This is a genomic window from Pseudidiomarina salinarum (assembly GCF_000753715.1).
GTDB lineage: Bacteria > Pseudomonadota > Gammaproteobacteria > Enterobacterales > Alteromonadaceae > Pseudidiomarina > Pseudidiomarina salinarum.
This window is the reverse complement of sequence record NZ_JPER01000001.1, coordinates 690,125-805,467: the sequence shown is the minus strand read 5'-3', so window position 1 is coordinate 805,467 and position 115,343 is coordinate 690,125. Positions and strand designations below refer to the sequence as shown.

The 115,343-nt window shown below is 52.7% G+C and carries 108 protein-coding genes and 2 pseudogenes (2 of these 110 running past the window's edge); 39 read left to right on the top strand and 71 right to left on the bottom strand.

Going from position 1 to position 115,343, the window contains the following annotated elements; translation table 11 throughout:
* Positions 1 to 1,501, bottom strand: the 5' portion of a protein-coding gene (locus tag IDSA_RS03865; RefSeq protein WP_034774363.1) for a Lon protease family protein. It extends 416 nt beyond the left edge of the window; the window shows 1,501 of its 1,917 coding nt (coding positions 1-1,501); it begins with the start codon at positions 1,499 to 1,501; the stop codon falls past the left edge of the window.
* Between the two features lie 47 nt (positions 1,502 to 1,548).
* On the opposite strand from IDSA_RS03865, the gene IDSA_RS03860 reads away from it, so the two are divergent.
* Both IDSA_RS03860 and IDSA_RS03855 read left to right on the top strand, forming a co-directional pair.
* The gene (locus IDSA_RS03860; RefSeq protein WP_126760530.1) at positions 1,549 to 1,758 is read left to right on the top strand and encodes a hypothetical protein; all 210 of its coding nucleotides are present in this window, start codon (positions 1,549 to 1,551) and stop codon (positions 1,756 to 1,758) included.
* Between the two features lie 29 nt (positions 1,759 to 1,787).
* Positions 1,788 to 2,042, top strand: a pseudogene (locus tag IDSA_RS03855) (alkaline phosphatase family protein); the annotation flags it as partial.
* Here IDSA_RS03855 and IDSA_RS03850 read toward each other — a convergent pair.
* The 3 genes from IDSA_RS03850 to IDSA_RS03840 are packed head-to-tail and all read right to left on the bottom strand — an operon-like array spanning position 2,020 to position 3,889.
* The gene (locus tag IDSA_RS03850; RefSeq protein WP_034774359.1) at positions 2,020 to 2,892 is read right to left on the bottom strand and encodes a TraB/GumN family protein; all 873 of its coding nucleotides are present in this window, start codon (positions 2,890 to 2,892) and stop codon (positions 2,020 to 2,022) included. The pseudogene IDSA_RS03855 and the gene IDSA_RS03850 overlap by 23 nt on opposite strands.
* A gap of 17 nt (positions 2,893 to 2,909) precedes the next feature.
* Positions 2,910 to 3,320 carry a hypothetical protein gene (locus IDSA_RS03845; protein WP_034774358.1) on the bottom strand — a complete coding sequence of 137 codons (411 nt, stop codon included), beginning with the start codon at positions 3,318 to 3,320 and terminating at the stop codon, positions 2,910 to 2,912.
* 20 nt (positions 3,321 to 3,340) lie between these two features.
* On the bottom strand, positions 3,341 to 3,889 hold the full coding sequence (locus IDSA_RS03840) for a carboxymuconolactone decarboxylase family protein (protein WP_034774357.1): 549 nt from the start codon (positions 3,887 to 3,889) through the stop codon (positions 3,341 to 3,343).
* Between the two features lie 88 nt (positions 3,890 to 3,977).
* On the opposite strand from IDSA_RS03840, the gene IDSA_RS03835 reads away from it, so the two are divergent.
* Together IDSA_RS03835 and IDSA_RS03830 are read left to right on the top strand one after the other, a co-directional pair.
* Positions 3,978 to 4,568, top strand: coding sequence for a TetR/AcrR family transcriptional regulator (locus IDSA_RS03835; protein WP_051986044.1), 591 nt, complete (start codon positions 3,978 to 3,980; stop codon positions 4,566 to 4,568).
* Complete coding sequence (locus IDSA_RS03830) at positions 4,556 to 5,380, top strand: DUF547 domain-containing protein (RefSeq protein ID WP_051986043.1); 825 nt, start codon at positions 4,556 to 4,558, stop codon at positions 5,378 to 5,380. The genes IDSA_RS03835 and IDSA_RS03830 overlap by 13 nt, the downstream gene beginning before the upstream one ends.
* A gap of 5 nt (positions 5,381 to 5,385) precedes the next feature.
* On the opposite strand, the gene IDSA_RS03825 is transcribed toward IDSA_RS03830, so the two are convergent.
* From IDSA_RS03825 to IDSA_RS03805, 5 genes are all read right to left on the bottom strand, one after another.
* Positions 5,386 to 6,486, bottom strand: coding sequence for an ABC transporter permease (locus IDSA_RS03825; RefSeq protein ID WP_034774356.1), 1,101 nt, complete (start codon positions 6,484 to 6,486; stop codon positions 5,386 to 5,388).
* The gene (locus IDSA_RS03820) at positions 6,486 to 7,436 is read right to left on the bottom strand and encodes an ABC transporter ATP-binding protein (protein WP_198024032.1); all 951 of its coding nucleotides are present in this window, start codon (positions 7,434 to 7,436) and stop codon (positions 6,486 to 6,488) included. The genes IDSA_RS03825 and IDSA_RS03820 overlap by 1 nt, the downstream gene beginning before the upstream one ends.
* Before the next feature lie 3 nt (positions 7,437 to 7,439).
* A complete protein-coding gene (locus tag IDSA_RS03815) occupies positions 7,440 to 8,417 on the bottom strand; it encodes an HlyD family secretion protein (RefSeq protein ID WP_034774355.1) in 978 nt (325 codons plus the stop codon).
* Between the two features lie 199 nt (positions 8,418 to 8,616).
* Positions 8,617 to 11,703, bottom strand: coding sequence for an efflux RND transporter permease subunit (locus IDSA_RS03810; protein WP_034774354.1), 3,087 nt, complete (start codon positions 11,701 to 11,703; stop codon positions 8,617 to 8,619).
* A complete protein-coding gene (locus IDSA_RS03805; RefSeq protein WP_034774353.1) occupies positions 11,703 to 12,740 on the bottom strand; it encodes an efflux RND transporter periplasmic adaptor subunit in 1,038 nt (345 codons plus the stop codon). Before IDSA_RS03805 ends, IDSA_RS03810 begins: the two co-directional genes overlap by 1 nt.
* Before the next feature lie 240 nt (positions 12,741 to 12,980).
* On the opposite strand from IDSA_RS03805, the gene IDSA_RS03800 reads away from it, so the two are divergent.
* From IDSA_RS03800 to IDSA_RS03790, 3 genes and pseudogenes are all read left to right on the top strand, one after another.
* Positions 12,981 to 13,496: an efflux RND transporter periplasmic adaptor subunit gene (locus IDSA_RS03800; protein ID WP_126760531.1), complete on the top strand. Its 516-nt coding sequence runs from the start codon at positions 12,981 to 12,983 to the stop codon at positions 13,494 to 13,496.
* Positions 13,409 to 14,044, top strand: coding sequence for an efflux RND transporter periplasmic adaptor subunit (locus IDSA_RS03795; protein WP_084694027.1), 636 nt, complete (start codon positions 13,409 to 13,411; stop codon positions 14,042 to 14,044). Before IDSA_RS03800 ends, IDSA_RS03795 begins: the two co-directional genes overlap by 88 nt.
* Positions 14,044 to 16,857: pseudogene (locus IDSA_RS03790) on the top strand (efflux RND transporter permease subunit). The gene IDSA_RS03795 and the pseudogene IDSA_RS03790 overlap by 1 nt, the downstream one beginning before the upstream one ends.
* Here the strand turns inward: IDSA_RS03790 and IDSA_RS12090 are convergent.
* Positions 16,820 to 17,203 (bottom strand): hypothetical protein, encoded by a 384-nt coding sequence (locus IDSA_RS12090; RefSeq protein WP_126760532.1) that lies wholly within the window; start codon positions 17,201 to 17,203, stop codon positions 16,820 to 16,822. The pseudogene IDSA_RS03790 and the gene IDSA_RS12090 sit on opposite strands and share 38 nt — an antisense overlap.
* Positions 17,204 to 17,477: 274 nt before the next feature.
* Between IDSA_RS12090 and ccoN the strand changes: the two genes are divergently transcribed.
* From ccoN to ttcA, 10 genes are all read left to right on the top strand, one after another.
* A complete protein-coding gene (ccoN, locus tag IDSA_RS03780) occupies positions 17,478 to 18,932 on the top strand; it encodes a cytochrome-c oxidase, cbb3-type subunit I (protein WP_034774348.1) in 1,455 nt (484 codons plus the stop codon).
* Between the two features lie 15 nt (positions 18,933 to 18,947).
* Positions 18,948 to 19,568 (top strand): cytochrome-c oxidase, cbb3-type subunit II, encoded by a 621-nt coding sequence (gene ccoO / locus IDSA_RS03775; RefSeq protein ID WP_034774347.1) that lies wholly within the window; start codon positions 18,948 to 18,950, stop codon positions 19,566 to 19,568.
* A 1-nt stretch (position 19,569) separates the two neighbouring features.
* Entirely contained in the window at positions 19,570 to 19,761 is a 192-nt protein-coding gene (locus IDSA_RS03770) for a CcoQ/FixQ family Cbb3-type cytochrome c oxidase assembly chaperone (RefSeq protein WP_034774345.1), read from the top strand.
* Complete coding sequence (ccoP, locus tag IDSA_RS03765; RefSeq protein WP_034774342.1) at positions 19,754 to 20,701, top strand: cytochrome-c oxidase, cbb3-type subunit III; 948 nt, start codon at positions 19,754 to 19,756, stop codon at positions 20,699 to 20,701. Before IDSA_RS03770 ends, ccoP begins: the two co-directional genes overlap by 8 nt.
* A gap of 55 nt (positions 20,702 to 20,756) precedes the next feature.
* Positions 20,757 to 21,254, top strand: a complete 498-nt coding sequence (locus IDSA_RS03760) for a FixH family protein (RefSeq protein WP_034774339.1) — start codon at positions 20,757 to 20,759, stop codon at positions 21,252 to 21,254.
* Between the two features lie 2 nt (positions 21,255 to 21,256).
* Positions 21,257 to 23,689: a heavy metal translocating P-type ATPase gene (locus tag IDSA_RS03755; RefSeq protein WP_051986042.1), complete on the top strand. Its 2,433-nt coding sequence runs from the start codon at positions 21,257 to 21,259 to the stop codon at positions 23,687 to 23,689.
* Positions 23,689 to 23,889: a cbb3-type cytochrome oxidase assembly protein CcoS gene (ccoS, locus tag IDSA_RS03750; RefSeq protein WP_034774336.1), complete on the top strand. Its 201-nt coding sequence runs from the start codon at positions 23,689 to 23,691 to the stop codon at positions 23,887 to 23,889. Before IDSA_RS03755 ends, ccoS begins: the two co-directional genes overlap by 1 nt.
* On the top strand, positions 23,879 to 24,538 hold the full coding sequence (locus IDSA_RS03745; RefSeq protein ID WP_051986101.1) for a sulfite exporter TauE/SafE family protein: 660 nt from the start codon (positions 23,879 to 23,881) through the stop codon (positions 24,536 to 24,538). Before ccoS ends, IDSA_RS03745 begins: the two co-directional genes overlap by 11 nt.
* A gap of 73 nt (positions 24,539 to 24,611) precedes the next feature.
* Positions 24,612 to 25,541: a universal stress protein UspE gene (gene uspE, locus IDSA_RS03740; protein ID WP_034774333.1), complete on the top strand. Its 930-nt coding sequence runs from the start codon at positions 24,612 to 24,614 to the stop codon at positions 25,539 to 25,541.
* A 38-nt stretch (positions 25,542 to 25,579) separates the two neighbouring features.
* A complete protein-coding gene (gene ttcA / locus IDSA_RS03735) occupies positions 25,580 to 26,521 on the top strand; it encodes a tRNA 2-thiocytidine(32) synthetase TtcA (protein WP_084694026.1) in 942 nt (313 codons plus the stop codon).
* Here the strand turns inward: ttcA and IDSA_RS03730 are convergent.
* Positions 26,496 to 27,368, bottom strand: coding sequence for a glucosaminidase domain-containing protein (locus IDSA_RS03730; RefSeq protein WP_084694025.1), 873 nt, complete (start codon positions 27,366 to 27,368; stop codon positions 26,496 to 26,498). The genes ttcA and IDSA_RS03730 overlap by 26 nt on opposite strands.
* A 23-nt stretch (positions 27,369 to 27,391) precedes the next feature.
* A complete protein-coding gene (locus tag IDSA_RS03725; protein ID WP_034774331.1) occupies positions 27,392 to 28,171 on the bottom strand; it encodes a DUF2189 domain-containing protein in 780 nt (259 codons plus the stop codon).
* 184 nt (positions 28,172 to 28,355) lie between these two features.
* Between IDSA_RS03725 and IDSA_RS03720 the strand changes: the two genes are divergently transcribed.
* The 5 genes from IDSA_RS03720 to IDSA_RS03700 are packed head-to-tail and all read left to right on the top strand — an operon-like array spanning position 28,356 to position 33,308.
* On the top strand, positions 28,356 to 28,985 hold the full coding sequence (locus IDSA_RS03720; RefSeq protein WP_034774329.1) for a pseudouridine synthase: 630 nt from the start codon (positions 28,356 to 28,358) through the stop codon (positions 28,983 to 28,985).
* A gap of 57 nt (positions 28,986 to 29,042) precedes the next feature.
* Positions 29,043 to 30,158, top strand: coding sequence for a tRNA 2-thiouridine(34) synthase MnmA (gene mnmA, locus IDSA_RS03715; protein WP_034774327.1), 1,116 nt, complete (start codon positions 29,043 to 29,045; stop codon positions 30,156 to 30,158).
* Positions 30,155 to 30,799, top strand: coding sequence for a high frequency lysogenization protein HflD (gene hflD, locus IDSA_RS03710; protein WP_034774325.1), 645 nt, complete (start codon positions 30,155 to 30,157; stop codon positions 30,797 to 30,799). Before mnmA ends, hflD begins: the two co-directional genes overlap by 4 nt.
* Positions 30,799 to 32,172 (top strand): adenylosuccinate lyase, encoded by a 1,374-nt coding sequence (gene purB / locus IDSA_RS03705; RefSeq protein ID WP_034774999.1) that lies wholly within the window; start codon positions 30,799 to 30,801, stop codon positions 32,170 to 32,172. Before hflD ends, purB begins: the two co-directional genes overlap by 1 nt.
* Positions 32,169 to 33,308 carry a cupin domain-containing protein gene (locus tag IDSA_RS03700; protein WP_034774320.1) on the top strand — a complete coding sequence of 380 codons (1,140 nt, stop codon included), beginning with the start codon at positions 32,169 to 32,171 and terminating at the stop codon, positions 33,306 to 33,308. Before purB ends, IDSA_RS03700 begins: the two co-directional genes overlap by 4 nt.
* Before the next feature lie 16 nt (positions 33,309 to 33,324).
* Here the strand turns inward: IDSA_RS03700 and IDSA_RS03695 are convergent, their stop codons facing one another.
* Complete coding sequence (locus IDSA_RS03695; RefSeq protein WP_034774317.1) at positions 33,325 to 33,753, bottom strand: DUF4826 family protein; 429 nt, start codon at positions 33,751 to 33,753, stop codon at positions 33,325 to 33,327.
* Positions 33,754 to 33,973: 220 nt separating this feature from the next.
* Here IDSA_RS03695 and IDSA_RS03690 point away from each other — a divergent pair, with 220 nt between their 5' ends.
* Entirely contained in the window at positions 33,974 to 35,020 is a 1,047-nt protein-coding gene (locus IDSA_RS03690; RefSeq protein ID WP_034774314.1) for a Glu/Leu/Phe/Val dehydrogenase dimerization domain-containing protein, read from the top strand.
* A 2-nt stretch (positions 35,021 to 35,022) separates the two neighbouring features.
* On the opposite strand, the gene ydiJ is transcribed toward IDSA_RS03690, so the two are convergent.
* Complete coding sequence (gene ydiJ / locus IDSA_RS03685) at positions 35,023 to 38,082, bottom strand: D-2-hydroxyglutarate dehydrogenase YdiJ (RefSeq protein WP_034774312.1); 3,060 nt, start codon at positions 38,080 to 38,082, stop codon at positions 35,023 to 35,025.
* Positions 38,083 to 38,090: 8 nt separating this feature from the next.
* Positions 38,091 to 40,460: a phosphoenolpyruvate synthase gene (gene ppsA, locus IDSA_RS03680; RefSeq protein WP_034774998.1), complete on the bottom strand. Its 2,370-nt coding sequence runs from the start codon at positions 40,458 to 40,460 to the stop codon at positions 38,091 to 38,093.
* 149 nt (positions 40,461 to 40,609) lie between these two features.
* On the opposite strand from ppsA, the gene ppsR reads away from it, so the two are divergent.
* A complete protein-coding gene (gene ppsR / locus IDSA_RS03675) occupies positions 40,610 to 41,434 on the top strand; it encodes a posphoenolpyruvate synthetase regulatory kinase/phosphorylase PpsR (protein WP_034774310.1) in 825 nt (274 codons plus the stop codon).
* A gap of 16 nt (positions 41,435 to 41,450) precedes the next feature.
* Here the strand turns inward: ppsR and IDSA_RS03670 are convergent, their stop codons facing one another.
* From IDSA_RS03670 to bioB, 7 genes are all read right to left on the bottom strand, one after another.
* Positions 41,451 to 42,251: a DUF1338 domain-containing protein gene (locus IDSA_RS03670; RefSeq protein ID WP_034774308.1), complete on the bottom strand. Its 801-nt coding sequence runs from the start codon at positions 42,249 to 42,251 to the stop codon at positions 41,451 to 41,453.
* Between the two features lie 28 nt (positions 42,252 to 42,279).
* A complete protein-coding gene (locus IDSA_RS03665) occupies positions 42,280 to 43,638 on the bottom strand; it encodes a class II 3-deoxy-7-phosphoheptulonate synthase (RefSeq protein ID WP_034774305.1) in 1,359 nt (452 codons plus the stop codon).
* A 33-nt stretch (positions 43,639 to 43,671) separates the two neighbouring features.
* On the bottom strand, positions 43,672 to 44,547 hold the full coding sequence (htpX, locus tag IDSA_RS03660; protein ID WP_034774303.1) for a protease HtpX: 876 nt from the start codon (positions 44,545 to 44,547) through the stop codon (positions 43,672 to 43,674).
* 98 nt (positions 44,548 to 44,645) lie between these two features.
* Entirely contained in the window at positions 44,646 to 45,362 is a 717-nt protein-coding gene (gene bioD, locus IDSA_RS03655; RefSeq protein WP_034774301.1) for a dethiobiotin synthase, read from the bottom strand.
* Between the two features lie 5 nt (positions 45,363 to 45,367).
* Positions 45,368 to 46,165, bottom strand: coding sequence for a methyltransferase domain-containing protein (locus tag IDSA_RS03650; protein WP_051986041.1), 798 nt, complete (start codon positions 46,163 to 46,165; stop codon positions 45,368 to 45,370).
* Position 46,166: 1 nt separating this feature from the next.
* Positions 46,167 to 47,342: an aminotransferase class I/II-fold pyridoxal phosphate-dependent enzyme gene (locus IDSA_RS03645; protein WP_051986040.1), complete on the bottom strand. Its 1,176-nt coding sequence runs from the start codon at positions 47,340 to 47,342 to the stop codon at positions 46,167 to 46,169.
* Positions 47,343 to 47,352: 10 nt separating this feature from the next.
* Complete coding sequence (gene bioB / locus IDSA_RS03640) at positions 47,353 to 48,396, bottom strand: biotin synthase BioB (protein ID WP_034774299.1); 1,044 nt, start codon at positions 48,394 to 48,396, stop codon at positions 47,353 to 47,355.
* Positions 48,397 to 48,532: 136 nt separating this feature from the next.
* Here bioB and bioA point away from each other — a divergent pair, with 136 nt between their 5' ends.
* Positions 48,533 to 49,825: an adenosylmethionine--8-amino-7-oxononanoate transaminase gene (gene bioA, locus IDSA_RS03635; RefSeq protein WP_198024031.1), complete on the top strand. Its 1,293-nt coding sequence runs from the start codon at positions 48,533 to 48,535 to the stop codon at positions 49,823 to 49,825.
* Between the two features lie 83 nt (positions 49,826 to 49,908).
* Complete coding sequence (asnS, locus tag IDSA_RS03630; protein WP_034774297.1) at positions 49,909 to 51,309, top strand: asparagine--tRNA ligase; 1,401 nt, start codon at positions 49,909 to 49,911, stop codon at positions 51,307 to 51,309.
* Between the two features lie 20 nt (positions 51,310 to 51,329).
* Here asnS and IDSA_RS03625 read toward each other — a convergent pair whose 3' ends face one another.
* A complete protein-coding gene (locus IDSA_RS03625; RefSeq protein WP_034774295.1) occupies positions 51,330 to 51,872 on the bottom strand; it encodes an NAD(P)H nitroreductase in 543 nt (180 codons plus the stop codon).
* A 153-nt stretch (positions 51,873 to 52,025) separates the two neighbouring features.
* Here IDSA_RS03625 and sppA point away from each other — a divergent pair, with 153 nt between their 5' ends.
* Genes sppA through IDSA_RS03610 form a run of 3 tightly spaced genes read left to right on the top strand, consistent with a single transcriptional unit; the run spans position 52,026 to position 56,279 of the window.
* Complete coding sequence (sppA, locus tag IDSA_RS03620) at positions 52,026 to 53,876, top strand: signal peptide peptidase SppA (RefSeq protein WP_034774293.1); 1,851 nt, start codon at positions 52,026 to 52,028, stop codon at positions 53,874 to 53,876.
* The gene (gene ansA, locus IDSA_RS03615) at positions 53,877 to 54,908 is read left to right on the top strand and encodes an asparaginase (RefSeq protein ID WP_034774291.1); all 1,032 of its coding nucleotides are present in this window, start codon (positions 53,877 to 53,879) and stop codon (positions 54,906 to 54,908) included.
* 27 nt (positions 54,909 to 54,935) lie between these two features.
* On the top strand, positions 54,936 to 56,279 hold the full coding sequence (locus tag IDSA_RS03610; RefSeq protein ID WP_034774289.1) for a sodium-dependent transporter: 1,344 nt from the start codon (positions 54,936 to 54,938) through the stop codon (positions 56,277 to 56,279).
* 60 nt (positions 56,280 to 56,339) lie between these two features.
* Here IDSA_RS03610 and IDSA_RS03605 read toward each other — a convergent pair whose 3' ends face one another.
* The 19 genes from IDSA_RS03605 to IDSA_RS03520 form a co-directional block, all read right to left on the bottom strand.
* Positions 56,340 to 57,824 (bottom strand): bifunctional 2-methylcitrate dehydratase/aconitate hydratase, encoded by a 1,485-nt coding sequence (locus IDSA_RS03605; RefSeq protein ID WP_034774287.1) that lies wholly within the window; start codon positions 57,822 to 57,824, stop codon positions 56,340 to 56,342.
* A gap of 30 nt (positions 57,825 to 57,854) precedes the next feature.
* Positions 57,855 to 58,982 (bottom strand): bifunctional 2-methylcitrate synthase/citrate synthase, encoded by a 1,128-nt coding sequence (gene prpC, locus IDSA_RS03600; protein WP_034774285.1) that lies wholly within the window; start codon positions 58,980 to 58,982, stop codon positions 57,855 to 57,857.
* Between the two features lie 255 nt (positions 58,983 to 59,237).
* Entirely contained in the window at positions 59,238 to 60,017 is a 780-nt protein-coding gene (locus IDSA_RS03595; protein ID WP_034774283.1) for a TatD family hydrolase, read from the bottom strand.
* A 33-nt stretch (positions 60,018 to 60,050) separates the two neighbouring features.
* Positions 60,051 to 60,377, bottom strand: coding sequence for a PilZ domain-containing protein (locus IDSA_RS03590; protein WP_034774281.1), 327 nt, complete (start codon positions 60,375 to 60,377; stop codon positions 60,051 to 60,053).
* Position 60,378: 1 nt separating this feature from the next.
* Positions 60,379 to 61,332: a DNA polymerase III subunit delta' gene (locus IDSA_RS11790; RefSeq protein ID WP_051986039.1), complete on the bottom strand. Its 954-nt coding sequence runs from the start codon at positions 61,330 to 61,332 to the stop codon at positions 60,379 to 60,381.
* A gap of 28 nt (positions 61,333 to 61,360) precedes the next feature.
* Positions 61,361 to 61,981: a dTMP kinase gene (gene tmk / locus IDSA_RS03580; RefSeq protein ID WP_034774279.1), complete on the bottom strand. Its 621-nt coding sequence runs from the start codon at positions 61,979 to 61,981 to the stop codon at positions 61,361 to 61,363.
* The gene (mltG, locus tag IDSA_RS03575; RefSeq protein ID WP_034774277.1) at positions 61,978 to 62,997 is read right to left on the bottom strand and encodes an endolytic transglycosylase MltG; all 1,020 of its coding nucleotides are present in this window, start codon (positions 62,995 to 62,997) and stop codon (positions 61,978 to 61,980) included. Before mltG ends, tmk begins: the two co-directional genes overlap by 4 nt.
* Positions 62,970 to 63,761 carry an aminodeoxychorismate lyase gene (pabC, locus tag IDSA_RS03570; protein WP_051986038.1) on the bottom strand — a complete coding sequence of 264 codons (792 nt, stop codon included), beginning with the start codon at positions 63,759 to 63,761 and terminating at the stop codon, positions 62,970 to 62,972. The genes mltG and pabC overlap by 28 nt, the downstream gene beginning before the upstream one ends.
* Before the next feature lie 49 nt (positions 63,762 to 63,810).
* A complete protein-coding gene (gene acpP / locus IDSA_RS03565) occupies positions 63,811 to 64,050 on the bottom strand; it encodes an acyl carrier protein (RefSeq protein ID WP_034774275.1) in 240 nt (79 codons plus the stop codon).
* A 132-nt stretch (positions 64,051 to 64,182) separates the two neighbouring features.
* Positions 64,183 to 64,923, bottom strand: a complete 741-nt coding sequence (gene fabG, locus IDSA_RS03560) for a 3-oxoacyl-ACP reductase FabG (RefSeq protein WP_034774273.1) — start codon at positions 64,921 to 64,923, stop codon at positions 64,183 to 64,185.
* A complete protein-coding gene (gene fabD, locus IDSA_RS03555) occupies positions 64,920 to 65,843 on the bottom strand; it encodes an ACP S-malonyltransferase (protein WP_034774270.1) in 924 nt (307 codons plus the stop codon). The genes fabG and fabD overlap by 4 nt, the downstream gene beginning before the upstream one ends.
* A 13-nt stretch (positions 65,844 to 65,856) precedes the next feature.
* The gene (locus IDSA_RS03550) at positions 65,857 to 66,816 is read right to left on the bottom strand and encodes a beta-ketoacyl-ACP synthase III (RefSeq protein WP_034774268.1); all 960 of its coding nucleotides are present in this window, start codon (positions 66,814 to 66,816) and stop codon (positions 65,857 to 65,859) included.
* Between the two features lie 9 nt (positions 66,817 to 66,825).
* Positions 66,826 to 67,851, bottom strand: a complete 1,026-nt coding sequence (gene plsX, locus IDSA_RS03545) for a phosphate acyltransferase PlsX (protein ID WP_034774265.1) — start codon at positions 67,849 to 67,851, stop codon at positions 66,826 to 66,828.
* A gap of 22 nt (positions 67,852 to 67,873) precedes the next feature.
* Complete coding sequence (gene rpmF / locus IDSA_RS11975) at positions 67,874 to 68,044, bottom strand: 50S ribosomal protein L32 (protein WP_084694024.1); 171 nt, start codon at positions 68,042 to 68,044, stop codon at positions 67,874 to 67,876.
* A gap of 19 nt (positions 68,045 to 68,063) precedes the next feature.
* On the bottom strand, positions 68,064 to 68,588 hold the full coding sequence (gene yceD, locus IDSA_RS03540; RefSeq protein WP_034774262.1) for a 23S rRNA accumulation protein YceD: 525 nt from the start codon (positions 68,586 to 68,588) through the stop codon (positions 68,064 to 68,066).
* A 68-nt stretch (positions 68,589 to 68,656) separates the two neighbouring features.
* Complete coding sequence (locus IDSA_RS03535; protein ID WP_034774260.1) at positions 68,657 to 69,262, bottom strand: Maf family protein; 606 nt, start codon at positions 69,260 to 69,262, stop codon at positions 68,657 to 68,659.
* Between the two features lie 15 nt (positions 69,263 to 69,277).
* Positions 69,278 to 69,919 carry an HAD family hydrolase gene (locus IDSA_RS03530; protein WP_034774256.1) on the bottom strand — a complete coding sequence of 214 codons (642 nt, stop codon included), beginning with the start codon at positions 69,917 to 69,919 and terminating at the stop codon, positions 69,278 to 69,280.
* A complete protein-coding gene (rluC, locus tag IDSA_RS03525) occupies positions 69,916 to 70,878 on the bottom strand; it encodes a 23S rRNA pseudouridine(955/2504/2580) synthase RluC (RefSeq protein WP_034774251.1) in 963 nt (320 codons plus the stop codon). The genes IDSA_RS03530 and rluC overlap by 4 nt, the downstream gene beginning before the upstream one ends.
* Positions 70,879 to 70,921: 43 nt before the next feature.
* Positions 70,922 to 72,664 (bottom strand): hypothetical protein, encoded by a 1,743-nt coding sequence (locus IDSA_RS03520; RefSeq protein ID WP_034774249.1) that lies wholly within the window; start codon positions 72,662 to 72,664, stop codon positions 70,922 to 70,924.
* 537 nt (positions 72,665 to 73,201) lie between these two features.
* Between IDSA_RS03520 and rne the strand changes: the two genes are divergently transcribed.
* Complete coding sequence (gene rne / locus IDSA_RS03515; protein WP_034774246.1) at positions 73,202 to 76,261, top strand: ribonuclease E; 3,060 nt, start codon at positions 73,202 to 73,204, stop codon at positions 76,259 to 76,261.
* 63 nt (positions 76,262 to 76,324) lie between these two features.
* Here rne and IDSA_RS03510 read toward each other — a convergent pair whose 3' ends face one another.
* The 12 genes from IDSA_RS03510 to pspA all read right to left on the bottom strand — a co-directional run bounded on the left by IDSA_RS03510 (position 76,325) and on the right by pspA (position 88,658).
* Positions 76,325 to 78,811 (bottom strand): S9 family peptidase, encoded by a 2,487-nt coding sequence (locus tag IDSA_RS03510; RefSeq protein ID WP_198024030.1) that lies wholly within the window; start codon positions 78,809 to 78,811, stop codon positions 76,325 to 76,327.
* Positions 78,812 to 78,956: 145 nt separating this feature from the next.
* Positions 78,957 to 79,598: a maleylacetoacetate isomerase gene (gene maiA / locus IDSA_RS03505; RefSeq protein ID WP_034774243.1), complete on the bottom strand. Its 642-nt coding sequence runs from the start codon at positions 79,596 to 79,598 to the stop codon at positions 78,957 to 78,959.
* 11 nt (positions 79,599 to 79,609) lie between these two features.
* The gene (locus IDSA_RS03500; RefSeq protein WP_034774239.1) at positions 79,610 to 80,632 is read right to left on the bottom strand and encodes a fumarylacetoacetate hydrolase family protein; all 1,023 of its coding nucleotides are present in this window, start codon (positions 80,630 to 80,632) and stop codon (positions 79,610 to 79,612) included.
* Between the two features lie 21 nt (positions 80,633 to 80,653).
* Entirely contained in the window at positions 80,654 to 81,787 is a 1,134-nt protein-coding gene (locus IDSA_RS03495; protein ID WP_034774236.1) for a homogentisate 1,2-dioxygenase, read from the bottom strand.
* Positions 81,780 to 82,859, bottom strand: a complete 1,080-nt coding sequence (hppD, locus tag IDSA_RS03490) for a 4-hydroxyphenylpyruvate dioxygenase (protein WP_034774233.1) — start codon at positions 82,857 to 82,859, stop codon at positions 81,780 to 81,782. Before hppD ends, IDSA_RS03495 begins: the two co-directional genes overlap by 8 nt.
* Before the next feature lie 236 nt (positions 82,860 to 83,095).
* Positions 83,096 to 84,655, bottom strand: coding sequence for a transcriptional regulator TyrR (gene tyrR / locus IDSA_RS03485; RefSeq protein ID WP_034774230.1), 1,560 nt, complete (start codon positions 84,653 to 84,655; stop codon positions 83,096 to 83,098).
* 126 nt (positions 84,656 to 84,781) lie between these two features.
* The gene (locus IDSA_RS03480) at positions 84,782 to 85,123 is read right to left on the bottom strand and encodes a 4a-hydroxytetrahydrobiopterin dehydratase (protein WP_034774227.1); all 342 of its coding nucleotides are present in this window, start codon (positions 85,121 to 85,123) and stop codon (positions 84,782 to 84,784) included.
* Positions 85,124 to 85,145: 22 nt separating this feature from the next.
* Positions 85,146 to 85,940 carry a phenylalanine 4-monooxygenase gene (gene phhA / locus IDSA_RS03475; RefSeq protein ID WP_034774224.1) on the bottom strand — a complete coding sequence of 265 codons (795 nt, stop codon included), beginning with the start codon at positions 85,938 to 85,940 and terminating at the stop codon, positions 85,146 to 85,148.
* On the bottom strand, positions 85,933 to 87,180 hold the full coding sequence (megL, locus tag IDSA_RS03470; RefSeq protein ID WP_051986036.1) for a methionine gamma-lyase: 1,248 nt from the start codon (positions 87,178 to 87,180) through the stop codon (positions 85,933 to 85,935). The genes phhA and megL overlap by 8 nt, the downstream gene beginning before the upstream one ends.
* Positions 87,181 to 87,296: 116 nt before the next feature.
* On the bottom strand, positions 87,297 to 87,689 hold the full coding sequence (gene pspC, locus IDSA_RS03465; protein WP_034774221.1) for an envelope stress response membrane protein PspC: 393 nt from the start codon (positions 87,687 to 87,689) through the stop codon (positions 87,297 to 87,299).
* Positions 87,689 to 87,922 carry an envelope stress response membrane protein PspB gene (gene pspB / locus IDSA_RS03460; RefSeq protein ID WP_034774218.1) on the bottom strand — a complete coding sequence of 78 codons (234 nt, stop codon included), beginning with the start codon at positions 87,920 to 87,922 and terminating at the stop codon, positions 87,689 to 87,691. Before pspB ends, pspC begins: the two co-directional genes overlap by 1 nt.
* A gap of 55 nt (positions 87,923 to 87,977) precedes the next feature.
* Positions 87,978 to 88,658, bottom strand: a complete 681-nt coding sequence (gene pspA, locus IDSA_RS03455) for a phage shock protein PspA (protein WP_034774215.1) — start codon at positions 88,656 to 88,658, stop codon at positions 87,978 to 87,980.
* 227 nt (positions 88,659 to 88,885) lie between these two features.
* On the opposite strand from pspA, the gene pspF reads away from it, so the two are divergent.
* From pspF to putP, 7 genes are read left to right on the top strand one after another with little or no spacing between them, the layout of a single operon-like run.
* On the top strand, positions 88,886 to 89,962 hold the full coding sequence (pspF, locus tag IDSA_RS03450) for a phage shock protein operon transcriptional activator (RefSeq protein WP_034774212.1): 1,077 nt from the start codon (positions 88,886 to 88,888) through the stop codon (positions 89,960 to 89,962).
* On the top strand, positions 89,959 to 91,605 hold the full coding sequence (locus IDSA_RS03445; RefSeq protein WP_034774209.1) for an ABC transporter substrate-binding protein: 1,647 nt from the start codon (positions 89,959 to 89,961) through the stop codon (positions 91,603 to 91,605). Before pspF ends, IDSA_RS03445 begins: the two co-directional genes overlap by 4 nt.
* The gene (locus IDSA_RS03440; protein ID WP_034774206.1) at positions 91,602 to 92,633 is read left to right on the top strand and encodes an ABC transporter permease; all 1,032 of its coding nucleotides are present in this window, start codon (positions 91,602 to 91,604) and stop codon (positions 92,631 to 92,633) included. Before IDSA_RS03445 ends, IDSA_RS03440 begins: the two co-directional genes overlap by 4 nt.
* Entirely contained in the window at positions 92,620 to 93,516 is an 897-nt protein-coding gene (locus tag IDSA_RS03435; protein ID WP_034774203.1) for an ABC transporter permease subunit, read from the top strand. Before IDSA_RS03440 ends, IDSA_RS03435 begins: the two co-directional genes overlap by 14 nt.
* Positions 93,513 to 94,508, top strand: a complete 996-nt coding sequence (locus tag IDSA_RS03430) for an oligopeptide/dipeptide ABC transporter ATP-binding protein (RefSeq protein ID WP_034774199.1) — start codon at positions 93,513 to 93,515, stop codon at positions 94,506 to 94,508. The genes IDSA_RS03435 and IDSA_RS03430 overlap by 4 nt, the downstream gene beginning before the upstream one ends.
* Positions 94,501 to 95,301 carry an ATP-binding cassette domain-containing protein gene (locus tag IDSA_RS03425; RefSeq protein WP_034774196.1) on the top strand — a complete coding sequence of 267 codons (801 nt, stop codon included), beginning with the start codon at positions 94,501 to 94,503 and terminating at the stop codon, positions 95,299 to 95,301. Before IDSA_RS03430 ends, IDSA_RS03425 begins: the two co-directional genes overlap by 8 nt.
* Positions 95,302 to 95,305: 4 nt before the next feature.
* Positions 95,306 to 96,820 (top strand): sodium/proline symporter PutP, encoded by a 1,515-nt coding sequence (putP, locus tag IDSA_RS03420; RefSeq protein WP_034774194.1) that lies wholly within the window; start codon positions 95,306 to 95,308, stop codon positions 96,818 to 96,820.
* Positions 96,821 to 96,894: 74 nt separating this feature from the next.
* Here the strand turns inward: putP and IDSA_RS03415 are convergent, their stop codons facing one another.
* From IDSA_RS03415 to IDSA_RS03405, 3 genes are read right to left on the bottom strand one after another with little or no spacing between them, the layout of a single operon-like run.
* Entirely contained in the window at positions 96,895 to 97,905 is a 1,011-nt protein-coding gene (locus tag IDSA_RS03415; RefSeq protein ID WP_034774193.1) for a patatin-like phospholipase family protein, read from the bottom strand.
* A gap of 15 nt (positions 97,906 to 97,920) precedes the next feature.
* A complete protein-coding gene (gene recA, locus IDSA_RS03410) occupies positions 97,921 to 98,988 on the bottom strand; it encodes a recombinase RecA (RefSeq protein ID WP_034774191.1) in 1,068 nt (355 codons plus the stop codon).
* Between the two features lie 58 nt (positions 98,989 to 99,046).
* A complete protein-coding gene (locus tag IDSA_RS03405; RefSeq protein WP_034774189.1) occupies positions 99,047 to 99,529 on the bottom strand; it encodes a CinA family protein in 483 nt (160 codons plus the stop codon).
* Between the two features lie 52 nt (positions 99,530 to 99,581).
* Here IDSA_RS03405 and mutS point away from each other — a divergent pair, with 52 nt between their 5' ends.
* Positions 99,582 to 102,143 carry a DNA mismatch repair protein MutS gene (gene mutS, locus IDSA_RS03400; RefSeq protein ID WP_034774186.1) on the top strand — a complete coding sequence of 854 codons (2,562 nt, stop codon included), beginning with the start codon at positions 99,582 to 99,584 and terminating at the stop codon, positions 102,141 to 102,143.
* Positions 102,144 to 102,147: 4 nt separating this feature from the next.
* Here mutS and rpoS read toward each other — a convergent pair whose 3' ends face one another.
* Genes rpoS through ftsB form a run of 9 tightly spaced genes read right to left on the bottom strand, consistent with a single transcriptional unit; the run spans position 102,148 to position 108,412 of the window.
* Positions 102,148 to 103,119: an RNA polymerase sigma factor RpoS gene (gene rpoS, locus IDSA_RS03395; RefSeq protein WP_034774183.1), complete on the bottom strand. Its 972-nt coding sequence runs from the start codon at positions 103,117 to 103,119 to the stop codon at positions 102,148 to 102,150.
* A complete protein-coding gene (locus IDSA_RS03390; protein ID WP_232221254.1) occupies positions 103,116 to 103,907 on the bottom strand; it encodes a peptidoglycan DD-metalloendopeptidase family protein in 792 nt (263 codons plus the stop codon). Before IDSA_RS03390 ends, rpoS begins: the two co-directional genes overlap by 4 nt.
* A 10-nt stretch (positions 103,908 to 103,917) precedes the next feature.
* Entirely contained in the window at positions 103,918 to 104,496 is a 579-nt protein-coding gene (locus IDSA_RS03385; RefSeq protein ID WP_034774178.1) for a YqaA family protein, read from the bottom strand.
* Positions 104,493 to 105,128, bottom strand: a complete 636-nt coding sequence (locus tag IDSA_RS03380; protein ID WP_034774175.1) for a protein-L-isoaspartate(D-aspartate) O-methyltransferase — start codon at positions 105,126 to 105,128, stop codon at positions 104,493 to 104,495. The genes IDSA_RS03385 and IDSA_RS03380 overlap by 4 nt, the downstream gene beginning before the upstream one ends.
* The gene (gene surE, locus IDSA_RS03375) at positions 105,125 to 105,880 is read right to left on the bottom strand and encodes a 5'/3'-nucleotidase SurE (protein ID WP_034774173.1); all 756 of its coding nucleotides are present in this window, start codon (positions 105,878 to 105,880) and stop codon (positions 105,125 to 105,127) included. Before surE ends, IDSA_RS03380 begins: the two co-directional genes overlap by 4 nt.
* 8 nt (positions 105,881 to 105,888) lie before the next feature.
* Positions 105,889 to 106,950: a tRNA pseudouridine(13) synthase TruD gene (gene truD, locus IDSA_RS03370; RefSeq protein ID WP_051986035.1), complete on the bottom strand. Its 1,062-nt coding sequence runs from the start codon at positions 106,948 to 106,950 to the stop codon at positions 105,889 to 105,891.
* Positions 106,943 to 107,425, bottom strand: a complete 483-nt coding sequence (gene ispF / locus IDSA_RS03365; RefSeq protein WP_034774171.1) for a 2-C-methyl-D-erythritol 2,4-cyclodiphosphate synthase — start codon at positions 107,423 to 107,425, stop codon at positions 106,943 to 106,945. The genes truD and ispF overlap by 8 nt, the downstream gene beginning before the upstream one ends.
* Positions 107,416 to 108,129 (bottom strand): 2-C-methyl-D-erythritol 4-phosphate cytidylyltransferase, encoded by a 714-nt coding sequence (ispD, locus tag IDSA_RS03360; protein WP_034774168.1) that lies wholly within the window; start codon positions 108,127 to 108,129, stop codon positions 107,416 to 107,418. Before ispD ends, ispF begins: the two co-directional genes overlap by 10 nt.
* A gap of 1 nt (position 108,130) precedes the next feature.
* Positions 108,131 to 108,412 carry a cell division protein FtsB gene (ftsB, locus tag IDSA_RS03355; protein ID WP_034774166.1) on the bottom strand — a complete coding sequence of 94 codons (282 nt, stop codon included), beginning with the start codon at positions 108,410 to 108,412 and terminating at the stop codon, positions 108,131 to 108,133.
* Positions 108,413 to 108,512: 100 nt separating this feature from the next.
* Here ftsB and IDSA_RS03350 point away from each other — a divergent pair, with 100 nt between their 5' ends.
* Positions 108,513 to 109,229: a sulfite exporter TauE/SafE family protein gene (locus tag IDSA_RS03350; protein WP_034774164.1), complete on the top strand. Its 717-nt coding sequence runs from the start codon at positions 108,513 to 108,515 to the stop codon at positions 109,227 to 109,229.
* A 31-nt stretch (positions 109,230 to 109,260) separates the two neighbouring features.
* Here the strand turns inward: IDSA_RS03350 and IDSA_RS03345 are convergent, their stop codons facing one another.
* The 5 genes from IDSA_RS03345 to relA all read right to left on the bottom strand — a co-directional run.
* Positions 109,261 to 109,884, bottom strand: coding sequence for a hypothetical protein (locus IDSA_RS03345; RefSeq protein ID WP_051986034.1), 624 nt, complete (start codon positions 109,882 to 109,884; stop codon positions 109,261 to 109,263).
* A 27-nt stretch (positions 109,885 to 109,911) separates the two neighbouring features.
* Positions 109,912 to 111,207, bottom strand: coding sequence for a phosphopyruvate hydratase (gene eno / locus IDSA_RS03340; RefSeq protein ID WP_034774162.1), 1,296 nt, complete (start codon positions 111,205 to 111,207; stop codon positions 109,912 to 109,914).
* Between the two features lie 41 nt (positions 111,208 to 111,248).
* Entirely contained in the window at positions 111,249 to 112,886 is a 1,638-nt protein-coding gene (locus tag IDSA_RS03335; RefSeq protein ID WP_034774159.1) for a CTP synthase, read from the bottom strand.
* Positions 112,887 to 112,979: 93 nt separating this feature from the next.
* Positions 112,980 to 113,792 (bottom strand): nucleoside triphosphate pyrophosphohydrolase, encoded by an 813-nt coding sequence (gene mazG / locus IDSA_RS03330; RefSeq protein WP_034774158.1) that lies wholly within the window; start codon positions 113,790 to 113,792, stop codon positions 112,980 to 112,982.
* On the bottom strand, positions 113,789 to 115,343 hold the 3' portion of the coding sequence (gene relA, locus IDSA_RS03325) for a GTP diphosphokinase (protein ID WP_034774157.1). The gene runs 629 nt beyond the window's last position; 1,555 of the gene's 2,184 nt are visible here — the last part of the coding sequence; the start codon falls outside the window, past its right edge; it ends in the stop codon at positions 113,789 to 113,791. Before relA ends, mazG begins: the two co-directional genes overlap by 4 nt.

Here is a 115,343-nt window from a genome sequence, read left to right as displayed (position 1 = left end):
TGTCACCATCGACTTCATGGTAAGACTGCTCAAAGACAATAGTCGCTGACAGGCTCATGGCTTCGCTGCGCGCGAAAACATTAGCGATATAAGCACTGAGAATCATCACGCCTTTAGTGTGAATATTACCGCTTAGCTCTGACTTGCGATCGATATCAATAATATCGCCGTCACCATAGTGGACTGTGGCGGTAATACGCGATGGTTCGCCAAATTCACTGCCGCCGGCAGTGACGACTGTCAAACCATTAACCTGGCCAACGACCTGGCCGTCAGTGGCTATGTAGACCTGTCCTTCCAGAATAGAGCGACGGCTTAAATCGGCGATGTAACCGTCACGGTATTTACGTTGCTGTAATACCTGTTGCACATGCTCGCCCTGAATATCGTTACAGCCATGTGCTGCGGCTATGGCCGATGATTCCCGGAGCAGCTGCATCAGCGCAATGGTATCGAGGCTTAATTCGGTCTGATAATCACTCAGCCGTGAGGCAAATTTAAACACCAGCGGGTAGGCGTTACGATTCAGTGGTAACACGGCGGCTTCGCGCTGCACATAGGCCAGGTAGTCAAAGTAGGGCGCGAGCGGAAACTGACTTAACGGGTAGTGCCCGGAAAAATCAGCCAGATAAGGGAACAGATTATCAAAATCGCGATCCAGCTCACGCAGTTGCCCGTAAATATCCCGCTCACCCAATAACAGTACTTTGATATGCACCGGCACTGGTTCTGGCCGGTAAAAGGCTGCGATATTGGCTTCACCCGGCTGCGGCCAGTGGAATTGACTGGTGCGCAGAATATACTTTAACTTACGCCATAACCCTGGCTGGGATAATAACTCCTCGGCATCAATAGCAAGTACGCCGCCATTAGCCTTAAGCAGGGCGCCCGCTTCGATCAGATGCAGATCAGAGCTGATCGTACCTTCGACGGACTGCAAACGGATGCTGCCAAACAAGTTGGTCTCAGTAACCCGATCGCAAAGCGTAACCGCCTGATTTTCTTCATGCTGCACGATAATCGTCGCCATCTCGCTGCCAGGCAAATCCTCGAAATTCTTCTCTGCTACCGTTGCCAGATAGTCATGCACCCGTTCAGTCGGATAGTTATCGCGCAGTGCCGTGAGCAGTTCCTGCCGATTAGCTACCGGCGTTTCAAACAGCGTCCAGAGATCGGTCAGAAACGCACTGGCTTTTCCGCAGGGCAAATTAATGCAGCGTGGCTCGCTGGCGGAGCCCGGATTGGCCAGGTAAACCCAGTCATATTTTTCGGCAAAATCCCATGTATGCAGCTGCTGTAGCTCCTGCAGCACATCATAGGTGCGCAGCCCCGCTGGTGTCACTAAAAAGCCGTGAGCATAGCGCCCGGCAATGCTGAGCGCCTGATGCAGCGCTGAGGTCGCACGATTCTGGCCAACCAGGGCGCTGGGGCTGAAGGTGTCAGGGTATTGCTCAGCCCAGTTATCAATAGCTGGTTGTAAAGCATCAGCAGTTACATGCATGAAATATCGTCTCCTTGAATTAGCCGCCTATGATAGCCGATATCGTCATGATCAAAAAGTTATGTATTAGCACGTTCGGCCTGCTGCTGAGCTTCTCAGCACAATCGAACAATCCGGATGTAACTCAGCAACCGACACCGGTGAGCGCCGGCGCACCCTTGTGGAATCTGGCAGAACAATTTGGCCTGATTGCCGCTACCTATTTCGGGCCTGAGCCAGACGCGCTTATCAACGGTAAAACGACCCGTTATTTTTAACAGTACAGCCGCAAGTATCCAGACCGTCACTCATCATGAGTTATTTTCATCAGGTAGACAGTATCGGCCACCGCTTCGGAACGGATTCACCGCAAACGCGCGCGGCGGTGCTCTTTGTAGATAACCTAATTGGTAGCGCAACCGGGCCTGGCATCGCTAACGAGGCTAAGCTTTCCCGGCTCTCTGTCGTCGATATTTATCCGCTGGTGACCGCATTGCTGGGATTACCTATTACTGAAGCAATTGACGGGGATGCAGCGACTATTGCGCCGCTGCTACAGTAACGGGCTCGACGATATAGCCGGCATCCCGGAGCAGACTGATCAGGCCCTGAGCCCCACCTAAGTGCCCGGCACCAACCGCGATGAAGGTGGGTCGCTCGGCAAGTAGCGGTTGCAGGGTCAGAACCCAGTTCTGATTACGATCATCAAGCAGTATCGGGCGATACTCGGCAAATTCTGGCTGCTGCACAATAAACTCGTAGAGCTTATCTACATCCTCTTCCAGAAACAGATCTTTCATTTGCTGCAGGTCAGCACTGGATTGCTCAAACTCGTCAATCATCTGCCAGAACCACTGGCTTTGCCTGGCAAGAGGAATGCGGTCGAAAATACTGATCTGATCGGCAACCGTTTCCAGACCGATAACAGTCTTCTCTGTTCGTTGCGCCTGCTGTAGGAAAAATCCTTCCCAGGAGGCGAGTTGCTGACAGTTAAGCTGCTGTCTTAGCAGCATGCTGCTCAGCACAAAAGGCCGTAACTCCTGAAAATAGCTAAATTGCTGCCCGGTAATTTGCTGTAATGCCGCATCAACTTCTTTAAGCTGTTCCGCCGTAAGGTGCTTATGCAGGTAAGGGCCCCCCGGCTGCCGAACGCTCTGCTGCAGCTGTTGTGCAACCGCCATGTCCGTTAAATCCAGTTCCAGCACCAGACGATCGGTAGCCCTAAATGCCTGCAGAATACGGTCATCCACGTTAAAGTCGCGCTCACAGATCATATGCATGGTGCCAAACAGATAGGATGGCTGTTGGATGTCCGTACCGCTAATACGATAGAGCAATGACGCATTAGCGCCTGCCGAAACGAGAAAAAGCAGCACCCCGGCAAGGAGCGCTGCGCAAAAATTATGCCGCATCAGATGAGTCTCTCAGTCTAAATGGTTAGCTTCTGATCTTCGTCGCGCAATAAATACAGCGCCAGACAGGCTGCTAACATAGGCCAGGCGGCAAAAAATAGCAGATTATTAAATGGGCTCAGGTATACCGGGAACGACGCCAGTGTTGATATGCCATGCATAATCAGCACTAAGCCGTAGGTAATTCTCTTTCTAAAACCCAGCAGAAAGCCAATTATAATTGCTAACTGAATGATACCTATAACGAAAAATGCCGTTTCACCTAACCCTGATATGAAGTAGAAATTCTCAAATACGCCCGCGCTATGCCCGGGATTTACAAACTTGTCCAGGGTCCATACCAACATAACGATAAAAACGCCCAGCCGCAGCGCGAACAAAGACCACTGCAGACGCACTTTAGTACCTTTTGATTGAAGTCCAACCATAATGGTATTCCTTATAAGGTCTATTTGTTCCAACGATATTTTTCAAACGCTTCATCAACGGGCGTTTCAGCAATATGGTTGGTGTAATTACTGATGGTTTTCTGACCGACAGCCAGAATAACTTCTAGCACATTTTTCTTCGAGTAACCCGCTTTATAAAAATCTTCAAGATCATCGTCGGTTACCTGGCCACGTGATCGCACCACCTTCAGCGTAAAGTCGCGCAGTGCTTCCAGCTCATGAGAGGGAAGTGACGCTTCATTACGTAATGCATCGATAATGTCGTCACTGACATCCATTGATTTAGCGATCGCGGTATGACCAGGCACACAATAATGGCACTTATGTTCCACGTTTACAGCCATCCAGACCACGGTTTTCTGCTCATTATTAAAACTGCTGTTCAGAAACAGTTTATGCAGTGTCTGATACGCCTCAAGTAATTCGGGGGACTCGGCCATAACACCATGTAAGTTCGGAATCATACCGGCATCTTTCTCTGACGCCTCAAGCAGTTCCTTGCTGGCAGAAGGGGCTGAATCTTTGTCATGAACAGTAAAATCGGACATCGTGCTCTCCTTGTTCTTGAGTGATTGCTCAACTATCATGGTATACAGTAGTCAAGCTTGAGCGATCATTCAAATTAAAAGGGCGGATATGCCAAGAAAAGCAAAATTTGATCGGCCGTCGGTTCTTAGCAAAGCCCTGGAGCTCTTTTCGCGTCAGGGCTATACGGCGACGTCGATGAAAGACCTGGAACTGGCACTGGATATGCGCCCAGGCAGTATTTATGCCGCTTTTGGCTCCAAAGAAAGCTTATTTAATGAAGTACTTTCTTTTTATGCCAGTCAGGCTATTGAAGAGCTTCGTGCGCTGGTTAACGGGTCCGAAAGCCCCTTGGCCGGGGTGCGTGCCTATCTAATCCGACTCGCTGACCTGGCCCATGCCGAGCCAGCAGCTAAGGTCTGCTTACTGGTTCGGTCTAAACTCGAGTTAAGCGGTAGTCAACCCGCGCTGGGTAAGGCCGCGGAAGCTTATCTGGCTAACCTGGAAGATTATTTCTGCGAAGTCTACAGCATGGCGATGCTGGCAGGGCAGTTACCGGCGTCTGCAGATCCCAGATTAATGGCGCAACGCCTGCAGGTGGCTATCATGGGGCTGCGGGTTTTCCTGCAGCGAGATGCCGATCCGTTGCGAATCAGACAGCTCGCCGGGCAAATGGGCAAGGAGGTTACATGCGCTTTATAAAACTTCGGATGCTGGTATCAGTCAGCACCTTTTTCCTGCTGATGAACACCACTTTTGCCGCTGATTTCGACCATTCCCACCAAAAACTAACTGATATTTTATCAACTCATCTTGAGTTTTACGATGATAAGTCCTGGGTGGATTATCAGCATATAAACGCGCATGATAGTTCGCTAAGTGCTTATTTAAAAAGCCTTTCATCGGTATCTGACCAAACCTATAAGGGCTGGGAAAAGGACCAGCAGCTGGCTTTTTTAATCAATGCTTATAACGCTTTTACGCTTGAGCTCATACTTAACAACTATCAGCAGTTTGCGCAGGGCAAAGCGGAGTCGATCCGTGATCTTGGGAGCTGGTTTGGCACACCCTGGGAGCAGGATTTCTTCACTTTATTAGGTGAAAAACGCAATCTTGACTGGATCGAACATCAACAAATTCGCGGTGACTTTAACGAACCCCGTATTCACGCAGCCTTAGTCTGTGCGGCGATAAGCTGTCCTAATTTACGCGCTGAAGCCTACCAGGCCGCGCAACTGGATCAGCAGCTGGAAAGCCAGATGCAGAGCTTTTTGGCTGATCCGGATAAGAATTACCTGGCTCCAGAGTCAGAAACGCTTTATCTGTCGTCGATTTTTAAGTGGTACCGCGAGGATTTTCAACAAGGACATCAGGGCTTTACTAAATTAACCGATTTTGGCAGCCGTTATTATGGCACTGATACCAGCGACTACGATATCCGCTTTTTAGACTACAACTGGCGGCTGAATGACAGTGCCGTTATCGATCAGCGCAAGGGCGCAGCAGAACAGTAACAGAGCTAGTCAAGCCGCTTCCGGAATCTGAGGATAGCGATGGTCACCATAACGACGCTAAATGCCGTCAGTGCGAATAATTCCGGGAGCAGCTGATTGAGTTCTGAACCACGAAGCACAATGCCGCGGGTTAAACGGACAAAATGCGTCAACGGCAATACCTCGCCAATATATTGCGCAGGCTCAGGCATGCCTTCAAAGGGAAACATGAACCCCGATAACAGGATTGATGGCAGAAAGGTGAATACTGTCAGCTGCATCGCCTGAAACTGGGTTTTTGCCATTGTAGAAATAGTGATTCCCAGTGCCAGCGTAGCGATCACAAAAAATGCCGCGGCAACATACAAGTCCCATATTGAGCCGCGCAGCGGCACGTCAAACAGCCAGGTACCAACAAACAGAATGATATTCATCTGAATCATACCAATGATGATGTAGGGAAATATCTTACCCAAAATCAGCTCACCACGTTGCACCGGGGTGGCAATAAGCAGTTCCAGATTGCCGCGCTCACGCTCCCGGACGATGGCGATAGCAGTAAAAAGCACCATAGTTAAATTGAGGATGACGCCGATAAGACCAGGCACAATCTGTACCTCGGTCCGTTCTTCCGGATTGTAGTAGTTTCGCGCTTCCAGAACTGCGGGGGAACGGTCTGCCGCAGTGAAGGGGGCGGGCAATCGCACCAGTTGCCGGGCTATGTTAGCGATAATAGGGTCACTGCCATTGATCAGTAACTGGGCAGCGGGGCGCTCAAGGTCCTGTAAGCGCCGTTCAAAATCAGGCGGAATAAAGATACCCACATCGATGCGCCCGGCGTCAAGTTGACGTTTAAGCTCCACCGGGCCAGCCACTGTCTCGATCACGCGAATGACCTGGGTAGCCTCAGCCGAGCGCACCAGTTCACGGGACGCTGTGGTATTGGCCTGATCCGCAACCGCGGCCTCCAGCTGTCGTACATCGGTATTAATGGCATAGCCGAACAGGGTAATTTCCAGCAGTGGCACCCCGATAATCATTGCCAGCGTCAGCCGATCGCGGGCTAACTGCTTAATTTCTTTGCTGGCAATTGCCCAAAAGCGGGTAAGTGAACGTAACCAGCCCATCAGGTTTCGGGCTCCAGTTGCTGGCGGTTTTCGGTCGCCGCCACAAAGACATCTTCTAAATTTGCCGATACCGCCGACACTTCAATATCGTCGTCGCAATCTTTTAGCCAGCGGGTTACTTCTGCTACGGGATCATCAATGTCGTTGTCCAGCAGCGCATGCAAGCGGGTGCCCAGTTGCGCGACACTTTGCACCTGGTCATGCTGGCTAAGCTCATGGCGCACCTTGAGTGCCTCGCTGGTATCAATTTCCACAACTTGCGCGTCCAGCGTATTCATAAGCTCCGCCGGGGCTCCTTCAGCTACTAACTGACCCTCATTAAGGATGGCTAACTGATGACAACGCTCAGCTTCGTCCAGATAATGAGTCGACAGCAAAACGGTGGTGCCATGACCAACCAGGTCAAAGAGCCGGTCCCAGAAGTCACGGCGGCTTTGCGGATCCACGCCACTGGTGGGCTCATCCAGAATTAGCAATTCAGGTTGATGTAAAGTTGCGGCTGCCAGCGCCAGTCGTTGCCGTTGCCCGCCGCTCATAGTGCCGGAAAACTGATGCTGCAGGTCACGAAGATCGTAAGTTTCCAGCGCCTGCTCAACCCGTTCGCGTCGCTGCTGACGTGGCAGGGCGTAGATAGTGCTCAGAAAACGAAGATTCTCCAGCACCGTCATATCCTCATACAATGAGAATTCCTGCGTCATGTAGCCAATTCTGGAGCGCACAGCATCGGCTTGCTCCGGCAACTCAAAACCCAGTACCGACACTGTCCCGGCGGTCGGTTTCAGCAAGCCGCAGAGCATTCTTATGGCGGTAGATTTGCCCGATCCATTCGGCCCGAGAAAACCATAAACCTGTGCTTTTTCAATACTTAAGCTCAGCCCATCTACTGCAGTAATCGGGCCGAAGCGCCGCGTCAGGTTATCTGCCTTGATGGCAATATCAGAACTGGACATATATCAGTCCCCATCAGCCACTGATGGCCGCCGGACACTAACAGGAATACCCGTGGGGAGATCACTGGCTGCTTCGTCATTGAGGGTGATTTCGGCAGCGTAACTCAAACGATCACGGTCATGCTCGGTCAGCGCAAAATATGGCGTAAAAGCGGCTTCTGCTGCAATCCAGCGCACTTTCCCCTGATAATCACCGAATCCTGTTACACCAACGGTAACCTGCTGGCCGGTGTTGTAGTTCCCGAGTTTCTCTGCCGGAATATAAACCCTAACATAGGGGCTTTCTTCTGCTACCAGTACCGCGACCACAGCGCCGGCAGGGGGGTGCGAGCCTTCTTTCCAGGGTAGCGACTCAACCCGGGCGTCACGCGGAGCCTTTACTGCCAGCCTTTGCACGACAACTTGCTGACGCGCCACTGCAGCTTCGGCAGCATTAAGCTGCGCGCGGGCCTGATCCAGTTCCTCAACGGTGGTGCCGTCCAATAAAGCCGCGAGTTCCGCGGCGGCGGCTTCATATTGGCCTAAAGCGGTCTGGTAAGCGGCTTCAGCACGGTCATACTGGGCCTCACTGACCAGATTATCGCCGACCAGGGGTTGCAGCCGGTTCAGTTCCTCAGTGGCGTTTTCCAGCTCTCCGGCGGCGGCCAGGCGTTGTGCCTGTGCTTGTTCAATGACTTCACGGCGCGGTCCGCGTAGCAGTTCATCCAGCCGTCGTTGTTGTTGCTGACGATGAGCCTGTAGTTCGCTGAGCTGCTGGTTTGCGCGGCTTGCGTCCAGTTGCAGTAACGGGGTTGTTGCGCTGACCCGATCACCTTTACGCACGTGCAGCTCAATAATCGGCTCAGAGCGCTCCGCAATTAACTCAATCCGATCGCGTTCCAGGGTACCCACCAGATAGCCCTGATTATTGGGTGTGCAGGCGCATAGCCAGATAATGCCCGCAGAGACCAGTAGCAGCTGTCCGGGCAATAGGTTACGCATCCGTAACTCCTTAATATTTTTGCTATTTGATTTAAAAGCTTAGCAGCTTTTTTAAAAAACAAAGGAGAGCGCGGGATTTCTTGGGCGTTATCACACTAATTATATGATTGCGTATAATGTATATTATGTTAAATAGACTATTATAGAAGAAAGCCTGGTAGCAGTGACTGCTCACACCACCAGGCTATTTCTGTAGCTATTATTGGTCTTGTGCAGCTTCCATTTCGCGCTCAAGGCGATTGGTTTCATCGGCACGCGGTTTACTGAAGCGTGCCAGCCCAAGATAAATCACCGGCGTTAAGTACAAGGTAAACAGCACGGCAAAGGCTAATCCACCAAATACCACCCAGCCAATTGAATTCCGGGCTTCAGCCCCTGCGCCAATCGACAGAATCAAAGGTAACGCGCCTAACAAGGTCGAAACCAGTGTCATCATGATTGGACGCAGCCGTATTTCAGCGGCGTTTTCGATTGCCTGTCGCACATCCTGTCCCTGGTCACGCAGCTGGTCAGCAAACTCAACCAGCAATATGGAGTTCTTGGCGATAAGGCCAATCAGCATCACCAGCCCTATTTGCGAGAAAATATTGATCGAGGTACCAGTAACAAAGAGCGCGAAAAACGCAGCCGCAATACCAAAAGGTACGGTTGCCATCACTACCACCGCACTGTTGAGGCTCTCAAACTGCGCCGCTAATACCAGCAAGACAATCACAAACGCCAGGACATAAGTCATGGTCACTTCACGCGCGGTTTCCTGATAGGCCTCAGCTTCGCCCAGTAATACCATACCTATATCGTCAGGCAGGTGTTCAGCAGCCAGCTCCTGCAAGGTTTCCACCACATCTTCCAGTGCCAGTTCTGTCGGCATCTCCATATCGATTTCGATCGCCCGGCGCTGTTTCCGCCGTTCGAGCTCGGCCGCCACACCTTCTTCAACTATGGTTGCCAGGCTCGACAGTGGTACCAACTCACCGGTAGCTGAACCGACATACAGGTTGGCGAGATCTGACGGATCATTAATCTGGGTTCGTTCAGCCTGTAACATGATAGGTACGGCCTGGTCACCAATGTTCAGGTCAGCGACGTCATCACCGTTGATTGCAACCCGCAAGGTTGTAGAGATATCGCTAAGCGGAACGCCCAGTTCTGCCGCACGCTGACGGTCAATGACAACACGCAGTTGGGGCTGGGTTGGCTGAAATGAAATACGCGGATAGCCTACCTGTGGCATGCGATCCTGAATGATTTTGCTGAAGTTCTGCGCCGCTTCGAATATGCCTTCATAAGTTTCGCCGGTCAGTGCAATTTCCAGACCGCCACCCTGCCCGCGCAGATTCAGGCTGTTTGAGCCAAAGGCACGGGCCGGAGCGCCAGGAATGTTACCCAGGGGCCCGCTGATTTCGTCGATGATTTCCTGCTGGCTGCGATCGCGTTGTTCCCAGTCGGTTAAGCGCACGGTAATAAACACTAGGTTTGGATCCCATTGGCCCACCGTGGTGTTGATACTGTCCACGGCACCGCCATTCACATAAGGCAGCAAAATTTCTTCCATCTTGCGCGCCTGGCGATCCATAAAGTTCAGGCCCACGCCATCAGGACCACGCGCGAAAATCCGGATAGTGCCGCGATCTTCCGTCGGCATCAGCTCATTATCAATCTGGGTATAGAACCAGACCGAGCTCCCGGCAATTAAACAGCTTACGGCAAACACCCAAACCGCTTTATTGAGTACCCAGTTTAAAGTGCGTGTATACCAGCCTTTAAAACGGTTGCCTAACCGCTGCAGTCGTGTTTCTTTGTGCGCTTTCAGCGGTAACCGGGCGGTGAGCGCCGGCACCAGCGACAACGCCACAAAAGACGAAATAATAACGGCGGCGGCCAGTACCCCGCCAAATTCACGGAATAACCGCCCTGCTGTTGAAGGGAGAAAGGCAATAGGCACAAATACCGCCACCAGCACCGCGGTAGTCGCAACCACGGCGAAAAACACCTCCCGGGTACCTATGACAGCGGCCGCGCGGGCACCCAGCCCCATCCCGCGGCGGCGCTGAATGTTCTCAGAGACCACTATGGCATCGTCGACAATGAGGCCAGTTGCCAGCACCAGCGCCAGGAGGGTCAGGATATTAATAGAGAAACCGAGCGCCCAGATCACCGCGACCGAGCCAATCAGTGCGACCGGTATAGCCAGCGCCGGTATTATGGTCGCCCGTCCCGAGCCAATAAACACCCATAATGTGGCAATAACCAGCAAAATGGTCAGGCCGAGTGAGGTAATCACTTCTTCAACAGAACTACGAATAAACTTGGCATCGTCAGAGGTGAGCTGGATTTGAAGCTCAGGATATTGGTCTCGTAACCGCTCAACCAGTGTCAGTACCTCATTTGAGATTTTGATGGTATTAGACTGAGCCTGACGGATAATGCCCAGGCTCAGTACCGGTTTGCCATCCAACCGAACCATGCTGCTGGCATCAGCGGGGCCAAAAAAGACCGTGGCCACATCGCCGACGCGGGTAACGCCTTCAACCACAATATCTTCGACGTCTTTCACCGTGACTGAACTGGCATCAGCGCGCACGATTAACTGCTGATCCGTAGACTTCAGGCTGCCTGCGGGCACATCAAAAGGCGCCTGACGCAAGGCTGCAGCCAATTGCGTAACTGAGAGGTTATAACTCGCCAGGCGTAATGGGTCGATAACCACCCGCAGGACCATGCGCCGGTCGCCGTTAAGGCGCACATCAGCGACGCCCGGTATACTCAGGAAATTGGGCGCCAGATCGGTTTCAACCCGCTCCGTCAGCGTTTCCAGGTTCAGGGTTTCACTTGAAATTGCCAGCGAGACCACCGACTCAGCATCGCTGTCAGCCTTAATAATAGCGACGTTCTCAACTTCTTCCGGTAACTGGCGCTGTACCCGGCTAACCGATTCCCGGGTTTCATTTGCGGCGTTATCCAGGTCTACTCCCGGTCGGAACTCGACCACAATACGGGAGCTACCTTCTTCGCTCGAGGCGCGGATGGACTTAACCCCGCTGACCCGCGCCACAGCGCCCTCAAGGCGACTGGTCACTTCAGTATCTACCGTTTCAGGAGCGGCGCCGGGATAACTGGCGGACACCGTGATCAGCGGGCGGTCAACGTCCGGCAGTTCGCGAACTTCAACGCCATTTATCGCGGCATAGCCCGCGATGATAATAAGCAGGTTCAGAACAATAATCAGGATTGGCCGGCGAATCGCCATTGAGGGTAAGTCGTTCAGTTGCGGAGCCCATTTCATCAGTTCGTCTCCGCTGCCTGTTCAGTGCGTACTTGCTGTCCTTGCCGCAGTTGTTGAACACCTTCAACAATTAACGAATCGCCGAGCTGCAGATCGCCGGATACCAGAATCCGCCCTTCCAGCCGTTGTTTGATTTCAACATCGACGCGCTTCGCTTTATCGTCCTCAACAACCCACAGATAGGCCCCCTCAGCACCCCACATCAGTGCAGCTTCCGGAATAACCGGGTAGCTATTCCCCTGCAAGGCTACACTGACCCGAAAACTCATGCCAGGCCGGAACTTATCCCCGTCATTATCGAGCAAGGCCCGTACCCGTATGGTCCGGCTGCCCGGCAGAATGCGGGAATCGATGTGAACAATTTCAGCTGAATAGGCGTCCGCCTGCCGGTTCCACGGCCGCACCGACAGGCTGGCATTTTGCTGTAACAGGGGTAACGCCAGTTCTGGCGCTGCAAAATCAATGTAAAGCTGTTCGCGCTGATCCAGCGTGGTGATCAGGGTCTGTGGCGTGATCCTGTCACCTTGTTCTACTTCAGTAATTCCCACAAATCCGGCAAATGGTGCCCTCACCTCACGATCGTCAAGCGCGGTACGGGCTTCATCGACAGCAACTTTTAATAAGTCACGGATGGTAATAGCATCGTCAAGCTGACTCTGCGGGATCGCGCCCTGCTGCCGGCTGGAACGCAACCGTTCTACCGTGCGCTCAGCGTCGGCAAGTTCAATTTTTGCCCGTTCCAGGGCTATTTGCTGACGGCGGTTATCCAGTTGCACTAATAGCTCGCCCTGTTCGACATAATCACCAGCGCGGAAGGTTACCTCGCGCACCAGATCGCCCACCGCCGGAAACAGATCAACCGATTGTACTGCTTCTGCGTAACCGACAGCGTCCACGCGCTCTTCCTCGCGCTCAAAACCAAGCGGCTGAACCAATACCAGCGCCGAGGCCTCGCTACCCCATTGCTGAGCGAATGCACCCGTTATGCCGGTACAAGTTAAAACAATGAATAATCCGAATCGGCCAGACAACGTCATAAATGGTCTATCCTTGATAAAAAAATCAGATTTACAGTCGATGGTTCGTTTAATAGGGTTATTTGAACAAATACGATCACAAAAGACTGTCTAAGTTCGATGAACCGTCATCCTTATACGCCAGTCGCACGTTGATCGTTTTTTTAACCAGTGGCGTACCCGTTTAATGGCAACGCCCTGGATACATTAGTGAATACATTGTAACAGCCTGTCACTTAATATGGAGATCACCTTTTCTCTATGAACATACGGACTACGCGATTAACACTGTGCCTCGTGTTATTGGTACCACTGGCGGCGCAAAGCCAGGAGCGTGCCGAAGTGGCGGTAACCCGGGTCACCCAGCAGGCTGTTATTGAGGAAATCAGTAGCAGCGGTTCACTGATTAGTTTGCGTAATGCTGAAGTCAGTGTAAAAACCGCAGGGGCCGTGCAGACCACCGCAGTAGATGCCGGTGACCGTGTTCGTGCTGAGCAGTTATTACTGCAACTGGATGACAAGTTAATACAACGTGAACTTGCACTGGCGCAGGCCCGTGAACAACAGGCCGGGGTGCTGGCAGACGATGCCAGACAGCAACTTGATGAGCTGATTGCGCTGGCTGAGGAAGATAACGTTGCCGCCAGCGAAGTGCGCCGGGCCCGGGCCAGCTTCGCTGGCGGGCACGTATCGCCGTCATCGCCGACTATCATCAGCTCGAAGCGCCCTTTAACGGCATCGTTGCGCAGCGCCATGTCGCTGCCGGTGAGTGGCTGAACCCCGGTGATACGGTCTATCAGTTAGTCGACCTTGAACAAGTTTATGCTGATTTCTACCTGCCTGAAAAAGCCTCGCGCATTATCAACAATGACTTGAGCGTTGAACTGCATATCGCCGGTTCTGATCAGAGTTTCAGCGGTAAATTGACGGAAATTGTGCGGGTCGCGGACATTCCCAGCCGCACCTTTCTGGTTCGGGTACAGCCAGAACAGGCGCTGGTTGAGCAAGCCATTATCGGCGCGCCACTGACCGGCCTGTTTCGCATTGAACTGGCAGAACAGGGGCTGGTGGTGCCGCGCGATGCCTTGTTGCGTTATCCCGACGGCCGGATAGCGATCTGGGTCATTAACCGCGATCAGGAAAACTCCCCCTACGCCGAACAACATATAGTAGAAATTGGCAGGAGCTTTGACGGCCTGATCGAAATTGTCAGTGGTCTGAAGGAAGGCGACATCGTTGTAGTAAAGGGTAACGAAGCCTTACAGCCTGAGCAACCGGTGGAAATCATAGACGCCGACGAAGCTAGTGCCGAGGCCAGCAATTAATGTTTGAAGCCATTATCCGTCGCGGGATCATTATGACCGTGGGAGTACTGATCCTGGTCGTGCTTGGTATCATGGCAACCTTCCGTATACCGGTACAGATGATTCCCGATCTTGAAGTCCGCACCATCTCAGTGCAGACCACCTGGCCCGGCGCCACCCCCCCAGGATATCGAAAAAGAGATCCTGATCGAGCAGGAAGAGTACCTGCGCAATGTGCCGAACCTCCAACGCATGACAGCCACTGCGGTAAGTGGCCAGGCCACGGTTGAACTGGATTTTCCCTTTGGTGTTGATGTTACTGAAACCCTGATTCTGGTCAACAATGCTTTGAATCAGGTTCGCGACTACCCTGCCAACGTCGATGAACCGCGGATCTTCGCCGCTTCCTTCTCCAGCAATGCCTTTATGTACTACCGGGTAAGCCCCCTGCCCGGCAATCCGCAACAACTGAATATGGTTATGAAACGAGACTTTGTTGAGGATAATGTCCGCAACCGCATGTCCTCTGTGGGCGGGGTCTCACAAATTACGGTCAGCGGTGGTGCTGAGCGGCAGATCCAGATCCATCTTGATGCACAGGCATTAGCTAACCGGCAAATTCCGGTTACCCGGATCCGGGACGTTATCCTGAATCGCAATCAGGACACCTCTGCCGGTGAGGTGGAAAGCGGTAAGCGTCGTTATCTGCTGCGCACCGTCGGTCGCTACGACGACTTTGAAGCACTTAAAAACACCGTCATCGCACAACAAGGCGATCAGATAACCAGACTACGCGATGTGGCAACCGTGGTTTTTGATCACTATGAACTGCGCTCAGAGTCCTGGACTGCTAACGAACAGGTCATCGGTCTGCAAGTACAGCGCGAACTTGGCTCCAATGTCATCGACATCAAATATGCCATGGAGACCGAAGTTGAGCGCATCAACGAGGAGATACTCAAACCCGCTGGGATGATCCTCGAACTCACCTCCGATGATGTGCGCTACGTTGAAGCATCGGTTGCCAATGTACTGAAAAATCTGGCTTTAGGCGCTGTATCTGCCACCCTGGTCATGTATTTGTTCCTGCGCAATATTAAAATCACCGCAGTCGGCGTACTCGGCATTCCTATTTGCACCATCGCGGCATTTCTCGGCCTGTTACTTTTTGATCGCACCATTAACGTTATTTCGCTTGCCGGCGTTGCTTTTGCCATAGGCATGACCCTGGATAACACTGTGGTGGTGCTGGAGAGCATTGAGCTGGCCCGCAAGCAAGGCATGAAGCGCTTTGAAGCCGCTGTGACCGGCGTGCGCCAGGTCTGGCCAGCGGTACTGGCGGCAACGCTCACCACTATTATGGTATTTCTCCCGATTGTTTTTATTCAGGAAGAGGCCGGCCAACTTTACTCTGACGTGGCCATTGCCATTGCTTCGGCGATTTTTGTTTCTATGCTGGTGGCTATTACCCTGGTGCCAACCCTGCTCGCCCGTGTTGACTTCCCAAGCGACGACGATCGCACTGGATCAGACTTAAAAGCTGCTGCCGTAGCGCGCTTTGCACGCACGTTCAGTTCCCGCAAGGCGCGTATTACCACGCTTATTGCCACGCTTGTAACGAGTGGCGCTATCGTATTCTGGCTGACACCGCCAGCTGAGTATCTCCCCGAAGGCGAGATCCCTGCTTTAATGACCTTCACTTTAAATGTGTCGCCTGAGAGCATCATGATCATCGCGGAAACGAAAGTTGATGCTGAAATCCAGCCGCTGATGGATATCATCACCCGGAAATACGAAAGCTATCCGGGCATGCGTGCTTTTGCCTCTAAAGGCTCGATAATCAGTAGTAATGATGGGGGAACCCGCAGTGTTAATCTGGACATTTCAGGCGCTGACCTGCAAGCCGTGTATCGGGTTGCCCTCGCCGCTTATCGTAAGGCTGACACGGTACTTGAGCGTCCCCGTATTTATATAGCGCGGCTGGGCCCCAGAAGAATCTCGATCAACTGCCTGATCTGCCGGTCTATGGCCCTCGCGGTGGGCCCGTACCCCTGTCATCACTGGCGGAAATTGTCCAGACGGTCGATACCAGTACCGTGCGCCGGGTTGATGGCCGCCGAACGGTTACCTTAAATATTATCCCGCCGCAGGACATCCCGCTCGAGCAAGGGGTGCAGATTGTCATGAGTGACGTTGTTGGTGACTTGCGCGACCAGGGGGTGATTCCCGCCGATATTACCACCAGTATTTCCGGCGCGGCCGACCAGCTGGCCGCAACCCAGGCTGAACTCTCGACCAACTATATTGTTGCGCTGGTGATCATTTACCTGTTGCTGGTTGCGATTTTCAGCCACTGGGGTTATCCCTTGCTGATAATGGCCACCATCCCGTTGGGTGTTGCCGGCGGGCTGATCGGCCTCGCACTGATGAACGGCGTCGGCTCGCTGCTACCGTTATTTGGCCTGAGGGAACTCCATCAACCCTTTGATATGATCACCATGTTGGGCTTTTTAATTTTAATGGGGACTGTGGTCAATAATCCGATCCTGATCGTCCATCGATCCGTTGAGAATGCCCGCGAGGCAGGCAAGAATATTGTCGAGGCTGTAAAAGAAGCAGTGGATTCCCGTATCCGCCCTATCGCCATCGCGACCATTACCACCGGTTGCGGTCTGTCGCCGCTGGTATTTATTCCCGGTGAGGGTACAGAACTATATCGGGGCGTCGGGGCTATCGTACTCTTTGGTCTGATAGGGGCAACACTGGTGACCCTGACGACCTTACCGGCACTGACAGTTATGGTATTGAAGATTCGTGAGCGCTGGCGTCAGTAACAAATTCAAAAGCATATACCGGTGGCAAGTCACCAAGTTCACCAGTAAGAGGGATGGTAACCCGCCAGCGCATAACCGGCTCGGTGCAGGCACCAAGGATAATCTGTGCCTGCCATACACCCGGAGATACTTGCTGCCATTGCACCGGCATATGGCCCATATTCATGTTTACTCCGGACACCCGGCTGAGCTCTGGTTGTACCTGCGGCAGTAGCCTCAGGCTAATCGTCAGCGGCCTTTCGACGCGCGGTTGCTCTGGATATAATGTAACGCTAAGGTTATCATCGGCATGGTCGACAACGGGCGTTTGCTGTGGCGCTGATTCAGGGCTACAGTTAACCGTCATGAGTACACAAAATCCGATCATCAAAAGTGCTTTTACGTTCATAAAATAGTTTCTCAAAGGGCAACGCTGAAGCCAGGTTGAACATTTTTCACCCAAGCAGTGACGCGACTTGATATTTCGCAAGTTTTTGCCTGTATTTTTGTGGGTATTCCTCGTAAAATGCGCCGGTTTGTTGCACTCTCCGAGCAGGATTCCGAGCAGGATTCCGAGCAGCATTAAATTTTAGTCATATTACTCTGTTTCTCACTCAGAGCATAAGCCGCGGAAACATAAGATGAGCCAAACGAGTCCATACAAAGTAGAATATAACTTAAAGGTTGTCCGGCAGTTCGCTGTGATGACTGTCATCTGGGGAATTATCGGCATGACAGTGGGCGTGTTAATCGCTGCGCAGCTGATCTGGCCGGTCCTGAATTTCGAAACATCATGGCTGACCTACTCGCGCCTTCGTCCCCTGCATACCAATGCCGTTATTTTCGCTTTCAGCACCTCGGCACTGATGGGTACGTCCTTCTATATCGTACAGAAAACCTGCCGCACAGCGTTATTCTCTAATCGTCTCGCTTCCTTTGTTTTCTGGGGCTGGCAGGCGGTAATTGTACTGGCCGTGATTACCTTACCCCTTGGCCTTACTTCCAGTAAGGAATACGCGGAACTCGAATGGCCTATCGACATTCTCATCGCGCTGGTCTGGGTTGCCTATATTATTGTGTTTTTCGGAACCCTGGTGCGTCGCCGTACACCACACATCTACGTGGCAAACTGGTTCTATGGCAGTTTTATCGTTACCGTGGCGGTACTGCATATTGTTAACAGCATGGTTATCCCAGTTTCCTTTACCAAGTCATACAGCCTGTATTCAGGTTCCATCGATGCCATGGTGCAGTGGTGGTACGGCCATAACGCGGTAGGCTTTCTGCTAACGGCCGGGTTCCTGGGTATGATGTACTATTTTGTACCAAAGCAGGCAGAACGGCCGGTTTACTCATACCGCCTGTCTGTAGTCCATTTCTGGGCTCTGATCTCACTTTATATCTGGGCGGGCCCCCACCACCTGCACTACACCGCGCTGCCAGATTGGGCACAGTCGCTGGGAATGGTGATGTCGGTGATTCTGTTTGTCCCATCCTGGGGTGGCATGATCAACGGTATTATGACCCTGTCAGGTGCCTGGCATAAACTGAAAACCGATCCTATTCTGCGCTTCCTGATCGTGTCGCTGTCGTTCTACGGCATGTCGACCTTCGAGGGCCCGATGATGGCGATTAAATCGGTTAATGCGCTTTCTCACTACACCGACTGGACCGTGGGTCACGTGCACTCTGGCGCGCTGGGCTGGGTAGCGATGATTACTATCGGCTCGCTTTACTACATGATTCCGCGCCTGTGGAGCCAGACTGAAATGTTCAGCGTGCGCTGGATTAACACCCACTTCTGGCTGCATACCATCGGCGTTGTACTTTATATTGTTTCGATGTGGATTTCCGGTGTCATGCAAGGTCTGATGTGGCGTGCGGTTAACTCTGCTGACGGTACCCTTACCTACAGCTTTATTGAAGGTGTTGAAGCGTCCTATCCGTTCTGGTTTATCCGCTTTGCCGGTGGCCTGTTTATTGTCGCGGGTATGCTGTTGATGGCCTATAACGTCTGGCTGACGATTCGTGCCGGTGAGCCGACCGTCGAGAGCATTGACGTTGCGCCTGCTAACCCAACAACGAAGCCAGCATAAGGAGTCGGCATCATTATGAAAAATGTGAAACATGATTTTGTTGAAAAGAATGTTGGCTGGCTGGCAATCCTGTTGACCATAGCTATCTCAGTTGGTGGCCTGGTAGAGATTGTCCCGCTGTTGTTTCAAAAACAGACCAACGAGCCGGTTATTGGCTTGCAGCCATACACAGCGCTGGAGCTTGAGGGCCGGGATATCTATATCCGTGAAGGCTGTAACAACTGCCATAGCCAGATGATCCGTCCGTTCCGGGCGGAGACAGAACGCTATGGGCACTATTCACTGGCCGGCGAGCACGTGTGGGAACATCCGCACTTATGGGGTTCTAAGCGGACCGGTCCTGACCTCGCCCGGGTTGGCGGCCGTTACAGCGATGAGTGGCACTATGTGCACCTGATGAATCCACGGGATGTCGTACCTGAATCCAATATGCCAGCTTATCCGTGGCTTGCAGAAAACACCCTGGATGGCGAATTGACCGCTAAAAAAATGGAAACCTTCCGTAAATTTGGCGTTCCTTACACGGACAAAGACATTGCCAATGCCCGTGCCAGCGTAAAAGGTCAGACCGAAATTGATGCGCTGATCGCTTACCTGCAGGTACTCGGAACAGGCTTGCAACAGCAAGGTAATTAATATGGATTACATCACCTGGCGTAGTTTTTACACTGTATTAGTTTTCGTACTCTTTATCGGTGTGGTTTGGTGGGCTTTCAGCAAAGGGCGTAAACGGCGCTTTGATGATGCAGCCAAGTCAATTTTTGACGAAAATGAACTAACCTCAACCACCAAAGAAAGTACAAAACAGGAGTCAAAGAATAATGAGTAGCTTCTGGAGTGCATGGATCATCGTACTGACCCTGGCCTTTCTGGTCGGTATCATCTGGCTGCTTCGCTGGAATATGCATAATTACACCGGTATTAAAGAAGGCGAACTGATGGATCATGACTTCGACGGTATCGTCGAACTCAATAATCCAATGCCCAAATGGTGGACTTACCTGTTCTGGATAACCATCGTATGGGGCTTTATCTATCTGGCGCTCTACCCTGGCCTTGGTAACTTCAAGGGGTTATTAGGATGGAGCAGCTCGAACCAGGAGGTTCGCTCGCTGGAAGAATCGCGAGAGGCAACAGAAGCACATCGCGAAGCTGGCCTTATTGTTCAGTATGACCGCGAAATGCAACAGGCGGAAGAAGCCTTTGGTCCGGTGTTCGAAGCCTATGCGCAACAGCCTATTGAAGAGCTGGCCAAAGATTCCGAAGCGTTAAAAATCGGACAGCGGCTCTACCTGCAGAACTGCGCGCAATGCCATGGTTCCAACGCCATGGGCGGTAAAGGCTTCCCTAATCTGGCGGATGACGAGTGGATTTGGGGCGGTAGCCCGGAAGCAATTAAGCATTCACTGTTATACGGCCGCGTTGCCCAAATGCCAGCCTGGAGTGAGCAGTTCTCAGACCAGGAAATTACTGAACTGGCCGCTTACGTGCTCAGCCTGAGTGGCCGCAAAGTTGATCCTGACCTGGCCTCCGCGGGCCAGCAGAATTACGGCGTATGCGCGGCCTGCCATGGCATGGACGGTAAAGGCAACCAACAACTTGGGGCCGCCAACCTGACCGATAACATCTGGCTTTACGGCGGATCTCAGGCAGCAGTTGAGGAAACCCTGCGTGATGGTCGTAATGGCGTGATGCCGGCCTGGAAAGATATTCTGGGTGAGGATAAAGTACACGTTATCAGCGCTTACGTTTACGGGCTGTCGCAGTAATTCGAGAAACCCCGCTACGGCGGGGTTTTTTCTATGACGAGGTAGTAAAGGTTTTATGTCTAAACCCTGGTATAAACAGTTCTGGCCGTGGTTTCTTATGTCACTGCCGTTTTCGGTGATCATTGCCATGATCATCACCTTGATTATCGCTGATAGCTATGGCGATAACCCCATGGTGGTCGACAACTATTATAAAAAGGGCCGCGGCATTAATGCTGAGGTAGAGAAAGTTCTGGCCGCCCAGCAATTAGGCATTGAGCTGACCTTCGCTCAGCGCGCCCGGGAATTCACAATTCGCTTTAACAAAGGGCAGCCGGAGCAGTTAACCGCACTGACGGTGAGCTTTTATCACGCGACCCAGGCTGAAAAAGACTTCAGTCAGGTACTCACTGCAGACGCTCAGGGCGTCTTCCGCGGCCAGTTGCCGGTTACCGCTGAGCAAGGTAAGTTCACCATTACCGTGGTCCCTTATACCCGTGCCTGGCGCCTGAGCCAGACCATTAGTTTACCAGTGAAAGAAATTATATTGCGGCCCCTTACCTATGGCGTGTAGCAATGGCTATCAAGCTTCCTGAGGTTCCGGCCGGAACCTGTTTCCACTGCTTACAGGCGCTGCCCGCCGATGGCGGCTATAGTGCCCGGCTGGCCAATCAGGACGTAGCCGTATGCTGCTATGGCTGCCAGGCCGTAGCCCAGACCATAAACGAACAAAAGTTGCTGCATTTCTACGTTTACCGGGATACCACCAACCCGTTACAAATTCCGCTGCTGCCCGAAGAGCTTCAACAGTTGCAGGCTTATGACGATGAGCGTCTGCAGGCCCAGTTTACCCGCACCACCGATCAGGGCCGTCAACGTGAGCTGACCCTCTCGGTTGAAGGCATGACTTGTTCTGCCTGTGCCTGGCTTATCGAACATCATGTTCAGTGGCTGGCCGGCGTCGGCAGTGTCAAAGTGAATGCCACCACTGAGCGCGTCTATATCAGCTGGTATGCCGACCAGATCAAGCTCAGTCAAATCCTGCAGGCTATTGCTGGCCTTGGCTACCGGGCCTTACCATTCGAGTCGGCCACGCAGGAGCAGGATTTCAAACGGCGCCGCCGCTACTATGTCAGACGCTTAGGGCTTGCCGGCCTTGCCACTATGCAGGTGATGATGATTGCCGTTGGCCTGTACTTTGGTGTGGTCAGCGATCTGGATGATAGCTTAAGGCAGTTTATGTGGTGGATAAGCCTGGTGGTCGCGACACCGGTTCTGCTCTACAGCGCTCAGCCATTTTATATCAGTGCCATGCGCAGCATTCAGGCCCAGCGCCCGAACATGGATGTACCGGTCAGTATCGCCCTGCTGGGTGCCTATGGCGCAAGCGCTTATGCCACCTTCATTGGTCATGGCGAAGTCTATTTTGAATCGGTCAGTATGTTTACCTTTTTACTTCTGATCGGCCGCTACCTCGAACTACTTGCCAGGCAAAAAGCCATCAGCGCCGCTACCAATTTAATCAAACTGGTGCCCGCCCTGGCGCAACGCGAAACCGCCGGCGGCGATATCGAAACGGTGCCGGTCAGCGACCTCAGCCCGGGACAAATAATCAGAGTGGCGCCAGGCGCGACTCTGCCCGCTGATGGCATTCTGCTAGACCAACCGGCGACCTTAAATGAAGCCGTACTGACCGGCGAAAGCCGGCCGGTACAAAAACCTGCAGGTACAACGGTTTTAGCCGGTAGTATTAATCAACAGCAGCCGCTGCGCATTGAAGTTACCGCAGCACAACAGGAAACCGTGCTGGCCAGTATCGTCGCGCTCAAAGATCTGGCGCTATCGCGCAAACCACGGCTGGCGCAGGCGGCTGAAAAGCTTGCCAGCACCTTTGTTATCAGACTGCTTATAGTCGCGGCGATAACTTTTCTGGTGTGGTCCTTTATTGATCCGCAGCAAGCGTTCTGGGTTACCCTGGCGGTACTGGTTGCAACCTGCCCCTGCGCTTTGGCCTTAGCCGCGCCAACGGCGGTAACCGGTGCTATCCATAACCTTAATACCCGCGGCGTGGTGCTGCGTAATGCCGATGTACTTAATACAATTCAGGACATCAAAACGGTATTCGTTGATAAAACCGGCACCCTGACTACGGGCGAATTCTCACTACAGCATGAACATATTATCAGTGGCCGCTACAAGCAGGACGCAATCCGGGCCCTGGTGCAGGCGCTTGAGCATCACTCGGAACACCCATTGGCCCAGCCGTTGCGACAACTGACGGCCACCCCTGCCAGCGTTAGTGCCGTGGTGAATCACCCGGGCCAGGGCTTGAGTGGGATCTGGTCGCATTCAGACGAATCACTTCATGTCCGCGTAGGCAGTTTGTCCTTTATCCGCCAATGGCACCCTGAATTCACGCCCGCAGTGGCCGCCAGCCAAATTTTTGTAGCCACTGAACAAGAACCGCTGGCCGAATACCATGTCGGCGATCAAATTCGCATTGACGCCAAAGCCAGCATTGAACAGCTGCAGCAGGCCGGTATTGAAGTCATTATGCTAACCGGTGATCGCGCGGAACTGGCGCAACCGGTGGCCGAACAACTGGGCATTACCAAAGTTTATGCGGATAGCCTTCCGGATACCAAACTCAGTGTGGTGAGCGCGGCACAACAGCAGCATCCGGTGATGATGATCGGTGATGGCATTAATGACGGCCCGGTGCTGGCCCAGGCCGATATTTCGGTGACCTTTGGTCATGCTGCCGATTTAGCCCGGGTTACTGCGGATGTTATGCTGATGCGCAACAATTTTGGCGCTGTGCTTGAGTTCCGGCAGGTGGCGCTGCGTAGTCGCGGGATTCTGCGGCAGAACATCATCTGGGCATTGGTCTACAATATCGGTATTCTTCCTATTGCGATGGCCGGTTTTGTGACCCCCTACATTGCGGCCATCGGGATGTCACTCAGTTCACTTATTGTGCTGGCCAACTCGCTGAGGTTATACCGCTGATGGATAGTCTTTATATTCTGATTCCTATCGCTGTGTTATTCGTCATCATTGCTGTCGGGGTGTTCTTCTGGGCGGTCCGCAGTGATCAGTTTGAGGATCTCGAACGCCAGGGCATGAATGTACTGCTCGACGACGATGATCCCAAAGCAGCTTCTGACAAAAAACCAGCAGATGACAAGCGGGATGCTGATGCCGATTGATGCGCTGGCCGCCTTGCTCATGGGATTGGCCGGCTCCGGCCATTGCCTGATGATGTGTGGTGGGCTGGCCGGCGCCTTAGGCCAACAAGCTTCGGTAACGCGGCTGCTCATTTATAATCTCGGGCGCATCAGCTCCTACACCATCGCCGGCGCGCTGATCGGCGCCGCTGCTGCCAGCATTAGCCAGGTAACCCCTGATGGCTTTGTTTACCTGCGCCTGCTGGCAGCGTTGCTGCTGTTCTGCCTGGGCTTATATTTTGGTGGTTGGTGGCTTGGCCTGCAGCGTATCGAGCGGCTCGGCCGGCCGTTGTGGCGTGCCATACAGCCCCTTGCGGTCAAATTTCGGGCAACCCGCAGTCTCCCCGCTACCGCAGTCGCCGGCATGCTCTGGGGCTGGCTGCCCTGCGGACTGGTTTACAGCGCGCTGAGCTGGGCAGCTGTTAGCGGTTCAGCTGGTAACGGCGCACTGTACATGGCGTTATTTGGGCTGGGCACCCTGCCTGCCATGTTCGCCTTTGGCTGGTTCAGCCGAGCGCTGCAAAGCTTCCTGCAATCCCAGGGATTTCGCCAGCTGATGGGCTGCGTCCTGATTATCTATGCCATCTGGGTGGCAATAATAGCGCTACGCCAGTTACCACTTTTTTCCTGAAGCACGCAATAGTTATCACTTTGGCCGGGAATTAGCTAGACTGACTAACAGGTTAGTCGTTAACGAGGTGGATATGGGTTGCGTGAATAAAATTCTGGCTGTGCTCGACGCCGACAGTCAGCAGCAAAAGGCTCTGAACCGGGCTCTGCATCTGGCACGGCTTAGCGGGGCTAAGCTTACTCTGCTACTTTCTATCTATGATTTCTCCTATGAGATGACCACCATGCTGGCCGCGGAAGAGCGCGACACCATGCGTGACAGCCTCATCAATGACCGCAAAGTCTGGATTGATGATTTACTGGAAGACTACAACACCCGCGATATTGATATCCGGATTGAGGTGGTCTGGCATAACCGTCCCTTCGAGGCCATTATCGAAACCGCCATCAAGGGCGACTACGATGTCATTATCAAAGCGACGCACCAACGCGAAGGTATTGCTAATCTGTTTTTCACTCCCACCGACTGGCATCTGCTGCGCAAAGCGCCCTGCCTGGTATTACTGGTAAAAGAACATGACTGGCCTGAACATGGCAAGATTCTGGCGGCCATCCATACCACCGGCGAGCAGGAGCATCATCAGTCGCTGAATCAGCGCATCACCGAAGCGGCACAGGAGTTTGCCGGCTGGCTGCAAAGTGACGTACATCTGGTTAATGCCTATCCCGGCGCCCCGGTAACTATCGCCGCTGAGATCCCGGAATTTGATACTGGCAGTTACCGTGAATCATTAAAAGAAAGCCACCGGCAGGCGCTTGCTGAACACGGCGAGAAATTTTCGATCCCCTCAGCCAACCAGCATGTTCATGAAGGCCTGCCGGAGCAGGTTGTACCTGAACTTGCAGAGGAGCTTGATGCCGAGCTGGTGGTGTTAGGCACTATCGGCCGCACTGGCTTCAGCGCCGCCCTGCTGGGTAATACTGCGGAGCACGTAATCGAGCGCCTGAACTGCGATCTGCTGGCAGTAAAACCAGAAGGATTTCAGTCGCCGGTTAAGGTATAATCGCCGCGTTTTTTTCTGTAGACGGTACTCATAACACTATGACGGTTCAAAATTCTGCTTTTATGAAGCTGCAAAAACGCCTGCGCCATCATGTAGGTCAAGCTATCCAGGACTTCGGCATGATTGAAGACGGCGACAAAGTCATGGTCTGTTTGTCGGGCGGTAAAGATAGCTACACCATGCTTGATATCCTGCGGCAACTGCAGCAACGGGCGCCGGTCCGTTTTGAACTGGTGGCCGTAAACCTTGATCAGAAGCAGCCAGGCTTTCCGGAGCACATACTACCTGAGTACCTCAGTGCGCAGGGCGTCGACTTTCGGATCATCGAAGAAGACACCTACAGCATCGTAAAAGACAAAGTACCTGAAGGTAAAACCACCTGCTCGCTGTGTTCGCGATTACGCCGCGGTATCCTGTATCGGGTAGCCACCGAGCTGGGCGCGACTAAAATCGCACTGGGACATCATCGTGATGACATGCTGGAAACCCTGATGCTCAACATGTTTTACGGTGGCAAACTCAAATCCATGCCGCCCAAGCTGGTCAGTGACGATGGCCAGCATGTGGTGATCCGGCCGCTGGCCTATGCGCGTGAGAAAGATATTGCCAGCTATGCAGAACATGCCGGCTATCCGATTATTCCCTGTAACCTGTGCGGCTCGCAGGAAAACCTGCAGCGCAAAATGATCAAGGAAATGTTAGGTCAGTGGGAGCAACAGTATCCGGGTCGGGTTGAAAGCATGCTTACCGCCTTGCAGAACGTAGTTCCTTCGCATCTGGCTGATAACAAGCTATTTGACTTTAAAGCGGTAAAAGCTGAGGGTGTCGCCAATAGTGACGGGGATACTGCCTTTGATCACAGCATCCCCACCGACTTTGTCAGTTATCAGCAGCGCACTTTTAGTGATTCAGGGAGTGGCTCAGGTAAGCCAACAAAAATCAGCGCTGATGGCGTTATTCAGGTGACGAATCTTGGTTAGTATTCTCGCCAGTATTCTGATCGGTTTCCTGATTAGTCTCAATAACATCCACGATAATCGGCCGGTTAACCCGAATCATTGAGTTCAGCTCTTCTATGTACTCTTCACCGCGTTCAGAATAACTGAGCAGGCCGGCAGTTAAATCCACTGCCCGTAACTCGGCGGCCGCGGCCCGGCGCTGCTCCCGCAATAAGCGCAACTGCAAGTAAGCGGGATGGGTATTGATATTACGCAGATAGCTTCGTACTGAGGCGTTAACTGAGCTGAAACGCCGCACTTCATGACTCGCGCCTTCGATGCGACTCTCCGGGACTAACCCGCAGCCTTCAGAAAAGCACCACTGCCCGAAGAAATTCAGGGCATCCAGCGCAAAGCGTGACGTACCCCAGGCTGACTCGTTGGCCGCCTGCACCAGTACCAGGGTTTCCGGCACCACATCGACCCGGCGGAATAACACCCGGAACATCTCGGAATCTTCAGCCAGATCAAATTTCACCCGGTAACGCGCGGCCAGTTGATCCAGCCACTCGGTTTCATCCGGCGATAATTGCGCGCCTTCACTCCAGCGCTCTGAAAGTGCCGCCAGTTTCCGTCGTTCCTGCCTGATACGGGCATTTTCAGCCTGTACCAGGGGCGCCAGAAAACCAAAAAACGCCTCTTTCTTTTCCCGGATATCCGTATACTCGTTGAAGTCAGGCACCTGGGTAACGACCGGCATTTGTATAGGGCCAGGAGCAAAAGCCTCAGCCTGAGTCTGTGCATCGGTTCTGACGTCAATAGTCGTAGGCAACCAGACAGCCAGTGCCACCGCCACAACGATCACCGCGAAAAAGAGTACACGCAACATAGGTTCTCCTGGTTCAGGCAGCGTCAGACGTCGTCATCGGCATCATTGCCCGCTGCTGTTAATCGATCCTGTTGTACGCCAATCAGCGTATTATAGATCACGCCGGTGACGTTGAAGGTCATGGGTAACGTAAATATGAGACCCAGAAACAACGGCAGCATACTGATAATCACAATCAGCAACAGAATCATATAGACCGCAAATACCGGCAGCATTTGCTTATTAATAATCAGTATTGAAGCCAGACAAGCGCGGTGCGGCACCATATTCCGATCAAGTACCAGGGGCACGGCCAGAATAAAAGATAACTGAATATAGATACCCACGGCGACAATCACGGCCATACTCAGGGCCGGCGAGATAGCTCCCAGCAATAATGCCAGTACCACCACGATGCCCATCAGCACAGCAGGATATAAAGTAGTCAGGATAACTTGCGGAGCCCGGCTCAGCGCGCGGCCAAAGTCAGCAAAACCTGGCTTGATGTCACCCGCATTCAGTATCCCGAGATAAATCAGAATACCGCTGAATGGCGCCACGACAACAATAGATATGAAATAGCTAATCACCACATTAAACGGCTCTGGATCCGTTTCGTCGACAGGGAACCAGTTTTCCAGAATCGCTGTCGCAACGGCATTGACCAGAATTAACAGGATCAGCCCGGCCAACATAATCGGCAGCGCCCGCAAAGTGATTTCCCAGCTTCGCTGCAGCACCTCGCCCACCGGCAGTTTAATCTCGCCGCGTAGCGCTTTACTGAAATCTCCTGCTGCCAGAACGACTTTTTCCTTATCACTCATCCTTGCTGTTCTCCGCCATGTAATTAAAAAATTTCGTGTTATTAGTCTAGCACTATCCGCCAAAGCTTCGAAATCACAAAATCAGTGGCGGTACTTGTGTGGTACTTATGTGGTAATAAACGCACAATAGCGCGATAATAGCCGGCAAACCAAGCCTTATAATCAAGTTGGTCAGGACTTTATCATGTCGACAAAAACCACTAGCGGCCAACCTTTTCGCCGCCGCCCGCGTAAAGCAGTATCCGAGTCGCGACCGCGACCAGCTAATCCTCGCTTGATTGTACTTAATAAACCTTATGGTGTGTTGTCACAGTTTTCCGGTGAAGCAGACGAAGCGACGCTGAAAGGGCTGGTGCCTTATAACGACGTTTACCCCGCCGGCCGCCTCGATAAAGACAGCGAGGGGCTGCTGGTATTAACCAATGACGGCGTTATTCAGCATAAGATTTCCGACCCCCGCCATAAATTGCCGAAAATGTACTGGGTACAGGTTGAAGGTGTTCCCGATAAAGCGGCGCTTGCCGCGCTTTGCAGCGGTGTCGAACTTAATGACGGACTAACCGCGCCGGCTGAAGCGTTCCTGATGGATGAGCCGGCCAACCTCTGGCCCCGTAACCCGCCGGTACGCGAACGCCAGACCGTTCCCGATTCCTGGTTATGTCTGAAAATAAGGGAAGGACGGAACCGTCAGGTCAGGCGCATGACAGCGGCGGTTGGCTACCCCACTCTGCGCCTTATCCGGGCTGGTGTCGGGCCCTGGCTGCTGCGCTCGCTGCAACCGGGCGAGTGGCGCGAAGAGCCTCCGGTGTGGTAAAATCCGCCGCCATTAGCTATATCCAAATTTCTGTCAGAAGAGACTCATTTTTTGCCCATGTCCAATAGTGATAAAAAAGTTATCGTCGGGATGTCCGGCGGCGTTGATTCGTCTGTTTCAGCCTACCTGCTTTTACAGCAGGGTTATCAGGTTGAAGGCCTGTTTATGAAAAACTGGGAAGAAGACGATACCGCGGAATACTGTGCTGCTGCGACCGACCTGGCCGATGCGGAAGCCGTTTGCGCCCGGCTCGGCATTGAGCTGCATACCGTCAATTTTGCCGCCGAATACTGGGACAATGTATTTGAGTATTTTCTTGACGAATACCGGGCGGGACGCACCCCAAACCCCGATATTATGTGCAATAAAGAGATTAAGTTTAAAGCTTTTCTCGAGTTCGCTGCAGAAGCGTTAGGCGCTGATTATATTGCCACCGGCCACTATGTCCGGCGCCGTGAGCATGACGGTAAGTTTCAGTTGCTGCGTGGCCTGGATGCCAATAAAGACCAGAGCTATTTCCTCTATACCCTGGCTCATACCCATGTCGCGCAAACCTTGTTTCCGGTCGGTGAACTGGAGAAACCAGAAGTACGCCGCATCGCTGAGCAACAGGGGCTGGTTACCGCCGATAAGAAAGATTCCACCGGTATTTGCTTTATCGGCGAGCGTAAATTCAAAGATTTTCTGCAGCAGTATCTGCCTGCCCGGCCCGGCAAAATTGAATCCGTTGATGGTCAGCAGTTAGGTGAACATGAAGGCTTGATGTATCACACTCTGGGCCAGCGCAAAGGCCTGCATATTGGTGGTTTGGCCGATGCCAGCGACGATCCCTGGTATGTAGTCGATAAAGACCTGGAAAGAAACGTGCTTATCGTCGCCCAGGGCAGTAATCACCCGCGGCTTTTCTCTGATGGCCTCATGGCCGGCCAGTTACATTGGGTTGATCGTATTGGCCCGAAGGTTCCTGTACGTTGCGCGGTGAAAACCCGCTATCGGCAGCAGGATATTCCGTGTCTGCTGACCCCGCAGGCGGATGGTCAGTGCCGGGTCGATTTTGACGAGCCGGTGGCTGCTGTTACCCCCGGACAGTCAGCAGTCTTCTACCTCGATGAGGTCTGTCTGGGCGGTGGTATTATTGAGCAGCGCCTGAGCTCGCACGAGGTGCTGCTGTGAATCAGCTGCAACAACGGATACTGGCACTGGCAGCAGCCGCCCAATCAGCAGCTGCAGTAAAGCAGCTTGCCCGCGAAGGCAGCCTGCGTAATGCGGCTCATGCGCGGGTACTATTCAGCAGTGTCATGAATCAGAATCCCGAAAACTTTGCCGCCGTTTATAACGATTTGCCGGCATTGCGCTGGGGGCTTGAGCATCTGCTTGATCAAATTGGTGCCAGTAAACAGAAAGACGTTGAGATAACCCGCTATATGATTGGTATGCTGGCGCTGGAGCGCCGGCTCAGCAAACGCCCTGCCGCGCTTGAACAACTGGGGCAACGCATTACTAAGTTACACCGCCAGCAATATGATTTCAGTTTTACTCAGGAAACTATTACTGCGGGTATGGCTGGCATATACAGCGAACTGATATCGCCGCTGGGGCAGCCGATCAAAATTAATGGTAAGCCGGACTACCTGCAACAACCCAATATCCAGAATCAAATCCGTGCCCTGCTGCTGGCAGGAATACGTAATGTTGTCTTATGGCGACAGCTGGGCGGCAAACGTCGCCAATTTATCTTTTCGCGGCAGCGTATGGTAAGCACTGCCCAACAGTTATTGCGCGACCTGCGTGAGCAATCGGAGCCTGAATCATGATGAACCTATCCCCTCTTACCGCGTTATCCCCAGTTGATGGTCGTTACGGCACTAAGACCGCCAGCCTGCGGCCAATATTCAGTGAATATGGCCTTATCCGTAACCGGGTGATTGTGGAAGTGAGGTGGTTACAGTTATTAGCCGCGACCCCGGAAATCAAAGAAGTACCGGCCTTCAGCGATGACGCCGAAGCCGTACTGGAAGCGATCATCAGCGACTTCAGTGAAGCCCATGCTGCCCGGGTCAAAGCCATTGAGAGCACCACTAATCACGATGTGAAAGCGGTCGAGTACTTTCTTAAAGAGGCGGTAGCAGATCACGCCGAGCTGGCGGCGGTCAGCGAATTTATTCATTTTGCCTGTACCTCTGAAGATATTAATAATTTATCTCATGCGTTAATGCTGCGCGAAGCATTGCAGGATGTCATGTTGCCGGTCATGCAGCAGCTCACAAGCGCAGTTAAGAGCCTGGCGGTTGAGCACAAGACCGTGCCTATGATGGCCCGTACCCACGGTCAGCCGGCTACGCCGACCACCATGGGCAAAGAAATGGCTAACGTGTATGTGCGGTTGCAGCGCCAGTTAGAGCAGTTGCAGGCGGTGCCGCTGCTGGGGAAAATAAACGGCGCGGTCGGTAACTATAATGCCCACCTGGCGGCCTACCCTGAGGTGAACTGGCACTCCTTATCAGAGCGTTTTGTCACATCGCTGGGCTTAAGCTGGAATGCCTATACCACGCAGATCGAACCCCACGATTACATTGCTGAATTATTTGATGCAGTGGCACGCTTCAATACCATAGTGATCGACTTTGATCGTGACCTCTGGGGCTATATCGCGCTGAATCATTTCAAGCAGCGCACCGTGGCCGGCGAAGTGGGCTCATCCACCATGCCGCATAAAGTAAACCCGATTGATTTTGAAAACTCCGAAGGCAATCTGGGCCTGGCTAATGCGGTTATGTCCCACCTTGCCGCTAAACTGCCGGTCAGCCGCTGGCAGCGTGACCTGACTGATTCTACCGTGCTGCGCAATATCGGCGTTGGCTTTGCTTACGCCCTGATTGCCTACCAGGCAACACTCAAAGGCATCAGCAAACTTGAAGTCAACATGGATAACCTGTCGCGCGAGTTGGATCAGAACTGGGAACTGCTGGCCGAACCCGTGCAGACCGTCATGCGCCGCTACGGCATTGAAAAGCCATACGAAAAACTTAAAGAACTGACACGCGGCAAACGCATTAATCAGCAGGCCATGGCAGCTTTTATCGATAGCCTGGAACTGCCGGAAACCGTGAAAGCTGATCTGAAGCGCTTAACCCCGGCTTCTTACATCGGTGACGCCATTCGCTTCGTTGATGATCTTGACGCATGAGCAGTGCACTGCAACTCGATATAGCCGGATTCCTTGCTGACTACTGGCAACAGCAGCCGCTATTAATTAAACAGGGCTGGCCTGAGTTTGCCGACCCGCTGGCACCCGAACTACTTGCGGGGCTGGCGCTGGAAGAAGGCGTTGATTCCCGGGTAATCGAACAACGCCAGCAACAGTGGCTGGTCACCCATGGCCCATTCGAAGACTACGAGGCTTTTGGCGAAGAAGACTGGACCCTGCTGGTACAGTCAGTAAATGAATGGTTTCCTGAGGTACAGCAACTGCTTGAGCCGTTTCGCTTTCTGCCCGACTGGCGCACCGACGACGTCATGATTAGTTTTGCGGTGCCCGGCGGCAGCGTCGGACCGCATCTTGATCAGTACGATGTGTTTATCATTCAGGGGCTGGGCCGCCGCCACTGGCAGGTAGGCAACCGGCTTAGTGATGCTGCCGAACACCGCCCGCATCCTGATTTGAAACAGTTACAGCAAAGCTTTACGCCGTGCATCGATGCGGTACTGGAAACCGGTGATATTCTTTATATTCCGGCGGGCTGCCCGCATCACGGCGTGGCCCTTGAGCCGAGCCTGAACTATTCCGTTGGCTTTCGTGCGCCCAATACTGCGGAACTGGCCGCTCAGGTAGCAGATATGCTGCTTGCCACTGAGCAGCAATTCCCCCGGTATCAGGATCCCCATGCCGACAGCTATGGCCCGGCCTGGCAGGTATCAGCGCCGCAGCTTACTCATCTGAAACAGTTTCTGCTTGACCATCTGCGCGGGGACACCCAGCTCGACACCGCTTTATTACAGGTCATGTCACAAAGTAAGCGGCCGTTACCGCAGCCGGATCATGAGATTGACGCCGCTGAATTACTGGCTTACTCGGGTACGGATATGTTGCTCTGCCGCACTCCGGGAGCACGAATACTGGTAGGCCCTGACGCGGTTTTGTATGCCAATGGTGAAATCTATGCGGTGGATTCGGAGGTGATGGATTTTGCCCGGCAACTTGCAGCCTTGTGGCAGGATCAGCCGCTTTGTGAAGTGTCGCAGCTAAGCCGGCCGGCGGCCACACAATTGCTGTGTGACCTGCTAAACACCGGAGTTTTCCATCTCGTTCAGGAAGCTGGCTAACTCCGGGTTATGCCCTTTAAGCTTGCTGGTCAGCCCAGAGATCTTCAACTTGCGTGGTTTGGTACAGGTTTTCCGCGCTCTGGATCAGGTATTTGGCATATTTCTGTTGTTCAGGGTCCTGACTCAGCTTGGCATCGGTCAGGATCTTGTCTGCTTTAATCTGCCATTGCAGCGAGAAATGCCGAAGGGCTTCCCGCGCAGTTTTCGCCGCATTCACACCCACCACATCGCTGGGAACATCGCCGTTAACAACCCATACATCCACTTTATCCTGAGTCGAGAACTTCCAGACCGCGACATGAGGTACTAAATACCGCGATTCTTTGGTTAATACCCGATCCGTAAGGATCCCTTTTTCAGCCAGATACTTATTGGCTTGCTGAAACTGCTGCCGAACCCACTCAGAGGCTTCGGCTTCGGTCATCTGAGGCTGTTGTTCTGCCATAATACTGCTACACCCTATGTCAGTTTTATATGAGGATTAGCCCTCTATACTATCGCGAAAGAACCACGAAAGGAACTGGGCGCAAAGCACCAGATACTGTAAACTTAGCTTGCTGCGGTTTACGTTTACGTTAACTGCTTATTTCGCATATTGACTGGCGCAAAAACTCGCAAAATGCTAATGTGCGCGCAATTTTGGTATGAACGAGGATACACTGCACATGTCTCTGTTTGAGCACAAAGAATTCGACCAACACGAGCAAGTCGTGTTTTGTCACGATAAAGAAACGGGCTTAAAAGCCATCATCGCTATTCATGATACAACCCTTGGCCCGTCGCTAGGCGGAACCCGGTTGTGGAACTATGCATCCTCTGCTGAAGCCTTAACCGACGTTCTCCGTTTATCCCGTGGCATGACTTATAAAAGCGCTTTAGCGGGTCTGCCGCTGGGTGGTGGTAAGGCCGTTATCATCGGTGATGCCAAGAAAATTAAGACCCCTGAACTGTTCCGCGCCTATGGCCGCTTCGTTAACTCGTTAAGCGGACGCTACATTACTGCCGAAGACGTCAATATCCGTACCACCGATATTGAAATTGTTGCCGAAGAAACCAGCTATGTAGCCGGTACCACCGGTAAAGCCGGTGATCCTTCGCCGCATACCGCGCTGGGCACTTACCTTGGTCTGAAAATTGCCGCCAAACACAAGTTCGGCAGCGACGAGCTTAAGGGCCTGAAAATCGCTATTCAGGGTCTGGGTGCTGTTGGTTATGACTTCGCTAAATACTGTGCGAACGAAGGCGCCAGGCTGTTTGTAACTGATATCAATGAAGAAGCCTGCGAACGTGCCGAAAAAGAATTAGGCGCCACTGTAGTCGGCCTGGAAGAGATTTATGGCCTGGACGTCGATGTCTATGCTCCATGTGCACTGGGCGCAACCATTAATGATGCGACTTTAGAACAGATGAAAGCCAAAATCATCGCCGGCAGTGCCAATAACCAGCTGGCCACTGTTGCCCATGACAAAATTGTCAGTGATATGGGTATCCTGTACGCACCGGATTACGTCATCAATGCCGGCGGCGTTATCCATGTCTGCAGTGAAGCGGCCAGTATGAGCCGTGCCGAGACCGATCAACGGGTTCGCGACATCTATAATACCCTGGATACGATCTTTACCCGGGCTGAACAAGAGAATCGCCCTACTGGTGAAATTGCGGACGAATTAGCCCGCGAAGTTATCGCCAAAGCGAAAGCAAAACAGGCTTAAGCTTACAGTTGTTCAGCTAATACCTGCAGCGGGTGCCGCGCCCGCTGCAGATTATTCTTCTCAGCTGCCGACATCCGCTTCACCTGTGAACGGCACGAGAATCCAGTCACTAACAACCCTTCTGCTCCCGCTTGCGCTACTTTATCTGCCCAGCTTAACTGGTACAGCTTTTTGCTATTCGCCTGATTCGGCAGCTCATGGCCGTAGGTACCCGCCATACCACAACATCCTGTCGCCAGCGGCCGCACCTGCAAGCCAACTGCACTGAACAGGCTCTGCCAGTCTGCACTCGCCTGTGGCACCGCAGTCTGTTCGGTACAATGGGTGAGTAAGATAAAATCAGTATCCACTGGTTTCGCGGGCTTTAGTCTGGCGAGGCTTTCTGCTTGCTGACTTAACCAGCTTTGTACCAGTTGCACGCTGAAGTTCTTAGCAGCGGGAACGTAAAAATGATATTCATCCGCCAGGCACAGCACCGTCGAGGCATCCATCCCAACCATTGGCAGCTCTAATTCCGCCAGTATCTGTAACTGGGCGGTCACCTGCTCTGCAGTGTGCCGGAATTCGCGCAAAAAGCCTTTTACATGCTGGGCCTTACCATTCCCGATAAAATCAAGCAGCACCGGCGTAAAACCGAGCTTTTCAGCAACCCGCCCGAAGGCTTCAACCACTTCGGCTTCATAAAAGCTGGTGAAAGGATCCTGGACAATAACAACCATGCCTGCCCGTTCTTCAGCACTGAGCTTTGCCAGCTGTGCAGCGCTGTATTGCGGCCAGTTGCGTTGCTGCCAGCGCGTAACAATATCGGGAACCGATAACCTTGGGGCGTCAACATAGCCTATGGCACGGGCCATCAACCAGCGACTTAGCGGATTATGCGTCAGCAGGTTGGCTGTGCGCGGATACCGGGCCAGCAGTGGTGCCGTGCGCTCGATCGAACCCACCAGGTAATCAGCCAGTGGCCGGCGATAGCGCTGGTGATACCATGCCAGAAAGCGGGAGCGAAACGCCGGCACATCCACTTTAACCGGGCACTGGCTGGCGCAGGCTTTGCAGGCCAGGCAGGCGTCCATGGACTGTTTTATTTCATGATTGAAATCACCGGGAGCAGCCCCTTTCCGGCGGCGTAACAGACCGCTTTTACCTGTCTCAGGAATCGCGCGGGCATCGAAGTTCTCATGCTGATTCAGGCGCAGCCACTCGCGGATTAGCCCGGCCCGGCCTTTTGGCGAATAACGCCGATCGCCGGTCGCTTTGTACGACGGACACATAGCCGAGTCGGCAGCATAGTTAAAGCACAAGCCATTACCATTACAGTCCATTGCCGGGCGATAGCTTTCGCGTACGTCCAGAGGGATCTGGCGATCGTAAAAACCACGCTTGGTTTCATCAATAGATAGCAGCTTCTCGTCTGAGTGCCAGGGCGTGCAAATTTTGCCGGGATTGAGCCGGTTGTGCGGGTCAAATACCGCTTTAATTTTTTGCAGCTCCGCGTACAGTGCGGCACCAAAAAATTCCGGGCTGTATTCAGAACGGTAGCCCTTGCCGTGCTCGCCCCACAACAGCCCGCCGTATTTCATGGTCAGCGCCACCACTTTATCGCTAATTAACCGAATCAGCGCTTCGTCAGTGGGATTTGTCATATCCAGCGCGGGCCGGACATGAAGGACACCGGCATCAACGTGGCCGAACATTCCGTAATGTAAACCATGTGCATCCAGGATCCCGCGAAATTCCATAATAAAATCAGCAAGATTTTCCGGCGGCACCGCCGTATCTTCGACAAAAGCGACCGGCTTGCGCTGGCCTTTGGTAGCGCCTAACAGCCCTACCGCCTTTTTGCGCATGGCGTAAATAGTCTGAATACTGGCAGCATCACGACAAATCTGATAGCCCAGCACACCGGTGCGTTCACTGGCGCTGCTATCCTGATCCAAACTGGACGTCAGCTGATTCAGCTTGTCTTCAATTTCGTCAGCGTCCGTTGCGGTGAACTCAACGATATTAATACCGTCCATCGCCGCGCCGCCGACCACTTCGCGCAGCTGCTCTTTAACCTGGTGCCAGATAATATCCTGGCGCGCCAGATTCAGTACATTACTGTCAATTGTTTCCACCGAGGTGGCCCGGGCACGCACTAAGGCAGGTGCGTGACGCAATGCCGACTGAAAATCACTGTATTTAACCGTAACCAGCAGCTTGTGGCGTGGAATTGGTGTCAGCTTGAGGCGAGCGTCAGTGATAAACGCCAACGTACCTTCAGAACCCGCTAATAAACGGGACAAATCAATAGTCTGGGCATCAGGGTCATAGCAGTGTTTGATGTCATAACCGGTAAGAAACCGGTTCAGGGGCGGGAATTTGGCTTCAATGGCGCTGCGCTGGCCGATCGCAGTAGCCAGCACCTGACGATAAATTGCTGCTTCTGTGGAACTGCCTTCAGCCAGTTTGAGCGCATCAGTAACGGTTACCGGCCGCGTATGAATCACTTCACCGCAGATTAATACCGCTGTCAGTTCCAGTATGTGGTCGCTGGTTTTACCGTACACCAACGAGCCCTGCCCCGACGCATCGGTATTAATCATACCGCCGATTGTCGCCCGGTTGCTGGTTGACAAGTCGGGAGAAAAGAACCAACCCGCGGATCGGATGGCGTCGTTCAGTTGATCTTTAATGACGCCCGCCTGACAGCGAACCCAGCCGTCAGCGGCGGATACTTCCGTAATCTCTTTAAAGTAACGGCTGAGGTCGATCACTACGCCGGCGGCCAGGGCCTGGCCATTGGTACCGGTTCCGCCGCCCCGCGGGGTGAAGCGAAGCGGTTTAAATTCGTCACTCCGGGCCAGCTTAAGCGCCGCCGATAACGCCTGGCGGCTGCGCGGATAGAGGACTGCCTGGGGTAGCTGCTGATAGATACTGTTATCGGTCGCGGCTATCAGTCGCCCGGCGTAACTCGCATCAATATCGCCGTCAAAACCAGCTGTTTTTAGCGCAGCCAGATAGCTCTGATAACCAGGCTCTGGCTGGCTATGCTGGTCATGAACCGGCAATGTGTTTGTCACAAGATTTTTTACCCGTGTTGTTCGGCCAGATACAGCCAGGTTTCCACCACAGTATCGGGGTTTAATGAAACCGAATCAATGCCCTGCTCAACCAGCCAGGCGGCGAAATCAGCGTGATCCGAAGGTCCCTGCCCGCAGATGCCAACGTACTTGCCTTTTTTCTTAGCCGCCTGAATCGCCATCGACAACATCGCTTTCACCGCTTCATTGCGCTCATCAAACAGGTGCGCAATAACGCCTGAGTCACGATCAAGGCCAAGTGTCAGCTGGGTTAAGTCGTTGGAACCGATTGAGAAACCATCAAAGATATCCAGGAACTGCTCCGCCAGTAACGCGTTTGACGGCAGTTCACACATCATGATCACCCGCAGCCCTCTCTCGCCCTGACGCAGGCCTTGCTCGGCCAGCAACTCAATAACTTTACGGCCTTCTTCCAGGGTCCGGACAAAGGGAATCATGATTTCAATATTGGTCAGGCCCATTTCATTACGGACCCGCTTAATGGCTTCACATTCCATCGCAAAGCACTCGCGAAAATCTTCTGATATATAACGCGAGGCGCCGCGGAAACCCAGCATCGGGTTTTCTTCATGGGGTTCGTACTGACGGCCCCCAATCAGGTTGGCGTATTCGTTTGATTTAAAATCAGACATCCGCACGATAACCCGCTCCGGCGAGAAGGCAGCGCCCAGCGTCGAAATCCCTTCAGCCAGTTTAGCGACATAGTATTCGCGCGGGCTTGAGTAACCCGCCATAAATTCACTGATTTGCTTCTTAAGTTCCGGGCTCTGCTTATCAAAGTTCAGCAGTGCTTTCGGGTGCACTCCGATCATCCGGTTAATAATGAATTCTAACCGGGCCAGGCCTACCCCGGCATGGGGCAAGCTGGCAAAATCAAAGGCCCGATCAGGGTTACCCACATTCATCATGATCTTCAGCGGCAGTGCTGGCATATCGCCAACTTCAGAGCTGGTCACGTCAAACTCCAGTTCACCCTGATAAATAAAACCGGTATCGCCTTCGGCACAAGACACTGTTACCTGATCACCGGCATGAATACGGCTGGTTGCGTCGCCACAGCCGACCACCGCCGGGATACCCAGCTCGCGGGCAATAATCGCGGCATGACAGGTACGTCCGCCGCGATTGGTAACAATGGCCGACGCTCGTTTCATGATGGGTTCCCAGTCGGGATCCGTCATGTCCGTTACCAGCACATCGCCCGGCTGCACCTGATCCATCTCGGAAATATCTTTCAGCACCCGGGCCTTGCCGGCGCCGATACGCTGACCGATAGCGCGGCCACTGGCAATCAACTCGCCACTTTGTTTGAGGGCGTAGCGCTCCAGCGCCTGCCCGCCTTTATTTGACTGCACGGTTTCCGGCCGCGCCTGCACTATATACAGCTTGCCGTCGATACCATCTTTCGCCCATTCAATGTCCATCGGCCGCTGATAATGTTTTTCAATAATCACCGCCTGCCGGGCTAAGGCTTCCACTTCACTATCAGATAATGAGAAGGTGCGGCTTTGCTGTTCCGGGATATCAACAATTTCAGTTTGCTTGCCGTGCTCCTGGCTATCCGCGTAGATCATCTGGATTTTCTTACTACCCAGATTGCGCCGCAACACCGCCGGTTTACGCGCCTTCAACGTTGGCTTGTGGACATAAAACTCATCCGGGTTGACCGCACCCTGCACGACCATTTCACCCAGCCCGAAAGATGAGGTAATAAACACCACCTGATCAAAACCGGATTCAGTATCAATTGAGAACATCACGCCGGACGACGCAATGTCGCTGCGAACCATCCGCTGAATACCCGCGGATAATGCCACACCGCGATGATCATAGCCCTGATGGACCCGATAGGAAATCGCACGATCGTTAAACAGCGACGCAAATACGTGCTTGATAGCTTCCATAATGCTATCGATGCCGCGAACATTGAGAAAGGTTTCCTGCTGGCCGGCAAACGATGCGTCGGGCATATCCTCGGCGGTCGCTGAACTACGTACGGCGAAACTGACTTCATCATTTCCGCCGCTCAGTTTTTCATAGGCTTCATGAATAGCGTCGTTTAAAGCACTCTGGAATGGGGTTTCAATAACCCACTGGCGAATTTTCTTACCCGCCTCAGCCAGCGCCTTGACGTCATTGGTGTCGAGATCATCCAGCAAGGCGTAGATGCGGTCGTTGACGCCGCTCTGATCGAGGAATTCGTTAAACGCTTCAGCGGTCGTGGCAAAGCCATTGGGCACTTCCACCCCGGCACCAGCCAAATTGCTAATCATTTCGCCAAGCGAGGCATTTTTGCCACCGACCCGACTGACATCGTTCATCCCAAGCTGATCATACCAAAGTACGTAGTCTTGCACGTTCTCTTGCACATTGTTCTGCACACTGAATTCCTCGTGAGTTTAGGCTGGATGCGACCTGTCCGCGGTCACCCGATGCGGTTTATTTTACACACTGGGCCACCACAAGTTAACATCTCTTATGCATTTCTATTCCAGGATTAATCTTCATGCGTACGATTTTCTACATTTCTGACGGCACCGCCTTAACTGCTGAGGCTTTCGGTAAAGCGATGCTGTCGATGTTCCCGCTTAAAGTTGAACACAAAACCCTGGCTTTTATCGATAGTCTCGACAAAGCACAACAAGCGGTAGCGCGGATAAACAAGGCCTATACCGATAGTGGCGAACGGCCGATCATCTTTCACACCTTTGTAAGTGTGGATGTGAAGCGTATTATCACCAGCAGCCGCGGCAGCTGTTATGACTTTCTTGATTATTTTGTTGCGCCAATGAGCAAAGAACTGGGGATTCCGGCTCAGCCGAAAACTCACCGGACTCATGGTATTCAGGAAAACGGTATCCGCGAAAGCTACGACTTCCGCATAGAGGCCGTCAACTACGCGATGGCAAACGACGATGGCAGCAATGTATCCGATTACGATGAGGCGGATATTATCCTATTAGGTGTATCCCGCACCGGCAAAACCCCCACCAGTTTATATCTGGCGTTGCACTACGGTATTAAAGCGGCCAACTATCCGCTGACCGAAGACGACAAGCTGGAAAATCTGCAATTACCCAAAGTGCTGAAGGCGCATCGGCACAAGATATTCGGTCTGACACTGGATCCACAGCGCCTGCATGAAATCCGCACCAAGCGCCGTGAGGGAAGCAGCTATGCCTCATTGCAGCAATGCCGTTACGAACTAAACGAAGTCGAAAAGATGTATCGCCGGGAAGCGATCCCGTTTCTCGATTCCACTCGTTTCTCGGTTGAGGAAATCGCTGCCAAAATTCTGGCTGAAACCAATATCGAGCGGCACCGCTTCTGAGCCAAAAACCAACGCCTTAGCGGGCGTTGGTACTTTCAAATATCTTATCAGCCGAGGCGGCGACAAAACCCGTGTAGAGTCTGTCGGGCGCCACTTCATAGCGACGGGCAAACTCATAGAAACAACTGGGAATTACTTTTTCCATGTCACTGAAGCGTACCGGCATATGATCGGCCAGCGTTGATGATTGCTCCAGAAAGACATCCCGAGATCCTTTGATTTCACCGCCTGAGCTATTTAACCGGAAGCCGGCATTCTTTAAGGTCTGGTTCACTTGTTCCAGCGACTCATAGTCGGTCAACTCATTAACATTGACCGTAAAATGATTAGCGCGGAAGCCAAATGCAGCCATCCATGCGGCGTACTCGCTCTCTTCCAGCAGCCTTTCATAGTCGGTGCTGCTCAGTTGCCAATGCGTTCCTGAGTATAAAAATTCCGGTCTGGCAACCTGCTCCGGATCGATCTGTGCCACCAGTTGCTTCACTATGGTTTGCAGTTCGACCGAAAAGGATTCGACCAGTAACTCACTGATAAAAATCTTCGGTAAGCGGGGATCACGATGCTCAAAATGCCGGGCGACCAGTTTTTTCTCAGTAAACTCGTATTCGCCCCTGGCTTCATACCCCATATTTTCAAACAGCGCCACCAGCGCCGCTAACCGGACTGGCGCAATATCAAAAGTTCTGAAGGCCACATGATCATTAATGATTGGCTGGCCTTGTCCCAGTACCTGATGTACTTTTGCAGCGGAAGGAGTGAGCTTGATATAGTCCTGCCAGAGATCTTCAAAAAACTGTTCAACCTGTTGTTGTGACATATACTGCTATAACCTCGAAAAATGTCGATTAACCGCGGCCTTGCCGCGCTTCCCGCAGAGAATCTGCGACTAAAAATGCTAACTCCAGAACCTGATCGGCATTCAGGCGCGGATCACACTGTGTACGATACCGCTGGGTCAGGTCCTGTTCACGGATCTGATAGGCTCCGCCGGTACATTCAGTGACGTCTTCACCAGTCATTTCCAGGTGTACGCCCCCCGGATAAGTCCCTTCAGCCTGATGAACAGCGAAGAAGTGCCGTAATTCCTGATGGATCGCATCAAAATCACGGGTTTTAAGACCATTTTCTGCTTTGACCGTATTGCCGTGCATAGGATCACTGGACCAGACCACCTGCCGCCCTTCCGCTTTTACCCGCCGCACGATCTGTGGCAGATTATCTGCCAGCTTATTGGCGCCCATACGGGTAATCAGGGTGATGCGGCCGGCTTCGTTTTGCGGATTCAGCACATCAAGCAGCTGGATAACGTCATCCGGCTGCGTGCTTGGCCCGATTTTAATCCCCAGTGGATTATGGATGCCGCGCATAAATTCCACATGGGCGTGATCCAGCTGGCGGGTGCGCTCGCCAATCCAGACCATATGAGCAGAACAATCATAAGGCAGACCGGTCAAGGTATCTGTACGCGTTAAAGCCTCTTCATAAGGCAGCAACAACGCCTCATGGGAGGTAAACAACTGGGTTTCATGAATGGTCGCATTGGTTTCTGCGGTAATGCCTAGCACTTCCATAAACTGCAATGCCGACTGAATTTGCTCAGCCACCCGCTGATACTGTTCTTTCAACGGGTTTGCCGCAACAAAACTCATGTTCCACTTATGGACTTTATGAAGATCGGCCAGACCGCCCTGGGCAAAGGCCCGCAGCAGGTTCAGGGTGGCCGCTGAATGATGATAGGCCTGAATCATGCGCTGCGGATCAGGCTGCCGGGCTGCTTCAGTAAAGTCCGCGGCGTTAATAATATCGCCGCGGTAGCTTGGCAACGACTGGCCGTCCTGGGTTTCCAGGTCACTGGACCGCGGCTTGGCATATTGCCCGGCCATTCGCGCAACTTTCGTTACCGGACAGGAACCAGCAAAGGTCAGCACAATCGCCATCTGCAGAATAACCTTAAAGGTATCCCGAATCTTTGGCGCATTGAAGTCAGCGAATGATTCCGCGCAGTCGCCGCCTTGCAGCAGAAAACCTTTGCCCTGGCTAACCCGCGCCAGTTGCGTGCGCAACGCCCGAATCTCCTCGGCAAAAACCAAGGGCGGAAACTGTTTCAGCTGATACTCAATGCGTTGCAAGTCAGCCGCACTCTGATACGCAGGTTGTTGCTGAATTGGCTTGTCGCGCCAACTCCGCGAACTCCAGGTCGTCATAACTATCCTTTTTTAATGTACTTATGCGTTAGCTTACAGTTGCTGCAAAGCATGAATCCGCCTTTCTAACGGCGGATGAGTCAGAAACAACTCGCTGAACCGGCGCGACTCGCTCTGGATACCAAAAGCCATCATCGAACCATCCAGTTGTGATTCCTGCCCCTGCTGTAAACGCCGCAGTGCAGCAATCATTTTATCCCGGCCAACCAACTGCGCAGAGCCGGCATCGGCGCGAAACTCCCGCTGCCGGGAAAACCAGAACACAATGATACTGGCGAGAATGCCAAATACCAACTCTAAAACCATCACGATAGCAAAATAAGCCATGCCGCCAAGGCCTTGTCCGCTTTGCGAACTGCTGCGCGTGGCATTATCGATCGCCCCAGCAACGACCCGGGCGAAGAAGATCACAAAGGTATTTACCACGCCCTGAATCAGGGTCAGGGTCACCATGTCGCCATTGGCGATATGTGCAACTTCATGTGCCAGTACGGCTTCGACTTCATCCTGGTTCATATGCCGCAGCAGTCCGGTACTCACTGCCACCAGTGAATTCTTCTTGCTGGCCCCGGTGGCGAAGGCATTAGGCGCCGGCGAGTCAAATATAGCCACTTCCGGCATCGGGATCCCGGCTTTGCGGCTCAGCCGTTGAACCGTCTGCAACAGCCAGGTTTCAGTGCTATTGCGGGGTTGCGTAATAACCTGCGCCCCGGTGGTCCGTTTTGCCATCCAGCGCGAAATCGCCAGCGAGATGAAAGCGCCGCCAAAGCCAAAGGCAGCAGCAAACAGCAGCAGACCGCCGTAACCGGACGGGTCGATCCCAAAGGCCGGTAACAGTACGTTCATAACCAGACCCAACACCAGCAAAATTGCCAGGTTGGTTGCTAAAAACAGAACAACCCTTAGCATAAACCACATACCTCTCAAAAAAATGTTCAGACAGCACCACTGATATGTGGTTCGGCAACCCCATTCTCAATAGCCTGTGGCCTATATTCTACTGGATTCTAGCGGTCTGAACCGAAGATTTTTTCACTATTGGAGAGATAATTCCCCGGCTGTTGCTGTTCCCAGTCTTCCATAAAGGGCAATATACCCAGACAAGGAGCCGGAATTGCCTGGTGCAGGTAACTGATATTCTCCTGCTGCAGCGTCATCGGCAGCGCCAGCGGTTGATTCGCAATCCAGCCTGCCAGCCGGATGCCCCGCCGCTGAATGTCAGCTACGGTTAATAAGGCGTGATTCAGACAACCGAGCTTCAGCCCTACCACCAACACCACAGCCGCGCCCAGTTGCTGTACATAATCAGCAAGGGTTTCACTGTTATTCAGGGGTAACAACCAGCCGCCCGCGCCCTCAATAACTAAGCAATCCGGCTGCTGGTCGAGCAGCTTTCGGGTATGGCTCAGTAATTCACTGACTGTCAGAGCTTGCCGTTGCCGCGCTGCGGCCAGATGTGGCGCGACCGGTTCGGAATAACAAATGGGGTTTACCTCATGGTACTCGGGCAGCCAGTTATCACTGGCCCGTGGTAGCAGATGACCCAGCAAATGCATTGCATCCGCATTACGCAGGCCGGTGCCCGCATCTGTCGCGCCAGCCGCCACCGGTTTCATCGCCAGACAATAGTTTTGCTCTGCCTGCAGCCGCTGTAATAGCGCCACAGTGGCCACCGTCTTACCGGCATCGGTATCGGTTCCGGTGATAAAATAGCAATTTGACATGCCTTTTAGTCAACTCCTTTGCGTAGCGAAATTAGGCCGATATGCCAGTAAAGATAAAGCTTTCCGTCTGCTTCGCGGTACTTTTCAGTTGCCGCCTCCCACAAGGCAAAGCGCCGGCGGGTGAATAATCCCTGCGGATCACGCGCGGTATAATTGGCGCCAATACCTTTGAGGTCACGCAACATATCCCTGAGGCTGCTATAACTTACCCGCAGCGGCAATTCAGTCAGATCCCAGCTGGCTTCAGGCAGCTTTGTCAGCACGTTACGGATTACATCTGCACTCAGGAAGGTATTGCTGTGCGGGTGGCTATCCACTTCAGCAAAAATACGTGTTAACGGCGTCATTGAGCCGGCCAGAATTGTTGAAAACACCATAGATCCGCCAGGTTTAAGTGTCTTCAGTACGCCACTGAGCGTGGCGTGAAGATCGTTACTCCACTGCAGGGTCAAATTCGAAAACACCGTATCTACACTATCTGCCTGGAGTGGCAATAGATCCATATCGGCGCCGGCAAAGGCCGCGTTACACTGGCTTTGTGCCTGTTGCAACATGCCAGCGGCGATATCCAGTCCCAGATAATAACCGCACTGTGACTGTAAGGCGCTGGTCATACTGGCGGGACCACACCCCAGATCAACCAGTACCTCGCTGTGCTCTGGCAGACGTTGCAGTAGTTGTTCACCGCACAGTCGCTGCAGATAGTCATGCTGGCTATAGCTGACAGCGGCCTTGCTGAACTGACGTGCTACCCGGGTTTTATCATAGGCCCGCGATAGCGGGTCGCTGAATGAGTGCTGCATATCAGCTCTCCAGACTTTGCTGCAATGCCAGCAGTAACTGGCTGATGTCGTTAGCAGTATGCATGGCGCTGAGCGCAATCCGCAGTCGTGCCTGACCTTCAGGGACAGTGGGCGGGCGAATAGCTGAGCACCATATCCCCCGCTCACGCAGCCGCGCGCTTACCGTCAATGCGCGCGCATCTGTGCCAAGCTGAACCGTCTGAATCGCGGTATCAGTAGCCTGCAGGGGCAAGCCGAGGGTGCTCGCCTGCTGCGCCAGCAAAGCAATATTTTCATTCAGTCTGGCGCGGCGGGCGGCGCCGTCCGGTCCCTGCAGAATCTTGATCGAGGCACTGACTGCCGCGGCCTGGGCGGCAGGGAATGCGGTGGAATAGATGAGTTCGCGGCAATGATTCACCAGATAATCAGCTACCTCAGCAGTAGTGCCAATGGCAGCCCCGGCAACCCCGACGGCCTTGCCGAAGGTCAGGGTCAACAAAGGAACCTCAGATTGTGAGAATTCGCCACCAACCCCCTGCCCGTTGACACCGGTTACGCCAAACCCATGCGCGTCGTCCACCATCAGATCACAGTCAGCGCCATAACCGCTGTCGTTAAGCAGGCTGAGTATTGCCTGTATTGGTGCCCGGTCGCCATCCATACTGAATATACTTTCGGTAAGAATAAGTGCATTACCGTCTTGTTGCTGCAATCGCTTCCCTAAACTGGCCATATCATTATGAGCAAAACGCTGCAGTGGCACACGACTATGACGAACGCCGTCAATCATCGAGGCGTGGATAAGCCGATCACTAATCAGCCGCTTATAAAATGGTGCCAGCGTGGTCACGCAGCCATGATTTACCGCAAATCCGGAGTTCATCAGCAGCACCTGCTCGCGATTCAGCCACTCGGCCAACTGGGCGCTGAGATAGGCATGGGGCGCCTGATAACCGACCACCAGCGGCGATGCCCGGCTACCGGCGCCAAAGCTCGCCAGAGCCGTACCAAACGCATCAACCACTGCCGGATGATCGCTGAGCCCCAGGTAATCATTACTGGAAAAGTTCAGGTAGCTTCCGGAATCATCCGCTATCGCCCGTGCCGACACTTGCGCGCCGGCGTTCAGTGCCCGCCAGCGCTGCTGATTTTTGCGATCGCTGTTAGCCTGTCGAAGCTGCGCCGAGATAACCGCCATAAGTTATTCGTCAGGAAACTTCATAATAGCGAACAGGCTGTTGCTGTTCACTGACCGCGTCCTGGATCACTGCCTCATGGACTTCATCACTGTAGCCATCTATTTCCAGCGGCTTCAGCCCCAGGCGATCAAAAAGCTGACGGTCTTTATCGGCTTCCGGATTCGGCGTGGTCAACAGCCGCTCGCCATAGAAGATGGAGTTCGCTCCGGCCAGGTAACACAGCGCCTGCATCTCATCATTCATGTCTTCTCGCCCGGCTGACAGCCGCACAAAAGATTCCGGCATCAGGATCCGCGCCACCGCGATGGTGCGCACAAATTCAAACGGGTCCAGATCGTCGATGTCAGCAAAAGGTGTACCGGCGACCTTTACCAGCATATTGACCGGAACGCTTTCCGGGTGCTGTGGTAAGTTCGCCAGTTGCTGTAACAGCCCGGCCCGGTCACGGCGGCTTTCGCCCATACCCACGATACCGCCGGCACAGACTTTCATTCCCGCATCACGCACGTTCTGCAGCGTAGTAAGGCGATCCTGATAGGTGCGGGTACTGATGATTTCGCCATAGAATTCCGGCGAGGTGTCCAGGTTATGATTGTAATAATCCAGGCCCGCCTGCTGCAGCATCTTGGCCTGTTCCACTGACAGCATGCCCAGCGTCATACAGGTCTCCAGACCAAGCTCCTTCACGCCTTTTACCATCTCGATCACATACGGCATATCCCGCGCTTTGGGGTTACGCCAGGCCGCGCCCATGCAGAACCGGCTGGCACCCTGCGCTTTGGCTGCTTCGGCTTCCTGCAGCACTTTCTCCACTGCCATCAGTCGCTCACGGTCGACGCCGGTGTGGTAATGAGCGCTTTGCGGGCAATATTTACAGTCTTCCGGGCACGCACCGGTTTTTATCGACAATAAGGTACTGACCTGCACCGCATTAGCGTCGAAGTGCTGGCGATGTATTTGCTGGGCCTGAAACAATAAGTCATTAAACGGGCGGGCAAAGAGCTGTTCGATGTCGGTAAGGGTCCAGTCGTGGCGAAGCGCGGTATCAGTCATGAGGAATCCATTGTTAGTCGTTAATTATCCTCGACTAGATTACGGGTAAAACGTACACTGTCAACTTTTTAAGCCGTTAAATAATAACGACTGGTTATATTTTAACCACACCAATTCAGCGACCTGGTTCTTATTTATGACAAATTTGCTGCAGCCCGGCGATCTTGCTTTTGATCAACAACACATCTGGCATCCCTATACGTCTTTTCGTGAGCCGTTACCGGTTTATCCGGTGGCTGCGGCTGAAGGCTGTGAACTCATTCTGGATGATGGCCGTCGTCTGATCGACGGCATGTCGTCCTGGTGGGCGGCTATCCACGGCTACAATCACCCGCTACTCAATCAGGCTGCTCAGCGCCAGCTCGGCCACATGAGCCACGTGATGTTCGGCGGGGTAACCCATAAGCCGGCTATTGATCTCTGCCGGCAGCTGGTGGATTTGTCGCCGGCACCACTGCAAAAGGTGTTCCTGGCAGACTCAGGCTCGGTATCGGTGGAGATTGCCATAAAGATGGCTGTCCAGTACTGGGCGGCGCGTGAGCAACCGGCAAAAAACCGTATCGCCACCATCCGCGGTGGCTATCATGGCGACACCTTTGCCGCCATGTCGGTCTGTGATCCGGTCAACGGTATGCATGCCCTGTTTCAGGGCTCGCTGCGCCAGCAACTCTTTGCACCGGTACCCGACGTTCGTCCGCAGGATGAATGGGATCCGCAGGCACTGACCGCCATGGCTGAATTATTGCAGTCGCATCATCAGGAAATCGCCGCCGTTATTGTCGAACCCATAGTTCAGGGCGCTGGCGGCATGCGCTTTTATCATCCCGACTACCTGCGCGGTCTGCGGGCGCTGTGCGATCAGTTCAGTGTGTTACTGATCGCCGATGAAATAGCGACCGGCTTTGGCCGCACCGGTGAACTCTTTGCCTGCAACCACGCCAATATCAGTCCGGATATCATGTGCCTTGGCAAAGCGCTGACCGGCGGTTACCTGACTATGGCAGCGGTACTGGCGACTACAGAGGTTGCCGATACCATTAGTGCCGGCCCTGCCGCCGGCACTTTTATGCATGGCCCCACGTTCATGGCCAACCCCCTCGCCTGCGCCATAGCGAACGCCAGTATTGATCTCGTCAGAGCGGGCGACTGGCGCCAGCAGGTTGCTGCCATTGCGCGCCAGTTAACCGCAGAACTCGAGCCGGCCAGACGTTTCCCGGCCGTTGCGGACGTGCGCGTATTCGGCGCCATTGGCGTAATTGAAATGAAACAACCGGTTGATGTTGCCAGGCTGCAACAGCGTTTCGTTGAACGCGGTGTATGGATCCGACCATTCGGCCGGCTCATCTACGTTATGCCGCCGTATATCATTACTGCCGGGCAACTGAGCCAAATTACCGATGCGATGCTGAAAGCAGCTGAAGAAGCATGATTTTCGCTTGAGTCTTAAGCAAAGCAAGGTAACATAACAGCCTTATTTTATTTTCCTATTATCCTATTGGAGTTTGCAGGTTCATGTCCTTCGCTACAGTTGACGACGTTCTATCAGGAAAGACTGCGGTCGGTGAGCAGGTTACCGTGCGCGGCTGGGTGCGTACCCGCCGTGATTCAAAAGCCGGTATCTCATTTATTAATGTGCATGACGGTTCATGCTTTGATCCGGTGCAGGTGGTGGTTCCGAATGAACTCGACAATTACGAGAGCGAAGTACTCCGGCTAACTACCGGTGCCAGTGTCGCTGTGACCGGCGTCGTCGCGGAATCTGCCGGCAAAGGCCAGAGTTTTGAAATTCAGGCTGAGAAGGTTCATGTCTACGGTTTTGTGGACGACCCTGACACCTACCCGATGTCACCGAAGCCCCACTCAATGGAATACTTGCGGGAATTCGCCCATCTTCGGGCGCGCACCAATGTGACCGGTGCAGTGATGCGGGTGCGCAACTGCCTGTCGCAGGCACTTCACCGCTTTTTCCATGAACGGGGTTACCTGTGGGTCGCAACGCCGATCATTACCGCTTCCGATGCCGAAGGCGCCGGTGAGCTGTTCCGGGTATCGACGCTGGATATGATGAACCTGCCCCGCACCGAACAGGGTGACGTTGATTTCAGCAAAGATTTTTTTGGCAAAGAAGCTTTCCTGACCGTCTCCGGCCAGTTGAACGTTGAAACCTACGCCTGCGCGCTGTCGAAAGTCTATACCTTTGGCCCGACTTTCCGGGCCGAAAACTCAAACACCAGCCGCCATCTGGCGGAATTCTGGATGGTTGAGCCTGAAGTCGCTTTCGCTGATCTGAATGACATCGCTTATCTTGCCGAAGACATGCTCAAGTATGCCATTAACGCTGTACTTGAAGAGCGCGCTGACGATATGGCGTTCTTTCAGCAGCGCATTGACAAAGGCGTACTGGATCGCCTTAACCATGTGGTTTCGAATAAATTCGTTCATATGGATTATACCGATGCGGTTGAGATCCTGCAGAATTGCGATCAGCAGTTTAACTATCCAGTCAGCTGGGGTACCGACCTGCAATCTGAGCATGAACGCTATCTGGCCGAAGTCCATGTCGGCGCTCCGGTGGTACTGAAAAATTACCCGAAAGATATCAAAGCCTTTTATATGCGACAGAATGATGACGGTAAAACCGTTGCGGCCATGGACATTCTGGCGCCGGGCATCGGCGAAATCATTGGCGGTAGCGCCCGTGAAGAGCGTCTCGAGCGGCTCGACTCACGGATTGTTGAGATGGGGCTGAATGCGGACGATTACAGCTGGTATCGCGATTTACGGCGTTACGGCACGGTGCCACACGCAGGTTTCGGCCTGGGCTTCGAGCGGCTGGTTACCTATGTAACCGGTATGACCAATATCCGTGACGTTATTCCGTTCCCGCGGGCACCAAAGAGCGCAGAGTTCTAGCGGTACCCGCGGTAGCGCTGCTATTCAAACTTAGCGCTGATCGCTTTCATTGGTTTTATTGGTGTGGGTACCACCGGGGTGCCCACATATAAAAACCCCACTATCGCATCCTCAGGCTTACAGTTCAGGCCGGCTTTTACCACCTCATCCTCAGCAAACCAGCCGGTTCTCCAGATAGCGCCAAGCTCCTGCGCAAAGGCGGCTTGTTGCATCAGCAAGGTGGCACAGGCTGCCGAAGCAAACTGTTCATCACGCGGCACTTTTTCGTGCGGCTGATAGTCCATAATAACGGCAATAACCATCGGCGCCCGCAGTGGTACCTCAGCAGCCTTTGCCTGCGCTTTTTCATCCAGTCCCCGCGCTGCTGCCGCCTGCTGAAACAGCTCGCCAAGGCGCAGCCGCTTCTGGCTTTGAAACACAATAAACCGGTACGGCATCAGCGCTTTATGGTCGGGCGCCCGGCTGGCGGCTTCCTGCATGATTGCAAATTGCTCCGCGGTCGGGCCCGGCTCGGTTACACGGGGCATCGAAGAGCGCGTTGTTAATAATTCAAGTGCTTGCATAAAAACTAACCTCATCCTGTCAGGTAGTGGTGCTTTCCCTATAACAAGCCTAACAAGGATCATCCCCTGTTACATTGTCATACTGGTTTATTGATTCATTCTTCAGTATTCTTCACTGCCTGATATAAACTTCTACGCTGAGATGGAGCTGTGATGAGCGGAGTTTCGACAGTATTTAAAAAGCTATTCGGACTAATCAACAGTATCCGGAAAATCATCGTTAACCTGGTATTTTTTCTGGTACTGGCAATCCTTGTCGTCTTTATCGTAGCTGAAGACGAGCCCATTATCGTACCCGATCAGGGTGTGGTTGTGGTAAAAATTGACGGCATTCTGGTAGAAGAAAAAACCTGGGTTGATCCTGTCGATCAGTTTGTCGGCGACACCTTTGGCTCGCAACCGGAACAACCGGAAACCCTGCTGAGCGATGTGCTGCGGTCAATTGAATTCGCCGCTGAAGACGAGCGCATTAGCGGGATCTACCTGGATCTCAGTAATATGGCCGGCGGCGGCCTCAACAAGCTTGAGCAAGTTGGTGAGGCACTCCTTGATTTCCGCGAATCCGGTAAAACCGTCGTGACTTATGCCGACTACTTCTCACAGTCACAGTATTACCTGGCGGCCTACAGCGATTCCATCTATCTGAACCCGCTTGGTGGACTGATGTTTGAAGGTATGGGCGCATACCGCTTGTACTACAGCGAACTGCTGGAAAAGTTAAAGGTTTCAACCCATGTATTCAAAGCCGGCGCTTATAAGTCAGCGGTCGAACCTTATACCCGCAATGATATGTCTGACGAAGCCCGTGAAGCAGCCTCTGAGCTCTATTCGGCGCTCTGGTCCAATTTCACTGCTGATTTACGTGACCTGCGTGATATTGACCCGCGCGCGTTGAGTGGTTCGCTTGACGACCTGCAACAGTTGCTGCAAGAAAATAACCATGATCTTGCCCGCTTTGCCGTTGCCAGCGGCTTAGTTGATGAACTCAAATCACGCGAAGAATTCCGCCAGCAGATGATTGATTTAACCGGCCTGGACGAAGATGAGAAGTCCTGGCGCCGTATAAACTATAAAAATTACCTCACTTCGGTCGAACTGATGACGCCCGAAGCGGATGATGACGTGGACCAGATCGCCCTGGTGGTGGCACGCGGAACCATTCTGGATGGTTACCGTAAACCCGGTATGATTGGTGGTGACAGCACCGCCGCCTTGCTACGCAAAGCGCGGCTGAATGATAAAACTAAAGCCGTCGTGCTGCGTATTGATAGCCCCGGCGGTAGCGGCTTTGCCTCTGAGGTGATTCGCCAGGAAGTACTGGAACTGCAGGAAGCCGGCATTCCGGTTATTGCCTCAATGAGCACAGTAGCAGCCTCAGGCGGTTACTGGATTGCCGCCAGTGCTGACCAGATATGGGCTTCACCAGACACCATCACAGGTTCGATTGGCGTGTTCGGCTTATTCTTCACTATTGAGGATTCACTGGCGGCGATCGGAGTCTACAATGACGGCTTCCATACCACTGAAATACCCGTTCTTGATCCAACCCGTAAACTGCCGGAAGCAGCAGAAAGCTTTATTCAGCAAACCATTGATAAGTTTTACCGTGACTTTGTCACTATTGTGGCTGACAGCCGCGGCATGAGCTATGAAGCCGTTCATGAAGTTGCGCAGGGACGCGTCTGGACCGGTGCCAGAGCACAGGAACTGGGTCTGGTTGATTCACTGGGCGATCTGGAAGACGCTGTTATCGCAGCGGCCGGGCTTGCCGGAACCGAAAATTATAAGCTGATAAAAGTCGAACCCGAGCTCAGTGCCCGTGAGCGCTTTTTGCAGGAAATGTTCGGCCAGGCTATGGTACTGCTACCCGAAAACAGCTCGCCGGCCCGGCTGGATCCGATCCAGCAGCAGCTGATGCGGATCTGGAGTGACCTGCAGATCAGTTCGAAGTTTAATGATCCGCACGGAGTTTATGCGCTCTGTGAACTTTGTCCGGTAAATTAAATGGTAACTGCAGTGAATGACAGTAAACGGAAACGTATTTATGTCGCCTACACCGGCGGCACTATAGGGATGCAGAAATCGGCACAGGGCTACGTCCCTGTGCCCGGTTTTTTGTCGCAGTGCGTAGCTGAGATGCCGGAATTTTTCCGCGCCGAAATGCCCCTGTTTACCATTAAAGAATACGACCCGCTGATGGACTCATCAGATATGTCGCCCGCAGACTGGCAACATATTGCCGAAGATATCCGCGACCATTATCAGGACTATGACGGTTTCGTCATTCTGCATGGTACGGATACCATGGCCTATACCGCCTCTGCCCTGTCCTTTATGTTTGAAAATCTGGGCAAGCCAGTGATTATCACCGGATCGCAAATTCCGCTGGCCGCATTACGGTCTGACGGACAAACCAATTTGCTCAATGCCCTTTATATCGCGGCCAACTATCCGATCCACGAAGTATCTCTGTTTTTTAATAACAATCTTTATCGTGGCAACCGGGCTACCAAAGCCGATGCCAACGGTTTTAACGCATTTGAATCGCCGAACTGTGTGCCCTTACTCGAAGCCGGCATCCAAATCCGGCTTAAAGCTGGTTCGGTGCAACCACTGCGGGAAGAGCCGTTAAAACTGACTTCCATTGCGCCACAAGCTATTGGCGTGGTCACGCTGTATCCGGGAATATCATCGGTCATTTTCGATAATATCCTGCAGCAGCCGGTGAAAGCGTTGATCCTGCAAAGCTACGGTGTGGGTAACGCTCCCCAGGATCCACAGCTGCTGAATAGCCTGCAACGGGGTATCGATAAAGGCACAATAGTGCTAAATTGCACGCAGTGTTTTAAGGGTAAAGTCAATATGGGCGGTTACGCGACCGGCAATGCGCTGGCTAAAATTGGTGTTGTCAGTGGTCAGGACATGACTATCGAAGCGGCACTGACCAAGTTGCATTATTTACTGTCCCAGGACCTGCCCCAATCGGAAATTCAGACCCTGCTGGAAAAAAATCTGCGCGGCGAATTGTCTCAATAACTATAAATAATAATCTGTAGACCCACTATGACCCCGAAAACTCCTGCTTTTTCTTCTCGACTTGGCTTTATTCTCGCCGCTGCTGGTTCGGCGGTTGGCGTTGGCAATATCTGGGGTTTTCCGACCCAGGCGGCAAGCAACGGCGGCGGTGCTTTCTTACTGGTCTACCTGATTATGATCGCCGTGCTAGCCTATCCCATGCTGGTGGCTGAACTGACCATCGGCCGTATGCGCCAGCGTAACTCGGTCGAAGCCTTGCGGGCACTGAGCGACAAACCATTCTGGCGCTCCTTCGGCGCCCTCAGTGGTATCGTCGGCCTCATCGCGCTGTCATTGATTCTAAGCTTTTACGCTATCGTTTCTGGCTGGCTGCTGGCTTATATGCTGGCAGCCATTGCTGAAATCGCTGGCCTGGTCGCACTGGCCGAATGGTTGGTCGCCTTTACCGTAGAACGCAACCTGGTGATGATGGCGCTGTTTATGCTGATTACCGTCCATGTCATCCGCTCAGGCGTTACCGATGGCATAGAGCGCTGGTCACGGCGCCTGATGCCGGTGCTGTTTGTGCTGCTGATTGCCATGGTGATCTACATTTTAACGCTGCCGGGTGCGACCGAAGGTTTACGCATGTATCTGCAGCCTGATTTTAGCCAGATTACCAACCCCGATCTGGTTATCAGCGCCATGGGACAGGCGTTCTTTTCATTATCCATTGGTGTTTGTAGCATGATGACCTACGGCGCCTATTTATCCCGTGATGAAAACCTTCCGCGGACTGCCGGCTGGGTGGCCATGCTGGATACCTCAGTTGCGTTTTTAGCAGGCCTGCTGATTTTACCGGCGATGTTTGCCGCGCAAAAACTCGGCGTTATTATTTATGACGATGCCGGCGTACTGCTATCGGCCGATACGCTGGTATTCAGCGTTCTGCCAGCCATGTTTGATTCTATGGGTAGTGCTGGTTTATGGGTGGCCTTTGCCTTTTTCACGCTGATGGTGATTGCGGCTATTACCTCATCCATTTCGATGCTGGAAGCGCCGGTCAACGCCTTGCGGGAAGAACTGGGACAGTCCCGGTCACGGATGGCCTGGGTGGTGGGTTTTGCTATCAGTGCCATATCCGCAGTCATTATTTATAATTTCGCGGCCCTGTTCGGCGCCGTCATCACCCTGACTACCGTTTACATTCAGCCATTGCTGGCGCTGGTGTTTGGCTTGTTGTTGACCTGGATCCTCAGGCAACAGCTGCTACTCAAGGCACTGCAGGAAGGAGCTCCGCTAATGGAGCGGACGTTATTCTGGAAAATATGGCCCTGGTATGTGAAGTTTATCTGTCCGGTACTGATACTGCTGGTCATCTGGCGGGGTTAGAACGAACAACAGTGGCCCGGCGGCTTTATACCCCGGGCCGTTGTTTTATATCACCAGGTTTTATATCACCAGTAAATCCATAAATTCATTTACCGGCATCGACTGCAAATGATGCTTATCCTTACAGAGATCAAATATTAAGCGGCTTCGGGCTGCCGGAAAGCGCGTGGCAAGGTTCTGCCGGAACTTGTTTTCCAGTACCGGAATCCCCTCTTCTCTGCGCCGCCGGTGGCCAATCGGATACTGCACTTCCACCTGATCAGTACTGCTGCCATCTTTAAAGAAGATCTGGATCGCATTGGCAATCGAGCGCTTCTCGGGGTTGTGATAATCCTCGCTGTACTGCTTGTTTTCAATAACCTCCATCTTCTCGCGCAATTCATCGATTATCGGATTGGCCTGATGGAATTGGTCTTCATAATGATCAGCAGTAAGGTTACCAAACGCCAGCGGCACCGCCGTCATATATTGCAGACAGTGATCCCGATCGGCCGGATTAGCCAGCTTGCCCTTCTTGGAAATAATCCGAATTGCTGACTCGTGTGTGGTAATGACAATTTTCTCAATCTCATCAAGCTTGCCTTTAACCTGCTCGTGCAGGGTGACAGCCGCTTCACAGGCAGTCTGGGCATGAAACTCAGCGGGAAACGAAATCTTAAACAGGATATTCTCCATCACATAGCTGCCATAGTCGCGCTGGAATTTAAACTGAGCGTCCTCTGGCGCTTTAATTTTCTGATCCTTGTTGGTCTTATTAAAGAGCACATCGTAGAAGCCCCATTGTGGCGCGGTCAGGGCACTGGGTATACCCATTTCACCAAGTAAGGTCAGATCAGCCAGCCGCACAGCGCGCGAGGTTGCGTCCCCTGCTGCCCACGACTTGCGCGAACCGGCGTTGGGCGCATGGCGATAGGTGCGTAGCGACTGACCATCAACCCAGGCCTGGGATACCGCCGCCATGATTTGCTCACGGTTACCGCCCATCAACCAGGTTACCACCGCAGTCGAGGCGACTTTTACCAGCACGACATGATCCAGGCCAACGCGGTTGAAGCTATTCTCCAGCGCGATGACACCCTGAATTTCATGGGCTTTAATCATCGCTTCCAGAACCTTACGCATGCTCAGTGGCGACTGGCCCTGCGCGACGCGCCGTTGCGAAATGAAATCGGTGATCGCCAGAATACCGCCAAGGTTATCCGACGGATGCCCCCACTCTGCTGCCAGCCAGGTATCATTAAAGTCGAGCCAGCGAACGATACAACCGATATCCCAGGCCGCTTTAACCGGGTCGAGACGGAACTGTGTGCCCGGCACGCGCGCTCCATGCGGAACGACCGTGCCTTCAACCAGTGGCCCCAGATGCTTGGTGCATTCAGGAAAGCGTAACGCCAGTAATCCACAGCCCAGAGTATCCATCAGGCAGTTACGGGCCGTGTCCCAGGCTTCATCGCTTTCAATCTGATAGTCCAGCACATAGTCAGCGATATCCTGGATCACCTGATCATAATCGGGACGCTCATTTTCATCGTAATTTGCGCTCATTAAGGTACTCCTTCACGCTGTAGTATGGGTTTAAGAACGCTCCGATAAAGGTGGCACGTCCCGTGGTTCCTTACCCACATAGTCCGCCGATGGCCGGATAATACGGTTATCCGCGCGTTGTTCGAATACATGGGCAGCCCAGCCGGTCAGCCTCGACATCACAAAAATGGGTGTAAACAGTTTGGTCGGAATACCCATAAAATGATAAGCCGAAGCGTGATAGAAATCGGCATTCGGGAACAAATCTTTTTCCCGCTTCATGACCTCATCAACGCGCTCAGAGACCGCAAACAGTGTGGTGTCGCCAACATCCGCGGCAAGCTTTTCAGCGTAATCCTTAATGATCTCATTACGGGGATCGGCTTCGCGGTAAACCGCATGGCCAAAGCCCATAATCTTATCTTTACGCTTGAGCATCCCCATAATGCCTTCTTCGGCTTCTGCAGCAGAAGACCACTGTGACAGCATGTCCATGGCAGCTTCATTGGCACCGCCATGCAATGGCCCCCGCAGCGAACCAATAGCACCGGTCACACAACTGTGCAGATCGGACAAGGTTGAGGCACAAACACGCGCGGTAAAAGTCGACGCATTAAACTCGTGCTCGGCGTAAAGAATGAGTGAAACGTTCATCACTTCGGCATGGAGGTTATTCGGCGCAGCTCCGTGCAGCATCTTCAGAAAATGCGCACCCACGGAGTCATCATCGGTTTTCGTCTCAATCCGCTTACCATTATGGCTGAAATGGTACCAGTAACAAATGATACTAGGCAGTACAGCCAACAGGCGATCCGCCGCACCTTCCTGGTTACTGAAATCACCCTCTTGTTCAAGATTGCCCAGCATTGAGGTGCCAGTGCGCATCACATCCATCGGATGCGCGTTAGCCGGGATCCGTTCGAGCACGTCTTTAAGCGGTTGTGGCAGGCCCCGTAGCCCTTTCAGTTTGGCTTTATAGCTACTGAGCTCCGACTCATTAGGTAGTTCACCTTTGAGGATCAGGTAAGCCACCTCTTCGAACTGACAGGTTTTCGCCAGATCCTTTATATCATAACCTCGATACGTAAGGCCTGAACCTGATTTGCCAACTGTGGATAACGCTGTTTTTCCGGCAACCTGGCCGCGTAATCCGGCGCCGCCGTTCTTTTTATCCGCCATATGGTACTCCTTCTATCAACCTCGTAAGGGATGGAAATTTCTGAGTAAAATCTTCTTAATTTAAAGCATAGCAAAGGAAATCGAATGGGTAAAAAAAGGCTCGGGACGAATGGGGGGTGTCCCGAGCTCAGGGGAATGGCTCAATGATTTGAGCCGTGCGCTAACTCATAAAAACGAACCAGGACAATTAGTTTAGACAACAAAAAAATAAAACGCCTAATTTTTCCGCAATTTTTTTTATCAGCGCCGCAGCGATCAACTGGCGCGCTTAAAAACCTTGTAAAAATTGGCGGTGGTCACCTCAGCTACCTGCTCCAGCGGCACCCTTTTAACATCGGCGATACATTGCGCAACGTCACGCACATAGGCGGGCTGGTTTTGCTGACCGCGATGCGGCACCGGAGCCAGCCAGGGGCTGTCCGTTTCTATCAGCAAGCGCTCAAGCGGCAAGGCGCGTACGACATCCCGTAGCGCTGAGGCATTGCGAAAGCTGGCAATTCCAGAAATAGAAATGTAAAAATCGAGGTCATCAATGGCGCGTTTTGCCATCTCAAGTGTTTCCGTAAAACAATGAAGTACGCCGCCACAACGATCAGCACCACCATTTTGCAGAATACTCAGGGTGTCTTCCTGAGCGTCCCGGGTATGGATAATCAGCGGTTTATCAAGTTCACCGGCTAATTCCACATGGTAGCTGAAACTATCTTGCTGCAAGGCCTTGCTGTCGGCGTCGTAAAAATAGTCCAGCCCGGTTTCACCCACAGCGATCACATTGTCCTGGCTGGCATAAGTGTGCAATAGCTGTTTATCAAGGGGGGTTTTGGCGATATAAAGCGGATGGGCACCACAGGAAATAAAAACATCTGCAAAGGGCGCGACCTTTGCTTCCATCTCAGGAAAATCTGCCAGGGTTACGCCAATGCATAGCATCCGCTTAACTCCAGCAGCGCGGGCCGCTTCAACGACGGCACTAAGTTCGCCACCAAAATCCGTTAAATCAAGTTTATCCAGATGGCAATGTGAATCTATAAACACAGGTACTCCTGCTTGCTCATGTGTTTGAGGACTTTACATAGTCGCGGTTGGCGAGGCCGATTCACCAAAATTACCGAGCTTGGTTTCAATCCGGTTACGCAAATGCGACTTATCATCTCTGAACTGGACCCCAATGCCGCGGAGATCCGATGTGCTCGCGGTGGCTGGCGATAACCAGACTACCGTTCCTTTAACTAAGGTATCTTCGGTATCCTCTGGCAGCCGGACTACCAGTGTCAGTTCATCGCCCAGTTTGTAGGGATCGTCGGTTGCGACAAATAAGGCACCCTGCTTGATGAACGGCATATAAGCCCGGCGTAACTGCTCTTCGGTATCGATATTCAGACGTTTTGTTGCCATATCAGTGCCACCTTGACCATAATTCTTCCAGAAGCAGCGGCCCGTTCAGACCACTTTGCTCACTCAGCATCCGCCGGATACCATAACATGATTGTAGCCACTGGTTGAGCTGGTCGCTATTCACATTATGCTGCTCCAGCCAACGCTGTGCCGGTTCACCCAGCAGCGTACTGCGTAATCGTGCTTGCGGTAGCTGCTGTTTCAATCTGATTAAATCCTGCAGTATCAGTTCACTGGCGCTAAGCCATTCCGCCCAGTCGGCTTTGCCGGGTTGTGGCCACGGCGCATTAGTGAACCAAGCTGCAGTCAGCTCGGCAATGCAGTCGCGCGGAAATTTCTGTTCGCTTATCCAGTTATAAACCGATACCGGAGCATGCGGATAACGCTGAATTAATGCGACTTCATCGTTGCTGAGTACACGCCCTAACTGGCTGGCCAGCCACTGCTGTGCTTCTGCTGCCGATGGTGGCGTGATCTGATGCAATTGCATCCGGCTACGCAGGGTCGGTAACAATAAACCGGTACGCCGCGGACTCAGAATGAAATAGGTATTTACCGTCGGCTCTTCAAGCGTCTTCAGCAACGCATTAGCTGCGGTAACTGAGAGCCGGTCAGCATGATTGATCCAGGCAACCTTGGCGCCGTGCTGGTTGGCGGTATTCTGCAGGCTGGTAATCAGATCACGAACCGTATCAACGCCGATGACCTTATCATCGACGCTATCGAGACTATAAAAATCCGGATGGTTACCAGCCTCCGCCAGCAGGCAACTTTTACAGCTGCCACAGGCTTTGGTGGTCGGCTGCAGACACAGCAGTAACCGCGTCGCCTGGCGCAGCAACCGGTCGCTACCGAGTTCTGGCTGCCAGCAGATACAGTGGGCATGACTGAGCCGGCCCGCCTGCATATCAGCCAACAGATTACGCCAGACCGGTCTTAACCACGGAAGATGCATAATGCGCCTGTATTTTTGCCAAATAGATTCATGTAAATAACTGGTTTTCCACACACTGTAGCAGATCCTGGTGAACCCTTTTCAGGCTTGCCTCAGCATTGATAACTTCGATACGGGGCTCGCTTGCAGCTATCTCGAGATAACGACGGCGGGTACGCTCAAAAAACTCCAGGTTTTCCTGTTCAATCCGGTCCAGCTGCCCACGTTGACGTGCCCGTTCTAAGCCGATTTCAGGGCTTACATCCAGAATCAGCGTCAGATCAGGATTAAAATCACCTAATACCAGTTGTTTTAGTTGCTGGAGCTTTTCGTCACCGAGCTGCCGGCCGCCGCCCTGATAGGCGCGCGATGACAGATCATGGCGATCCGCCAGTACCCAGGCGCCTTGCGCCAACGCCGGTCGGATAACATTCTCGACCAACTGTGAGCGACTGGCATACATCAGCAACAATTCAGTTTCTGCGGTAAGGCGTTCATCCCAGTCCCGTTTGACCAGCTCACGCAAATTCTCAGCGAGGGGCGTACCACCGGGCTCGCGTACGTTCACCACGGAAATACCTTTTGCCTGCAGATGACCGGTTATAGAGGCAATCGCAGAGCTTTTACCTGCACCCTCGAGGCCTTCGACAACGATGAATTTTCCGTTCATGGATTGGTTTGTTTCCGTTGATAGCGGTTTACCGCTCTATTATGTTCTTCAAGCGTTTTTGAGAATACATGACCGCCTGAGCCGTCAGCAACAAAATACAAGTAGTCACTGGTAGCCGGGTGCGCTGTTGCCCGGATACTGGCTGCCCCTGGCATGGCTATTGGGGTCGGCGGTAAGCCACTAATCCGATAAGTGTTATAGGCGGTCTGCTCGCGCAGGTGGGCACGTGTCAGATTCCCGTCAAAATCAGGGATACCATAAATCGTGGTCGGGTCAGACTGCAGCCGCATCCCCAGTTTCAGGCGATTGACAAAGACTGAACTGACCAGCGGCCGTTCACCGGTGTGACCTGTTTCTTTCTCTATAATGGAGGCCATAATAAGCATTTCATATGGGCTTGTATAGGGCAGCTCAGGATCCCGTTCACGCCAGTACTTGTCCAGCAGCCGCTGCTGTTCCTGATAGGCCTGCCGCAATAACAGGATATCGTCGGTGTAAGCCTGATAACTATAAGTATCTGGTGCCAGCAGCCCTTCCATTGACCTGAAGGTGTCCGTGCCGGTCACCGCCGCCAGCAACTCAGCTTCGCTCAGGCCACGGGTTGTCACCTGCAAATAGGGTTGCTGCTGCAACCGGTGCAGCCATTGCGCAAAGGTTTGTCCTTCAACGAGCGTCACCTGAAACTGATATTGCTCACCACGCTTCAGTTTGCTCCACAATTGTTGCAAGCTGATACCCGGCTGGAGCTGATAGACGCCCGCCTGAATACGCTCGCCCTGCCGCCACAAACGGCTGGCAAAATACGCCAGGGAGATATCAGCGATGAGATTTTGCTCGTTGAGTTTCGTCAGAATACTGCGGGTGTGCGTACCACGTTCAACTTCCAGCAATAGCGGCTGTTGCAGGCCTTTAAGAGGTTGCTGCAGTAACCACTGCGATCCGGCCACCACCACGGCGGCGCCGATGAGGGCTAAAATGATCAGACTAATCAGGAATCCTTTGATGCTAACCACCACTGCTGAACCGCCTCAGGCAAAAATGACTCTGTCATTCTATGATGACCTATGGTGGCTACAGGGCGCAACCCCAGAACACAGTTACATAGAAAGACCTGCTCCGCAGAACTTATATCGCCCGGGCCGCTGGCACAAACTTGCACCTGCCCCAGCACATTATCAGCCAGTAACCGTTGGCGGACGATACCAGCCACGCCAGCCTGATTAAGCCAGGGCGTATACCACTGGCTTCCAACCCGCCAGAAAATATTGCTGCTAATAGCTTCGACCACGGTATTACGGTTATCAAGCACAATCAGTTCGTCCAGGCCTCGTCGGGTGCGTTCCTGACTTAACATGACCTGTTCGAGCCGGTTAAGTGTCTTCAGACCGGCAAAGTGTGGTTGGCAGGCCAGCCGGAATTCAGCGAAATCCGTGCTCAGTGCTGTAGTGTCGCGCGCTGACAGTACCGCTGTGGTCACATACCAGTTACAGCCGGGTTCACCTGTTACGCGATAGCCGCGACTACCATAGCCTCTGGTAATAATGATTTTAACAACAGCATCAGGTTGTGAACTGGCAATATCAAGGAGTAATTCACGTACGGCAGATTCATCGGGGAGTTGGCTGTTAAGCTGCCGGGCGGCATCTTGTAAACGGTGCCAGTGTGATGACCACCATCTTATCCGACCCTGTTCAATAGTCAGCGTGGTAAAATGCCCATCGCCGAATTGCAGGCCGCGGTCTAACTGGGATGATTTAACTGGTTTACCGTTAACCCACATAGAAAAAAGGCGGAATTTTCATTCCGCCTCCTCACCGTATAGCTACTGCTTAGTCGTTTGCGTGATTCGTCACGTAATCGATAGCAGATTGCACGGTTTTAATTTTTTCGGCTTCTTCATCTGGAATTTCAGTTTCAAACTCTTCTTCCAGCGCCATTACCAACTCAACCGTATCCAGTGAGTCTGCACCCAGGTCGTTTTCAAAAGAAGCTTCTGGCTTCACTTCTTCTTCTTTAACACCCAGTTGTTCAATAATGATTTTCTTTACGCGTTCTTCGATAGTACTCATTGTATATAGGTCCCTTAATTTAGGTCACGAGTTCAGATTTGCGCTTAGTGTAGTGAATGCAACGCCATTAATAAAGCAAAAATTGGTATTAACCCCAGAGGTCATACCCCTTATTGCGGCATTGCTTTTTCCTTACACCATCGCCATCCCACCATTTACATGGATTGTTTCACCAGTAATATAAGCAGCCCCGGGCGACGCCAGGAATACCACTGCTGCTGCTATTTCTTCCGGCTGCCCCAGACGCGACGCAGGAATATTAGCAAAGATAGCCTGCTTCTGGTCTTCTGTCAGCGATTTCGTCATATCCGTATCAATAAAGCCCGGCGACACGCAGTTTACGGTAATACCACGCGCTGCTATTTCTTTGGCCAGGGCTTTGGTAAACCCGACCAATCCGGCCTTAGCCGCGCAATAGTTGGCCTGCCCCGGGTTACCGGTAGTGCCGACGACCGACGAAATATTGATGATGCGGCCGCTACGGCGCTTCATCATGCCGCGCATCACGCCCTTGCTTAAACGGTAAACAGATTTGAGGTTGGTGTCCATGACTGTATCCCACTCTTCATCTTTCATTCGCATCAGCAGGTTGTCTTTGGTAACACCGGCATTATTGACCAGAATATCGAGCTGACCATAAGTTTCATCAATGTGTTTCAGCGCGGCGTTTATGCTGTCTTCCTGAGTTACGTTCAGGGCAATCCCTTCGCCTTTACCCGACAAATAGCCGGAAATCGCGTCCGCACCTTTTTCAGTGGTGGCCGTTCCAATCACCGTTACGCCCTGCTCTGCCAACTGCAGCGCGATAGCTTTACCGATGCCGCGGCTGGCACCGGTAACCAGAGCAACTTGTCCTTGCATAGAAGTCGTCATAGAGAATCCTTCGCTGTTAATGATTCAGTAGTATTCAGCGCCTCGCCTTCAATCGTTTTATCGATGCGCTTATTAAGACCGGTCAGCACTTTACCAGGCCCTACTTCATAGATGTGAGTTACGCCATCGGCAACCAGTTTTTTTACGGTTTCGGTCCAGCGTACTGGCGAATAAAGCTGCCGGATGAGTGCGTCGCGAATCTGTTCAGGATCCGTTGGCGCCGCCACATCGACATTATTAATAACCGGCATGCGGGGGCTCTGAATCGCCACTTTGGCCAGTTCCAGCTTAAGCTGTTCCGCCGCCGGATGCATCAGTGCACAATGCGATGGAACGCTGACGGGTAACGGCAGCACGCGTTTGGCACCGGCCTCTTTTAAGGCATCACCTGCCCGCTCAACGGCCTTAACGTGGCCGGCGATGACCACTTGTCCGGGCGAATTAAAATTCACCGCCTCGACAACGTCATCATCCGCCTGTTCAGCACAGACCTTAATCACTACATCATCGTCCAGGCCAATAACCGCAGCCATCGCGCCAACACCCGCAGGGACCGCAGTCTGCATAAACTTGCCGCGTTTGGCCACCAGCGTTATGGCATCAGTGAAACTAAGCGCACCAGCACAGACCAGGGCCGAATACTCACCCAGACTGTGGCCAGCCAAATAGTCAGGTTCGCCGTGTCCGGCCTGCTGAGCAACCCGGTACAGCGCGACACTGGCGGCTAACAACGCGGGCTGAGTCCGCTGCGTTTCATTCAGATCCTCCGCGGGCCCATCCTGTACCAGCTGCCAGAGGTCATAGCCCAGCACGTCACTGGCCTCGGCAAAAGTCTTTTCAACAATCGGATAAGCCTCAGCAACGTCAGCTAACATGCCAACAGCTTGAGAGCCTTGTCCGGGAAAAACATATGCACGCATGAATCTGTCCTTCTTAATATTCAATCAACGCCGAGCCCCAGGCAAAACCACCACCAAAGGCCTCCAGCAATAATTTCTGGCCACGGCTGATACGGCCGTCCCGCACCGCAACATCCAGTGCGATAGGTACCGATGCCGCGGACGTGTTGCCGGTATAACTTAATGTTGTAACAACCTGATCCATCGACATTTTTAATTTTTTCGCCGTGGCTTTAATAATCCGTAAATTAGCCTGATGTGGCACCAGCCAGTCGAGATCCTCAGGCGTCATCTTGTTCGCCGCCAAGGTTTCCACCACCAGTGAGCTCAGTTTGCTCACCGCCACCTTGAATACTTCGTTACCCTTCATATACATCCAGGCTTCACTGAGCTGTTCAGGCTGGTTACGGGATAAATGATTTACCCCTAACAAGTTGGCAAACTCTCCGGCACTATGCAAATGCGTAGAGATAATACCCGGTTTATCAGTAGCCTGCAGCACCACAGCGCCGGCGCCATCACCAAATAACACCAGGGTATTACGATCATCGGGGGCACATAAGCGCGAAAGCACGTCGGTACCCACCACCAGCACGTTACGATAGGTGCCACTGCGGATATACTGATCGGCTACGCTTAACGCAAAAATAAAGCCTGAACAGGCTGCGGCAACGTCAAAGGCGGGTACATCGGTATCGGTAAGACTGGCCTGAATCTCACAGGCAACGCTGGGGAACGCCCGATCACCAGAGGTGGTGGCCACCACGATCAGGTCCAGGTCATTGGCTTGTACATTGGCGGCCAGTAAGGCCTGCCGGGCAGCAGCGGCGCCCATAGTCGCGGCGTTTTCAGCAGCAGTGGCAATCCGCCGTTCAAGGATACCGGTTCGTTCTACGATCCAGTCATGGGTTGTATCAACACGTTGTTCGAGCATGGCATTGGTCAGACGCTGAGCCGGTAGATAGTGGCCAGTGCCTGCAATCATTGCTTGCATAATAGTATTTTATTCCTGCTCCAGAAGAACGTCTTCCACCCGATCGCGGATACGCGACGGGAGGTGCTGTTGAGTCTCTTCCAGGGCTTGCTCAATGGCGCTCAGAAAAGCGCGTTCGTTGGCATCGCCATGGCTTTTGATAACGACTCCCCGTAATCCTATCAGACTCGCGCCGTTGTAGTGGTCGGGCTTCAGCCAGTCCCAACTCTTCTGCAGACGACGGTAAAATAGTTTTACAAACCAGCGAGTCAGCCAGTGGGCGTGAATATTGGTGCGGATATTGTCTAACAGAAGTTCAGCCAGCCCTTCACAACTTTTCAGCGCGATATTGCCGACAAAACCATCGCAGACAATCACATCAGCCTTACCGGCAAAGAGATCATCGCCTTCGATAAAGCCTATATAATTAACCTGAGGAGATTGCTGTAACAGCTGGGCAGCGGTCTTCACCACATCATTACCCTTAATTTCCTCGGATCCCATATTAAGCAGCGCTACCCGCGGCCGGTCAATGTTCAGAACCTGCTGCGCCGCCACCGAGCCCATAATACCAAACTGGAACAAGGTATCTGAGTCGCACACCGGATTAGCACCAAGATCAAGGATAAACGCCGAGCCGCCCCGCGCCTGTGGAATGGCTGACATCAACGCCGGGCGCAGTACGCCGGGCAAGGTTTTCAGGGTGAAGTACGCCTTGGTCATCAAGGCGCCGGTATTGCCGGCACTAACACAGGCATCGGCGCTGCCATCGGCAACCAGTTCCAACGCCACGCGCATTGAGGAATCCGGCTTAGCACGAAGCGAATAGCCGGGCTTGTCTGTCATAGTGACAGTCTGGCTGGCGTGCTTCAGGGTGATCCGGGGGTGATCTAAAAGATTAGCTTTGGTGAGCAGTTCGGTAAGTTCAGTCTCATCGCCAACCACAATAAAGTGGGTGTCAGAAACAGAATTTAGCGCCTGTTTAAGCGCGCCAATAACAACTGAGGGGCCGTGATCGCCCCCCATTGCATCCAGTGCCAGTGTCAGTGCGGCCATAGCCTCACTTCCAGTTTCCGGCTTACTGGCTAACGACTTTACGGCCTTTGTAGAAACCGTCAGCTGTTACGTGGTGACGACGATGCGTTTCACCAGAGGTAGAATCAACCGACAGTGTAGGGCCGCTCAGTGAATCGTGAGAACGACGCATATCGCGACGTGAACGACTTTTCTTACTCTTTTGTACAGCCATCTTACGCTATCTCCTAAGTTTATTTGCGCTTTAATTCCTGCAACACAGCAAAAGGATTTTCCTTTGTTTCTGAGGCAGTATCAATTTTGCCCCACTGCATTGCATTACTATCTATTCGACATTCGCGCTCATCGTGTTTTGCAACAACTGGCATCGCTAATATCAGTTCGTCTTCAATCAACTGGTGCAGATTTACTTCACCAAGCTCATCTAACTCAACCGGCTCGTACTGCTCTGGCATATCGGTGGCCTTTTGCCGCTTGGTGACTGGCGCATAAGCGAAGTCAGTAAGCAAGAGTAAACGCATTGCATCGCCACAACGCTCACAAGCAACAACTACTTCAACTGAAGCCTGCCCTTTCAGGTGTTTGATATCCTGTGGGTCTACATCGAAATGTACGCTCACATCAACATCCGGACAAGGTTCAACGAGTAAGTCTTGTAAACGGACAAGGGCTGCTCCCGGAACTAATCCGAGATAACTCAACTGTTTACCGGCACTTTTAACCGGATCTGCCGTAACCGGCACTCGAACCTTTTGCATAGGGCGCGAATGTTAATGGATTCCCACCCTGAAAACAAGTGATTTTCGCATTTTTAGTACGCTTGCGCTTAATCTCCGGGTGCGGCAATTAACGGGTTTACACCCCACTTTCGCAGCATAGTAAGTAGCTGAATTACCGGCAGGCCGATGAGGCTGTTCGGATCATCTCCTTCAAGCCGCTCAAACAAGCTGATACCTAAGCCTTCGCTTTTGAAACTACCCGCGCAATTATAGGGCTGCTCGAGGCTGACATAACCTTCTATCTCTGTCGCGCTCAGCTGGCGAAACTGCACATGAAAAGGTTCCACCAGGTGCTGCAGTTCGTCACGACCCGAATGATAGACTGCCAGCCCGGTCAGAAAGGTTACCCGCTGGCCATTGCAACGCTGCAACTGTGCAATTGCATTGGTTTTATTCCCGGGCTTCCCCAGTATATCGCCGTCCTGTCCCGCAATAATGGCGACCTGATCCGACCCGATCAGAATGTGCTCCGGATAATCCGCTTTTAACGCCTGCGCTTTCGCTATAGCCAGCCGCTCAACCAGTTGTCGGGCGCTCTCCCCCGGCAATTGCGTTTCATCCACATGAGGCGCGGCACAATGAAAATCAGCAATCACTTTGCTTAATAGTTCGCGGCGAAAGGGTGAGGTTGATGCTAATACCAGTGCTGTCATAAACCGTCCTTCTAATTAAACGTGCTGTAACAGGTCGCTAAGCCGATCGATAACGGCCAACGGTTGATGGGTACTAAGCCGTTGTCGATCGTGTGCACCAAAGCTTACCCCAATTCTGGCCATCCCCAGGTTTTCGGCCATCTTCATATCATGCACCGAGTCGCCTACCATCACTGCCTGATCAGCATTCACGCCGGCCTCAGTCAGGATATCCTGCAGCATCTTCGGGCTGGGTTTGGATTCAGCTTCATCGGCGCAGCGCGAAAAATCAAAGTAATGGCGGCTTTGCGATTCATCCCAGACCCGCTCCAGACCATGCCGGGCCTTGCCGGTGGCAACCGCTAACCGGTGACCGCGTTGACGCAGTTCAGCAAGCACATCATGGGCCTTGTGAAATAGCGGGCTGGGGGTTGGATCATCAACCACATAGCACTGTCGGTAACAGCTCATAAACTGGTCGTACTGAGACACGTCCAGCTGACCAAAGAGTCGTTCAATCGCTGGATTCAGGCTGATCCCGATAATGTCCCGCACCGCGTGTTCAGTTGGTACCGGTAACTTGAGTTGTCTGGCGGTTTGCTGCATAGACGAAACAATACGCCCGACGGAGTCCATCAGCGTGCCGTCCCAATCGAATATGATCAGCGGATACTTCATGAGAATTTCTTACTACCCAGCCGTTTTAAGGTGGCCCGCAACTCATTGTCCAGCGGCGCGTTTACGGTAAGCTTCTCACCCGTCTGCGGATGTGCGAATACCAGTTTATGGGCATGCAGAAATAACCGATGCAGCCCTAACTGCGCCATGGCCTGGCTGAATTCTTCGTCGCCGTATTTAGGGTCCTGCGCGATCGGATGCCCGGCATGCAGCGCATGAACCCGGATTTGATGAGTCCGCCCGGTAATCGGCGATGCTTCAACCAGGCAACACTGCGAATAGCTCTCGAGCATCCTGAAACGGGTTTCAGCAACCTTCCCTTCTGCATCAACCCGCACCATGCGCTCACCCGATTGCAGCGTATTTTTCTGTAACGGTGCCGCCACAAACTTAACGTGCGGCTGCCACTGCCCCCGTACTAATGCAAGATACTGCTTATCCATGGTCTTCTCGCGCAGCTGTTCGTGCAGGCTACGCAGTGCCGAGCGGCGTTTGGAAATCAGAATACAACCGCTGGTTTCGCGATCCAGTCGGTGGACCAGTTCCAGATGGTTAGCATCGGGCCGCAATGCCCGCAAGCTTTCGATCAGGCCAAACTGCAGACCAGATCCGCCGTGCACGGCCAGCCCTGATGGTTTGTTCAGCACCATAAGTACGTCATCTTCGTACAGGATCTGATCCTGCAAAGCCTGTACCCGATCCAATTTGGCCGATGGTAGTGCGTTAGGCTCAGCAACCCGCACTGGCGGAATCCGCACCAGATCACCGGGCTGGAGTTTGTAGTCAGGTTTAACGCGTTTTTTATTTACCCGCACTTCACCCTTGCGCACAATCCGGTATACCAGAGATTTAGGCACGCCTTTTAATTGCGCGAGCAAATAGTTATCGATGCGCTGGCCAGCGTAATCCGCGGCAACGGTATGGAAACTTACTTGTTGGGGGGATGATGTCTCAGTCATGGGCGCAAGTTTATCATTAAACCTGCGCCCTTTGCTGCAACTTTTACGGGTTGTTGACCTGCATTTCGGTGGTCATTATCAGACCGTGATCCTTAACATCCACGGTAAAGGCCAGATTCATATCCCAGGTCATTATCCCCGCCAGTTCATCGGGAAGTTCCTCACCTGAAGCAGCCATTGCCTCGGCCAGCATTGCGAAGAGTTTTTCGTAATTCAGGCCGACCGCAAAAATACCATTTTTCGTCAGTGGTTCAGCAGCGATCGTCATGGCCTGGCTTTCCGCCCGCCCTTGCGTATGAATCAGCAGTTGGTTCTCACCGCGCCGCAAATGGTACTGCCCCGGAACACCACCCAGCATGACCACAGTCTGCGTAATATCCGTTGCTTCACCAACTTCCGGAAGCTTGGTATTCATCAACGACGGCAGCGACGCCTGGATGACATTATAAACGGCTTCAATGTCGCTGGCGGCGAGGCTAACCACTGCGTCCAGGCCGGCAGTTGCGTTACCAGCCTGCAGCGCGGCCAGGTCCAGTTCATTAAGTATTAATGCCGCGCCCTGCAAACCGTGCCCCATAGTGGTAACCGCGAGCGCCGCCAACGGATTTCTTTGCTTCATTTCCTGCTGCATATGTACTAACGGCAGGCAGCTGTATTCCGCATCGGCAACCCCAACCCATAACTTGCTCATATTAGGGGCCAGCTGCCCGATGTCCGAACCTAACGCCAGGTACGCAATAGCGTCAGTAAACTTGCCGTTCAGGCTGGACGGGATAAATCCACGTAGCCCCTGCAGATTAGCAATTGCCTCTTTGTCGCTGGTCGGTAGCAACAGATTGCTGCTTACCCGCGCCCCGCCCGCGGCATTTTGCTCAATGCTTGCATCAAAGACCAGGCCCGGCCAACGTTCGGTAATACCGGCCATATCCTGCTGACAAGCCGGTGTTTGCCAGTCTGAACGATCAGCCACCAACTCACCTTTACTAATTTTGTTCAAATCGCGCCCCAGCCGGTTGCTCTCGGGATCAGTGAAGGCTGCGGCAATAACGGCTGAACTGAGATAACCGACGGCATCGGTATGCAAATCATAATAATCAATCAGTTCACCCACCTTATTGGTCGCGCGCAGGTTATCCGCTGGTTCGCTTAGCGCAAGCCGCGTACGTAGTCCCTCTGCAGTCAGGCTACTACTATCCAAAGTCAGCGTGGCCCACGACCCTTCGACGCGCACCAGCAAATCGATTTGTACTTCATCATTACTTTCTGTGACCAGCGCATAGCGGCGATAGCTTTGGCCTTCGAGCGTATCTTGCTGGTGGCTATACCCGCTGTCCTGCTCGGCGGCATCAAACATGGCCCAGAACTGCGCTTCATCGCTCACCTGCAGTCGCATCACCGGAGCTATACCAACCATATAGATGAGACTGCGACTTTTGGCGCTCAGGCCGGTAAGCTCACTGAACTGCTCAGGTTGTTCAAGCGCGCTCAGAAACTGATCGAACAGACTGAATGCGAAGCCTGCCGGCTGTGCTTCATCGATCGCTAATTCGCTCCGTGCCTGCTCAAGATTAGCGCGCGTCTTACTGACACTTTCTGCCGGCATCATGCCCACAGTCGCCAGATAAGTCGGTATATCAATGGGCTTGATTTGTACGGACAACAGAGCTGTGTCTGCCGGTACATAAGCCAGTTCAGGCATATCAATACGGCTATCAGTCGCGGTCCAGGCAAAATAGCCAATGGCTCCGGCAGCGACCACGGCGGCGGCAATAAGGGCGTTACGCATTGTTCTCTCCGTTAGGAATTATCCGTTTGGAATTATTATTGTAAAAATAGTGTATCTAAGCCTTAATCCGGACACAAGCAACCGCATAGATCTTGTAATAAGGGGGGCTTATGTGGGATAATTATTTGCCGGAAAAATACCGCACCGGTTGATAGAGCGCGGTACGTGGTAACACGTTGATATATTGTAAAAAATTCGCGTGATTTGAGCGCCTTGGGCTGACAACGACCCTCCACCTCAGGATACGACTATTACCGTCGAGATCCTGATGGCACGGAACCAACGTCGGTTTTAGCATAACCCAACCGCCAGATAATCAAATCACAATTAGCAGAGCTAATGCTACGGCATAGCACGAAGAGTATTCACAAGCGCGTTTCGGCTTGGAAACCAATTGCAAGCCTCACGTTACAGTTAACGGGGGGTGTCAGTCCCCGCTGCGAAAGCGCTATGACAGATCACAATTAGAACTCGGAATCGCGACGGCTATAAGCCTTTCGTGCTGTGTTGTGGCTAAATTATTAAGAGTCACAACAAATGAAAAGAATGTTAATTAATGCCACGCAACAGGAAGAATTGCGTGTTGCACTGGTCGACGGGCAGCGCCTGTACGACCTTGATATCGAAAGCCCCGGGCACGAGCAGAAAAAAGCCAATATCTATAAAGGCAAAATCACTCGTATCGAACCCAGTTTAGAAGCCGCCTTTGTTGATTACGGTGCCGACCGGCACGGTTTTCTGCCCCTCAAAGAAATCGCCAAAACTTACTTCCCGTCTGGCTATACCTTCTCAGGCCGCCCGAATATTCGTGACGTGGTCAAAGAAGGCCAGGAAGTTATTGTTCAGATCGATAAAGAAGAACGCGGCCAGAAAGGCGCAGCGTTAACGACCTTTATCTCGCTGGCCGGCAGCTATCTGGTATTAATGCCGAATAACCCGCGTGCTGGTGGTATTTCCCGTCGCATTGAAGGTGATGAACGCACCGACCTGAAAGAAGCCCTGAGCGAACTGAATGTCCCTGACGAAATGGGTCTGATTGTCCGCACCGCTGGCGTGGGTAAATCAACCGAAGAACTTGATTGGGATCTGAACGTTCTGATCCATCATTGGCAGGCCATTGAAAAAGCCGCCAAAGAGCGCCCTGCTCCGTTCCTTATCCACCAGGAAAGTAACGTCGTATTCCGTGCCATCCGTGACTACCTGCGCCGCGATATCGGCGAGGTCATGATCGATAACCAAAAGATTTATGACCAGGTTCGCGAGCACGTTAGCCTGATCCGTCCTGACTTTTTAAACAAGGTTAAAATGTATCAGGGCGATGTTCCCCTGTTTAACCATTACCAGATCGAAAGCCAGATTGAGTCGGCATTTCAACGTGAGGTTCGCCTGCCATCAGGTGGCTCTATTGTTATCGATCCCACTGAAGCACTGACTTCAATCGACATCAACTCGTCGCGCGCTACCAAAGGCGGCGATATTGAAGAAACCGCCTATCAGACCAACCTGGAAGCAGCCGAAGAAATCGCTCGCCAGTTGCGCCTGCGTGATGTTGGCGGCCTGGTGGTTATCGATTTCATCGATATGACCCCGGTTCGTCATCAGCGTGAAGTTGAAAATCGTCTGCGCGATAGCCTGAAACAGGATCGCGCGCGCATTCAGGTTGCCCGTATTTCACGCTTTGGCCTGCTGGAAATGTCCCGCCAGCGGTTACGCCCGTCACTGGGTGAGTCATCAAATAATGTATGTCCGCGCTGTAGCGGCCATGGCACGATTCGTTCTTCTGAGTCGCTGGCGCTGTCTATTCTGCGCCTGATTGAAGAAGAAGCACTGAAAGACAATACTCTGCAGGTGCAGGCTCAGGTGCCGGTAACGGTTGCAACCTACTTACTTAACGAGAAACGCAACGCCATCGTCGATATCGAAAAGCGCCATTCCGTTTCTTTGCTGGTTATTGCCAATCCGCACCTGGATACACCACACTTCGATGTGAAGCGTCTGCGTTCAGATGAACAGGAAGAGGCTCACAGCTTCACCCTGATCGAACGCCCTGAAGATACCAGCACTGAAGTCGTGCTTAACCGTGATAAGCCAGCTTTTGAAGAACCAGCACTGAAAGGTCTGCAGGCGCCTGCTGCGCCGGCACCGATACCAGCACCAGCTGAAGCTCGCGAAGTAGCCTTTAAGGGAACCCCCAAAGCAGCTGAGCCTTCTCTTGTTGGTCGCATGTTTAAATGGCTGGGTAGCGTGTTCGGTGAAGAAAAGCCAAGCGCTGCTGAAACCAAGGCACGTGAAGAGAAAGAACGTGAACAGCAACGTCGGGGCAGCCAGCAACGTCGTCCGCAAGGTACTCGTGGTGGCGCTAACCGCCGTCGTGGTGGCCGTGGACGCCCGCGTGATGATGAGTCAGCTGCAACCGGCAAAGCAGCAGCACCGTCTGATAGTAAAGCTGCTACTGACGATAGTCAGAAAGAACAACGCGGCAGCCGTCGCGGTGGCCGTGGTCGTCAGCGCCCTGCGCGTGGTGACCAGCAGCAGAAAGCACCTGAAAAAGCCGCCGATAAGGCACCGGATCAGGCCGCAGCCCAGGAGCCAGCTCAGGAAGCTGCTGCTGAGCGTAAGCCAGCACAGCCCAAGCAGCGTCGTCAGCGTCGCAAACTTGAGCAGTCCGTGCGAATTGGCACTGAATTGGCAAAAGAGCCGGCAGCAACCACAGCTGCCGAACCTGAAGCCGCCAAACCACAAGCGTCATCCGGCCGTAAAGTTGATCCGCGCATGCAGGCTGCTGCCGATATGATCGCTGCTGAGAAGTCTTCAAGCCCGGTGAAGAAAGAGGACGAAGTCGCTGTATCTGACACGGCTGCACCAGAAACTACGCCAACGGAAACTACCGCAGCCGAAAGTACCGGAACTCCGGCGGCCGATACTGAAGTGACCGAAGCCAAGCCAACGCGTAACCGTAGTCGCCGTTCACCGCGTCATCAGCGTGCCGCGGGACAGCGCCGTAAAGCTGAGCAGGAAGCAGAAACAGCCGAAACGCAAGCGTCTGAAACTGCTGCAACTGCTGAAAGCACAGACACAGCTGAAACCACTGAACAGAAAGAAGTGACTGCTAAGCCTGAGGTAACAGCGGAACCAGCTGCGCCCGAAGCTGAAGTAGAAGCGGTTCAGCCGGCTGAAGCGCCCATAACGGAACCGAAAGCGGAACCGAAGGCGGAACCGAAAGCCGAAGCAGAGCCGAAGGCCGAAGCGGAACCAAAGACTGAAGCACAGCCAGAACCAAAGGCTGAAGCCCAGCCGGAAGTAAAAGCTGAGCCAGAAGCGAAGCCTGAAGTTGCAGCGAAGCCGGAACCAGCGGCCAAGCCGGCCAAAGCAGAGCCAAAGGCGAAGCCCAAGGCTAAAGCGAAGGCTAAGGCGAAAACTGCTACCGGCGTTTCTGCTCCTATGGCCAAGGCTGTACCAGAACCACGCGGCAGTGAATTTAAAGCCTTGCCGGCGGCTGACAACAGCAAGCGGCCTGCCCCTGCTAAATCAGAGCGCAGCTCTGGTCTGCAGCATGCCCGTTCAGTAGTCAGCGCGGAAATGACTAAGTGCGACTGATTTAGTCGACGCATAAAAAAAACCGGAATCATCTGATTCCGGTTTTTTTATGCCTGATGGGTATTACTTCAGGTTTTCTTCAAACAACTTGAAGATTCTGCGATATTCATCCAGCCAGCTGGATGGCTGACGGAAACCGTGCGGCTCTACCGGGTAGATCGCCGTTTCAAAGTCTTCTTTTTCGTGTTCAATCAAACGTTGTACCACCCGGACACTATCCTGGAAGAACACGTTATCGTCGACCATAGGCGCGTTAATCAACAACGCATCCTGCAGGCCTTCAGTAAAATAGATAGGCGAACTACGGCGATAAGCAATAGGATCAATATCTGGCAGATTCAGGATATTCGAAGTATAACCGGTATTATAATGAGCCCAGTCGCTGACCGGCCGCAGAGCCGCTCCGGCTTTAAATAATCCGGGCTCCTTAAACAGCGACATAAAGGTCAGGAAGCCACCATAAGACCCGCCATATGTACCTACGCGGTCCGTATCAACATTGGCGTTTTCGCCCATCCAGTTAACCACATCAATAAGATCTTCAACCTCTGGTGTGCCCATCTGCCGGTAAATAGCAGTACGCCAGTCACGGCCGTACCCCTTAGAACCGCGATAATCCAGGTCAATAACCACATAACCTTGCTGATTCAGGAAGGTATGGAACATGAACTCACGCTGATAACCCGACCAGCCGCTATGAGCGTTTTGCAGGTAACCTGCACCGTGAATGAAAACCACCGCCGGATACGCTTCAGAACGGTTTTCATCATAGTCGGCAGGATAATAAACCCGCGAATAGATCGGGTGATCGACATGGCTTGATGGCACCGCGACAATCGCCGGGGCAGTCCAGTCAACCGCCATGAATTCATCGGTAACTGTATCGGTTAGCTGTTGCGCGCTGACTTCACCAAGTTCCTGAACATAGAGTTCTTCAGGTTTCAGTGCTGTTGAATGCCGGATCAATAAGTGGTCTTCGTTGGGCGACAACTCATAGTTGTTAATTCCGCCAAGCACAGACAGCTGCTGTAATTCACCGGTCTCAGTCTGAACCCGGAAAATTTCATAGTTACCGGGGTGGGTCTTATTCGCACTGAAATAGATGTAGTCGCCGCGCTTATTCACCTGCGGATCTTCAGTAACAAACTGGCCGCTGGTTAACTGACGTTGCTTACCACCTGGCACCTTGGTGTAAAGATGCGCATAGCCATCCTCTTCGGACTGGAACCAAAGCGTATTTGAACCCGGCAAAAAGCCGAACTCGTTATGGGTGTAGTTAATCCAGGCATCGTCATGTAAGCGATGCTGATTTACCAGCTGCTTGCCGGCAAAGTCCAGGGTCGCAATCCAGCGGTCTTTGTTATCCCAGGCTTCCAGCATAACAGCAGCTTGCTGGCCATCATCGGTCCAGCGAATGGCGCCGCCATCCCAGCCCCAGTCCTGCATCAGCGTAATCGGACGTGGCTTTTTCTCTGACTTGTACGTCTTGCCCTGCGCCTCATGGTTCTCTTTCTTAACCGCCGCTAAAACGTCTTCATTCCAGCCCGGCAAGGTGTTGTAAGTCAGGGTAGTTTGTTCACCAGTATTGAGATCCAGTACCAACAGACTATGCTTGACTGGCTTGGCATCAGCCACCCGCCGCCGCGCTTGTTCTGCTTTCACCCGGGCATCTTCGGCCACATAGTTCGGCATAATATCTGACTCATCACGCCAGCTTTGTGGATCCGATATCGCCACAATCATTTTGTCGCCAGCCGGTGATAAATTGGCCGCTACAATTTGCTTTTTACTGCCCAGATAAAAGGGTTCCGGCGCCACTGACGGATTGGCTTTAGCGAGTTTCTGTTCGCGTGCCAGCCGTTCGCTGCGAGCCTGGCGCTCTTTCTGAACAAACTTGATCAAATCAACCTGCTCACGGGCAATAAAGTCTTCAGGCTCGGTCACCCCTTTAGGCGCGTCAGCCGTTTTTAAAGCGGCAACCTGATGAATTAAACCGGTGCGGGGATCCACAGTGAAAAAGTCATTCTGTTCGCGATAGGCCAGGCGGCCGTCCGTCATAAATACTAACTGCGACTGGCGCGCTTCATCCCGCGTTAGCTGCCGCGTTTCATTTGCGTTCAGATCGCGGACAAAAATATTGCCCTCGAACAGGTAAGCCATCATGCTGCGATCGGCGTTGTAAACTGCATCACGGTAGGCATAGTTGTGCAGCTTATCCAGCGGCACCTGATGCGCTTCTTCGGCATCAAGCGGCAAATGGTACCAATCGCGCAGTTCGCTGCCTTCGCGCTTCTGCGCATAGAGAACGCCACTGCTGTCGTGCATCCAGTACGCGTCTTCAGGAGAGCGTGCTACCCAGTCCTGATCAGCCATGATTTTACTGATGGACAAGCCGGTATTAGCTACCGCCTGCTCATTCCCCTGCAGTTGCACTACTGCTGTGGGTTTATTAACCCCCTGCGCGGACTGCTGCGCATCGACACCGCTTGTGCTAGCGCAGGAAACTGTAAACAGTGCTGCCGCTATGGCCAGAGCCAGTTTAGTTTTCATTATTATCGTCCTTTTAAAAAACAGTGATCGAACTCTTGATGGCATTCCTGAAGGCATTACTGGTGACATTAAAACAAAATGCCCGGCAAACTGCGAGCCGGGCATCAGGATATTGCGATGAAGCTAAAAGTATCTGCGGTTAAGCTTAATTTTCAGCATCCGGTTGTTTAGACGGATGCGCCGCAGCAACCCATGGCAAATCAGACAAACGCCCGTAAACTTCACGCAAGCATGGGTAATCGCTAAGATCGATACCGAAGCGTTCAGCGCTATAGACTTGCGGAACCAGACAAATATCCGCCATCGAGAATTCATCACCAACACAATAAGTGCCGGCGTTATCATTCAGGCTGGTTTCAAATGCGGTAAAGCTCAGTTTGAACCAATGCTGAAGCCAGGCGGACTTCCCTTCATCGCTCACCCCCAGCTGCTTCGTCAGATATTGCTGTACCCGCAAATTGATAAGTGGCTGCAGTTCGCTGGCTAAATCCAGCGACATCGCACGAATGACTGCACGGTTTGCCGCCTTCCCCGGTAATAATGCAGGGCCCGGATACTTCTCATCCAGATACTCCATAATCGCCAGTGACTGGTGTACAACATTGCGTCCGTCTACCAGGGTCGGTACCAGTTCATTTGGATTCAGCTGTTTATAGGCTTGTTTGTGCTGTTCACCGCCATCGTTCAGCAGATGCACAGGAAGGTAATTGTAATCTAAGCGTTTATAGTTCAGCGCGATACGAGCGCGATAACTGGCGCTTGAGCGCCAGTATCCATATAGTTCCATGCCATGCTCCGTTATTCCGGCTGCGTGTATTGAACAACTTTTTGATCAATGGAACCAAAAATGCTGGTCCCCTGGTTATCTTTCATCTCAATGCGAATGGTATCACCGAACTGCATAAAACCGGTCGCTGGCTTGCCATCACGTATGGTTTCAATCATCCGGACTTCGGCAATACAACTGTAACCAACGCCACCTTCCTTGATTGCACTACCATGATCAGTACCCTGTTTATTGGATACCGTACCTGAACCAATAATGGTGCCCGCATTCAGATGACGGGTTTTGGCGGCATGTTCAATCAGCCGGGCAAAGTCAAAGGTCATATCTTCGCCGGCATTGGGTTTACCAAAAGCTTCACCGTTATACGTACTTAACAGCGGCAGGTGCAGCTTATTGTCGCGCCAGACGTCACCTAACTCATCAGGGGTCACCGCCACCGGTGAGAACGCTGACGAGGGTTTAGACTGGAAGAAGCCGAACCCTTTACCCAGTTCGTTAGGAATCAGGCCACGCAACGACACATCATTGACCAGCATAATAAGGCGGATAAATTCACCAGCCTGCCCGGCGTTCGTGCCCATAGCCACGTCATCAGTGATTATGGCGATCTCAGCTTCAAAATCAATACCCCAGCTGGTATCGGCCATTTCGATGTCATCTTTTGGCCCCAGAAAATCATCCGAACCGCCCTGATACATTAACGGATCAGTCCAGAAACTGGGCGGCATTTCAGCATTTCGCGCTTTCCGCACCAGCTCGACGTGATTCACATACGCACTGCCGTCAGCCCACTGATAAGCACGTGGTAACGGCGATTCGCACAGCTCTTCGTTAAAGTTTTCGGCGTCAGTCAGTTCACCTTTATTCAGTGCCTGGTAGACTTTCTCCAGTTCCGGCGCAATACCATCCCAGTCATCCAGAACTTCCTGCAGGGTTGCGGCCAGGCCTGGTACGGCAATAGCTTTAGTTAAATCACGGCTGACCAGCATCAACTGGCCGTCGCGGGTTCCATTCCGATAACTTGCAAACTTCATAAACTCTCTCGTTTTTATTTGTTAGTCGTGGGCTTTCCAGCTGTAAACATAGTCCGGATTTTCCACCGTTGCACAGGCGTCACCAATCTGCAACGCATCACGGGTGTCCAGCATTACCGCCACTTCGTCAGTGAACTTCTTCTTATGTTCACGGCCGGCCTGAAATGCTTTCGGATGTGGCCCATGGGTAAAACCAGCCGGGTGAAAAGTCACCATCCCTTTATCAATGTTGTCGCGACTAAAGAAGTCTCCTTCATGATAGAACAGGACTTCATCATAATCGTCATTATTATGATAAAAAGGCACTTTTAAGGCGCCGGGATCGGATTCAATCGGACGGGGTACAAAGGTACAAACCACAAAGCGATCGGCGACAAAGGTCGTGTGAGCCGATGGCGGCAGATGGTAGCGGTGGCTCATCAACGGCCGGATATCCCGCCAGTTAATACGCACCGGCGCCAGATCTCCGTGCCAGCCAATAGCATCAAGCGGATTGTACGGGTAGGTAATAGTGGCAATCTTATCGTGCCGCTTTACCTGCACCTGCCATTCATCTTCACTGTATTGCGCTTTGAACTGCTCATTAATATCCGGAACATCCAGTACCGCCGGATCAAAGATGGCATGATTACCCACCAGCCCTTTCTCAGGCAGCTGGTACGAGCCATTAGTGGCTTCAATCATCACCAGTTGCATGGGTTCCAGTGGCTGGATACGCCAAGAGGTCGAACGGGGAATACTGAAGTAATCCCCTTTCTCCAGCGTGATGTGACCGTAGTCACAAAATAATTCACCCCGCCCTTCATGCACGAACAGCAACTCGTCACCATCGGCATTGCGGGCCAGAAACTTCATATCCTCGCGACAGTGCCAGATACGAAATTTGCAGTGGGCGTTATGCAACAACACGGGGACTTGCCAGGGCGACTCCACGGCCACCCCGTCCAGTTTATTGAAGTCATAGTTATGGGGGCGTAATTCGCCTTCCCAGTGACTCCAGCCGGTAGGAGCATGCCGATGATGAAAATGCGTCGCCGGCCCGAAAAAGCCACTGCGGCCTACTTCACGTTCATAAATCGCCTGCTCCGGAAAGTCAGCGTGCGCCTGTTTGGACGACACCCCGACTTGTTTCGGAAAGCTGATCCATTTACGCATCGCTTAACACTCCACGGCGGATTTGATCTTCTTCAATCGATTCAAACAGCGCTTTGAAGTTCCCTTCACCGAAGCCTTCATTGCCTTTGCGCTGGATGATTTCGAAGAATACCGGGCCAATCACAGTATTGGTAAAGATCTGCAGCAAAATACCGTCTTTCATCGGCGCACCGTCAATTAGAATCTGCAGCTCTTTAAGCATTGCTACATCTTCTTCATGGCCTTCAACCCGCTCATCGATCTTGTCGTAGTAGGTATCCGGCGTCTTCATAAACTTCATACCGATATCACGCAGGTCACGAACCGTTTTGTAGATGTCATCACTGGTTAAAGCGATATGCTGAATACCTTCGCCTTTATATTCACGCAGGTATTCTTCGATCTGTGATTTATCATCATGAGATTCATTAATCGGGATCCGGATTTTTCCGCATGGCGCAGTCATCGCCCGGCTCAGCAAGCCAGTCAGTTTGCCTTCGATATCGAAGTAACGAATTTCACGGAAGTTACCAATGCGCTCGTAAAAGCCGGCCCAGGTATTCATGTTGCCGCGAAATACATTGTGCGTCAGGTGATCAACTTCATACAGACCGGCCGCGTGCTCTTTCATTTTTGCTTCCCAGTTTTCATAAAAATCAAAATCCTGGGCATAAATGTTGTCTTCGCCGGCATAGTTATCGACAAAATACAGTACGCTCTCACCAATACCGTAAACCGCCGGGAAATCAGCCTCGCCTGCTGCGGTGTCGCGTTTAAATGGCTTGGCGCCATTTTTCACGGCGTGATCAAAAGCCTGTTGCGCATCTTTAACGCGCCACGCCATACCGCAAACGCTCGGGCCATGTTCTTTAGCAAAGGCTTCAGCCTGACCGCCGGTTTCAGCGTTGATTAAAAAATTAATGTCGTTCTGTTTATACAGCCAGACTTCCTTGCGCTTGTGTTTAGCGACTTCAGTAAAGCCAAGCTTATCGAAAAGTTCTTTAAGGGCAGCAATACCCTCGCTGTTCGGGGCAGCATATTCAACAAACTCAAAGCCGTTGGTCTGTAGTGGATTATAGTTAATATCAGTCATTTCGGACTCCTGTGATTATAATAAGCAGACTGCCGTGCAGCCGCTGTAAGTCGAATTTTACTGGCCTATTTAGCGCCAGATTAGGCTATTTGACCAGTGCCTGACCGTAAAAGCCGGCAGTGCGTCGCGCGGCCGCCTTGTAAACTAATGCGTACACTGAACCGGGCACCTGCCCAGGACCGCCAAAATCTATGGGTTGCGCTGATTTACCAGGCGCCGCCGCTGTCATCATCTGTTTACAGACGCTTTTTCGGGCGCTGCTTACCAATTTTATATTCACGCAGTTTATTGGCCACCGCGGTATGGGATAAGCCCAGTTTCCTGGCCAGCTGCCGGGTACTGGGATAAGCAGGATACAACCGGCTCAAAATGGTGCTTTCAAACTTCTTAACGGCTTCATCAAGGGTCCGATCTCCCAGCTCTACCGCGACACTCTCGTGGGCCGCAAGCGACTCGGGCAACTGCAGGTCATCGGCACTCAGCCGTTCCCCATCAAGCATCGAAATTGACCGGAACAAAACGTTTTCGAGCTGTCTGACATTGCCCGGCCACTGATAATTCTGTAACCGCTCGCGGCAACTCCGGTTCAGTGTAATCAGACTCCGGCCGAGTTTGTGGCAGGTCTGTAAGCTAAAGTAATCTGCCAGTAACGGTATGTCCGAACGCCGGTCCCGCAGCGCTGGTATCACCAACGTCAGTACATTCAGCCGGTAATAGAGGTCTTCGCGAAACTCACCGGAGGCAACGCGATCCAGTAGGTCGTCCTGCACGGAGCAGATAATGCGTACATCAACTTCTACTTCCTGCTCTTCACCAATGCGGCGGAAGCGGCCATCCTGAATAAATCGCAGGAGCTTGGCCTGTAATTCATTCGACATCTCGCTGACCGCGTCCAGCAATACAGTACCGCCATTGGCCTGTTCAAAAATGCCTTTTTTGGCTTCGGTATGAGGCCCCAGGCTGCCTTTACCATGACCAAACAGTTCGCTTTCCGCAACGTTATCAGGCAAGGCCGCACAATTGACCGCCAGAAATGGCTGCGGCGCGCGGTTACCCGCCTGATGACAGGCTCTGGCCAGCAACTCTTTACCGACGCCCGTTTCGCCCTGTATCAATAGCGGTACGCTCAGTTCAGCCATACGGGCGGCTTCTTTCAGCAACCGCTTCATCTGCGGATGCTCAGTGACTATCTGGCTAAAGGCATCACTATGATGGCCACGCTGCCATTGACCACTCAGTGGCTGCGGCTTGCAGGTGACAACAGCGCCAGCGAAACTGGTACGGCCGGTTTCATCGGTTACCCAGATCGGCAACAAGTCAGCGAAGTATTTAGCGCCGCCGATACTTACCTGCTCAAGAATATCGTCTTTGGGTTGCCGCTCAAGCCAGCGCACTACGTTAAAACCGCTCAGCCACTGGCCGATTGAAGTGCCGGTTATCTGCTGACGGGCGTCAGAGAGGGTCTGTTGCGCGGCGTCGTTAGCTATATCAATGATCCCTCGGGCATCAACTGACAGCACCGGGTCGGGTAGTTTGCGCAGCAATAAGCTGAATTCGAAGTGTTCCCGTTCTGACGGCATAAAGGGCACGGTTTTGACATCTTTCACATTCGGAATACGCCGGATCTCGGGCATCAGGTGCTGAAAATCGGCGAATTCGAGTTCCGGAAAGTTGAGAAAAATTTTACCGCGGGGATCAACTTCAATACCGCGCAAGTCAATTTCATGGTCACGCAGTATCTGCAATACATCCTGACACAGGCCAAGCCGGTCATCACAAGTAATTTCCAAACGCATAGAGCCAGCCGTTGTAGGGTCCGATAAAGAATATGTAAACTAAAGTATACACTAAAAAGCCTCCGGTGGTCATCCCACCGGAGGCTTTGTTGCTGGTCCGATCATCTCAGCGCCAGGCGCGCGAGACTAATCTTCTAATAGCTTGTCGGTACGTGCGGCCATGATAAAGTCATTCTTATGCAAGCCGTTAATAGCGTGGGTCCACCAGGTAACCGTAGTTTTACCCCATTCAGTGACCAGCGTCGGATGATGGAATTCGTCTTCTGCAATTTCACCAACCTTATTGGTAAATTCCAGCGCCAGTTTAAAATTCTTAAATTTAAACTCCCGTTCCAACTGCATAACGCCGTCCCGCACTACCGGGGTCCAGTTTGGAACTTTACGCATTAAATCTGCCAGTTCTTCGTCCGTTACCTGCGGTGCATCAGCATTACAGGCTTCACATTTTTGTTTTTCTAAATCAGACATGACCACTCCTATAAAAAATTTATCAGGCTGCGTCTTTCGGTGGAAATTTAGGCTCAAATAAGCCCAGCTCCATCGCTTCCCGCACCAATGCCATAATATCCAAATCGGAAATTTTAAATAATTCGTCTGCACTCGGAATAGTGTAGTAAATCGGCTGCATAATATCGATCCGGTAAGGCGTGCGCAACGCATCCAGCGCTACCAGCGGCTTACGCTCCGGCTTATCACTGTGAATCGCATATTCGGTTTCGCCCGGCGACGACAAAATACCACCGCCGTAAATGCGCAGCCCCTGCTCTGTCTGCATCAGACCAAACTCAACAGTAAACCAGTACAACCGGGCAAGATAAACCCGCTCTTTCGGGCTTGCCGCCAGGCCAAGTTTGCCATACTGGTGCGTATAATGGGCAAACGCCGGGTTTGTGAGTAGCGGACAGTGGCCAAAAACTTCGTGGAAAATGTCTGGCTCCTGCAGATAGTCAAATTCTTCGCGGGTGCGAATAAAAGTTGCCACCGGAAATTTCTTATTCGCCAGCAACTCAAAAAATTTATCGAACGGTATCAGCGCCGGAACCTGAGCGACCTGCCAGCCCGTGGTCGCTTCCAGCACTTCGTTAAGTTCATGCAGCTGTGGAATCCGGTCGCGTGGCAGGTCAATCAGTTCCAGTCCGTGCATGTACTCATCACAGGCCTTGCCAGGAATATGAATTAACTGACGCTCAACCAGATCACGCCAGATCGCGTTTTCTTCGTCACTCCAGTGAATGATCCCGTTTTCATCAGGCTGTCTTGAAACATACTTACTTTGTTTACCCATAACTGACTTCTTCCCCCTTCTGCTCTCCGGTAACGGCCGTAGCCGCCACATAGCTCAGTGCCTGGTCCAGGTCGGCAATAATATCTTCTACAGCTTCCAGCCCCACCGACAGGCGGATCAGGGTATCTGTGATCCCGGCCTGTAATCGCGCTTCCTGCGGATATGCAGAATGCGTCATTGAGGCGGGATGCTGAATCAAAGTTTCAGCGTCGCCCAGACTAACTGCGATAGTAATCAGCTGCAACTGGTCTAATACCGCTCGGGCATCATTCAGCGTACCCTTCAGTTCAAATGCAATGACCGCACCGGCTCCATGCATCTGCGTGCCCATCAGCCGCTGCGCCGGGTGATCGGCAAAACCGGGAAAATGCACGGCATCGATCTGCGGATGCTGTTGCAGGTACTGGGCTACTTCTGCCGCATTCTGGCAATGCCGTTGCATACGTACATCCAGCGTTTTCAGGCCGCGTAAAATCAACCAGGCATCATGAGGGCTCATGGTCGCCCCCATATCTTTAAGTGTAGTACTTTTTATCAGCGCTATATCGTCCGCATTACCGCAGATAATACCGGCCACGACATCGCCATGGCCGTTCAGATACTTAGTCGCGCTGTGAATAACCAGATCAGCGCCCTGCTTCACGGGCTGCTGTAACAACGGCGTCATAAAGGTATTGTCAACAATAACCCGGGCGCCGCCCTGATGAGCGATAGCGGAAACTACGGAAATATCTATTACTTTCAGATGCGGATTTGCCGGCGACTCCACGAATAGCAGACGGGTAGCAGGACGCATTGCTGCCTGCGTTGCATCAGGGTCTGCCATATCGACAAAATCAACATCAATACCAAAGCGGGTAAACAGATGCGAAAACAAAGCATAGCTGCAGCCATATACGGCATCGGAAATAAGGACATGATCACCGTGCCGTAAAAACGCCAGCATTGCCGCTGAAATAGCGCCCATACCCGTGGCTGTGGCGGCGGCGCATGGGTAGCCTTCTAATGCAGCTACCCGGCGTTCCAGTTCATCGGTGGTGGGGTTACCCAGACGGGAATAAACATAGCCTGGCTCAGCGCCGGCGAACCGCGCGGAGCCCTGCTCGGTATTGGTAAATGAAAATGTTGCTGTTTGGTATAGCGGTGCAACCAGCGCGCCATGCTCATCCGGACGTTTGCCGCCATGGATGGTCAGTGTTGCTGGCTGCCATTGCGTATTGTCGTTATTATTTTTGCGCATTGGCAGAATGTCCTCTTACAGTGGTCAGTAAGAGTGCATCCTGCCTCAGTGCAACGCAACAGCGACTGAATAGATGACGAGCAAATAAAGTGTAACGCTATTTTTCCACTTGCCGGTTAAAGCTGGTTCAGTTCCCGATCAATTTTGTACGCATTCGATGTCACGTAGCGTTCGATGTTTTGTAACCGCTGTTCCAGTTCACCGAAATCAGTACTAACCTCACGCAGCGCACGGCGCGGCGGTTCACCCGCCTGCCATACCTTGGTTTTCAGTTCGATGGGGTCGTGGTCACCGTTATTTGCAGCAACGGGCTTTTCATCAAGAATCATCCAGGCGGCAATATAAATCACCACCACAAAACCGTGACCAAATATCACGGCGGTGACCGCGATGATCCGGACTAACCAGGTTTCAATATTGAAATAGTTCGCTATGCCGGCGCACACCCCGGCAATTTTAGCGTGCTTTTTATCGCGATAAAGCGTTTTTCTTGAAGTTTCGGTAGCCATTAGCGCTCCCTCCACTTTGGTGCTTCCGCATCGAGTATCGACTCCAGGGTTTTGATGCGTTCCCGCATCTGTTCACCCTGCCGGGCCAACGTCTGCAACTGAGCAATTTCTTCTTCCGTCAGACCCTGGCTTATTTTTCTCTGGCTGCGGTAATGCATCACAATCCAGATCGGTGCCACAATCACCATAAAGATAATAATCGGGGCTACCATAAGTTCAGCGATAGAATCCATAATAGTGTCTTCTCATTATTTAGAGTGAATGAACACCCGCAAGGCGGGTGCTCAGTTATTCCGCATCAGCAGATTTCTTGTTTTTATTCACGCGCGCTTTTAATGCATCCAGCTCGGCGTCAATTTTATCCGCACCTTCCAGCTCGGCAAATTCATCGCGCAGCGTCCGCTTGCCCAGGTCATAAGCATCAACCTGCGATTCAAGATCATCGATCTTAGCTTCAAAGCGCTCAAAACGGTACATTGCATCATCAATTTTGCCACTATCTATAGTCTTTTTAACATCAAGACGAGTACTAGCGGCGCGTTGACGCATGATGATAGTTTTCTGACGAGCTTTGGCATCAGCAAGTTTTTCCTGCAACTGACCGACTTCATCGTTCATACGATTCAGATGCTCGTCGATACGATCAATGTCTGCCTGCAAGCTGGCAACATGATCACCGGCTTTTTTCTTTTCCTGCAATGCCAGGCGAGCCAGATCATCACGATCCTTGCTTAACGCCAGCTCAGCTTTTGATTCCCACTCAGCTACTTCTTTTTTAAAGCGGTTCATCTGCCGTTCAGTGTCTTTCTTCTCGGCAATCAGGCGCGCTGAGGTAGAACGAACTTCAACTAACGTATCTTCCATTTCCTGAATAATCAGGCGAACCATTTTTTCAGGATCTTCGGCTTTATCAAGCAAAGAATTGATATTGGAATTTACGATATCAGTAAAACGTGAAAAGATACCCATATTCGTGTCCTCATAAAATTTAAATGTGCTGTCACATTGACGGTCACGAGTAGAGTTGCATGTACCGTGCCAACTTTTCCAGATTAAGCTAAACCCATGTTTTTGCTGGTTTGTTTTATCTGAAGGAAAAAATACGTTGACGCGGTGGTGTTATCAAATACACTAATAATTAGTCATTTTCACCAATAACCAATAATTAAAATTGTGGTGTAACTAATGGTGCAGCAATGAGCCGTCTTCACGAAGCCGATAATTTAATTGGCCAGGCTAACAGCTTTCTGACCGTACTGGAGCAAGTATCGCAAATAGCGCCACTTGATAAGCCAGTGCTCATTATTGGTGAGCGCGGTACCGGCAAGGAGTTAATCGCCGCGCGTCTGCATTTTCTGTCACAACGCTGGCAACAAACCTATCTTAAACTCAACTGTGCCGCGCTTAGCGAAAGCTTGTTGGAGAGTGAACTGTTCGGCCACGAAGCCGGTGCCTTTACCGGTGCACAGAAGCGTCACGAAGGCCGGTTCGAACGCGCGGATAACGGCACGCTGTTTCTTGACGAACTCGCTAACACCTCGTCCTTAGTACAGGAAAAAATTCTCCGCGTTATTGAATACGGTGAATTTGAACGTGTGGGCGGCAGCCGCACGGTACAAACGGACGTCCGCCTGGTTGCGGCGACCAATGAAGACTTACCCACCCTCGCCGATCAGGGTAAGTTTCGCGCTGACCTGCTGGACCGGCTGGCCTTCGACGTCATTACCCTGCCGCCATTGCGTGAGCGGCGTGAAGATATCCTGTTGCTGGCCGAACATTTCGCCGTGCAGATGGCTCGTGAATTAAAGTACGAACTGTTCAGCGGTTTCACCGAAAAAGCCCGACACACGCTGCTTAACCACTACTGGCCTGGCAATGTCCGGGAGTTGAAAAACGCCGTCGAGCGCTCAGTTTACCGTATCGCCAGCGGCCACATTCCGGTTAACGACATTGTGCTTGATCCTTTTGCCAGTCCATGGCGCCCAAGCCCTGCCCCACACCGTTCACAGCCGACTCAGCAGACTGTCGAACCGGCGGATGACGCCGCTCCGGCGCCACCGGCCGAGAGCATGTCGAGTTTGCCCGACTTCTCGAAAGGAACCATAGATTTTAAAGAGGTTACGGCTAACTTTGAAATGGATGTGTTGCAACAAGCTCTGCAGCACGCTCAGTTTAATCAGAAAAAGACTGCTGAACTATTAGGGCTGACCTACCATCAGTTACGAGGTTATCTTAAGAAGTATCAACTGCTCGAGGGACAGTCCGCATCATGAGAACTCTGGCCGCACTGTTAGCGACGCAATGTCTCTTTATCCTGGGCTGCAGCCCACCCAGCGAAGAGATTGCGCCACTTGAACAAGGCTTGATTTATTGCTCAGAAGGCAACCCCGAAAGCTTTAACCCTCAGCTTGGTACCTCAGGGACCACCATTGATGCTACCTCGGCGCAAATTTATGATCGGCTGATCGATTATGATTCCGGACAACAGCAATTTGTGCCGGCACTGGCAACCAGTTGGGAAGCGCTTGATAAGGGCTTACGTTACCGTTTTCATTTGCGCGAGAATGTCGCATTTCAGTCGACCCCATGGTTTACGCCCGACCGGCAATTTAATGCGTACGATGTCCTGTTCAGCTTTAACCGCTGGCTGCAGGACGAACACCCCTATCACGATGTAAATGGCGGTCAGTACCCGTTTTTTGTTTCCAGCGGTTTAATTCATCTTATCGATCGCATTGAACGGGTTGATGATCATATTGTGGATTTTCACCTGGTGCGCCCTGACAGTTCATTTCTGGCTAATTTAGCGACTGATTTTGCGGTTATCCTTTCGGCCGAATATGGTGCCGAGCTTATGCACCTGGCTGCACCACAGCAAATTGACCGCCAGCCGATAGGCACCGGACCTTTTCAGTTCGTGGAGTTCCGTAAAGACTTTGTTATTCGTTACACCCGCAACGAAGATTACTGGCGCGAAGGCCCTTATATTGAACAGCTGGTTTACGTGATCACCCCCAACGCCAATAAGCGTATGCTAAAACTCATCACCGGGGAATGCGATGTCATCCCTTATCCGCTGGTGGATGAGCTGGCGAAACTCGCTTCAGACACCGAAATCGAAGTAACCAGTGAAGTAAACCCAAACATTGCGTTCTGGGCATTTAATACCGAACATCCACCTTTTGATCAGCCAATGGTTCGCCGCGCGCTGGCGCACGCTATCAACCGCCCTGCTATCATCCAGACCATCTACAACGGTAATGCCCGGCTGGCGTCAGGGGTTCTGCCAGAAACCTCCTGGGCGTTCAGCGAGCAGGATCAGACGTATCCTTATGATCCGGAACGCGCACGGCAACTACTGGCCGAGGCCGGTTATCCCGATGGGTTTAGTATGGATATCTGGGCCATGCCGGTTCAGCGGGCGTATAACCCGAATGCCCAGCGTATGGCCGAACTGATCCAATCCGATCTGGCTCGCATCGGCGTCAATGCCGATATAGTCAGCTACGAATGGAATGCCTTCCGTCGCCGGCTGGCCCGTAACGAACATGACAGCGTATTGATTGGCTGGGTGGCGGATAACGCGGATCCGGATAATTTCTTTCGCCCTATTCTGAGCTGCGCCGCCGCGCGTAGCGGCAGCAACCGGGCTAACTGGTGTGATCCCGAATTTGATAAGCTGCTGGTCGATGCTATCAGTGAAACCAACCAGGCGGCGCGTAAAGCTATTTATCAGGATATCGAAAACTACGTATTAGAGAAGGTCCCTTTAGTGCCCATCGCCAACTCACTGCGCTTCCAGGCTCATCGCAGTGATATTAAGGGCGTGGAGTTACCGCCATACGGCGGACTGAGTTTTCGCAAAGCACGCAAAGTTGCCCCTGAAGATATGACCGCAGGGGAGCCGAAGCCATGATTTATTACAGCCTGCGCCGGTTATTTCTGCTGGTCATTACCTTGTGGCTGCTGACAATTTTTATTTTTCTGCTGAATTACCTGTTTCCCGGCGACCCGCTGACAAATATGACCGGTATCCGCGCCGGCGACGAGTTCGCGTACAATATTGCCCGTCAGGCTTACGCCTTTGACCAGTCGATATTCACCCAGTACTGGCACTTCCTTGAGCACCTGTTGAGTGGTAACTGGGGGCAATCCCTGGTCACCCAGCGGCCGGTTTTCGACGACATCTTGCCGCTGCTCGGCGCAACGCTGGAACTAAGCATTCTCGCTATGCTGATATCCTTGGTGTTTGGCGTTTCTCTGGGCCTCTATGCGGCGCTAAATCTTCACCGTCCGGCCGATACCATCATCATGGGGATCAGTCTCAGCGCCTACTCGGTACCAGTGTTCTGGCTGGCTCAGCTACTGATCCTGCTGTTCGCGGTCAAGCTCGGCTGGACGCCTATCTCCAGCCAGATCAATCCCTTATTTGATATTGACGTCGTTACCGGTTCAATTCTCACCGATATTGTGCTCAGCGATGTGCCCTATCGCGCGGCCGCTTTTGCCGATGCCTTAAATCACCTATGGCTGCCTGTTATCGTGCTGGCAGTTATGCCGCTGACGATGTTAATCCGGATCACCCGGGATGCTATGCTGGATGTGCTGCAGAAAAATTATATCCGCGCGGCGCGCGCCCGGGGCCTCAGCGAAGCCCGGATCATGTTGCGCCACGGCCTGCCGAATGCCATGCAACCAGTGGTCCGCCAGTTAGGTCTGCAGTTTAGTATTCTGATGAGTAATATCATCATTGCCGAAATGATCTTTAACTGGCCGGGCATCGGTAGCTGGCTGGTAAAAAGTATTTATGAGCGGGATTATCCCGTTCTGCAAGGGGGGCTACTGACCCTCGCCGCGCTCATTTTGCTGGTTAATGTGCTGGTGGAACTCTTCCACGCCTGGCACTACCCACAGGTGCGTAAGGAGCTTTATGCCGAACGCTAGTATTTACTTCCAGCAGCGTGAACCATCGCCGCTACGGCAGATATGGCTGCATATGAATACCAACCCCTATGCGGTTGCGGCGCTTTATATTCTAGGCATTCTGATGGTCATCATGGTGTTGTCGCCGCTGATAACACCTTACAGCCCCGATCAACAATTTGCCGATGCTATCTCCCATCCCCCTTCCTGGCACGATGAAGGCGAAATACGCTTTCTGTTCGGTACCGATGATTTGGGCCGGGATCTGCTCTCAAGAATTATCGCCGGTTCCGTGTACAGCCTCGGGTACCCGATTCTGGCCGTCGCCATTGCCGCAACTATTGGCATTACTATTGGCGCCTGGGCAGGGATGAGCAGCGGTGTACAGTCCTCTACGCTGAACCATATGCTTGATGTGATTTTGTCCATTCCTTCACTGTTGCTGGCACTGGTGATTATCGCGATTCTGGGGCCAGCGCTGCATAACGTGATGATTGCCATCACCCTGGTTCTGATCCCACAATTTATTCATAGTGTGCACAACGCCATTTACGATGAACGCTACAAAGAATACGTTACCGCTTCGCGGCTGAACGGATGCTCCCGTTGGTATCTGTTAACCCGGGTTATCTTCCCGAACATCACCACAGTAGTGGTGATGCAGCTCACGCTGGCGCTGTCTACCGCCATCCTGGATATCGCCGCCCTCGGCTTTCTGGGGCTGGGCGTGCAGCCGCCGGCGCCTGAGTGGGGCACCATGCTGGCCCGTAGTCTTGATCAGGTTTATTTATCACCCTGGACTATGGTACTGCCCGGCATAGCGTTGTTCCTGACCATACTGTCAATTAACGTGCTGGGTGACAGCATTCGCACGGCAATTCAGGAACGGGTGCGTAACGTATGAATATTCTTGATATCCGTAACCTAAGCATCGAAATTGAAACCAGTAATGGCCCAGTGCGGGTCATTGATAAACTCAGCTTGCAGCTGGCTGAAGGCGAAATCCATACCTTGATTGGCGAGTCCGGCTCAGGTAAAAGCCTGCTCGCTAAAGCTATTCTTGGCTTTATTAACCCGCGCTGGAAAATTACCGCTGATCGGCTCTGGTGGCGCCAGTACGACCTGCTGGCCCTGAGCCGTGCGCAGCGCCGGCAAATCACCGGCCGGGATATGGCGATGATATTCCAGAATCCGGGTACCTATCTGGATCCCAATAGCACGGTTGGCGAGCAACTACGCGAGTCGATTCCCAGCCATGACCTACCCGGCAACATACTGACGCGGCGTAAGCAGATACAAAAGCGCGCTGAGGAACTCATGCATCGCGTTGGTATTAAAGACCATGACGCTATCCTCGAGAGCTACCCCTTTGAACTCTCTGATGGGGTGGCACAGAAAATAAGTATCGCTATGGCTATCGCTCACCGACCCAAGCTGCTTATTGCTGACGAGCCCACGACCGCCATGGAACCCAATATGCGTTCGCAGATCTATCGGTTGCTGGCAAAACTCAGCGCCGGTGATGGGATGTCGATTTTAATGATCACCCAGGATTTAACCGCCGTCATACCTGAAAGTAAGCGTATCAGCTTAGTGTACTGTGGCCAGCTTATGGAAACCGGTCCCACCGAGGATGTGATGCGTGAACCGGTGCAGCCTTATACCGGCGCCATGTTAAGCACCAGCCTGTTCAGCTCGGAGACCAAGCCCAAAAGCCGCCTGCCAACCCTGACCGGCGCTATCCCGACGCTGCAGCATATGCCCATTGGTTGCCGGCTTGGCCCGCGTTGCCCTAATGCCCGCCGCGCCTGCATCGAACAACCACCGCTGCGCTCTTATAAAAAGCATGAATTTGCCTGTCACTACCCGCTGATCGAGGTAGATAGTCATGACTAAAGTGCTGGAAGTGGTTGATATCAGTAAATATTATATTCATAAGACAGGCTGGCTTCCGGGTAAGAAAATATGCGCGCTCGAGCCAATAAGTTTTAGCCTGGAACGGGGCGAAACCCTCGCCATTATGGGCGAGACCGGCTCAGGCAAATCCACTATCGCCAAGCTTATCGCTGGTGCTGAGGTGCCCAGTCAGGGTGATATATTTCTTAACGGTCAACGACTGGATCCACATAACTACCGGCAGCGCTGTCAGCATATCCGGATGATATTCCAGGATGCGCTACGGTCGCTGAACCCGGAAACCAGCGTTGGTGCGCAGCTTGCTGAACCATTACATTTTAATACCGACTGGGATCAGGAAAAGAAAACCAGTCATGTTGTTGAAACCCTGCGCAAAGTGGGATTGCTTCCTGATCACTATAATTTCTATCCACATATGTTATCCAGTGGCCAACAACAACGGGTATGTATTGCCCGCGCCATTATCCTTGAACCGCAGATTATCGTAGCCGATGAAGCCTTCGTCGCATTAGACCCCTCGATTCGTGCGCAGATTATAAATCTAATGCTGGATTTGCAGCAAGATATGGGTATTTCGTTCATTTTCGTCACCCATTCGGCGGAGATCGTGAAACATATCGCTGACAAGATATTGATAATGCATCATGGTAGACTGATCGAGTTTGGAACCACCGAAGCACTGATAAAAAATCCTCAGCAAGAATTAACAAAAAATTTATTGCACGCTGAGAGCAAACATAATGTGCTGACTCACTCAACAATACAGGAGTAACGCTTTGGAAACAGGTACGCTTATTTCACTAGCGCTCTATTTTATTGCCATGCTGGGCATTGGCCTCTACGCATATAAAAAATCAACCGCAGATCTATCTGGCTATATGCTTGGCGGACGTCAGTTGGGGCCCGCAGTAACAGCCCTGTCAGCCGGCGCTTCCGACATGAGCGGCTGGATGCTCATGGGACTGCCCGGTGCCATCTATATATCCGGCGTATCACAACTCTGGATTGCGGTGGGCTTGCTTGTTGGTGCCTATCTTAACTACATCATTGTGGCCCCCCGTCTGCGCACTTATACCGAAGTTGCCAATGATTCCATCACTATTCCTGACTATTTCGCCAATCGCTTTGATGACCGGACGCGTATGCTCCGGGTCTTTTCATCGATTGTCATCGTGGTGTTTTTTACGCTCTACACATCTGCCAGTCTGGTCGCCGGTGGCAAGCTGTTTGACAGCTCCTTTGGTCTGGATTACAACACCGGCCTGTGGATCACTGCGGGTGTAGTCTGTGCTTATACGCTGTTCGGCGGCTTCCTGGCCGTCAGCATGACCGACTTTGTGCAGGGCTGTATTATGTTTGTCGCGCTGGTGCTGGTGCCTATTGTCGCCTTCACAGAACTCGGCGGACTCGGCGATGTTACTGCCGCGGTGGGGTCAATGAACCCGGACTATCTTGGCTTCTTCACCGATGCCGGGAACCCGGACGCTGCGACCAATAGCCTCACCTTTTTAGGGATTATTTCCCTGTTGGCATGGGGCCTTGGCTATTTTGGCCAGCCTCATATCATTGTCCGTTTTATGGCCATCCGCTCAGTAAAAGACATTCCGGCGGCGCGCCGTATCGGCATTACCTGGATGTTCGTTTCCATCATTGGCGCTATGGCAACCGGTTTTGTAGGTATCGCCTACGTTGCCGAAACCAAAATGGTGCTGGCTGACGCTGAAACCATCTTTATCATCTTCTCGCAGTTCCTGTTCCACCCCCTTATCGGTGGCTTCCTGCTGGCGGCAATACTGGCGGCAATTATGAGTACCATCTCTTCGCAGTTGCTGGTCACCTCCAGTTCGCTTACGGAAGATTTCTATAATGCCTTCTTGCGTAAAAACGCCAGCGATAAAGAACTGGTACTGATCGGTCGCATTTCAGTGCTTATTGTTTCCTTAGTCGCAATCGCGCTGGCATGGAATCCTAACAATACCATTCTTGGCCTGGTAGCAAACGCCTGGGCTGGCTTTGGTGCGGCATTCGGACCAGTGATTATTCTTAGCCTGTTCTGGCGCCGTATGAACCGTCACGGCGCGCTTGCCGGTATGCTGGTTGGTGCCGCTACCGTGCTATTCTGCATCTACGTGCCGGCGATTAATGGCAATACCATCAGCAGCTACGTGTATGAAATCATTCCTGGCTTCATTCTCTGTACGCTGGCGGTCATCATCGTTAGCAAACTGACGGCTCCACCTGCCAAAGAGCTGACGGATACCTTTGAGAAAATGGAACGTTCTTTTGATTAACTGAACATGCTTCAGGCAAACAAAAAAGCCCCGGCAGTTTGATAGCTGCCGGGGCTTTTCTTTTACATCCTAAACTATCCCAAACGTTCGCTATAAAGTTCGAGTTCACTCAGAATATACTCTTTCATACGCATGGTTGACTCATAGCCAATGTCGATCGCCTCGTTGCCCCGTTCAAACTCAAGCAAGCCGATATGACCGAGCTTTGGCTGAATCAATATATCAGGTGGATCGCCGGCAATACGCGCCTTAGTGATACGCTCCTGCATGATATCTATAGCGCCGGCCATTACGCCAAACATTCCCGGAGCTTTCACTGACGGGGTGGAAAAGCGCTCCTTCATCGAGTCCCAGTAATCCTGACTGGCGCTGACGAAGTTTCTGAAGAAGCCTTCTTCGTCCTGCTCAGCTTCCCCTGGTACCTTAGCTTCAGCCGGCCTGGAGTCAATTGCCCGCATCTCGCCGTTCACATCAATTTCGGGATCAACCTGCGGCGCTGTATGCCGTGACCGCTGTTCAATCGCGGCCGTATTTAGTTGTGAATTCAGGTGTACGGCAATAACGAACTCAGCTCCCAAAGCTCTCGATAGTGACACCGGAACCGGGTTTACCAGACCGCCATCAACTAACCAACGACCGTTATTTGAACAGGGTGCTAGTAAACCGGGCATCGCGCAGGAGGCACGTGCAGCATCATAAATATCACCTTCCCGTAACCAGACTTCCCGACCGGTATAGAGATCGGTAGCTACCGCACCAAACACCATCTTAAGGTCTTCAATTGACACCGAGCCGAACCGTTCACGGGCATGTCCAAAAACTTTCTCGCCCTGAATGATACCGCCATGGCTAAAGCCGAAATCAAGCAGATTAAAAACCTGCCAGCGGCCCATGTCGCGCACCCACTCCTCAACCTCATCCAGACGACCGGAAGCAAAACCGGCCCCTACTAAGGAGCCGATTGATGTGCCTGCAACAATTTTTACATTGATTCCCATTTCTTTCAGAGCTTTTATTACTCCGATATGAGACCAGCCGCGAGCGGCACCAGAACCTAGCGCTAAAGCTATCTGGATGTCATTCATACATTCTTCCTGAAATTAAATTAACTCGTCATCATTAAATTCAGCATCCTTTGATGACTTAGCTGCTTTTTCAGCCGCCGAATCTTCTTTTACCGGCTTCGCCAGTAATTGCTCGCGAATCTGACTCTCGATATCGGCTGCTATGGCAGGGTTTTCCGCAAGGAATTTCATCGCATTGGCTTTACCTTGCCCAATTTTATCGCCCTGGTAACTATACCAAGCACCGGCCTTATCGACAATTTTCTGCTTCACACCTAAATCAATGAGCTCGCCGTCTTTTGAAATGCCTGAACCATAAAGGATCTGGAATTCAGCCTGTTTAAATGGTGGCGCAACTTTATTTTTGACCACTTTTACCCGGGTTTCATTACCAATAACTTCATCACCCTCTTTCACTGCGCCGGTACGGCGAATATCCAACCGCACCGATGAGTAAAATTTCAGAGCATTACCGCCGGTGGTGGTTTCAGGGTTGCCGAACATGACACCAATTTTCATCCGGATCTGGTTGATGAAAATACACATGGTGTTTGATTTTTTAATATTAGAAGTCAATTTACGCAGTGCCTGAGACATCAGCCGCGCCTGCAAGCCCACATGGGTATCACCCATTTCGCCTTCAATCTCCGCTTTCGGAGTCAGGGCGGCAACGGAGTCGACTACCACGACATCAACGGCGCCGGAACGCACCAGCATGTCACATATTTCCAGCGCCTGCTCGCCGGTATCAGGCTGCGACACCAGTAGCTCGTCGACGTTCACGCCAAGCTTTTTGGCGTAAATCGGGTCAAGGGCATGCTCCGCATCCACAAAAGCACAGGTTTTCCCCTGCTTCTGTGCCTGCGCGATAACCTGTAAGGTCAGCGTGGTTTTACCACTGGATTCAGGACCATAAACTTCAATTACGCGGCCGTACGGCAGTCCGCCAATACCTAATGCAATATCAAGCCCTAATGAGCCCGTAGATACCGAGTCGATATCCAGCGCCCGGTTATCACCGAGTCGCATAATAGAACCTTTACCAAACTGGCGTTCAATCTGGCCGAGTGCTGCATCAAGGGCTTTTTGTCTGTCGTTGCTCATGCTAATGTCCATTCTGTTGGTAGCTGTTGATTTGAGTATACTGTGTTTTTATACAGTATCAAGGTATTTTTTTATAACTTGTTAAAGCATGTTCAATAGCAGCGATTCTGACCGCTTCACGATCACCCGGAAAATGGTGCTGCCAACTGATACATTGATCGGCCCAGGCCAGCCCGAACCACACCAGCCCGACCGGTTTTTCCTTACTACCGCCAGTAGGTCCGGCAATGCCTGTGGTCGAGATTGCCACATCGACCCCAACTTGCTCCAATGTATGGCATGCCATCGCCTCTGCGGTTTCCGCCGATACCGCGCCGTGCTGCTGTATAACCTCTTTCGCAACGCCCAGCACATCATGCTTTACTTCATCCATATACGTAATAAAGCCACCGGCAAACCACTGTCCGCTACCGGGGACTGTGGTAATAGCATAACCCATTCCGCCGCCGGTGCAGGATTCAGCCGTCGCCACCGTCCATCCCCGCGCCAACAACCAGCGCCCTAATTCTGCTGCTGAATCTGTTGTACTTTGTGGTACCATTTAGCTTCTCCCAAATCGCTCGCAATCGACTTAATAACGGATAATAACAGGCATGTCGGACGCAACAAATAAGCTGGCTGATCTTTCTTCACATACACCAATGATGCAGCAATATATGCGCATCAAGTCAGAACATGCGGACACCCTTTTATTCTACCGCATGGGCGATTTTTATGAATTATTCTTCGATGACGCCCGGCGTGCAGCTGAACTGCTGGATATTTCTCTGACCCAGAGAGGTGCCAGCAACGGTAAACCTATACCTATGGCCGGCGTACCTTACCATGCCGCTGAAGGCTATCTGGCGCGGCTGTTACAGCTTGGTGAATCCGTCGCCATCTGTGAACAAATTGGCGATCCGGCCACCAGCAAAGGGCCGGTTGAACGTCAGGTGGTACGAATTTTGACCCCGGGTACAGTAACCGATGAAGCGCTACTGTCGGCCAACGAAAACCTATTGATTGCGGTCGCCCCGGGAGATACCTTTGGCATTGCCAGCCTGGACATGGCCAGCGGCCGCTTCAGTGTGCTTGAATGCGGCAATGAGACAGAGCTACAAACCGAACTGCAGCGCCTGCAGCCGGCCGAAATCTTACATCCTGATACCTGGCAGTGGAACACCGGCTGGGTCACTTGTGACTGCGTTCGCCGCCGCCCTGACTGGGAATTTGAGCATGACAGTGCAGTGCAACTGCTGCAGCGGCAATTCGGCGTTCAGCACCTCGACGGTTTTGGTGTGTCACACCTGCCCCAGGCCCTGGGCGCAGCGGGGGCCATTCTCAATTATGTCCGCAGCACCCAGCGCGCTGCCTTACCCCATATCAATGCCATTGTCGCAGAAGCCAATGAAGAAGCCGTTCAGCTCGATGCCGCTACCCGCAGAAACCTGGAACTGGTGAAATCCCTGAGCGGTGCGCCGACCGCGTTGTTCGACATTCTTAATGAAACCGCAACGGCCATGGGCGGCCGGCTGTTGCACCGGTGGCTGCAGCGCCCGTTACGTGATCACCAGCAAATAGCACAGCGTTATGATGCGGTCGCAGCACTGCAGCAGCTTGATCTGCCCTTACTACGCCAGTTATTACGCCAGGTTGGTGATCTTGAACGCATTCTCACCCGGGTTGGCTTACGCAGCGCCCGCCCCCGCGATTTAGCCAGGCTGCGCACCGCCTTCGGCATACTGCCCAACCTCCATACTGCGCTCAACAGTCCGGCGCTACAAAGCTGGACCGCAAGAATCGGTCGCTTCCCGGCACTGGCTGAACTGCTACAGCAAGCCATTATTGAGCAACCACCCATGCTGATCCGGGATGGTGGCGTGATCGCTGACGGCTACGACACCGAGCTGGACGAACAACGCCGGCTGGCAGCCGGTGCCACCGACTTCCTGCAACAAATTGAGCGCCGCGAACGGCAACGTACCGGCATCAATACCCTCAAAGTCGGCTTTAACAGAGTGCACGGCTACTATATTGAAACCAGTCGCGCCGCGGCGCATCTGGTTCCGGCCGATTATCAGCGGCGACAAACACTGAAAAACGCCGAACGCTATATTATTGCTGAACTGAAAACCTATGAAGACCAGGTATTGCAGAGCCAGAGCCGCGCCTTAGCCCGCGAAAAATGGCTATATGGACAGCTCCTGGATCGCCTGAGCGAGCAACTCAGCGAGCTGCAGCAAACCGCCGTGGCGCTTAGTGAAATTGATGTGCTGCGCAGTTTTGCCGGGCAGGCGCAAAGCCATGATTACCAGCGGCCCCAGCTCAGCAAGACGGAAGGTATTTACCTGACTGGTGCGCGCCATCCTGTTATCGAGCGCTTGCAGTCTGAGCCATTTATTGCCAATGACCTGGAATTACAGCCTGATCGCCGGCTATTACTGATTACCGGCCCGAATATGGGCGGTAAATCAACCTACATGCGGCAGACTGCCCTGCTTGCCGTGATGGCACATTGTGGCAGCTTCGTGCCGGCCACCAGCGCCACTTTTGGACCACTGGACCGTATATTTACCCGCATTGGCGCTTCAGACGACCTGGCTTCCGGTCGGTCGACTTTTATGGTGGAAATGACGGAGGCAGCGAACATCCTGCACAACGCGACGCCGCAAAGTCTGGTACTGATGGATGAAATTGGCCGCGGCACCTCAACCTATGACGGGCTGGCGCTGGCCTGGGCCTGCGCTGAAGCTTTGCTGGAGACTAACCGGGCGCTGACTTTGTTTGCGACCCATTACTTTGAATTAACGCAATCCATAGGTAGCCATGCTGGCTGCGCTAATGTGCACGTGAACGCCGTCGAACATGGCGATACCATAGTATTTCAGCATCAGGTGCTGGAAGGGGCTGCAAGTCGCAGTTTTGGCGTACAGGTGGCGCAGTTAGCGGGCTTGCCGGAATCAGTACTGGATGCTGCCAGGCGCCATCTGCAGTTGCTGGAACGCAGTGATCGTGCGGAGCATAGCCCTGCTGCTGAAGCTGTCGCCCCGCAGCCGCCGGTTAGTCCGGCCCCTCACCCGTTGGCAACTGAGTTGAGTAAGCTGAATCTGAACGAGCTCACGCCATTGGCAGCGCTGCAGCTACTGCATCAGTGGCAGCAGCGCTTCGGTGACTGACTGGTTAATCTTTGTGGAACAGGGAATCCAGGTTCAACCCTTGCTGCCCCAGCATATCGCGTAGGCGTTTCAGCGCTTCGACCTGAATTTGCCGGACCCGCTCACGGGTGAGGCCAATTTCACGGCCAACATCTTCAAGCGTCGCCGGTTCATGGCCCATCAGACCAAAACGCCGGGCCAGAACTTCCCGTTGCTTGGTATTCAGGCCTTTCAGCCAGTCGACAATATGTTGCCGCAGATCGTCATCCTGCAATACGCCTTCCGGATCACTGTCATTGTGATCAGACAGGATATCAACCAGCGCTTTGTCGTTGTCACCGCCTAACGGGGTATCAACGGAGGTAACCCGCTCGTTGAGCCGCAGCATCTTGGTCACATCTTCCACCGGCACGTCCATTTTTTCCGCGATGTCTTCGGCGGTGGGTTCGTGATCGAGTTTATGTGCCAGCTCACGCGACGCGCGCAGGTAGGTATTGAGTTCTTTCACCACATGGATGGGTAAACGAATGGTACGGGTCTGATTCATGATGGCCCGTTCAATGGTTTGCCGGATCCACCAGGTGGCATAGGTTGAAAAGCGAAATCCACGCTCGGGATCAAACTTCTCTACGGCCCGGATCAGCCCAAGATTGCCCTCTTCGACTAAGTCCAGCAAAGCCAGCCCGCGATTGGTATAACGCCGGGCAATTTTTACTACCAGCCGCAGGTTGCTTTCGATCATACGCGCCCGCGCTTTCTCATCACCTTTTAAAGCAAGACGCGAAAACTTCACTTCTTCTTCTGCGGTTAATAGCGGCGAATAGCCAATCTCGCTCAGATAGAGCTGCGTAGCATCCATTTTACGCTGATAGCTCGCGCCATTAGCGATAATATCGTCAAAATCTGCTGTAGCGGTGGCAGTATCTTCTCCATCACCGGCTCTAGGTACCACATGTTGTTCGTCGATACTTGCTGTATCGTTCTTACTGCGACTCATTGTGTCCCCCGGGGTAGGTAGTGTCTTGGGTTTACTGACTTACCGCGAAACCGTACTTCAAAGTGAAGCTTAACCTGCTCCGCGTCAGTGTCTCCCATACGTGCAATTTCATCTCCGGCATTCACCCACTGTTGTTCTTTAACCAGCAACTGCTGGTTGTGGGCGTACGCAGTAATATAATCATCGTTGTGTTTCATTATGATTAAATTACCGTAACCTTTTAGTGCATTACCGGCATATACAACTTTTCCGGCTGCGGCAGCATAAACGGGATCATTACGCTGACCGGCAAAATCAAGACCTTTATTCCCTGCTTCAGCAGTGGAAAATTCACGAATCACTTTGCTCCTGACCGGCCATTGCCAGCGAATTGCATTGCTGTCCGGAAACGTTTCAATTCGGCTGCGGGGCATCGGCGTTACCGACGGTTGTTTCGCATCCGATTGCGCAACTTTTTTGTTACGTTCTTTTTTAAGGTACCTTTTATTTGTATCTTGTTCAAGAGGCTGTGCTGGTTTTGTAACAGAATGTTGCAAAACCAGTACCTGACCGGGATAGATCGTATAAGGTTTTGTCAGCTGGTTATAATTTGCCAGGGTTCGCACATCCTGATCGGCACGAAAAGCGATGGAGTACAAGGTATCGCCCGGTTCAACCCGGTAGCTGGTTGATGACAAAGTGGCGCGTTCATAATCGAGAATTGACTTACCCGTGTAGACTTTTTTTACCGGCGCTGCTTCTTCGCGCTGAGCGCAGGCACTCAGCCCCACTACGGCAGCGACAATCACGATCAGCCAGTTAACGGGTCCAGACATAGGCTATTATGGCGACAAGCACCATTCCCCATCCAATTCGATCAACATAGGTACGGAGTTTAATTGCCATTTTCGGACCGCCCGTACGTAATAGCCAGGCAACCAGAAAAAATCGCAGGCCCCGACTGAGTATCGAGCCCAGTACGAACGGAATAAAGAGTACCTGTAGCATGCCGCCGGTTACGGTGAATAATTTATAGGGTAAGGGCGAGAAGCCAGCAATAAAAATTATCCAGAAACCATAGAGCTGAAACCAGCCCGTTACTGTTGCCAGCTTACTTTCATAGCCTGCCCATTCAATTAACGGCAGCACCAACGGCTCAAAAGCCCAGTAGCCCAGCCAGTATCCGAGGATTCCGCCCAATACGGAGGCCACAGTAGTAATAGAGGCAAAATACCAGGCCCGTTGCGGCTGCGTCATGGACATCGGCGCCAGCATCACATCTGGCGGAATCGGAAATATCACTGACTCAGTAAAGCTGATACCCGCCAGAATAAGGGGGGCGCGGCGATGCTGAGACCAGCGCAAAACGCTGTCATACAACCAGCTGAACACTTTCATGACAGCGCTCCGGGAATTAAAGGCACGAATTTGACCGCACCCAGCAGTTTCTGCTCATAATCATCGCCAAAGCGACGGATCACGTAAAGGCGTTGGGTAGTAGTGCCGACCGGAATGATCATCACCCCGCCATCGTTAAGCTGCGCCATCAAATCACTGGGCACATCACTGGCGGCTGCGGTGACCACAATACCGTCAAACGGGGCTTTGCTACGCCATCCCTGCCAGCCGTCACCATGGCGCATGGCAATATTATGCAGGTCCAGCTTTTTCAGCCGCCGTTTCGCCTGGTATTGCAGTTCAGCGATTCGCTCTACTGAATGTACCTGGTCCACCAGCTGCGCCAGAATCGCGGTCTGATAACCACTACCGGTGCCTATTTCGAGCACTTTCTGACAGTGATGCTGCATGAGTAACTGCGTCATGGAAGCAACCATCAGCGGCTGCGATATCGTCTGCCCCTTACCAATGGGTAAGGCGGTATTTTCGTAGGCTTTATGCGCCAGCGACTCGGGCATGAATAAATGCCGTGGCGTCTGCTCCATTACCCGCAGTACGCGTTCATCGGTTATCCCTTCTGCCCGCAGCCGTTCCGTTAAACGGCGAGCCATTCCCTGAAAGTTCTGAATCATGATTTATCAGTTGTCAGCCAGTTCGATAACGTATCTTGATGACTTTTTGCTGTCATGTCGAGGCTCAGCGGCGTAATTGACACATAGCCTTCACTGATCGCATGAAAATCGGTCCCCTCGGCATCATCCTGATGGGCACCAATCGGGCCGTACCAATAGATATCGCGGCCGAACGGGTCTTTATCCTGCACCATGGTTTCGGCACGGTGACGACGACCCAGACGGGTTACTTTTATACCCTTTAATTTTTCGTAAGGTACCGATGGCACGTTAATATTTAAAATGGTATCCATCCGTAGCGGCTGATCAGCCATCTTATTGACGATATCCGCAACCACGCGGGCGGCAGTTTCATAATAGTCGTGGCCGCGCGAGCCCATTGAGACCGCGATTGACGGCAGTCCCATATAGCGCCCTTCCATCGCCGCTGCGACCGTACCCGAGTACAGCACGTCATCGCCCATATTAGGGCCATCATTAATCCCAGAAACCACCAGATCCACGTCATCCGCGATAGGTGAGTTGGTGCCCAGATGCACACAATCAGTTGGCGTACCGGTCAGTGAATAAAAGCCGTTTGGCAACCGGTGAACCCGCAACGGGTTATGCAGGGTTAGCGAATTACTGGCACCGCTACAATTGCGATCCGGAGCAATGACGCGTACTTCAGCAATATCTTTGAGCGCATCGTAAAGGGCCTCGATTCCGGGAGCATGAACGCCATCATCATTACTGACTAACAATTTCATCATGGGGTAACTTACCTTAGTAACTGGTTTTCAAATTGGGTGGTTATTAATTCGCGCAGTACGCTGGTGGCGAAACTACCTTTTGGCAGATTAAATCGCAGCTCTGCGGTAGTTTCATCAAGCGCCTTAAATTCTGACTGCTCTGGCCGCAATAGCAGTGGCCGGCGAGCCGCATCAACCCGATGTTGCTGCAGGCCGGTCACCAGTTCCACGTGGTCGGCCAGTACTGCCGCCTCAAACTCAGCAATCGCGTGGCCGGTAATGCCACTGCCGCTGCCAGGAAGCGGCGCTGACAGCAGCACATCGCCTTCGGCATGACGCGCCAGTAAGGACGGGTCATCAGGCTCAGCGATAAAATAAGACTGGCTGCCAGCCAATATCATCGCATCTCCTGGCTCCGGCAGTAATCGTCCGGCGGCGATACGCGCCGACACCACTTCGTTAAACAGTAGTGCCCTGGCAGCAGATAGCAGCAATCCTTGCTGCGTGCGGCTTAACCGTTGCCGCAACTGGCCAGCGAACCAGAGCTTTGCTTTGGCGATATTTTGTCCATTGTGGCCAAACCGCTGCGCACCAAAATAGTTCGGCACGCCTTTTTCAGCAATCAGCTGCCATCTGTCGCGCAGCGCGGTAAGGTCTGAAACGTCCTCCAGTCGCAAGGTGAAACCATTACCCTGGTGGGCGCCGGTCTTTAACTTACGGGGCTGTAACAAAGCCCGCTGTACACTGAACTCATCATGTTCAAGATCCTGCCAGGCTAACAGTGGCTGACCGGGCAACTGCACCGAAAACCATTGCCGCGTAACGGCGTGGCGATCTTTCAACCCGGCATAGCTTACCTGCCGCTCACCGACACCGGCGAATTTTGCCAGTTGTCCTGCTACATAAGGCGTATTTGCGCCCCGTTTTTCTACCCATAACCACTGATGTTCGCCGGCTTGCTCGGCCTGCGGCTCAAGCAACTCAGTCACTTCAAAGTGTTCGGGTTGTTGTTTAAAGGTGGCGCTGACTGGTGAAACACCATGTAAATAAGCCAGGCTCTTCAGCGTATCTGCGGTTGCAACATCACTCACTGATCAACTCCTGCAACAGTGCCACGGCGTGGCAGGCGATGCCTTCTTTACGGCCGATGTAACCTAATTGCTCGGTGGTCGTCGCTTTAACATTCACCGCGTTAATATCGAGGTCGGTCAATGACGCAATACGCTGACACATATCCGGAATAAAAGGCGCTAGTTTGGGCGCCTGGGCAACCACAGTGACATCAAGGTTGTTCACCCGCCAGCCGCGGCGGGCGACTAAATCAACCACATGGCGCAGTAATTCGCCGCTGTCGGCATTTTTAAACTGCGCGTCGGTGTCCGGAAAATGCTGACCAATATCGCCCAGTGCGGCAGCACCTAACAACGCATCTGACACGGCATGTAATATGACGTCGCCGTCTGAATGGGCAATCAGGCCCTGGCTGTAAGGAACCTGAATGCCGCCTAAAGTTAGTGGCCCTTCGCCACCGAATTTATGGACATCAAAACCGTGACCTATTCGCATTGTTGCTCCTGCAGAATGAGTGATAGAAACGCCGCAGCGATCTGTTCGTCACCCGGTTGGGTGATCTTGATATTTGTGCGTTTGCCCGCCACCAGAAGGGGCTGCTTGCCGAGCAGCTCAAACACCGACGCCTCATCAGTCAGCGCCGGATTATCCGTACCAAGCTGCCGGATTCCGTCAGCCAGCACCCTGGCCGGAAACACCTGAGGAGTCAGCGCGTGCCAGAGCGATTCCCGCGCTACCGAACAGCTTATGCGCTGGGCGGCATCACCGCGTTTCATGGTATCGGCAACCGGTAAAGCTAAAATGGCGCCCGCTGACTCAGTAAGTCCGGCATCGAGCACCGCAGCCAGTTCACCCGCGGACAAACACGGTCGTGCGGCATCGTGTACCAACACGTGCTGAAAACCGTCAGCTACAGCGGCTGTAACGCCCGCCAGTACCGATGCCGCACGACTGTTTCCGCCGGTAACGCGGATTAGCGGAATCGCCAGCTCCGGCTGTAGTTGCTCAAACCATTTATCGTGCTCAGCTACAGCGACATAAATGCACTGTACGCGGGGATCGGACGCTACTGCACGCAAGCTATGTTCAAGCACGGTGCGGTCAAGAATTCGCAGGTATTGCTTGGGCATTGAGGTTCGCATCCGGCTACCGATACCGGCAGCGGGAATGACCGCAGCGACAGAGAAGTTGGCAGGCATACTATTGAGGCTTCACTGGTACCAGCCGGAAAAAGGTTTCCTGGCGCTTAATTAACCCGAGTTCATTGCGCGCGCGCTCTTCCAGCGCCACTTCGCCTTCGCGCAGATCCGCGATATCAGCCGCCAGTACCTGGTTACGCTGCTGCAACCGCATATTGGTTTCGCTTTGCCGGGCAACATCCTGTTGCATCCGCCAGTAATCAGGCAGACTGTTTTTGCCAAACCAAAGGCGATATTGCAGCCCTATCAGCAACACAATAAGTATGAGTTTCAGCAGGCGCATGAGCATCCTCGCGTGATCCAATAAAGTCATTATGAAGCCTTAACCCGCCAGTGAAAAGGCCTTTCCGCGATTTGTCTGTTTTCTGATAGTATAGCCACCCATGGATTACATCTGGATTTTTCTCATCATTTTCAGCGGCGCCTGCCTGCAGGGCATCACCGGCTTTGGCTCAGGCCTGATTGCCGTGCCCCTGCTGAGTCTGTTGCTGCCGCTGACGATGATTACGCCCTTGCTGTCGGTCATTAACCTGACGCTGGCAATTTACCTGAGTTGGGTGCTGCGGCGATATATCAGCATCAAGAAATGGCAGCCCTTGCTGATAGCCGGGGTGGTGGGTACGCTGCTGGGGAATTACGCGCTGGCGTACTACGATCTTGAGTTGCTGCAAAAAGCCATGGCGGTAGCGGTCATTCTGGTTGCCGTCATATTCTGGTCGGGCTTGCAGTTCCATACCCGGGCAACGCCTTTTCAGCAACGTTTTACCGGCTGGCTGGCGGGCTTTGGTAACGGCGCCCTGACACTGGGCGGCCCGCCGGTGGTACTCTTTCTTACCAGTCACCGCCTTGACCGACTGGCTTTCCGCGCTACCCTGGCACTATTTTTTCTGGTACTGGCACTGACCAACGTCACATCCTTCGCGGTGCGGGGTATTTACCATGTCGACCTATTACCGGTACTACTCATTTTGCTTAGCGGCGCCCTCAGCGGAGCCTGGCTGGGCCATTACCTCAGTCCAAAACTATCAGAGCAATTATTCAGAAGGCTGACATTAAGCCTGGTGATGGTGGCGGGACTCGTTGCCTTGTTTATTAGTTGACAGTTATTAGTTGACAGTTATTAGCTGACAATTACCAGCTGACTGTGGTTGCCAGCAGTACTTCGCGTAACGTCAGGGTCCGCGGATCAATACGGCCTTTATGGTTCCACTGATGACCACAGAAAGCCGCTTTCAGTGAACTGCTGTCTGGCTTCACAATAACCAGATGCGCGCCTTCCGGCTCCAGACACTCGCCCTGCAGGCTAAACCAGCCATACTGGTTCAGGTGCACTCGCTCGCCGGGAATATCAATACGGTCAATCGAATCGAGCACGACCCGCTGCAGGCGCGGATCAAAATCAAGCACCGGAACCACATGCCCCAGCCGGGCGCCGCCGGTCAGCCAGCTATAGATACGCTTGGGCTGGCTTTGGGTTCGGTTAAGACGACTCTGCTGCGAGGCCTGCCAGCTGGCATTCTGGTGGTCGAGGGTATAAGGCGCATTGCAACCGAGCATACCGCGGGCGGCACGCTGGACATAATAGGGAACACTGCGCAACCGGCGCTGCAAACCCGACAGGCTGACGGCGGGTAACTGCGCCAGATAGGTCAGCTCCCGTTCATACAACGCGGTGCATAATTCGGGAAAATAATCAGGGCAAGCACCGGCAGGTAAATCCTGCCGGGTCCAGGACTGAAAAATATCGCCTTGCATACTCACCCCGCTTGCCGCTGGCCAGGCTTAATCAGCTGCGCGAACTTCCGCACGTCCCCGGTAAGGGGCGGCGTCTTTAAGCTGTTCTTCAATGCGTAACAGCTGATTGTATTTAGCAACCCGATCAGAACGGCATAATGAGCCGGTTTTAATCTGGCCGGCAGCAGTACCTACTGCCAGGTCGGCAATAGTCGCATCTTCGGTTTCACCGGAACGGTGTGAAATCACTGCGGTAAAGCCAGCTTCGCGAGCCATGCGGATTGCCGCCAGGGTTTCGCTCAGACTACCGATCTGATTAAACTTAATCAGAATCGAATTACCTATACCCTCATCAATGCCGCGCTTAAGGATTTTGGTATTGGTCACAAACAAGTCATCACCGACCAGTTGTACTTTATTCCCCAGGCGTTCGGTAAGAACTTTCCAGCCGTCCCAGTCACTTTCATCAAGGCCATCTTCAATCGAGATGATAGGGTAACGCTGACAAAGCCCGTCAAGGTAATCGGCAAAACCGGCGGCATCGAACTGTTTGCCTTCGCCGCTTAAATCATACTTGCCGTCGCGATAAAACTCAGACGCCGCGCAGTCCAGCGCTAAAGTAATATCGGTTCCCATGCGGTAGCCGGCCTTCTCAACCGCTTCGACAATCACCTCTAACGCTTCTTCGTTCGAGGCCAGGTTCGGCGCAAAACCACCTTCATCACCGACCGCTGTGCTCAGACCACGGTCCTGCAGCACGGCTTTGAGTGCGTGAAACACTTCAGCGCCCATTCGCAGGCCTTCGCGAAAGTTTTTCGCACCGACCGGCTGGATCATGAATTCCTGAATGTCGACGTTATTATCAGCGTGCTCGCCACCGTTAAGAATGTTCATCATCGGCAATGGCATGCTGAACTGACCGGCGGTACCATTCAGTGCCGCAATATGTTCATAAAGCGGAATTCCGGTACTCTGCGCAGCCGCTTTTGCGGTCGCCAGAGATACTGCCAGAATCGCATTAGCGCCAAGCTGCTCTTTATTCTCGGTGCCATCAAGGGCAATCATAATGTCGTCTACGCGCTGTTGATCGCTGGCTTCAACGCCAAGCAACGCCGGCCCAATCAAATCATTGATATTGGCGACCGCCTGTTGCACACCTTTGCCGAGGTAGCGCTTTTTATCGCCATCACGCAGTTCCAGTGCTTCGCGCGAGCCGGTAGAGGCACCGCTGGGCGCCGCCGCCCGGCCCCAACTGCCGTCCTGCAGATGCACGTCTGCTTCAACGGTCGGGTTACCCCGTGAGTCCATAATTTCACGAGCTACAATGTGACTGATTGTTGCCATGCGATGCTATTACTCCTGTCTTTTATCAATTAACTAAGCTGTTAACTACGCCGTTTTTTCTGATAGATACCGGCCGCTTCAATAAAGCCGCGGAACAACGGATGTCCGTCGCGTGGCGTCGAAGTGAACTCCGGGTGAAACTGAGCGGCCAAAAACCACGGATGATCCGGTAGTTCGATAATCTCAACCAGCCGGTTATCATGCGACCAACCCGAAACTTTCAGGCCGGCGGCTTCCAACTGCTCCACATAATGACCGTTGACTTCATAACGATGACGATGCCGCTCACGGATAGTATCCTGCCCGTATAACTTATGTGCCGTGGTGCCGGCAACCAGATTACAGGCCTGCGCGCCTAAGCGCATCGTGCCGCCCAAATCAGAACTCTGATCGCGCAGTTCCTTTTGCCCTTTTTCATCCATCCATTCGGTAATCAAGCCAACCACCGGATGCTTCGTCTTCAGATTGAATTCGGTACTGTCAGCGTCAGCCAGCCCAAGTACATTACGGGCATATTCAATAAGCGCAATCTGCATCCCCAGGCAAATACCAAAATAAGGGATTTTTTGCTCGCGGGCGTACTGAGCCGCCATGATCTTGCCTTTGATTCCGCGCTCACCAAAGCCACCAGGCACGATAATAGCGTCGACGTCAGCCAGCTTGGCAACGCCTTTGCTTTCGACATCCTGAGCGTCAATATAACGGATATTTACCGTCAGTCGGTTCTTCAGACCAGCATGCGCCAGTGCTTCGTTTACCGACTTATAAGCGTCAGGTAGCTCGATATACTTACCTACAAAACCAACGGTAATTTCACCGCTCGGGTTGGATTCCTGATACAGAACCTGTTCCCACTCTGACAAGTCAGCTTCTGGCCGATCCAGCCGGAAGCGGCTGACGATGATTTCATCCAGCCCCTGGGATTTCAGTATCGCGGGAATTTTATAAATGCTGTCGACATCTTTCAGACCGATAACCGCGCGTTCTTCAACATTGGTAAACAATGCGATTTTCGCCCGCTCGTTTGCAGGTAATGCGCGATCCGAGCGACAGATAAGGATGTCCGGCTGAATACCAATGGACCGCAGCTCTTTAACTGAGTGCTGGGTTGGCTTGGTTTTAACCTCGCCGGCAGCGCCCAGAAAAGGAACCAGGGTCAGGTGCATGAACAAGGTGCGATCACGCCCTACTTCAGTACCAAGCTGGCGGATGGCCTCAAGAAACGGTTGTGACTCGATGTCACCTACAGTACCGCCAATTTCAATCATCGCTACATCGTAGCCTTCAGCACCATCAACGATACGACGTTTTATTTCGTTCGTGATATGCGGAATAACCTGGATGGTCGCACCCAGGAATTCACCCTTGCGCTCACGGCGGATAATATCTTCGTAAACGCGGCCAGCGGTAAAGTTATTCTTCTTCGACATCCGCGTGCGGATAAAACGCTCATAATGCCCAAGATCGAGATCGGTTTCGGCGCCGTCTTCGGTGACAAACACCTCGCCGTGCTGAATCGGGCTCATGGTGCCCGGATCGACATTAATGTATGGATCAAGTTTAAGGATCGTGACCTTAAGGCCACGGGCTTCAAGTATTGCCGCTAATGACGCTGCAGCAATGCCTTTGCCCAGCGAAGATACAACACCGCCGGTGACGAAAATGTAATTAGTTGTCATGCGAGACCTAAATCGTCAGGTTAATTAGAGAATTGCTTCAAGACGGGAAAATAGTATACCCGAGCCGCGGTGCTCCGACAATTTAAAAAACCATTAACTGTCGGTGAGAACTTTCGCTGCCTGCCAATAAGCTTCGAGTTCGGCCAGGGTTAGTTCATCCGGCTGCAGCCCCTGCTCGCGCAAACGCGCTTCAATATGCTGAAAACGGCGCTTAAATTTTGTATTAGTACGCCGCAGAGCTTGTTCCGGGTTCACCTGTACATGGCGCGCCAGGTTAACCACCGCGAAGAGTAAATCGCCTATTTCGGCTTCAACCGCATCATGATCGGTTACATCCCGTTCCAGTTCAGCCATCACCTCAGCAAGCTCTTCACGAACTTTATCTGCTACCGGCGCAACTTGTGGCCAGTCAAAACCGACGGTGGCGGCGCGCTTCTGCAGCTTCTGTGCCGTCAGAATGGCGGGCAAATTAGCGGGGATCCCCGCAAACACAGTCGCGGCCTGGCCTTTTTCGCTGCGTTCCTGCTGCTTGATGCGTTCCCACTGCGCTTTAATTTCCGCGTCGCTCTGGGTAGTACTGTCACCAAATACGTGGGGATGCCGGCGTATCAGTTTCTCCGCCGTCTGCGCCGCGACCTCATCAAAAGTAAAATCACCCTGTTCGGCGGTCAGCTGGGTGTAAAACACCACCTGGAATAATAAATCACCGAGTTCATCTTTAATCTCGCCCAGATCGCCCTCAGTAATCGCCGCCGCCACTTCATAGGCTTCCTCAATGGTATAAGGAATAAGGCTGGTCAGGGTTTGCTGCAGATCCCACGGACACCCACCGGCCGGATCCCGTAACCGCCGCATCACCTGTAATAATTCGTCTACCCCTGGATACTGCGTTGTCGGTTTGCTCATTTAGTCATCCTGCTAACCTGGTGAATGCTTTTTAACTGTTGCAGCCGGCTGATGATACGCTGCAAGCCCTGGTTACTGTCGATCAACACTCCCAGCATGATCCGTGCCTGCTGGGCAGAACTGTCGGTGGTGGTTTCAAGTTGTGTGACGCTGGCTTTTTCATTCGCCAGAATACTGGTTATATCGTGCAGCAGGCCGTTGCGGTCATCCGCCTCAATCAGCAGATCAGCCCGGTAACTGGTCTGCTCCTGCTGGCTCCAGCTGACGGCCAGCCCGCGCTCAGGGTGCAGCTGCAGCAAATGCTGCAACTGTTCGCAGTCTTGCCGGTGCACCGACACCCCGCGCCCCTGAGTAACAAAACCCAAAATTTTCTCACCCGGCAGCGGCTGGCAGCAACCGGCAAATTGCACCAGCAAATTACCAATACCCTGTACCCGGACATCGCTTTGTTTGCCGGCACTGCGCTTGGGTTTGCGGGCGGTCAGCCGTTCCAGCCGCTCACTGGTGGCGTCGGCCGCCGGCCGCAACTGGTTGATAACCTGATGCAGACGCACATCCCCGGCACCAACCGCCGCACAAAGATCATCAATATGCTGCAGATTAAAACGTTCCAATACCTGCGACGCCTGCGTCAGCGGCAGCGATAACTTATGTAATTCGGTCTCCAGCAGCTCTTTACCGAGCTTTATATTCTTATCGCGGTCCAGCTTTTTAAAATAAGTCTGTACTTTACTACGCGCCCGGGCGGTATTGAGGTAACCCAGGCCGGGGTTAAGCCAGTCACGGCGCGGTTTCTCTTCTTTTTGCGTAAGAATTTCGACCCGCTCACCATTTTTCAGCTGGTAGGTAAAAGGTACGATATGCCCATCAACCTTGGCGCCGACACAGCGATGCCCGACGCCGGAATGAATGTAATAGGCAAAATCCAGCGGCGTCGCACCGCTGGGCAGATCAATGACCTCACCTTTCGGAGTAAATACATAGACCCGGTCCTCGAATACCTGGGAGCGTATTTCTGCCACCAGTTCATCGTTTTCGGCCATATCCTCATGCCAGGCCAGCAGCTTACGCAGCCAGGCAATTTTTTCCTCAAACCCATGGCGGCGACTCACGCCAGTACCTTCTTTATAAAGCCAGTGTGCCGCTACCCCTAATTCCGCATCGTCGTGCATATCAGCGGTGCGGATCTGAATCTCAATATGTTTGCCTTCCGGGCCAATAACCACCGTATGAATCGACTGATAGCCGTTCGCTTTTGGGGTAGCTATATAGTCATCAAACTCCGAACGGATATGGCGGTAGCGGCTATGGACCACGCCCAATGCGGCATAACAGTCTTTTAGTGAGTCAGTTACAATCCGCACCGCCCGTAAGTCATAAAGCTGGGTAAAATTCAGATGCTTTTTTTGCATCTTGCGCCAGATTGAATAGATATGTTTGGGCCGGCCATAGACATTCGCCTGAACGCCTTGCGCGCTCAGATCGCGCTCGACGGCGGCGACGAAGTCCTCAATGTAATGTTGCCGATCAACGCGCCGTTCATGCAGCTGG

What these genes read in the sequence shown, in the direction of transcription:
- IDSA_RS03860 (WP_126760530.1), top strand. Translation starts at nt 1,549, where the DNA reads ATGATCAAAAAGTTATGTATTAGCACGTTCGGCCTGCTGCTGAGCTTC.
- IDSA_RS03850 (WP_034774359.1), bottom strand. Translation starts at nt 2,892, where the DNA reads ATGCGGCATAATTTTTGCGCAGCGCTCCTTGCCGGGGTGCTGCTTTTT.
- IDSA_RS03845 (WP_034774358.1), bottom strand. Translation starts at nt 3,320, where the DNA reads ATGGTTGGACTTCAATCAAAAGGTACTAAAGTGCGTCTGCAGTGGTCT.
- IDSA_RS03840 (WP_034774357.1), bottom strand. Translation starts at nt 3,889, where the DNA reads ATGTCCGATTTTACTGTTCATGACAAAGATTCAGCCCCTTCTGCCAGC.
- IDSA_RS03835 (WP_051986044.1), top strand. Translation starts at nt 3,978, where the DNA reads ATGCCAAGAAAAGCAAAATTTGATCGGCCGTCGGTTCTTAGCAAAGCC.
- IDSA_RS03830 (WP_051986043.1), top strand. Translation starts at nt 4,556, where the DNA reads ATGCGCTTTATAAAACTTCGGATGCTGGTATCAGTCAGCACCTTTTTC.
- IDSA_RS03825 (WP_034774356.1), bottom strand. Translation starts at nt 6,486, where the DNA reads ATGGGCTGGTTACGTTCACTTACCCGCTTTTGGGCAATTGCCAGCAAA.
- IDSA_RS03820 (WP_198024032.1), bottom strand. Translation starts at nt 7,436, where the DNA reads ATGTCCAGTTCTGATATTGCCATCAAGGCAGATAACCTGACGCGGCGC.
- IDSA_RS03815 (WP_034774355.1), bottom strand. Translation starts at nt 8,417, where the DNA reads ATGCGTAACCTATTGCCCGGACAGCTGCTACTGGTCTCTGCGGGCATT.
- IDSA_RS03810 (WP_034774354.1), bottom strand. Translation starts at nt 11,703, where the DNA reads ATGAAATGGGCTCCGCAACTGAACGACTTACCCTCAATGGCGATTCGC.
- IDSA_RS03805 (WP_034774353.1), bottom strand. Translation starts at nt 12,740, where the DNA reads ATGACGTTGTCTGGCCGATTCGGATTATTCATTGTTTTAACTTGTACC.
- IDSA_RS03800 (WP_126760531.1), top strand. Translation starts at nt 12,981, where the DNA reads ATGAACATACGGACTACGCGATTAACACTGTGCCTCGTGTTATTGGTA.
- IDSA_RS12090 (WP_126760532.1), bottom strand. Translation starts at nt 17,203, where the DNA reads ATGACGGTTAACTGTAGCCCTGAATCAGCGCCACAGCAAACGCCCGTT.
- ccoN (WP_034774348.1), top strand. Translation starts at nt 17,478, where the DNA reads ATGAGCCAAACGAGTCCATACAAAGTAGAATATAACTTAAAGGTTGTC.
- ccoO (WP_034774347.1), top strand. Translation starts at nt 18,948, where the DNA reads ATGAAAAATGTGAAACATGATTTTGTTGAAAAGAATGTTGGCTGGCTG.
- IDSA_RS03770 (WP_034774345.1), top strand. Translation starts at nt 19,570, where the DNA reads ATGGATTACATCACCTGGCGTAGTTTTTACACTGTATTAGTTTTCGTA.
- ccoP (WP_034774342.1), top strand. Translation starts at nt 19,754, where the DNA reads ATGAGTAGCTTCTGGAGTGCATGGATCATCGTACTGACCCTGGCCTTT.
- IDSA_RS03760 (WP_034774339.1), top strand. Translation starts at nt 20,757, where the DNA reads ATGTCTAAACCCTGGTATAAACAGTTCTGGCCGTGGTTTCTTATGTCA.
- IDSA_RS03755 (WP_051986042.1), top strand. Translation starts at nt 21,257, where the DNA reads ATGGCTATCAAGCTTCCTGAGGTTCCGGCCGGAACCTGTTTCCACTGC.
- ccoS (WP_034774336.1), top strand. Translation starts at nt 23,689, where the DNA reads ATGGATAGTCTTTATATTCTGATTCCTATCGCTGTGTTATTCGTCATC.
- IDSA_RS03745 (WP_051986101.1), top strand. Translation starts at nt 23,879, where the DNA reads ATGCCGATTGATGCGCTGGCCGCCTTGCTCATGGGATTGGCCGGCTCC.
- uspE (WP_034774333.1), top strand. Translation starts at nt 24,612, where the DNA reads ATGGGTTGCGTGAATAAAATTCTGGCTGTGCTCGACGCCGACAGTCAG.
- ttcA (WP_084694026.1), top strand. Translation starts at nt 25,580, where the DNA reads ATGACGGTTCAAAATTCTGCTTTTATGAAGCTGCAAAAACGCCTGCGC.
- IDSA_RS03730 (WP_084694025.1), bottom strand. Translation starts at nt 27,368, where the DNA reads ATGTTGCGTGTACTCTTTTTCGCGGTGATCGTTGTGGCGGTGGCACTG.
- IDSA_RS03725 (WP_034774331.1), bottom strand. Translation starts at nt 28,171, where the DNA reads ATGAGTGATAAGGAAAAAGTCGTTCTGGCAGCAGGAGATTTCAGTAAA.
- IDSA_RS03720 (WP_034774329.1), top strand. Translation starts at nt 28,356, where the DNA reads ATGTCGACAAAAACCACTAGCGGCCAACCTTTTCGCCGCCGCCCGCGT.
- mnmA (WP_034774327.1), top strand. Translation starts at nt 29,043, where the DNA reads ATGTCCAATAGTGATAAAAAAGTTATCGTCGGGATGTCCGGCGGCGTT.
- purB (WP_034774999.1), top strand. Translation starts at nt 30,799, where the DNA reads ATGAACCTATCCCCTCTTACCGCGTTATCCCCAGTTGATGGTCGTTAC.
- IDSA_RS03700 (WP_034774320.1), top strand. Translation starts at nt 32,169, where the DNA reads ATGAGCAGTGCACTGCAACTCGATATAGCCGGATTCCTTGCTGACTAC.
- IDSA_RS03695 (WP_034774317.1), bottom strand. Translation starts at nt 33,753, where the DNA reads ATGGCAGAACAACAGCCTCAGATGACCGAAGCCGAAGCCTCTGAGTGG.
- IDSA_RS03690 (WP_034774314.1), top strand. Translation starts at nt 33,974, where the DNA reads ATGTCTCTGTTTGAGCACAAAGAATTCGACCAACACGAGCAAGTCGTG.
- ppsR (WP_034774310.1), top strand. Translation starts at nt 40,610, where the DNA reads ATGCGTACGATTTTCTACATTTCTGACGGCACCGCCTTAACTGCTGAG.
- IDSA_RS03670 (WP_034774308.1), bottom strand. Translation starts at nt 42,251, where the DNA reads ATGTCACAACAACAGGTTGAACAGTTTTTTGAAGATCTCTGGCAGGAC.
- IDSA_RS03665 (WP_034774305.1), bottom strand. Translation starts at nt 43,638, where the DNA reads ATGACGACCTGGAGTTCGCGGAGTTGGCGCGACAAGCCAATTCAGCAA.
- htpX (WP_034774303.1), bottom strand. Translation starts at nt 44,547, where the DNA reads ATGCTAAGGGTTGTTCTGTTTTTAGCAACCAACCTGGCAATTTTGCTG.
- bioD (WP_034774301.1), bottom strand. Translation starts at nt 45,362, where the DNA reads ATGTCAAATTGCTATTTTATCACCGGAACCGATACCGATGCCGGTAAG.
- IDSA_RS03650 (WP_051986041.1), bottom strand. Translation starts at nt 46,165, where the DNA reads ATGCAGCACTCATTCAGCGACCCGCTATCGCGGGCCTATGATAAAACC.
- IDSA_RS03645 (WP_051986040.1), bottom strand. Translation starts at nt 47,342, where the DNA reads ATGGCGGTTATCTCGGCGCAGCTTCGACAGGCTAACAGCGATCGCAAA.
- bioB (WP_034774299.1), bottom strand. Translation starts at nt 48,396, where the DNA reads ATGACTGATACCGCGCTTCGCCACGACTGGACCCTTACCGACATCGAA.
- bioA (WP_198024031.1), top strand. Translation starts at nt 48,533, where the DNA reads ATGACAAATTTGCTGCAGCCCGGCGATCTTGCTTTTGATCAACAACAC.
- asnS (WP_034774297.1), top strand. Translation starts at nt 49,909, where the DNA reads ATGTCCTTCGCTACAGTTGACGACGTTCTATCAGGAAAGACTGCGGTC.
- IDSA_RS03625 (WP_034774295.1), bottom strand. Translation starts at nt 51,872, where the DNA reads ATGCAAGCACTTGAATTATTAACAACGCGCTCTTCGATGCCCCGTGTA.
- sppA (WP_034774293.1), top strand. Translation starts at nt 52,026, where the DNA reads ATGAGCGGAGTTTCGACAGTATTTAAAAAGCTATTCGGACTAATCAAC.
- ansA (WP_034774291.1), top strand. Translation starts at nt 53,877, where the DNA reads ATGGTAACTGCAGTGAATGACAGTAAACGGAAACGTATTTATGTCGCC.
- IDSA_RS03610 (WP_034774289.1), top strand. Translation starts at nt 54,936, where the DNA reads ATGACCCCGAAAACTCCTGCTTTTTCTTCTCGACTTGGCTTTATTCTC.
- IDSA_RS03605 (WP_034774287.1), bottom strand. Translation starts at nt 57,824, where the DNA reads ATGAGCGCAAATTACGATGAAAATGAGCGTCCCGATTATGATCAGGTG.
- prpC (WP_034774285.1), bottom strand. Translation starts at nt 58,982, where the DNA reads ATGGCGGATAAAAAGAACGGCGGCGCCGGATTACGCGGCCAGGTTGCC.
- IDSA_RS03590 (WP_034774281.1), bottom strand. Translation starts at nt 60,377, where the DNA reads ATGGCAACAAAACGTCTGAATATCGATACCGAAGAGCAGTTACGCCGG.
- IDSA_RS11790 (WP_051986039.1), bottom strand. Translation starts at nt 61,332, where the DNA reads ATGCATCTTCCGTGGTTAAGACCGGTCTGGCGTAATCTGTTGGCTGAT.
- tmk (WP_034774279.1), bottom strand. Translation starts at nt 61,981, where the DNA reads ATGAACGGAAAATTCATCGTTGTCGAAGGCCTCGAGGGTGCAGGTAAA.
- pabC (WP_051986038.1), bottom strand. Translation starts at nt 63,761, where the DNA reads ATGTGGGTTAACGGTAAACCAGTTAAATCATCCCAGTTAGACCGCGGC.
- acpP (WP_034774275.1), bottom strand. Translation starts at nt 64,050, where the DNA reads ATGAGTACTATCGAAGAACGCGTAAAGAAAATCATTATTGAACAACTG.
- fabG (WP_034774273.1), bottom strand. Translation starts at nt 64,923, where the DNA reads ATGACGACTTCTATGCAAGGACAAGTTGCTCTGGTTACCGGTGCCAGC.
- fabD (WP_034774270.1), bottom strand. Translation starts at nt 65,843, where the DNA reads ATGCGTGCATATGTTTTTCCCGGACAAGGCTCTCAAGCTGTTGGCATG.
- IDSA_RS03550 (WP_034774268.1), bottom strand. Translation starts at nt 66,816, where the DNA reads ATGCAAGCAATGATTGCAGGCACTGGCCACTATCTACCGGCTCAGCGT.
- plsX (WP_034774265.1), bottom strand. Translation starts at nt 67,851, where the DNA reads ATGGCCGCACTGACACTGGCACTGGATGCAATGGGGGGCGATCACGGC.
- rpmF (WP_084694024.1), bottom strand. Translation starts at nt 68,044, where the DNA reads ATGGCTGTACAAAAGAGTAAGAAAAGTCGTTCACGTCGCGATATGCGT.
- yceD (WP_034774262.1), bottom strand. Translation starts at nt 68,588, where the DNA reads ATGCAAAAGGTTCGAGTGCCGGTTACGGCAGATCCGGTTAAAAGTGCC.
- IDSA_RS03535 (WP_034774260.1), bottom strand. Translation starts at nt 69,262, where the DNA reads ATGACAGCACTGGTATTAGCATCAACCTCACCCTTTCGCCGCGAACTA.
- IDSA_RS03530 (WP_034774256.1), bottom strand. Translation starts at nt 69,919, where the DNA reads ATGAAGTATCCGCTGATCATATTCGATTGGGACGGCACGCTGATGGAC.
- rluC (WP_034774251.1), bottom strand. Translation starts at nt 70,878, where the DNA reads ATGACTGAGACATCATCCCCCCAACAAGTAAGTTTCCATACCGTTGCC.
- IDSA_RS03520 (WP_034774249.1), bottom strand. Translation starts at nt 72,664, where the DNA reads ATGCGTAACGCCCTTATTGCCGCCGCCGTGGTCGCTGCCGGAGCCATT.
- rne (WP_034774246.1), top strand. Translation starts at nt 73,202, where the DNA reads ATGAAAAGAATGTTAATTAATGCCACGCAACAGGAAGAATTGCGTGTT.
- IDSA_RS03510 (WP_198024030.1), bottom strand. Translation starts at nt 78,811, where the DNA reads ATGAAAACTAAACTGGCTCTGGCCATAGCGGCAGCACTGTTTACAGTT.
- maiA (WP_034774243.1), bottom strand. Translation starts at nt 79,598, where the DNA reads ATGGAACTATATGGATACTGGCGCTCAAGCGCCAGTTATCGCGCTCGT.
- IDSA_RS03500 (WP_034774239.1), bottom strand. Translation starts at nt 80,632, where the DNA reads ATGAAGTTTGCAAGTTATCGGAATGGAACCCGCGACGGCCAGTTGATG.
- IDSA_RS03495 (WP_034774236.1), bottom strand. Translation starts at nt 81,787, where the DNA reads ATGCGTAAATGGATCAGCTTTCCGAAACAAGTCGGGGTGTCGTCCAAA.
- hppD (WP_034774233.1), bottom strand. Translation starts at nt 82,859, where the DNA reads ATGACTGATATTAACTATAATCCACTACAGACCAACGGCTTTGAGTTT.
- tyrR (WP_034774230.1), bottom strand. Translation starts at nt 84,655, where the DNA reads ATGCGTTTGGAAATTACTTGTGATGACCGGCTTGGCCTGTGTCAGGAT.
- IDSA_RS03480 (WP_034774227.1), bottom strand. Translation starts at nt 85,123, where the DNA reads ATGTCTGATTTAGAAAAACAAAAATGTGAAGCCTGTAATGCTGATGCA.
- phhA (WP_034774224.1), bottom strand. Translation starts at nt 85,940, where the DNA reads ATGGGTAAACAAAGTAAGTATGTTTCAAGACAGCCTGATGAAAACGGG.
- megL (WP_051986036.1), bottom strand. Translation starts at nt 87,180, where the DNA reads ATGCGCAAAAATAATAACGACAATACGCAATGGCAGCCAGCAACACTG.
- pspC (WP_034774221.1), bottom strand. Translation starts at nt 87,689, where the DNA reads ATGGCTACCGAAACTTCAAGAAAAACGCTTTATCGCGATAAAAAGCAC.
- pspB (WP_034774218.1), bottom strand. Translation starts at nt 87,922, where the DNA reads ATGGATTCTATCGCTGAACTTATGGTAGCCCCGATTATTATCTTTATG.
- pspA (WP_034774215.1), bottom strand. Translation starts at nt 88,658, where the DNA reads ATGGGTATCTTTTCACGTTTTACTGATATCGTAAATTCCAATATCAAT.
- pspF (WP_034774212.1), top strand. Translation starts at nt 88,886, where the DNA reads ATGAGCCGTCTTCACGAAGCCGATAATTTAATTGGCCAGGCTAACAGC.
- IDSA_RS03445 (WP_034774209.1), top strand. Translation starts at nt 89,959, where the DNA reads ATGAGAACTCTGGCCGCACTGTTAGCGACGCAATGTCTCTTTATCCTG.
- IDSA_RS03440 (WP_034774206.1), top strand. Translation starts at nt 91,602, where the DNA reads ATGATTTATTACAGCCTGCGCCGGTTATTTCTGCTGGTCATTACCTTG.
- IDSA_RS03435 (WP_034774203.1), top strand. Translation starts at nt 92,620, where the DNA reads ATGCCGAACGCTAGTATTTACTTCCAGCAGCGTGAACCATCGCCGCTA.
- IDSA_RS03430 (WP_034774199.1), top strand. Translation starts at nt 93,513, where the DNA reads ATGAATATTCTTGATATCCGTAACCTAAGCATCGAAATTGAAACCAGT.
- IDSA_RS03425 (WP_034774196.1), top strand. Translation starts at nt 94,501, where the DNA reads ATGACTAAAGTGCTGGAAGTGGTTGATATCAGTAAATATTATATTCAT.
- IDSA_RS03415 (WP_034774193.1), bottom strand. Translation starts at nt 97,905, where the DNA reads ATGAATGACATCCAGATAGCTTTAGCGCTAGGTTCTGGTGCCGCTCGC.
- recA (WP_034774191.1), bottom strand. Translation starts at nt 98,988, where the DNA reads ATGAGCAACGACAGACAAAAAGCCCTTGATGCAGCACTCGGCCAGATT.
- IDSA_RS03405 (WP_034774189.1), bottom strand. Translation starts at nt 99,529, where the DNA reads ATGGTACCACAAAGTACAACAGATTCAGCAGCAGAATTAGGGCGCTGG.
- mutS (WP_034774186.1), top strand. Translation starts at nt 99,582, where the DNA reads ATGTCGGACGCAACAAATAAGCTGGCTGATCTTTCTTCACATACACCA.
- rpoS (WP_034774183.1), bottom strand. Translation starts at nt 103,119, where the DNA reads ATGAGTCGCAGTAAGAACGATACAGCAAGTATCGACGAACAACATGTG.
- IDSA_RS03385 (WP_034774178.1), bottom strand. Translation starts at nt 104,496, where the DNA reads ATGAAAGTGTTCAGCTGGTTGTATGACAGCGTTTTGCGCTGGTCTCAG.
- IDSA_RS03380 (WP_034774175.1), bottom strand. Translation starts at nt 105,128, where the DNA reads ATGATTCAGAACTTTCAGGGAATGGCTCGCCGTTTAACGGAACGGCTG.
- surE (WP_034774173.1), bottom strand. Translation starts at nt 105,880, where the DNA reads ATGATGAAATTGTTAGTCAGTAATGATGATGGCGTTCATGCTCCCGGA.
- ispF (WP_034774171.1), bottom strand. Translation starts at nt 107,425, where the DNA reads ATGCGAATAGGTCACGGTTTTGATGTCCATAAATTCGGTGGCGAAGGG.
- ispD (WP_034774168.1), bottom strand. Translation starts at nt 108,129, where the DNA reads ATGCCTGCCAACTTCTCTGTCGCTGCGGTCATTCCCGCTGCCGGTATC.
- ftsB (WP_034774166.1), bottom strand. Translation starts at nt 108,412, where the DNA reads ATGCGCCTGCTGAAACTCATACTTATTGTGTTGCTGATAGGGCTGCAA.
- IDSA_RS03350 (WP_034774164.1), top strand. Translation starts at nt 108,513, where the DNA reads ATGGATTACATCTGGATTTTTCTCATCATTTTCAGCGGCGCCTGCCTG.
- IDSA_RS03345 (WP_051986034.1), bottom strand. Translation starts at nt 109,884, where the DNA reads ATGCAAGGCGATATTTTTCAGTCCTGGACCCGGCAGGATTTACCTGCC.
- eno (WP_034774162.1), bottom strand. Translation starts at nt 111,207, where the DNA reads ATGGCAACAATCAGTCACATTGTAGCTCGTGAAATTATGGACTCACGG.
- IDSA_RS03335 (WP_034774159.1), bottom strand. Translation starts at nt 112,886, where the DNA reads ATGACAACTAATTACATTTTCGTCACCGGCGGTGTTGTATCTTCGCTG.
- mazG (WP_034774158.1), bottom strand. Translation starts at nt 113,792, where the DNA reads ATGAGCAAACCGACAACGCAGTATCCAGGGGTAGACGAATTATTACAG.